This window comes from Nocardia exalbida NBRC 100660, assembly GCF_000308575.1.
Lineage (GTDB): Bacteria > Actinomycetota > Actinomycetes > Mycobacteriales > Mycobacteriaceae > Nocardia > Nocardia exalbida.
Window position 1 is genome coordinate 1 of sequence record NZ_BAFZ01000164.1, and the last position, 93,630, is coordinate 93,630.

Sequence of the window (93,630 nt, forward strand, 5' to 3'; positions counted from 1 at the left end):
CCGGCGTCTCCCCCAGCGCGGGGCCGCTCTCCGGCGGCACCACCGTCACTCTCACCGGCACGCACCTGCTCGGCGCTACTGCCGTCACCTTCGGCGCCACCGCCGCGGGCGCGTTCACGGTGGTCTCCGACACCCAGATCACCGCCACCGCACCCCCTGGGTCGGGGACCGTGCAGGTCACCGCCACCACCCCCGGTGGGGTCAGCAACAGCGTCTCCTACCCCTATCTGAGCGCACCCACCATCACGACCCTCAACCCGAACCAAGGACCCACCACCGGCGGCGTCACTGTAACCGTCACCGGCACCAACCTCGCCCAAACCTCCACCGTGCTGTTCGGCGCCACACCCGCACCGTTCACCGTCATCTCCAATACCCAGATCGTCGTCGACGCGCCCGCAGGAGCCGCCGGACCGACCACCCTCACCGTCACCACACCCGGTGGCACCAGCCCGGCGGCGGTATACACCCGAGTCCCCCCACCCACTATCTGAATTTTCTAGTGCACCGCGATTTCCTGGCCGGCCCGCAACGCGATCCCCCGCGTACCGAGCTCGGTGCCGGTGAAATCGGTGTCGATGGTGAATCCGCAGACCGCGCCGGGACGGAAGACCAGGCATACGCTGCTTCCCCCGTAGCTGAAATACCCGAGTTCTGCGCCCTTACGCACCCTGCTGCCCACCTCGACGGACATCGAGATGGAGGATATTTCGGAGATACCGATGGCGACCAGGCAGAGTGTCCCGATGCCCGGATGCTCGGCATCGATGGTGACGACGGTTCTGGTATTCACACACGACATATAGGCCTGGGAGTAGGTGCCTGCGGTCGTGTCACCCCGGAGGGCATCGACACTACTGAACATCAGCCCGGGGATGGTCTCGATCCTGGTCACGGTTCCCGCGACCGGCGACCAGAAGCGATGATAGTTCCGGCCGTCGAGAAAGCTCTGGAATACGGTGCCTCCCTCGAACTTCCGTGAAATGCGGTCACCGTTGAGCATGTGATAGATCGAGTAGGGTTGGCACTTGATCCAGAACCGATCGAATCCCCTGACGTCCTGGGCCACTTTGTAGAGCGTGCCGTCATTGGGGGACACGATCACTCGCGAATCGTGCGGCGCGGCGACGGGGCGCCTGTCCGGCCGGATCTGCCTGTGGAAGAAGTCGTTGAACGACGCGAAGCCCCAGTGCGGATCCGCGGGGTCGGGAATGATGTAGTCGTGCAGGTTGTTCCGCTCGTACGAGGATGCGCACAACCACCCGTTGTCGCCGGTATGCAGCACATCGCGTGATTTCGGGGAGTCGAGGTGCGCGCACCAGCTCGCGAGGATTCGCCGCAATCCGTCGTTGAACGCCGTGTTGCGGCAGAGCACCCGGCCTGCCGGCGTCTCCATCATGTGCACGAACAGCGTCGAGACCGGGAAGAAGTTCGACCGGCCAGGGTCCGGATGGTATTCCGGAGCGCGCGTCGACAGCAGGTCCAGTGCCCGGACCAGCTCGGGGATGTCGGAGACCGTGCGGTTCGGCTCCGGCACCTCGTCGAGCATGGCCAGCGTGTACATGTGCACGATCGGGTCGCGCCACAGCAAGTCGGCGAACGCTCGCACCGACGGGGACCACTGGGCGGTTCCTGTGCTCGATCCCCGGAGTTCCCGCAAAGTATCTGCGAGGAACGCACTGATCTCGGAACCCATATGCGGCGAGTAACCACGAAGTGGCGGAATCAATTCGGTCCGGTCCAGGTCCACGACTGTCCCCCTCGATCAGTGTGCCGGGCGCTGGAGCCGCGCGAGATCCACCTTTCCCCCACTGTTGCGCGGCAGTGCCGGTAGTACGACAAACTCCGACGGCATGAGATCCGCGTCGAGTCGACGACGCAGGTGTTCGCGAATATCCCCCGCCGATAGCGAATTCGCGCCGGCGGCGACATAGGCGACCAGGAAATCCACCAGCCCCTCGGTGCCCGCAATTCCGACCACGACGCAGTCGATGACGGCCGGATGCTCGATCGCCGCGGATTCGATCTCCGCGGGCTCCACGCGCGTCCCGCGGAGTTTCATCTGGCGATCAGCGCGACCACACCATTCGAGGAGGCCGTCGGTGCGCCACCGCCCCAGATCGCCGGTCCGGTAGCACCGCAGGGGCTCCGCCGCGCCGGGCAGGGACAAGGGGACGAACCTCGCCGCGCCGTCCGCATCGGCGCCTGCGGTGTAGCTGTCGGGGAGGAACGGCGCGCAGATCACGATCTCGCCGACGGAGCCGTCGTCGCAGAGCCGGTCGTCGCCGTTGACGACGAAGACGCGATACCCGGGAATCGGGCGGCCGACCGGCACAGTCTCGGACCATCGCCCCTCCGGCACCTCCATCCATGTCGCCAGGATGGTCTCGGTAGGTCCGTACAGATTGATCAGCCGAGTGGCAGGCAGGTGCACCCGCAACGCGGCCGCCAGGGCTCCCGGCAGCGGTTCACCTGTCAGGAGCAGGCAAGACAGTGGCGGCGGTCCACCCGACGCGCCGCCATTGCCGAGGGCATGGACGATTTCGCGCGCGAAACTCGGAACGGTCTGCAGAACGTGCACGTCCTCCTCGGCCAGAAAATTCACGAGCAGGCGTGCGTCGTATTTGACCTCGGCCGGCAGGGGAACGACAGCGCCGCCGGCGACGAGCGTGGCAGCGATCTCGCAGAGACTCGCGTCGTAGTGGGTCGAGGCCCACAGTGCCCATTTCACCGCAGGCGCCAGTCGGAATTCCCGAACCATCCAGCAGACCAGATCGGTGAAGGCCCGATGGGTCTGTGTGACGGCCTTCGGTCGTCCGGTCGAGCCCGAGGTGAAGACTGTGTAGCAGGGAGCGTCCAGATCGAATACGGGAGGCGGAGTTTCGTTGTCCGCCGAGCCATTCTGGGCGGGGCGCGAGGGGTCGAACGGCGGAAGCCGTCGTCGATCCTCGGATGCGGCCCACCCGGTGGACCCGGACGGGCAGTCGGCGGAGACGACGACAATTCCCGGGGGCGAGTCGGTCAGGACGTCCCGGTCCCATCCGGTCGACGACACCGCCAGCGGCACCGTGACAGCACCGGCCCGCATCAGCGCGAGGAATACCACGACGAACTCGGGGCCGACCCCGAGCCGGGTGGCCACTCGATCCCCGGGCCGGATACCCCAGTCGCGCAAGGTACCGACGACCTGATCCGCCCAGGCATCCAGGCGGCCGTAGGTGAGGTCGCCGGCAGCCGGAGCATCGGGACGCGTCGCCGCGTGTGCGCGCACGTACTCCGGAACAGATGCCGAGCGCATCCGTGCCATCTCCGACATCGTCACTGCACCGGTGCGAAGGCGGGGAGACGACGGGAAGCCGCACGACTCGGCAACGACGGAAGCAGATCGTCCACGCCCGGGTCGAGAACCGTCCGGCGAACCGTGGCCAGGAACTCCGAGGCGATACCCTCGTCGTCGCGGAAGGCCGGGGTCGCCTGTCCGAGGTGCTCGAGCAGACCCCGGGTACCGGGACTGAACTTCTCGATACCCACCATCGTCGCGGCCTGATAACAGGCCGCGACGAGCACCGAGACGATCGTGTACACGTTGTCGACGAGCGTGCACGACTTCCGGGCGGCGATCAGGCCCATGCTGACCACGTCCTGGTTCTGCCCGTTCGACGGGATCGACTTGACCGACGCCGGAGCCGCGAGGTCCAGGTTCTCCGAGGCGATGCTGGTGGCCAGATACTGTGAGCCCTGCAGACCGGAGTTCAGCCCCTCGTCGCCGAAGGCCAGGAACGCGGGATAGGAACGGTTGAGGTGGGGATCGAGGATCCGATTCACCTGTCGCTCGGCCAGCACCCCGATTTCACACACGGCAACATTGAGGAAATCGCATGCCATGGAGACATACTGGCCGTGGAAGTTGCCGCCGTGGAAAATGGTCTCGGGCGAATCGAAGATGAGCGGGTTGTCGTTGCACGAATTCAGTTCTTCCTCCACCAGGCGCCGGCAATAGTCGAGAGTGTCGACGACAGGGCCGACGATCTGGGGAATACACCGCAAGGTGTAGGCGTCCTGGAGATAGTCGTGAACCTTGGTCACCCGCCCGGAGTTCGCCGCCTCCGCCTGGATGAGTCGCATCACCTCACCGTGGTCGCGGGTGAGTTCACTGCCACCGAGCAGCCCGAGGACCACCTCGGCCACCTCGCACTGCCCCGCGTGATTCTTCAGCTCGTGACCGCGCGGCTCGAATGCCCCGGTTGATCCCCGCATCACCTGCAGGAACGTGGCCGAGGCCCACAGCGCCACCCGCAGCAGGCGACGTGCCCGAACGAGCGAAACAGAGGCGACGCCGGTCATCGCGGAGGTGCCGTTGATCAGCGCGAGCCCCTCTTTGTATCCCAAGCGCGTCGGCCGCAGACCGGCGGCGGCCAGTGCCTCGGCAGCAGAGTGGATCACCCCGTCCCGGCGGACCTGCCCGGCGCCGATGAGCGAGATCGCCAGATGCGCCAGTGGGGCCAGGTCACCACTGGCGCCGAGTGATCCCTGCTGCGGGACCAGCGAATGGATACCGGCGTTGAGCAGGTCGGCCATCAACGTCAGTGTCTCGGGGCGAACCCCCGAGTAGCCTCGCATCAGGCAGTTGAGCCGGGCGACCGAGATGGCCCGCACCGTCGTGTCCTCGAACAGGGGGCCGCCACCGGCCGCGTGGGTACGCAGGAGGTTGCCTTGCAGCGCCGTCTCGAACTGCGGGGGGATGCTTCTGGTCACCATCTCGCCGAACCCCGTCGTGACCCCGTAGATCGGATGCCCTTCTGCACCCCATCGCTGGATCCGTCGATGCGTGGCGTCGACCATTGCGAGCTGATCGGCGTCGAGCTCCACCGGCTCGCGCTCGACGGCGATGTCGTAGACATCATCAACGGTCAATTCGCTGCCCCGAATCAGCATGCGATACTCCTTGGAATCCCCGTGAAAAACCCACGGCCACAAGATGCTTCGTTTCCGAGTCGCGGTGGCCGCGCCGAGAAAAGCCTGACACGGCGGCCGGGGCCGCCGGTATCAGCCGATCGGCCTACCCTTCGGGCGGAGCCGTCCTCCGACCCGGCCTCGGCGACAACGAATTCGAGGTTCGGCGCTCCGCCAGCCGTCGTGGGTGCGGGTATAGGTGAGCGGCGCTCATGTAGACCGTGCGGGGGTCGGCGGCGATGATCGAGGCGATCCAGAACAACCATGATCCATTGGCGCTGTCGCCATGCAGGGTGATGGTCGGGTTGAGGAAGAGCGATGGCAGCGCCGAAAGACTTCGTCGAGAGCATTCATCCAGCCGCAGCGGGAACAGTACGTGACGATCGGTCTCGCCCTACCGAGCCCTGCGTTGATGCGAGGGCGCCGTGACCCGTACCGTCACTTCGAACCGTGCGCCCGGCAACTGACAACCAGATCTGCGACGATCTGCCGGTGCCTCAGCATTTCCGCATCTTTGTCGCCTCACCGTCCGATGTGCGAGATGAGCGCCAAGCGATCTTCGAAATAGCGGCCCGACGGGAGGGTCCGGTTTCTTTTGATCTTGATTCCACGACGGATGCCTCCGTTGTGATCCAGGCACACCGCCAGGTCCAGGCAGTCGAGGAATTCTTTTCCCGGCTCGAAGCCGAGCGTCGCGGATTCAACAGGTACAAGTCGGTGGCCGATTTCGCCACGTCATTCGCTGACCACCTGAAAGCAATCGTGCGTGCACGCTTGGACGACCCCGCGCCGGTACGCTCGAGGGTTCTCGCTGCGCTGGCCGACGGGACCGACGATGTCCCCACCAGCGAGCTCATCGGTTTTGCGGCAACCATCCTGGAGGAGCCGCACCTTCGAATCATGGCGGTCGACCGACTCTCGGGGCGAGTCGTATCCGCCGAACAAGCCGATACCGTGCAACTCAGAGAGTTGGCGCAGCAACTCATGACCACTCGGCACGACGAACTCGGCGAAGCAGGCATCAAGCTCGCCAAACGCCTTGTCACCGATGGCAAGGCACCGATCGCGTTCCTGCGGTCCGGAGCGATGAACCCCAAGTGGCGGGTCAAGTCGGCAACAGTCGCCATCACGAGGGGGTTCGACGACACCGCTGTCATCGATGTGTACGAGGGCATCGGCAAGGCGCTGAGCTACTGGCGGCCGGTGCAGACAATCTCAGAGCACCTTTGCGAGATGGCGGAACGGTTGGACGACACCGACCGAGCACGAGCAATTCATATACTCCAAACGTTGTCGTCCAACCCTCGGCAATCGGCGAATCAGCAGACACGTCTACGAGCGGCCATCACTCAACTCGGCGGTCAACCGACTTCCGATGCTGCTTTCGACTAGCTCGAACTCCCGGAGACGGACAGTGCCGTCGGCGCCGGCACCCGCACAGCACAGGCCGACGCCGTCGCGATCAGTGTGGACAGGCGCTGCATCGTCACCAGCGACCTCATCGGCGAACTCCCTGCTCCGGCCGCTCCGCCCGCAGAACCCCCGACGGTATGGCAGAGCCGGCCCGGTTGTGGCACCCTGTTGGTCTGACTCGATTGTCTTCGCGCAGGGGGAATTTCGGTGAACGAGCCATCGCAGACGCAGGCCGTCCTACTGGACCCGTGGGAGGTGCCGTCGGCACGCGCGTTGGCAGCGGCTCACGGCGTCGAGGTGCAGGAGTTCCCCCGCCGCGGAATCGAGCCGGTCACGACCGTGACCCTGCTGCTGGTCGGTGCGGCGGCCGCCGTCGGTGCGGTATCGCACATCTTGGAGCAGCGCAAAGGTGGTCAGGTGATCGACCTGCGGCCGGGCGCACCGAAGGCGTTCTACCGCACCCCGGATGTCGTGTACGGCACCGTCGTGATCGTCACCGTCGACGGCAAGGTGACCGTGGAGGTCAGGGAGCCGGAGGGCATGTTCGGCAAGGTGGTATCCACCCTGCCGCAGTTGCTTTCCAGCGGCGGCAGCGCGGAGGAGGTCACTCGAACGGTGACCGAGAGGTTCGGCGCGGACATCGCGATAGAGACGGCGGACATCGCGGTCGAGACGATCGACGGCGATCCGGCTCCCGAGGGCGGCGCGTAGGTGCACGGTGACGCCCAGCAAGCAGCACAACGGTATTACGAGCAGCTGCGGGCGGCACTGGAGGAGCCCGAGCCCGGCGATCTCGCCGGCGCCGACCTGGCCGAATTCGAGACCAGGGCTGCGGAGCTCCTCGAACGGATCCTGCGGGACTACGCGGCTCCCGGGGTCACCCCGGAGATACGGGCGGAGGCGGAGCGGGTGGTCGCCCAGTTCATGCGCGGTCGCGCGGGCCGCCACGAGATCAAAGTCGAGCAGCTGAGCAGAATCCAGGACCGGATCGAAGCGGCCATTCCGACCATGTTCCCGGACGGCTTGCCCCGGCTCGGCGGGCGCCCGTTGGTGCGTCCGCTGCGAACCGGGCAGCTCAATGCCGTGTGCACGCTGACACCTGGACACTCGGATGCCTACCTGGTGCTCGTCGAGGACCAGATGGAGGAGTTCTGGCACAAGCTGAGCGCGGCAGTCGCCTGGGCGATCCCGCGCGGCCCTGTGCACGACGGACATCTGCGCGACTATCAGCTCGGCGTGTCCGGCGTGACCGAACGGATCGAGTCCGATCCGGATGTCCTCGCTCGTTTCGTCGACGCCGTCACCGGTTACGCGGTGACCGGCCGGTTCGATCGGACCGAGTCCTATCCCATGCTGCCTCCGGGCTACCTCAACTTCGCGAACATGTTGGGACAGTCCCTGGAGAACTTCGTGATCGGCCACGAATACGGGCACATCCTGTTCGGCCATCTGCACAAGACGGCGTCGAGCCGAGGTGTCCTGCCGATCGACGACGTCAGCACGCTGACCTACTCGTGGAAGCAGGAGCTCGAAGCCGACTTCATCGGCATGGGCCTGGCGATCAACTGCACCGACGCGTATCCGGTCGAGTTGAGTTTTCTGGGCATCAGCCTGTTCTTCGACGCCCTGGACGTCATGGATCGAGCGGTGTCCCTGCTGGAAACCGGTGACGAGAACGTCCGCCAGCTGGGCTCGCACCCACCGTCATATCTGCGCAGGCGGCGAATGCGGGAGTCGCTCGAGCAGCTGGCTCGCGTCGACGGCACGGACGAGCGGGAGAAGGCCGAACGGTTCCGGGCGGCGCTGAAGAACGCCGAGATTCAGGCGGACGTCGTGCGTCTGCTGTGGGAACGCACGCGACCACGCCTGCTGGACCTGCGCGAGCGTGGCGTGCGGCCGGCGCACACCTGGCGAACCATCCCGAAAGAAGCGCCTACGCCCGGCCCCCCGCTCGATCCGGGGTCGCTACACCCCGAGGAAGCCGCGTCGCACTACTACCGGAATCTGCTGGCGCGGACCGATGCCTTGCTCGGCGCCCGCGCTCGGGTCGACCCAGCCGCTCTGGGAACCGAACTCGATCGCTTCCTCCGCGTCGAGCGAGCCGACGATCCGCGAGCGGCGACGGTGCATCTGGGGCGCGATCCGCGGGACGTCGGCGACCTGTTCGCCGAGGTGCTGGGCTGGACCGAGAGTGCGTTGCAGGCCGAGGTGGCCGAATTCCCCCGCCCGCTCGTCGGCCACCTCCGGACGGGTCGGCTCGACGCGGTGCTCGCACCCGTGCCGGGCCATTGGGACGCTCGGGGCACCTGCCTGATGCTCATCGAAGACGAGCTGTCGCTGTTCGCGTTCAAGTTGGGTGAAGCAGTCCTGTCGGTCCTGCCGCAGCGGCGCACCGATGCGAGCGGTCGAACCAGCTTCTCCTTCGACGAGTCCGCCGCGGCCGAGCGATTGGATGCCGATCCGACGCTCGCCGCGCGCTTCGCCGAAATCGTCAGCGTTTACGCCATGACCGGCAGCGTCGTCGGCCATGCGCTCGGCGGGCCGGCGGGTGGTCAGCTCGACTTCGCCGCGGACCTGCGTGATTTCCTCCTCCGTTTCGTCCTGGGGCGGGCGTACGCACACCTCCTCGTGCACGCCCATGCAGCGCCGCCGCGCGCGGGAATGCTGCCGGTCCCCGATGTCGAATCACTCACCCACTCCTGGCAACAGGAATTCATGGCCGACGAGATCAGCTTGGGCATTCTCGCGACGGCCGGTTTCGGCGACGCCGACAACATCGACTTGGTAGGCGCCTTCCTGGGCATCGGCTTGTACTTCGATGTCGTGGACGTGATGGATCGCGCGTTGTCGCTGCTGGAGACCGGCGAGGAGCAGGCTCGTCAACTCGGTTCCCATCCGCCCTCGGACGCGCGAAGGCGACGGCTGAGTGAGCTTCTGGTCACGAGCGCCGAATCGACACGCCCGGTGATCGGAGCAGCCGAGGCGCAGGGCCGGATCATTCGCCTGTTCTGGGACCGTGCCCGGCCGCGCCTGCTGGAACTGCACCGGCAAGGCGCACGTCCAGCGCCCATGTGGCGGACGATCCCGAAGGAGACGAATGCCGACCCCGCACGCGACCGGTAGAGACATGACCATCTGCTACTCGCCGGCACGGTAGTCACTGGTCGTCGAGTGGGCCGGACGCGTCGAACCGCTGAGGCAGCCGCCACCGGAGACGAGCCGGCCCCGCCGACGACGCGCAGAGCAGCGAAATCAGCCGAAGACGACCATGAGCAGGCCGACCACACCGAACGCGGCCAGCGCCGGATCGGCCGGAGTCGTGCCCGCGGCGCCGCTTACGCGGGGGTGAACCGGGTGGGCAGCGACGCCAGACCGCGGATCACGACGTTCGGTTTGAATGCCGGTGTGTCCGAGCGTGATTCGATGTCGCGCACCTTCCGCAGGTGGCCACCCGCCGTGCACGGTGAACATCGCGTTGATGGTGGCGGGGTTCAGGTCGCGTAAGTCGCGCATCACACCGTGCTGACCACCTCCTCGTACTCCAGTCGCGGCGAGCGCGGGAACCACGCGTTCGGGCCCGGCTTGCCGATATTGACCACGACGAGGCCGGTGTGTTCGCCGCCCGGGAAGAAGTCCTCGTCCAGGCCCGCACCGTCGAAGCCGTTCATCGGGCCCGCCGCCAGCCCGGCGGCACGGACGCCGAGGATGAAGTAGCCGATCTGGATCAGAGCGTTGAAGCGCGCGGATTCGGCACGATAGTCGGCGTCGGCGAAGTAGTCTTTGGCCTCCGGCGCGTGCGGGAACACCTTGGGCAGGTTCTCGTGGAAATTCAGGTCGGCGGCCAGAATCGCCGACAGCGGCGCGGCGGCCGTCTTCGGCTTGTTGTTGTCGATCATGTGGGTGACCAGACGCGCCCTGGCCTCGGGGCTGCGCACCAGAACGATCCGCAACGGTTGCTGGTTCATCGACGTCGGTCCGTATTTGACAAGCTCGTAGATTTCGCGGATCTGGTCGTCGGTGACCGGCTCGCCGGTGAAGGCGTTCGCCGTGCGGGCCTCCCGGAACAGCAGGTCCTGGGCGTCGGCGGCGAGTGTGAGCAAGGCCGGCTGAACGGAATTCACAGGGTATCTCCTCGAATGCTGGTCGGATCAGTCGTGGACGACGCGCCGCGACCGGGTCAGCAACGCGCCGTCGGCGCGGACGAGCACGTCGTGCACGACGCAGCTCGGCGCGATCTCCGGCTTGCTGCCCGGGCGGATCTTCACCACCAGGCAGTAGGCGGTGGACACGATGGTCCCGTCGTCCTGCGGCTGCAGGTTGATCATGTTGAACCAATGCCTGCGCTGCATCGGGTCGGTCTCGAAGCGCTTGTGGAACTCGACCAAGTCGGCGATGATCCCCGCCCTGGTCCGGGCGGGGGGAATGCCCGGTGTGTGCTCGAATTCCGCGTCCTCGGTGAAAGTCGCCGCGTAGCCGGGGATGTCGCGGTTGTCCAGCCGCTGCATCTGCTCGGCGTAGAACTGCTGGACCTCGGCGTACAACTCGGTGCGGCTGGCGACGGTGGTCATGTTTGCTCCTGTGGTCGCGGCGGGGCTCGGCTGCAAGCCAGCGTGGTTCTCGCCGCTAGAGCCTCGGTTGAGCCGAGCCCCGCCGCGCGCGGTTGACCGGATCTATAGGACGCCGGTCGACCCTGGTGGTCGAGAAGCCCGGCGAGTTCGGAAGTTCGACCGATGGAGGAGTCATGGCGGAAAATCGGCGCGTCGCGCTGGTCACCGGAGCGACCAGCGGAATGGGCCTGGAGATCACCAAAAACCTTGCCTCCCAAGGCATCGCGGTGTTCCTCTGCGCTCGCGATCAGCAACGGGTGACCGACACGGTGAAGAGCATGCAGGACGACGGTCACGAGGTGGACGGCACCGTCTGCGACGTCGCCGACGCCGCGCAGGTCCGCGAGTACGTCGACGCGGGTGTGCGGCGCTACGGCCCGATCGACATTCTGATCAACAACGCGGGCCGCAGCGGTGGCGGCGTCACCGCGCAGGTGCCCGACGAACTGTGGTTCGACGTGATCAACACCAACCTCAACAGCGTTTTCCTGATGACGAAGGCGGTGCTGAACGCGGGCGGCATGCTCGAACGCGGTAGCGGCCGCATCGTCAACATCGCCTCCACCGGCGGCAAACAGGGCGTGGTGCACGGCGCCCCGTACTCCGCGTCCAAGCACGGCGTGGTCGGCTTCACCAAGGCGCTCGGCCTCGAACTGGCCAAGTCCGGGATCACCGTGAACGCCGTGTGTCCCGGATTCGTGGAGACGCCGATGGCCGAGCGGGTGCGCGAGGTGTATTCGGGGCTGTGGGGCGTGGACACCGAGGAGGTGCACGCCCGCGTCAGCGCGCGGGTGCCCATCGGCCGCTACGTGCAGCCGTTCGAGGTGGCGGCGATGGTCGACTATCTGATCGGTCCCGGGGCGGGCGCCGTCACCGCGCAGGCGCTGAACGTCTGCGGCGGCCTGGGCAACTACTGACAAGGAGTAAGGGCGATGACCGCAGTGCAGGAGAACGCTCCCACCTTCGGACACGAGGACTATCTGCGGGTGCTGGAGGCCATCCAGACCGGCGCGTTGCAGTTGCTCGCGGGTTTCCCGCAGCAGCCGAGCGCGCTGCGCTTCCAGGTGGGAGAGGTGACCGTCGAGGCCGAGTGGGCGGCCGTGCCCGCCCCGGTCGCGGTGGCCGCGGTGGAAGCCGTCGCCGCACCGGAGGCGCCGGTGCTCGGCGCGACCGTGCGCGCGCCCAGCGTCGGCGTGTTCTATCGCTGCCCGGAGCCGGGTGCGGACCCGTTCGTCGAGGTCGGCGACCGGGTGAGCGCCGGGCAGCAGGTCGGCATCGTGGAGGCGATGAAATTGATGATCCCGGTGACAGCGCAGGCAGGCGTGATCACCGGGATCCTCAAGGAAGACGGCGAACCGGTTCAATTCGATGAGCCCTTGTTCTCGTATTCAGCGGATTGACAGTGCGTTTCGGGCGGGCGGCTGCGGCGCCAGGTGAGTACCCGGCGTTGCGTCCGCCCGCCGACCCGCGCGGCGCCGATCAGCGTCAGCACGTCTGCGTTCAGCGACATCTGCCGCACCTGCTCGGTCCGCGCCCAGGCGGGGTTGGAGCAGACGCTGATCGCGTGCACCACCTCCGCGCCGGTGCGCCGCCAGGTGCCCGCGTACCCCATGAACGGGGTGGCTCCCTGAGTTCCGTCCGTGCGCATCATGCTCACCGACATGTAGCCGTGCGCGCCGTAGATCAGCAGGCCGCGCGGCGCGTCGCCCAGTGGCCCCTCGCTGGTGACGCCCTGGTCGTCGATGTCGTAGTAGGACACCAGTTCCCAGGTGCCGACAAGATCGGTTGCGTTCATGACACCGACGATGGCCGCCGCCGCTCTAATCACGCTGTAGCCGCTCGGACGGCGAAGCGGTGACTGATCCGCACCAGCTGCCAGACGACGTCCAGCTCCTCGCGATCACGCGGCCCATACACCATCACCAGGGTCCCCGGCAGGTATCCCTGCCGAGCCATCGGGTGCGCCTCCGCCCACCCCTGTCCAACCGCCTGTGCGACCACGTCTTCCGGTAGGCACATGTGCAGGCTGCCGTCCCCGCGCCCGTGCAGGTGGGCGAATTCGGTGCCCGCGAGATACGCCTCGGCGGGCCCCTGGGCGATCGTCGGCCGCAGGTGCAGTGCCCGGGTGTCGGGCAGGGAGACGCCGCTGCGCCCGAGCAGAACGCCGTCGAGCGTGGTCATCCGCGACCACAGCTGCTCTTGCAGTTCGGCGGGCGCGATCTGGTCGAGCTGCTGGTGCGGATTGTGCGCACGGGTGCGCGGCCGATCGCCGGAGCGCCGCGGCAGATCCAGCCGGCCGTCCACCGTTGTCGTCGTCATGACTGTGCTCCCTTCGGATTTCGCATGCTCGCGACCCTTGGAAACACATTACTTTCCAAAGTATAGTAGTAACCAAGGGGAAAGTGACTTACTCGGAGGACGTATGACAACCGCGCCTGAGACGCCGGTAGACCCTTGTCCGATCACACCGGTCATCGACCTGGTGTTCGGCCGCTGGTCCACCCAGGTGCTCTGGGTACTCACCCACGACGGCAAGCTGCGCTTCACCGAATTGCAACAGCGCATCCCCGGCCTGACGCCCAAGGTCCTCACCCAGCGCCTGCGCCAGCTCGAACGCGACGGACTGGTCGCGCGCACCTACCACCCCGAGGTCCCGCCGCGCGTCGAATACGAGGCGACCCCGCTGGCCAGAACGCTCACCCCGGTGTTCGGCAGCATCGTGACGTGGTCCTCCGAACACCTCGGCGAGGTCCTCGCGGCGCGCGCCGCCTTCGACTCGGGGGAGACTCGGGACCGATAGTCGACGGCCTACGGTGTCGGCGCCGGCCGAGTGGCGAGTTCGAGCAGGCATCCGGCCAACTCGCGCGGCATCGTGATCATGCAGTCGTGCCCGGTGGGGAGCACGTGGAGGCGGCCGGGAGGCAAATCGGCGGGTGGCAGGGTGCGGGGCATGGCGGCGCGCATCGCTTTGAAGTCCTCGCCGCCTTCGCCGCAGTAGACGTGTGTCACCGGAATCGCCGCCAGCGCCTCGGGATTCGTCAGCTTCATCGGCTGCTGGAAGGTCTTCAGCGACTGCGGCGTCTGCATGGACGCCAGCCAGCTGAGATCGGGTTCCTCCGTGACGCCGTACAGTCCGCCGTCGCCCGCCGGTTCGGTTTGCGGCGGCACCAGCCAGCCGTCGCCGGTGGCGGCCGCCGCGGCGGCGAAGGCATCGACCATGCCCGGCATGATGTCGGCCACCGCCTCGCCGTCGCGGGGCACGAAGGTGTCGATGTAGACCAGTTCGGCGATGCGGTCCGGCACGGCGTCGGCCAGCGCGGTGACGACGATGCCGCCGTAGCTGTGACCGACCAGGACGACGTCGGTCAGGTCCGCGGCGGTGACGAGGTCGATCAGATCCTGAACGTGGGTGTCGAGCCCGACGTCTGCGGTGAGCAGGTGCGCGCGGTCGCCGAGGCCGACCAGCGAGGGGGCCAGGACGCGGTGGCCCGCGTCCTCCAGCGGCGGGGTCACCCGCTGCCAGACCCATCCGCCGTGGAATGCGCCGTGAATGAGCAGGTAGGTCGACACGATCAGTTCTCCCTGAGTTTCGATAGCGCCGTAACGGTTCCGGTCGCGGGCGGCACCGGCTCGGGCCGGATGCCGAGGCCGATCACCCTGGCCACCAGCCGGGGCAGGCGCGGGAAACGGCGCAGCAGCCGGACCAGCAGCGGTCTGTCGGTCCCTGGTCGTCCCGCGCTGGGGTAGAGGTCGGCCAGAAGGTGCAACTGCGCGAATTGCACTACGCGCATGGGCAATTCGCGGCGGCGCTGAACGGCGCGCAGCTGCGCTGTGGACGCGTTCGCGCCCGCGGCGAGGATCGGCCCCAGCAGGCGAGCGGCCGCGATGGCGTCCTGCACCGCCAGATTGATTCCCACCCCGCCCGCCGGGGACATCGCGTGCGCCGCGTCCCCGATCGCCAGCAGCCCCGGGCGATACCAGCGGCGCAGCCGATCCACCCGGACGTCGAGTGGTTTCACGTCGTCCCAGTCCAGGATCTCAGCGTCCAGACGCGGCGCGAGCACGGGATAGATGGCGGACAGGTCCGCACGGAACCGCGCCAGCCCCGCCTCTCGGATCGTCGCGAAGCCGCCCTTGGGGATCATGTACGCGACCTGCAGATAGTCGCCGCGATCGATGCAGACGATGAAGAAACCCTTTCCGGTGCGCACAGTGGGCAGGCGCTCGCCCTCCGGCTTGCCCACCCGGAACCAGAGCACGTCCATAGGCGCCGCGCCCGCGGCGACCTCGAGCAGCCCCGACCGGCGCACGATCGAATGCCGCCCGTCGGCGGCGATCACAAGGTCGGCGGCGACCTCCAAGGGGCCGTCGGCCGACCTCGCGCGTACGCCTGCCACCGCGCCGTCGCGCTGGATCAGCTCGGTGACCTCCGCTTCCTGCACCAACCGGAAGCCGGGATAGCGGCGGCCCGCCTCGGCGAGGAAATTCAGCACGTCCCACTGCGGCATGAACGCCACGAACGGGTAGGGCCCGGGCAGGGCGCTGAAGTCGGCGAACACCACCGGACCGGTGGCGGTCGCCATCGGCAGCTGGGCCGATTCGACGTGCGGCAGCGCCAGGAACTCCTCGGCCAAGCCGAGCTCGTTCATCGCGAGCAGCGTCGAGGTGTGCACGGTGTCGCCCCGGAAATCGCGCAGGAAGTCCGGATGCTTCTCCAGCACGAGCACCTCGACGCCGGAGCGGGCCAGCAGCAGGCCTGCCATCAGTCCGGCGGGGCCGCCGCCGATCACGCAGACCCGCGCGGATGCGGTGGTCACGCCAGGCATGTCGGCACCTGCCCGCCGTTGTAGAGCACCATTTCGTCGAAGATCGCCAGTACGTCCAGCGGCTCGCCCAGCCGGCCGCCGGACAACTCCGCGTCGGCGCGGTACAGGTTGCCGACCAACCGCTCCTGATCGACCAGTTCGGCGAACTCACCGTGGTCGGCCTCCAGCGCGATCGCCAGCGGCGTCAGCCCGAGTGCGCGTCCCTCCGCGGCCAGGTCCTGCACCCAGCGCAGGTACCGCAGCGTCTGGTCGAAGATCTCCGGTCCGGTGACGGGGCCGTGTCCGGCGACAACCGTCTGCGCCCCCAGCGCGGCCAGCCGCCGCACCGTGGTGATCGCACCGCTGACCGACCCCATCAGGCAGAACGGCGCCGCGCCCGCCATCACCAGGTCTCCGGCGAACAGCACGCGCTCCTCGGGCAGCCACGCCACCACGTCGTTGGTGGTGTGCGCGGCGGTGCCGAAATGGATGAGTTCCACCCGGCGCTCGCCCCGGTGCAAGGTCAGGTGATAGCTGAAGGTGATGCTCGGCAACGTGACCCGCACATCGCCCCATTCGACGTCCGGCCACAGCTTCGTCAGCGCCAGGCCGGTCTCGATCATCTCCGGCCGGATCCGGTCGTGGCCGACGACGACGGCGGCCGGTCCGAACAAGTGATTGCCGAAGTTGTGATCGCCGTGGTGATGGGTGTTCACGATGGTGCGGGCCGGGCCTGTACCCAGCCTGTCGACGAACTCGACGAGTGCCCGGGTGCGCCCCTCCGTCGCCAGCGTGTCGATCACCACCGCGCCGTCTGGCCCGGTCAGCACACCGGCGTTGCTGACGCACCAGCCGCCGCGGCTGTGTGTGTAGGCGTAGACGCCGTCGGCGATCTCCTGCACGCGCGGTGTCGCGGTCGTCTCGGTGGCGGTCATGTCGGTGACTTCGTCGTCGCGGCATAGCGTTCCGCGCACCGCAGGGTGTTTCGGCTGTTAGCGGACAGCGCCTCGGTGAGGTATGCGCGGGCGTCGGCGAGATCGGTGTTCGCGCCGAGGATCTCGCGCGCGGCCTCGGGATCGATCCCGACCGTGTGCCGCGCGGTCACCAGCGCGCCGTCCGGTCCGTCGGCGAACTCCCACGCACCGCTGTGGCCGAACAGGATCGCGGGCGGCACCAGTTGTTTGTAATCGATTCGTTCGCCGGGAACGCACACCCGGATCGATCTGGTCGTGTGCGGGATCTCGCCGGCCGTCACCGTGTCCATCTCCATCAGCTGCACGCCCTCGGCGTCCTCGGTGAGCTCGATGCGGCCCACATGCGGCACCTGCTCGGGCCAGCGTTCGCTGTGGTAGACGAAGTCGTACGCCTCGTCGGCCGAGCATTCCAATGTCACGGTGTCCTCGAAGGTGTGGATGACCTCGTCCACCGGGTAGCCGAGCTCGGCGATGCGCGCCAGCGCCGCGAGCTCGACCACGCTGTTGCGATCGACCGACGCGGCGACCTGCGCGGCATCTGCCCCGTCCACCACGGTGAAGTGGTGGTCCAAGGTCACCTTCGTCGTGCCGGGGCCGATCCGGCGGAACGACCAGCGGCCACCCATCGACGCGATCGGCGCCTGACTGCGTTCCTGCTCGAAGGCGATGCGGCGCTGCCCGGCGTCCAGCACCCGCCGCGACGTCCAGTTCTTCACCGCGCCGCCGACCGTCGCCCACAGCCGGAAGCGCTCCTCGTCCGGCCCGCGGTGCAGGTGGCGCACCAGCACGCTCGGCTCGAAGATCACCGGCCACCTGGTCACGTCGGCGACCAGACCGTAGACGACGTCCGGGGCCGCCTGCACCACCCTGGTGTGGGACATCACTTCGGCATTCATGCCGCACCGCGCAGTTGGGCGTTCACGATGTCGACCAGCTCTTGCGGCGTCCTGACCTCGATGAGTTCTTCCTCCGGGATCATCACGCCGAAGTCGCGCTGGATCCGCGCCGCGGTCTCGATGAGCGCGAGCGAGTCGTAGCCCAGCTCCTCGAATTCCACGGCGGCGATATCGCCGCCGAGTTCGGCGAGGTCTTCGCCGCCCGCGCAGTCCACCAGAATTCGGCGTAGTTCGGTGATGGTGATGGTCATGATTCGCTCCTCGGCAGATCTCGATCGGACACGGCGCGCACGACGACCGCGGAGTTGAAACCCCAGCGCCCGCGTGCCAGGACGAGCGCGCCGCCGACGGTGGCGGAGCGCGGGGAACCGAGGACCAGGTCGATCCGGTAGTCCTCGGCGAGCGTGGCGGTGTGGGCGGTCGGCGGGATCACCGAGTCGCGCATCGCCAGCAGCGCGGTGACGACGTCGAGCGGACCCGCGCCGGAGAACAGGCGTCCGGTCAGCGGTTTCGACGCGGTGACCGGAACGCCGCCCGGCCCGAACAACGCCTCGATGGCGGCGGCCTCGTCGCGGTCGCGATCGGGTATGCCGGAGGCGTCGGCGAACACCACGTCGATGTCACCGGGCGTCATCCCGGCGTCGGACAGCGCGAGTTCGGCGGCGCGGCGCAGGCCCGACGGCCTGCCGGAACCGGGCGGCGGGTCGAAGGTCGAGGCGTACCCCGCGATCTCGCCGTGCACCTTGGGCACGCCACGGGCGCGCGCGGCGGCGGCGTCCTCGACCACCAGCATCGCGCCGCCCTCACCGGGCACGTATCCGGCCGCGCGGGCGTCGAACGGCAGATAGGCGTGGTCGGGGTCGATCGCGGTGCTCACCCCACCGCTGGACAGATGCGAGGCCCAGCCCCACGGATCCAGCGCCGAATCGACGCCTCCGGTGACCACCAGCGGCGTCCCGCGCCGCACGGTGCGCCGCGCGTGGCCGATCGCGTCCAGTCCGCCCGCCTGCTCGGCGACCAAGGCGCTGCTCGGCCCGCGCATGCCGTGCCGGATGGAGATCTGGCCGGTGTTGACCGCGTAGAACCAGGCGAAGGACTCGTACACGCTGACGTGCTCGGAGCCGAGCGACCACAGCTTGTTGAACTCCCGATGGGTGAATTCGAAGCCGCCGGAGGCGTTCCCGGTCACCACGCCCATGTCGTAGTCGGTCAGCGTCGTCGTGTCGACCTTCGCGTCGTCCAGCGCCCACTGCGCGGCGACCAGCGCCATCCGGGTCGAGACGTCCGTCTGCGGCAGCAGCCGGCTCGGCAGGTGCTCACCGGCGTCGAAATCGGCCACCTGTCCGGCCAGGCGTGCCGACGAGCCGCCGGCGTCGAACCGGGTGAGCGGCGCGATCCCGCCACGCCCGGCCAGCACGGCGTCCCAGAAACGCTCCACGCCCATGCCGTTCGGCGCGAGCACCCCCATTCCGGTCACGAGGATCATGCCGTCACCGCCTCCGCCTTGCGCAGCACCATCGCGCTCTGGAAGCCGCCGAACCCGCTGCCCACCGTGAGCACGGTGTCCATCCGGTGGTCGCGGGCGGTCAGCGGCACGTAGTCCAGATCGCATTCGGGGTCGGGTTCGTGCAGATTCGCCGTCGGCGGCACCACCTGGTATTCCAGCGCCAGCAGCGAGGCGGCGATCTCGACCGAGCCGATCGCGCCGAGCGAGTGTCCCACCATCGACTTGATCGAGCTCATCGGCGTGGCGTAGGCGTGCGCGCCGAGACTGCGCTTCACCGCGGCGGTTTCGTGCCGGTCGTTCTGCCTGGTGCCGGAGCCGTGCGCGTTGATGTAGTGCACGCCGGTCGGGTCGATCCTGGATTCGTCGAGTGCGACCCGGATCGCCTCGGCCATCTCACGGCCGTCGGCCTTGAGTCCCGTCATGTGGTAGGCGTTGCACCTGGTCGCGTACCCGGAGATCTCGGCGTAGATATGCGCGCCGCGCTTGCGCGCGCTCTCGTACTCCTCCAGCACGAAGAGCGCGGCGCCCTCGGCGAGCACGAACCCGTTGCGTGAGTTGTCGAACGGCCGCGAGGCCGCCTCCGCCTCGTCGTTGCGCGGGGTGGTCGCCTTGATCGCGTCGAAGCAGGCCACCACGATCGGCGTGATGGGCGTGTCGGCCGCGCCCGCCACCATGACGTCGGCGGAGCCCTCGCGGATCAGCTGCACCGCGTGGCCGACCGAGTCCAGTCCCGACGTGCATCCGTTGGAGACCATCGCCACCGGCCCCTCCGCGCCGACGCTCCAGGCCACCTCGGCGGGCATCACGCTGGGAATCATGTAGTCGAACATGTGCGGGGAGAGATAGGTCTGGTCGACCAGCCAGTTCTTCCCGGAATCCGACAGCACCAGGTATTCGCGCTCCAGGCTGGTGGCCGCGGCGACCGCACTGCCGAGGCTCACGCCGAGCCGGTGCGGATCGACCGCCGCGAGGTCGAGCCCGCTGTCGGCCACCGCCTCCCGCGCACAGACCACGGCGAACTGCACCGCCCGGTCCATGCGCCGAATCTCCCTGGGAGACAATCTTTCCCGCACCGGGTCGAAGTCCGCTTCGCCGGCCACCCTGGACCGGTACGGCGAGGCGTCGAAGAACGAGATCGGGCGTGTCGCGGTGCGGCCTTCGGACAGCAGCTTCCAGAACTCGTCCTTACCCGACCCGCCGGGCGCGCGGACGCCGAGCCCGGTGACGACGACGCGGCGGCTCATCGCGCACCACCGGATGCGTTGGTGTTCATGGCGTTCTCCCTTCGATGGTGCGATCGAGCATCGGGGACGGCCCTCGAACCTCGCTCGAGTGAGCGAGTCGAGTTGTTCTCGAGCGGTGTGGCGCAGGCTGTCGCTGTGATCGCCCGGCCGGCGCCGCCCGGATCGATCACCCGTTCCCGAGCACAGGAGACACGCGTGATGAAGTCAGCACACGGCCAGGACGGCGCCGCGGACTGGGTGCTCTGCCCGGCATGCCTGATCCCGCCGTACGGCAAGCGGTTCGCCCGCGACCTCGGCGTATGCGGAGAATGCGGCAGGCACACTCCGATCACCGCGCAGCAGCGCATCGGGCAGCTCGCCGACGAGGGGCGCTTCGAGCCGCTACCGGTCGCCGCCACCGACGAAGACCCGCTGACCTTCACCGACACCAAGCCCTACTCGGACCGGCTGGCCGCCGCGCGCACCCGCACCGGCATGCACGACGCGGTGCTGTGCGCGCTGGCCGCGATCGAGGGCAGGCCGGTTGTGATCGCCGCCATGGACTTCCGCTTCCTGGGCGGCAGCCTCGGCACCGCGGTCGGCGAGATGATCACCGCGGCGGCCGAAACCGCACTGGCACGGCGTCTTCCGCTCATCATCGTCACCGCCTCGGGCGGCGCCCGGATGCAGGAGGGCCCGCTGTCGCTGATGCAGATGGCCAAGACCAGCGCGGCGCTGGAGCAATTGGACCGGGCGGGCATCCTGACCGTCACCCTGATCACCGACCCCACCTACGGCGGCGTGGCGGCCTCCTTCGCCACCCTCTCCGACGTGCTGATCGCCGAACCGGGCGCCCGGCTCGGGTTCGCCGGGCGGCGAGTGATCGAGCAGACCATCCGGCAGCAGCTGCCGCCGAAATTCCAGACCGCCGAATTCCTGCTGGAACGCGGCCTCATCGACATGATCGTGCCGCGCGCGGGCTTGCGCCAGGCGCTCGGCGCGCTGCTGCGGGCCGCGGGGCCGGTCGATCCCGCCGCAACCCTCATCGCCGCGGACGCGGGCGCGATCACCGATCCGGCCCGCCTTCCCGCGACCGATCCGTGGACGCAGGTGCGCCGGGCTCGATCCCCGCAGCGGCCGACCGCGTCGGACTACTTCGCACTCGCCTTCGACGAGTTCCGCGAGTTGCGTGGCGACCGGATCTCCGGTGATTGCGCCGCGGTGGTCGGCGGAACGGCGTGGCTCGGCGGGCGGCCGGTCATGGTGATCGGCCACCAGAAAGGACACGATCCCAAGGAGTTGATGGAACGCAACTTCGGCATGCCGACCCCGGCCGGCTATCGCAAGGCGGCTCGGCTGATGCGGTTGGCCGAGAAACTCGGGCTGCCCGTCATCACTCTGATCGACACGCCCGGCGCGTATCCGGGCGCGACCGCCGAGGAGCAGGGGCAGGCGATCGTCATCGCGGAGAACATCCGGTTGATGTCCGCGCTGCGGGTGCCGGTGATCAGCGTGGTGATCGGCGAGGGCGGCAGCGGCGGAGCCCTGGCGCTCGGGGTGGCCAACCGGGTGCTGATGTTCGCGAACGGCACGTACTCGGTGATCAGCCCGGAGGGCTGCGCGGCGATCGTGTGGAACGATCCCGCCGCCGCGCCCGAGGCCGCCGCCGCGCTGTCGCTCACCGCGCGCGACCTGCTGCGTCTCGGTGTGGTCGACGCGGTGCTGCCCGAACCGGGCGACGACGTCGCTTCGGCGCCCGTGGCCGCGGCCGATCAGCTGCACCGCGCCCTGGCCGCGACCCTCGGCGAGCTGGCCGGGCGCGGCGGTGCGGAGCTGGCCGACGAGCGCCGCGCCCGGTTCCGGCGCTTCGGGGCGCGGCAGCAGGTCCTGGTCCGGTCGGTCGCGTAGGAGTGGCGCCATGTTCGAGAAGATTCTGATCGCCAACCGCGGTGAGATCGCGTTGCGCGTCGCGCGCACCTGCCGCGAACTCGGCGTGCGCACCGTGGCGGTGCACTCGGTCGCCGACGCCGAGTCGGCGGTGGTGCGGTTCGCCGACGAGGCGGTGCAGATCGGCCCGTCCGCGGCCAAACGCAGTTATCTGAACGCCGCGGCGATCCTGGCCGCCGCCGAGCTCACCGGCGCCGACGCGATCCATCCCGGATACGGATTCCTTTCCGAGTCCCCGGATTTCGCCGACGCCTGCCGAGCGGCGGGCATCACGCTGATCGGGCCGCCAGCCGACGTGATGGCCGAACTCGGCGACAAGCAGTCGGCGCGCAGGCTGATGGCGAAGGCGGGACTGCCGCTACTGCCGGGCAGCCTCGATCCGCTGCCACTCGACGAGGCGCTCGCGCTCGCGGATTCGATCGGCTATCCGGTGATCGTCAAAGCCGCCGCGGGCGGAGGCGGGCGCGGCATGCAGGTGGTGCACGAGAGCGCGGCGTTCCCGCGCGCCTATCAGGAGACCAGGGCGACGGCGCGGATGCTGTTCGGCGACAGCCGGGTGTATCTGGAGAAGTACCTCGCCGCGGCCAGGCACGTCGAGATCCAAGTGCTGTGCGACGCTTACGGCAACGGTGTGCACCTGGGTGAACGCGACTGCTCGGTGCAGCGCAGGCATCAGAAATTGATCGAGGAATCGCCGGCGCCGCTGCTGCCGGACGGTCTGGCCGAGCGAATGGGAGCATCCGCCGTGCACGGTGTGCTCGAGGCCGGATATACCGGCGCGGGAACCGTGGAATTCCTGGTCGACCGGGACGGCAATCACTATTTCATGGAGGTGAACTGCCGAATTCAGGTCGAACACCCGGTGACCGAAATGGTAACGGGTATAGACCTCATCGCCGAACAGATCAGAGTCGCGGCGGGGCAACCGCTCGGCATCGCTCAGGAGGAAATAGTTCTTCGTGGCGCGGCGATCGAATGCCGGATCAATGCCGAAGACCCTGCGGCGGAATTCGCTCCAGCCCCGGGGATCCTGGCGGAATTCACCCCGCCCGGCGGTCCGTTCGTACGTGTCGATACCCATGCGCACGCCGGTTACCCGATACCTCCGCACTACGACTCGCTACTGGCCAAACTCGTGGTGTGGGCGCCGGACCGCGACCGGGCCCTGGCCAGGATGCGGCGGGCGCTGGCGGAATTCCGGATCTCCGGCGCCCGCGTCGCGACCACCCGGGATTTCCTGTACGAGGTGCTCGACCATCCGGCCATGCGGGCCGCCACCCACACCACCGGATTAGTGGACGAGCTGCTCGGGCGGGGGTGAGCGCGCCGGACGCTCGCCCGGCCCCGCGTCGATCGCGGCCGGGCGTCGTCGGTACGGCGTCAGGCGGTCTCGGCGGTGGCGCGGAATCCGGGGGAATACCAGCCGATCAGATAACCGGCGTGGCGGCTGTTGAGCATCGCGCTCACCGAGTCGTCGGAGGCGGCCAGGATGTCCCGGTGCAGCTTCTGCAACTTCTGGCAGGGATCGAGCCCCAACTCGTCCTGCATGGACCTGCTGAACCGCTGATAGGAGGCCAAGGCGCGGGCGCGCTGCCCCGACCGGCACAGGGCGAACATGTAGTACGCCTGGAGCCGCTCGTGCAGCGGATGCTGCATGGTGAGCCGCGCCAGGTCGGGGCAGACCTCGCGATGCCTGCCCAGCCGCAATTCCGCCTCCACGCGCAACTCGAGGTTGGTCAGCCGCAGGTGGTCCAGATGCGAGATCTCGGCGGCGAGCGGGATGCCGCCCTCAACGTCCACCAATGCGGGACCGCTCCACAGCGCTTCCGCGGCGCTGAACAGATCCACCGCACGCTCGTCGTCGCCGGTCTTGACGGCGCATCGGGCGGCCTCGGACATGGACTGATAGTCGCGCAGGTCGAATACGCAGTCCTGCACGTCGAACGAATAACCCTTGCTGCGCGTGCGCAGATATCGGCCCGCCACCTCCGCCTGCCCGACTCCGAGTTGCTCCGCCATCTTCTTTCGGATTCCGAGCACATATGTTTGCACGACCGTCACCGCGCTGCGCGGCGGATCGTCGTTCCACAGTTCTTCGATCAGGGCCGTCACCGGGACAACGGTGTCATGCCGAACCAAAAGCAATGCCAGCAACTGCCGCTGCTTCTGCGCAGTCGGCGTCGCGTTGTGATTGTTCAGAGCAAGCGTCAATGGGCCTAGCACGCGAGCGCACACTGGATATTTCACTGGGAACTCTCCTACGGGCGAATTTCCCCCCGACCGACGTGAGATTTCGATTCCCACCGCGTTGTAGGCTGCGTCAACAGTAGCGAGAAATCCGTATCGACGCCATGAATCCCAAGTAATATCGGAGTTAATTCCGCACGCAGTCTCCCCGAATTCCCCTCACCCGCAAGGAGATTCGCCCGCTGTTCGCCCACTCGGTCAGCCGTGGCGAATTCATAGGATGTTGTCTTTGCGGGTGCCCGGCCTGCCCTCCGGGCTCGGTGCTCGCGCTCGACCTCCTCGTCCACTTCCACCTGCCATTGCGCCGGGTCGAGCGCGAGACCCGCGCGCACCTCGGCCGTGGTCGGGAAATGCACGTCGGCGGGTGATTCCAGCACCCCGGATGCCATTGTGGTGCCCGCTGATCAGCAGTAGCCCGCGAGATCGAGCGCGGCGCCAGGAGGGAGGGCCTCGATCTCGCGGACCAGTTCGGCAACGCGCGCGGGCCGTTCTGCGTCGCGGCCGGTCGGCACCCGTTCGGGCAGGTCCACGGTCGACAGCGGATCATCGGCGCGACGCGCCGCGCGCAGTACTACTAGAAGGCGTATCTGAGTATCCGGTTGGCTTGTCGGGACAGCGCTGGGCTGAGGGCGATCGCATGGGTGAGGATGCGTAGCGGTTGGGGGAAGAGTGCGACTTCGGGTGCGCGAGTGAGCAATTGTTCTTCGATGAGGTGCAGGTGGGCGTTCCAGGTTTCGGGTTCGTGTGGATCGTCGAAGCCTTGGGCAGCGCGGATGCCGAGGGCTTTGATGGAGCGGTGGTATTTCATGGCCCAGGCCGCGAAGCGGGTGTAGCCGTTGAGGGCGAGCTCGCCGCTCGGGAAGTGCGTAGTCGCCTCGCGGATCATGGTCTGGAATGAGTCGCCGGGCAGAAACGGCAGCAGCCCTTCGGCGACGATCATGGTCGGCCGATCATCTGGGAGTTGGCTGGTCCAGCCCGATTTGGTGAGATCGACGCCGAGCAGGTGGGAACGTTGCGGTAGTAGTTGCGCGCGCAGGTCGACGACTTCGGGGTAGTCGATGTCATACCAGGTGACACCGGTGGGTGGATCGCAGCGGAAGACCCGGGTGTCCAGACCGCAGCCCAGATCCAGGACGACCGCGGTCGGGTGTGTGGCGGTGAAGGAGCGCACCGCGTCGTCGAGTTTCCTTGCCCGCAAAGCGGTTCCGCAGATGAGGCTGGGCTTCAGCTTCAGCTCGGTGAAGTCGTAGTCGATCCGGTCGGCGAGTTCGGCTTGGCGGGCGTCGCTCAGAATGGGGGTGGGCATGGTGGCGTCCAGGGCCCGAGCTTCGAGGGTGAGGAGCAGGGTTTCCTGAACCGGGTTGAGTTCGGGACGGATTCGGAGCATGGTCGGTCCTTCACATGATGGTGCCCATGGGGTGGCGGGCGGCGATGTCGCGCAGCCAGGTCAGTGCCCGCTGCGCGGCCCGGATGCGTTCAGTGCGGGCGGGATCGGTGCCGTCGACAAGGGCGAGTCCGTCTTCGGCGATGTCGCCGAAGGCGGCGAGGCCGGCGATCTTGTGCTGGATGACTTTCTGCCAGGCGTCGTCTTCGATGCGGTAGTAGGCGGTGCGATCGCCGGGGATCCGCACCTTGCGGATCAGCCCGATGGTGGTGAGCAGGCGCATGTTGGAGGTCAGTGAAGCGCGGCTGGCGCGGATCGCCTCAGCGATCTGGCCGGCGGAACGCTCCGGAGGATCGCAGATCATCAGGATGCCGAGGATGCGCCCGGTGATGGGGGTGAGACCCCATTCCTCGACGCAGAAGGTGGCAACTCGCTCCACCCACTCCGGCGTGGCGTCGTCTCGGTCCTTGTCGGGCATACCGTGTCCTCCTGGAGCTGTGTTCGACTCGACTACTGTGTCATGGCGGTCACCGACTCCCGGGTAGGTGCTGGGGTGGGAACGGTGAGACGGGTCCGGCGCAGGTGCCGGTCGAACCACTCGACGGCCAGAGCCATGGCCTCTTCGAGCCCGGGACCGGTGTAGAGGCCGAGCACGTCATAGGGGAGGACCTCGAGCCGTTTCGGCTCGCCGGCCTTGGCGTAGGCGCTCTGCGCCTCGTCGAGCATGTGATAGGGGTCCCAGCCGCCGTTGGCGATCATCAGCAGCGGGGTGGGCGCCAAGCGGTCGATGAGATGCTCGGGCGCGAAGGTCAGCAATTGTTCGACGGAGTCGAGGGTCTTCTCATTCCGGTAGGTCGGGAACACCTCAGCAGCCAGATCCGGCGTGTCCTCGACGTTTTCGCCCTGCAACGTCAGGTGCGGCACCCGGGCACTGTCGTTTCCGGCGTAGCGGCGCTGCCAGTCCTGGTCCGCCCGGTCCCGCAGTGCGTGTACTCCCTCACGACCGTGCAGACGCTCCAGATACCGCCACCCGTTCCACACGCTAGGGCTCTGTACCACAACACATTTCACGCGCCGGTCCAATACGGCGGCCTGGACCGCCACCGACCCCCCGACGCTGACCCCCCAGACGCCGATCCGATCCGGATCCACCTCCGGGCGGGTCTGCAGATACGACACCGCGCTGCGGAAATCTTCCACCTGCCTCTGCGGGTAATCCTGGCCGCGGGGTTCCCCCGCGCTAGCGCCGACCGTGCGATAGTCGATTGCCAGTACTGCGAACCCGGCCCGTACGAAATACGGTGCGAACACCCGCAATGCCTCCTTCACCATCACTCCGCTGTGTCCCAGCACCAGACCGGGCGCCGGGTCATCCACCGCAGGCAGATACAAGTCACCCGCACACAGAGTGCCGAGGCTGTTGAACGTGACGTGCACGACTTCGAGATCCATCCGAACTCCCAATGTTGCTAGTCATTTCAGTTTAGACTGAAATGACTAGCAACATCAAATTCTGTCGGATCCCGATCAAGAACACTTGGGCTCGCCCACCGCTATCCGGCGCCGCATTCAACGCGGATGGTCGGTCACGGGGCCGTCGCACTTCGAGTCCGTGCGGAAGTTTCTCGCCGAACAACTGCCGGTGACCCTCCGCCTCCTGGACCAGGTCGGGACCGGAAATCCGGAGGGCATCGTGCTGCGAGCACAGGACCGCTCAGTCATCGCGAAGGCACGTGTCGAGGACTACGACCGAGCCTCCGCCGACGCGGCCGACTGCGCCCGCGGCCCGCAAAACTGACCCCCGCGGGGACCGGCGACCGCGATGGCACCGCCGGTCCCCGCGTCTCCGCCACCTCGATGCCTGATTCGACGACGACAGCAACCCGACAACCTCGATCGCTCCCGCGATCTACCGGTGACCGGTCGCCGGAGCGAGAATCGTCACTGACACGAACCACGTTCCGCTCCACAGGCATTCGACGCGAACGAATAGTGCTCGGCAGCAGCCGCTGCCGTTCGCGCATGAGCCCGGCGTCACGTGTCTGTGCGCGATCTGCTGTGCACGCGACCGGGCCGCAGCGTGATGCAGCTTCCGATGCTCCGCCCACGGACGCCCCCGCTCCTCCGGACTCATCGCAGCAACTCCCGCAACTTCCCCCAACGGAATTCGTCACCTGGACCACCATGCAAGCGCAAGAGGTTCGGTGACCTGGATTACACCGAGACGGCGACGACCCCGCGCGAACGGCGCTGCACAGGGAGGCCGTCCGCCGGGGTTACCAGACGCAACCGACCTTGTGAAAAGTGGGAGTATTCGCCACAGTTCGCGGAAGACCGCGAAGCTAGTCGAAAACATGGAGGCGAAAAATTCGGCGCGAAGTACCACGCCCGACTAGTTGCGGACGAGCTTCGAGGGTGCGGGAGTTGGACAGGGTGTACTCGGCCAGCTGGGTGTGGCCGTTCAGGTCCCGGCCACCCCAGACCTTCAGCGTGCCACCGAGCGGGCTGGTCGGCGCGGATCCCAACCCGCTGGGCGCGGTGGGGGCACGGTCGGGAGGGGCTGGTGGTGTCCGACGACTCGCAGCCGGCGCACGTGAGGACTACCGCGGCCGCTGCCATAGGTGCACGGAGGCGGCGCATCGCTCAGCTGAGGCCGTATCCGATTCCGAACGTGACGGCCAGCCATCTCAGGAACGCGTGGAGGTCGAGGCCGAAGGGGCCCATCGATCTCATCTCCTTCCGAGATCGGATCTTCTGCGGTTTCCCCGACCTGTTGATGATTTTATCGCTGGTCACGGCCTTGGCGCATCATCGATCGGCACCGATGGGAGGCTGGTTGGCGCGGTCGGTGACGCGGGCGCGGCCGAGGGGGAACGGGAGGGTGATGGGATCGCCGGGGCGGTGGGCCTCGATGCGTGCGAGGTGCGGGGTGAGGCCGGTCAGGCCGGTGAGGCGGGCTTGGCTGTAGGGGGTGCCGACGAGCAGGACTTCGACTTCGCAGTCGCGCACGGTGTCGGTCGGTAGCGAGCGGTCGAGGGTGGCCGCGATCGTCGTGACCGGTTCCAGGCCGCGGTCGAGATAGCCTTCGCCGACGTCGGAAGGTTCGTAGATCCAGGTGAGGACTTCCGGGCCGGAGCATTCCCCGAGAAAGGACCAGCCGCGTACCCGCATCATGATGTCCAGCCCGGCGAACACCCGCATATCCGCGGCGGGCACGGGGTGACCGCAGGGTGTGCCCAGCGCCTGCATCACCGACGACGGTGGGTATCGGCGATACCAGATGTGCGCGCGCATCGCCGCGACCCACGCAGCCTCACCGCGCGGTGAATCCCCGGCCTTGTCACCGCCGAATCGCCTGGCGCGGCGGGCTGGCTTCTTCTTCGTACCGGACATGGGCGCTCATGCTCGCAGCCCGCCTGCCCGCACCCGTGCAGACACGCCCACCGCGTGGGACTGGATTTTCCGGCGCCGAGCGTATGCCTGGCATCCGGTCGGACGGTGCGCACCGAGCTGCCCTTGCCGTGCAGCCGGACGTGCGCGTCGTCCAGGCTCAGGTCGAAGTCCTCGACATACAGCTCGCACACCTCGCTCGCGCGGGCGCCGCACACGTAGGCGGCCTCGAACAGCACCCGATCGCGCATCGTTGGAGCCGGAGCCACGGGATCGGCCGCCGCACGGCTATTGGCACACGCTGACGAGCAGGTCCGGCTCGCCACCCGCCGGGGCAGCGGACCGGCACACGATCGGATCGAGCGGGTGGCCGCCGACGCCACCGACACCGCGCGGCTGATCGAGCTGACCCGGGGGCGGCAGCACTGTTCAACTGCGCCATGCCGGCCTACGACCGGTGGCCGTCCGAGTTCCCGCCGCTGGCCGCCTCGTTGTTGGCCGCAGCGGAATCCAGCGGGGCAGACTACGTAATGCTCGGGAACACCTACGGCTACGGCCCCGTTGACGGACCCGTCACCGAGGACCTTCCGATGGCGCCCACCAGCGTCAAGGGTGGCGTCCGGGCTCAGATGTGGCATGACGCGTTCGCCGCCCACGAGGCGGGCCGGGTGCGGGTGACCGAGGTCCGGGCCAGCGACTACCTCGGCGCGGGCGCCTTCTCGCCCTTCACGCTCATGGTGGGGGCACAGGTCTTGAGTGGTGCGCACGTCTCGTACCCGGGAGATCTCGACGCGCCGCACAGCTGGACCTACACAGGGGACGCGGCCCGCACACTGATAGCCGCGGCCCGGAACGAGATGTCCTGGGGCCGGGCCTGGCATGTACCGTCCACCTCTCATTCCCCGGTCCGTGAGCTCGCCGCGCGTCTGGCCCGGGCAGCCGCCGTACCCGAACCCGAGCCGGCACACATGACGAGGACCGAGCTGGAGGAGATCGGACGGACCGATTCCATCATGGCGGAGTTCCCGGAAATGCTGTACCTGTACGACCGTCCCAACATCCTCGATGCGTCGTTCACGTCAGCGGTCTTGGCGATTGCCCCGACTCCGATCGATGTGGTCCTCGACGAGATGGCCGCGGAGCGCAGCCCACCCGTGGCCTGACGAACCTTGCGGTGGCTGTCGACCGGCCCGGTGGAGGCGTCCGCGCAGGCGCCCCGGCCACGACCCGGATCCACGAACGCCCCTCTTCCCAGTCGGAGGCCAAGCCCAGATCGATATCACCCATGCTGATTCCCCGTAGCTGCAGTCATCCTGCGATCTTCGAATTGATGTCCAATTCGATTGCCCCGCAACATAATTCCATGCAGGACCAGAGCTGGACGGCACACCAACGGCGCGATTGTGCGTCACTCGCTCTATGGGAATAGAACTTTCGGTCAAGATCGCCCCGGACGCCGGATCCGTACGGATCCGGCACTCGTGGGCGGCTTCGGGCCCCTGTAATCCGGTAGTGCGCGCCCCCGCTCTGACTGATGCGGCTGTTCGAACAGCGGGCGCTTCGAACCTCCTCGACTGCTCCAGCGTCACAGTCCCCCGGCACAGCTCACGCATGGGAGCTGTGTCCGGGTGCGCCGCTGGCGCTCGGGCTCGGCTGCGTGCTTGATGCCGCACGACTACCCGGGACTGCCGGTCGCTGGGCACGGGGCTGACAGCGTGGCGGTCCCGTGACCGACGTCGCCGACATGCGGGGGTTGGCAACACTTTGCGCGCGACCGCGGCGGTGGTGGGCGTGCGCGTCGTCGTCATCGCCCCTGCGAGGGCTGGCAACGGGAACTGCTGTCGCAGAGCGGGCGCGGCGACAAGGCCAAAGGCACTCGGCTATTGGTCCTGCCCGGACAAAGGCGGCCCGCTACCGATCACAAAGGCGATCGCCGTAGGGATCTGCGACCCGCCGAGAATGGATCCCGGGATGAACGATGGGCACGCGTGCCGCACCCGCCGTGCCCATCACGCCCGGTCCGAGCCACTCCGTTGTTCGTCGATGCGCTGGCGCTGGCGGGCCCCGTACGCCGCCTCCTTGACCGCGGTGTCGTCCTCGAGACCGGACCCGAGCGCCCCACCGATGGTCGCGATGGACGCCAGCAGCCAAGCAAGGGTGAGGTAATCGGAGAAGTTCACCCCGTGCCCCAGAACGGAGGACAGCAGTTCCGGCGAAAGAGTCAGGCACGCGGTGAACAGCAGCAGGCAGAACAGGGCCGCGTGCAGGACGCCGACGCCGACGACCAGAGTGATCACGGTCGCCAGGTTGTACAGCACCGATCGATCGCGTTCCGCTGCCGACCGCGGTCGCTCCCAGAGTTCGTGGTCGAGGATCAGCCACAGAATCATCGCCACGACCGACAGGACCGTCGCCGCGCTCATACGCCATGGGCCCATCGTGTCGGCGAACATCCAGATCGTGTCGGTAGCCAGCGCGATGGCTCCAGTGGCGAACGCACCGACGAGTACCTTCGAGAGTCCGGTGACCAGTCGCCACGGCCGGTTGGCCCGCACCATCCCCGACAGCAGGCGCAATCGCCGCAGTCCCGGGCGTGTGAAGTACCGGATGCCGTTCGCGATCCGCGCGGACGGAAACCGTCGCGCCGCCCCGGGCGGCGTGAGTTCCGGGTCACCGAGCATATGAGTGATCGCGAGTTCGGTGACAGCGCGGACGCGTCGCTCGATCGCGATGCCGCCCACCCCGGGCACGGAGATGAGCGCGAATCGGTGGTCGGCACTGACATCGGCCACCACCGGCAGCGTGTCCTCACGGCGCGGCAGATCGGTGAGGTACACGACGAGGTCTTCGGCTTCGGCGGACAGATCGACCGTAGCGATCACCTCGGCGAAATCCGCTCCCTCGGCGAGACGATAGGGCTCGAGGCGCACGCACGCCGACCACTGGCGCTCGAGCCTGCCACGGCCTCGCAGACGTCCCGGCAGGCACTCCGCGAGGCGTTCCGCGACAGCGGCGGGCTTGCCCGGATCCGCGATCAACAACACCGAGACCGGCTCACCAGCCGCACCGGCTGTCCAATCCCTGTCGCTCCCGTTCGCGTCCACCGCCATCGCCTACCCGCTCGAGCTGGGCACAAACTCCAGGCAGCCAGAGCGAAACCACAGACGGGCGATACCGCCAGACCGGGAACAGGGCATCGGGCGTCTTGCACCTGGCGCACGATCAGCCGGTCCGTCGTCCGGTTTTTCGTGGAAGCGAAAGCGGTATAGGGGATTTCGGCGACTTCTGCGTCGGAGATCCACTCACCGGTGTCGGGATCACGCACGGCCCCGGGATACCGCACCGGAGTCCATTGGTCTTCACCGATCGCGGCGTTGACCATCGACGCGGCACCTTTGCCCGAGCCGGTCTTACCCGCGCGTAGCCGTATCCCGGCGATCACCGGTGCCGCCAGGTCGGTGCTGATCGTGGCGGCGAGCGGTGAAGCCCTTTGCGGAGCACCTTTTCCCAGCGATCTTCGTGTGCCCGTACGACGCGCCCTGCTTCTGGTGGCCATCGACCGCGCGCAGCAGCGGGTTCAGCTGGGCCGATTTGAGCAGTCCTGGTCCACATCGAGGACTGTCCAACTGGGATGCGTGGTTGGGACAGCGCGGTGCGGGCGCGGTGTCCCAGCCGTCCTCTCGCGCGGTCGTCCGGACTGCTAGCGCAGGGTTATCCGCGACCTCGCTGTGTCGACCTAGTTCATGCTCACATCGCCGCCACGGCCGCCTCGGCGACGGTCTTGTCCTGCTCTCCGGTGCCACCGCTGACGCCGACCGCGCCGACGACCTGGCCGTTTCGCCGCAGCGGCACACCGCCGGCGAAGATCATGATGCGTCCCGCGTTGGAGGCGTGTATCCCGTAGAACTGCCCGCCCGGACCCGCGTCGGCCGCGAGGTCCTCGGTCGAGATGTCCAGCGCCCGCGCGGTGAACGCCTTGTTGATCGAGATGTCGATGCTGGCGATCCAGGCACCGTCCATCCGCACGTGGGCGACGAGGTTGCCGCCGGCATCGACCACCGCAATGTTCGACGGCGACTCGATCTCGTCGGCTTTGGCCTGTCCGGCGGCGATCATCCGCTGCGCATCATCGAGGGACACCGAGGTCTGGTTCAGTGTCATGACCTGCTCCCATGGGGCGTCGCGGACCGCTCGACGATGGCCCGACAGAACGCGGGGAGGGCGCCGGGCGAGCGGCTGGAGATCAGGTTCCCGTCGACCGCGACCTCTTCCTCGACGACGTCGGCCCCGGCGGCGGCCAGTATTGCGATCCGCTGGCCCTGCAGTGTCGTTGCCATGGTTGTGCTCCTCTCGGTCCCGGACGTCTCACGGATGCATGACGACCTTGGTCCATCCGTCGTCCCGGGCATCGAAATGCTGATAGCCCGACTCGGCCTCCGCAAGCGGGAGCTCGTGAGAGACGATCCAGGACGGTGTGGCCCTGCCCTCGTGGATCAGGTCGCGCAGCTGCCGGTTGTAGTGCTTGACGTTGGCCTGTCCAGTTCCGACCTTCTGCCCCTTGAACCAGAATTTCCCCATGTCGAAGGCGATCTTGCCGTGGCGTTCGAGTTCGTCGGGGCCGTTTCGGTCCTGGGGCAGGAAGAGGCCGACCACGCCGATGTGGCCGGTGAAGCGCACCGAGTCGACGAGCCGGTTCATCGTCATCGCGGCGTCTTCATGACCTTGCGGGTCGTGCGCCTGGTACCCGACACACTCACAACCCTTGTCGGCGCCGCGCCCGTTGGTCTGATCGAGGACCTGCTCAACCGGGTCGCCGGTGGAGTCGTCGATGGGTATGGCCCCGATCTGCTCGGCGAGCCGGAGCCGGTCGGGGTGACGGTCGACGATCATCACCTTGCGCGCGCCCTGGATCATCGCCGAGTATGCCGCCATCAGACCGACCGGCCCGGCCCCGTAGATCACCATCGAATCGCCGGGCTGCATGTCGGCCAGGCGGGTGCAGTGCCATCCGGTGGGAAAGATGTCGGCGAGCATCACGTAGTCGGTTTCCTTGTCCTGCGCATCCTCGGGCAGCCGCAGGCAGTTGAAGTCGCCGAACGGCACCCGCAGATACTCCGCCTGTCCGCCCCAGAACGGTCCCATCCCGGCGAAACCGAATGCGGCGCCGGCCATCTTCGGATCCGGGTGCACCGTCAGGCAGAACGCGGTCAGACCTTCCTCGCAGTTTCGGCAGAAACCGCAGCCGATGTTGAACGGCAGGCACACCCGATCCCCGGTCGAGACCTTGACCACCGCGTTGCCCACCTCTGCGACGATCCCCAAATTTTCGTGACCGAGGACCATCCCGGGCTCCAGATCGGTGCGGCCCTCATACATGTGTAGATCCGATCCGCAAATGTTGGTGCTGGTGATCTTCACCAGCACATCGGTCGGCTGCTCGATCCTCGCATCGGGCACATCCTTCACATGGACCTCACGTGGCCCGTCGTACACAAGTGCTTTCATCTCGACACTCCCTCACATGCGGCGTTTCCGGTTGCTGTCCGGCCCGGCGGCCACAGGCGGCTGCATGCGAGCGACGGCCGAATGAATCGTGCTCCCGGGGGCAGACGACGCAACAGCGCACGGAGCCGGCACCACGACAAAATATGTGCACACCACCATGCTTCGCGTCACGGCCGACGAGCAGTGGGTGCATTCCAGGCGTCGCATTCCCTCCACCATGAAGTCTCCTCTTATGGCTCTACGATCGCTAGGGGTTGAGGTCGGTTTTGTTCATTCGAGGGCTCAGGCGGCTCCTTTTCTTCACAGGTAAATGGTGTGATGCTGGACCATGTCCACCCCCTCGAACAGGAGATCCGACATGGCCACCAAGGCGCTGCTGGTCCGACTCGAAGCCAAACCCGGCAAGGAAAACGCAGTCGAGGAATTCCTCCGATCGGCGTTGCCACTCGTCGAGCAAGAGCCCGGCACGAAGCCCTGGCTCGCGGTACAGTTCGGCCCTTCGACGTTCGGCATCATCGACGCATTCCCAGATCAGGCCGCCCGTGCAACACATCTCGATGGGCCGGTCGGCAAGGCCCTCGGCGAACGCGCCGACGAGCTCTTCGCTACCCCGCCCGAAATCAGCGAGCTCGACGTGCTCGCCGATAAGCTCTGAACCACCGACTCGAAACCGCCCACCCGCAAGCACGACAGAACCCACGTCACCCACGCGACCCCGAACCTTGACACGTGACTCCGCCAAGCCCGTGCTCGCCCGCGCTGCACCGGAGTCCTCGCCAACAACTCCCGCAACTTCCCCCACGCCACCTCATCGACCGGCGTATACACCTGCATCCACGCATGCGGCACCGACGGCAACGACATACTCGTCAAAAACATCTCCAACTCCCCCACCGCCAAATTCCGCACCGACTTCGTCCGACTCACCGGCACCGCCACATCATTCAACGCCCACAACGACGCGAAACTCTCACTCTCCCCACACAACTCCGCGATAAAACCCTCCCACCCCGGATCCCCCAAATTCTTCGCATACGCCCCACGCAGATACCCCACCATCCGCCGCAAATCATCCCAATTATGGCGATACGCGTTGCAGCATCCCGGGGTCAAGAACACCCGACGCGCCACATTCCGCTCCCCTGCCAAAAACCCCGGACACAACGCTTCATACGAACTGTTGTGCGCCAACACGTCATACCTGGCACTCAACACCACCCCCGGCAACGGCTGCAAATGATCCAAAATCACCTGCAACTCCTCCGGCAACACCGACCCCGAAGACACCGAAGGCACCGTCGGCACATCCGCCAACCGATACGAATGCGCCTTCTCCGCCGCATCCAACGACAACGTCCGCGCCACCGAATTCAGAACCTGCACACTAACGTTGATTTCGCGGCCTTGTTCAAGCCAGGACAACCACGGAAAGAGGTACCCATGGGACGGCGCGATCCAGCTGCATCGGGCCTGGGCGAATATGCAGGTCAAAAGACGTTTTGACACACTCGCCGCAACCGCCACCACGCGTCTAGACCACTTGACACATGAAGTGTCTCTGAGACAGCGGAGAACCATGTTCACGACTGACCGGTCGGTCGGCACGCCACCGACGAGGCGGGAGTGTGTCGATTTCGGTGTTGCGGAGTCGGTAGCTGTTGCCTTTCAAGGTCAGGACGTCGGCGTGGTGGACGATGCGGTCGATCATCGCGGCGGCGACGACGTGGTCGGAGAAGACGTCTCCCCAGCGGGAGAACGGCAAGTTGGAAGTCAAGATCAGCGAGGCGTGTTCGTAACGGCTGGAAACCAGTTGGAAGAACAGGTTCGCCGCGTCCTGCGCGAACGGTATGTAGCCGACCTCGTCGACGATCAAAAGCCCGTAGCGGCGCAGCTTGGCCAGCTCGGCGGCCAGGCGGCCCTGCTGGTGAGCGGTCTGCAGGCGGGTGACCCATTCGACGGCGGTGGCGAACAGCACGCGGTGGCCGTGGTGGGCGGCGGCGATACCCAGCCCGATCGCCAGGTGGGTTTTGCCGGTGCCGGGTGGGCCGAGTAGCACCACGTTCTGTGCTTTGGTGATGAATTGGCCGGTGCTCAGGTGGGCGATGGTGTCGCGTTTGAGTGCGGGTTGGTGGTCGAAGTTGAACTCCTCGATCGCCTTGCGGGCGGGAAATCCTGCTGCGCGGATACGGATTTCGGCGCCGGAAGACTCCCGGGAAGAGACTTCACGCGATAGGACCGCGGCAAGGTATTCCTCGTGGGTCCAGCCGGCGTCGCGGGCTTGGTCGGCCAGGCGGGCGGCGCTGTCGCGGATGCGGGGCGCCTTCAAAGCGTTGGCGTAGTACTCGATCTGCTTGGCGGTTTCGCGGGGTGCGGCCATCACGCCACTCCTTCGTCGTTGAAGTCGACCCCGAAGCGGGCGTCGTAGTCGGCGAGGTTGCGCACCAATCCACCATCATCGCCATCTGTTCGCGATCGCTTGTGTCCGAGAGCGTCTCGCAGTCGGGCTGCGGTCTCGACATGGGCAGGATCGGTGATGGTCAACCCTTTCGACCAGGCTCGGCGGTGCGCTGCGACGAGCAGTCCGTCGCAGCGGGCGGTGACGGTGTCCAGATCAGCGTGGACGTCGATCATCCGGCCGATCACGGTCGGGTCGATCGAGTAGTCGTTGCCCAGAACCCGCAGGTAGTAGTCCCGCGGCAACCGCGCCCGGTTGCTGAACCCGACCGCGGGGCTGATCGGCGGCAACGCTGTCATCGCCGCCCGGTCAGTGCCGATCAGCTCGGCCGGGCTGGCGGCGATGCGCCGAACGTGTCGAGCGTTCGCGATCGGCAGCCACTCGGCGAGTTGGGTATTGAAATCGGTTGGTGAATCGAATGACCGGCCCGGCAAGAACGAGGTTTCCAGATAGCCGTTGACGCGTTCGACGATGCCCTTCGATTCCGGGTCGAACGGTTTGCATTGGATGACGCGGGTAGCCAGCATCCCGGTGAACGCAGCCACCCCGGCCGCCAGATGCCCGCTCTTACCGATACCGGATTCGTTGTCCCACAACAGTCTTCTCGGAACCTGGCCCAACTGCCCCGACAGCAGCGACCACATTCCCGCCAGCAGATCCGCCGTCGTCCGGGTCGGAATCATCATCGCGGTGATGAACCGCGAGAACGAAGCCACGATCACCAGCACCGGCGGAGTCCCGATCTGCCCGGTGCCCAATGGAATCGGTGTCGGCGGGAACCACAGATCACACTGCGCCTGATCACCAGGCCGATACTCGAGCCGATCGGCTGGATCCTTCGGCGCGTACTCCGGGCGCAACTCGGCAACCTTCTTACGGAACCATGACGGCGACCCTGACCAGCCCACCCGCTCGGCGATCACCGCCGGCGGCATTGCCGGGAACTCCGCCAACAACGCCCGCACCAGCGGCTCGAACTCATCGAACGCCGACGGACCCGATACCCGCTGATATCGCGGGGGCGAGTCGGACTTGATCGCCCGCGAGACCGTGTCCCGCGAAATACCCAACCTGGTCGCGATCGCCCGCATCGACAGGCCCTCGCTCGCAGGGAGGTACCTGATCTGCGCCCAATCCTGCACTGAGATCACCCTTCCGGTCGTGGATGGGTGGCCTACTTTTCAAAGAGCGCCAGTGGCCGGGTTTTCGGGTTCTGGCCCATATTTCGTGATCGGGAGGTTTCGTGATGGTCAGTGGCTGAGCAGGATTCGCTTGCGGAGTAGGTCGGGTTTCGCGCGGCCGAACATTTGCCGTTTGAGCATCTTGATGCGGTTGACGTGGCCTTCGACGGCGCCGCTGTTCCAGGGCAGGCTCAGACCGGCGGTGACCGCGTCTTGGTCGCGGCGCAGGCCGCGGACGAAGGAGTGCAGTTCCGGCTGGTCGTCGGCGGTGACGGCGGCCAGCCACGTTTCGAGTTCTGCTCCGCGCAGCTCGGTCATGAGGGTGGCGAACGCGCGGACGTGACCGGCGATAGCATCGAGTTCGGGGCTGGCGGCGAGGATCGCGTCGAGTCGGTGTCGGTCGGCGGGGTCGATTCGGGAGGGGTCGGTCATGATCCAGGCGGTAACTCGACGAACCGATGGCGGTGGGGGTGGTGGTGCCGGGATGTGGGCGGTGGTGCGGAACGGCTGCAGGTAGGCGCGCACGAGGTTGGCTTGTCCGCGGTAGCCGCGGGCGTTGATCTCGGCGAACAATCGGGCGGCGTTGGTGGTGCCTTGGTTCCATCGCTGGTGCAGGTAGGGCTTGAATTCGTCGAGGACACTGTTGTCGCGGTAGCCGGTGCGGTTGTGGACCAGCAATTCCTCCGGTGAGGCGGCGCGGGCGAAGCGGCGGATGTGCCGCGGGCCAAGCCCAGCTCGCGACCGATGCTGCGCAGGCTGTGGCCCTGCGCGAGCAGGGTGTGGACCTGGGCATAACGCTCGCGGGTTCGGACCGCGGTCCGATCGGCACGCAGATGTGGTTCGACCGGGCCGTGCGGCAGACCCGCCGCGACTTCGCTGATGTCGGGCCGTGCTGGTGTGTCGTCGGGGTCGGGCACTGCGGTCAGGTGGCGGCGGTGGCGGGCGACGGTGCGTTCGACGGCATCGCCGAGGTTTTTCCATAGGTGCCAGCGATCAGCGACCTGGATCGCGTGCGGTGCTGCTGTGGTCGCTGCTTCGGCGTAGGCGCCGGCCCGGTCGCGGCAGATGATCTCGATGCCGGGGCGGTCTCGAAGCCAGGCGGCCAGGCTCTCGGTACTGCGGTCGGTGAGCATGTCGATCGGTCGGCGGGTCGTCATGTCGATCAGGATCGTGCCGTATCGGTGTCCGCGGCGCAGGGCGAAGTCGTCCACACCCACAACCCGGGGCCGTACCGGCGCTGGATCGGGCAGCGCGCGGATCTGCCGCAGCAAGGTCATGCGGCTGACCCGCGCTGCCAAATGCCCGGTCAACCGTGCTCCGGCGCGGCCACCCAAGGCGAGTGCGACCGCGGACAACATCCGCTGCAGCAGCAACGTCCGCCGCCCGTAGCGGGCGGCGAGTCCGGGTACCTGTTCGGCAAAAGTCCTTCGCCCGCAGCCGGTGTTGTCGCAGAACAGGCGCCGTACCCGCAGCACAATGACGACCTCGCGGCCGGTGTTCGCCGTGTCGGCCAAACGGCGCCGATAGCGGCTGTGCACCCGACGCGACGGCTGCGAACAGCCCGGACACGCCACCGCCTCCTCCCGGGTGGCCGCATCGATACGAACCGTGGAACCCGCAACACCAACCGCACCGATGACCATCTGGTCCAGATGCGGGAACAGAACCCTCAACACCCGACGATCACAGCACCAGCAAAACAGCCAACCCCACTGCGCCCCAATACATCCCGACCTGGGTCAATCACCAAGTGTGTGCCAGAGCCGGTTTTCGAAGAGCGCTGACACGCCTTGTCGGGTTGTAGAAGGTTTCGATGTAGTCGAAGATCGCGTTGGCCAGTTCCTGACGTGTCGTCCACTGCTTGCGGTCGAGCAATTCCAATTGCATTGTGCCGAAGCAACTTCGACCATACGGTTGTCGAAACAGTCCCCGATCGATCCCATCGACCCGAGTAGCCCGGCGACGCGGATGCGCTGCCCGAACGCCCAGCTGGTGTACTGAGCACCGTGATCGCTGTGGGCTATGGTCTGCCCGTCCGGCGGTCTGCGCCGCCAGCGGGCCATGTTCAGGGCGTCGCAGACCAGTTCGGCGCGTAGATGGTCGGCAATCGACCAGCCGACGATGCGCCGGGAGAACGCATCGAGCACGACCGCGCAGTACACCCACCCTTCACTGGTGCGGTGCGCAGTCACGTCCATGCACCACAACCGGTCCGGACCATCGGCGCTGAAGCGGCGGTTGACCAGGTCCGGGTGCGGACTGGCCTGCGGATCTCGCGTGGTGCAGCCTCGGCGACGGCGGAAAATGCCGGTCAGCCCAGCGCTGCGCATCAGCCGGGCCACACGTTTGCGACCCACTCGGATCCGCTGACCGAGCCGCAGTTCGGCATGCACCCGCGCAGCACCGTAGGTACCGCGAGACGCGATGTGGACCTCGGTGATCGTGGCGGTGAGTTCACGATCAGCGCGTGCCCGCGCAGACTCGCCCCGCTGCTTCCACTCGTAGTACCCGGAGGTCGACACCTGCAGCACACGCCGGTGAAACCGTGACCGGAATGCCGGCTTCGGCCAGTTGCGCGACCGCCGGGAACACTATTTTGGGAGGACGTTCTCCCGTGCGAAGTGGGCCGCGGCCTTACGCAGCACCTCGTTCTCCAGTTCGAGTTGCCGAGTCTTGCGCCGCAACTCAGCCAGTTCCTTGCGTTCAGCGCTGGTCACGCCCTCCCGGGCGCCCTCATCGATATCGGCACGTCGCAGCCAGTTCCGCAGGCACGATTCCGAGGTCCCCAAGCCCTTCGCGACCTGACCGATCGGCTTGTCGCTGCTGCGGGCCAACTCGATCGCGCGCTGGCGGAACTCCGGTGGGTGTGCTGGTGGCATCCAGACTCCTTTCGGAGGCGAGTAACTCGCCTCACCATTGGTGTCCGGAAGACCGGGACAATCTCATGGTCGTGCTGTCCCGGCGGGCGGCTGTCGGCACGGCTGCGGAATCCGAATGAGTCCCGAATCAGTCTGCCGCAGTTCGGGATTCGTTCAAAAGGCATTCGTGCCTACCATTCGATCGCTCAAACAATTGACAACTCAAATCTATCCGCGTTCCCTGGGACGTCCACACGTTGAGACCGCTCAGGCGGCGATACCGAGCATGCTGGCGCGAGCCTGAGTGACGCAGGGGGTCACGATCACTTCCTCGCGTTCCTCACCCTCACCGCGGCGCTGACCCGCCTCGAGAAGCTGACGAAATGCGCCACATGAGACGTGGTCTTAGTGTCCGTACTCGGGTGCGGTCTGCAAGTCGGGCGCGGCAGCGGCCAGCAATGCGTCGCGGTCGCGGCTCAACGGTGGATAGATACGCCGGGTGTTGATGGCGCGCTTGGTGTCTTTGGCCTGCTCACCGCACGCGACCACATGGCGGTCCCAGCCCTCGGTATACACCGCTCCTGCCGGTCCCAGATCGAGAACCGTTACATACCAGGGGATCCGCAACGGCTTCATGGGCTCGCCCAGCAGATCGCCGATGACGTTGTATCCCGCCCATCGGCCCATCGGGCGGCTGTGCTGACAGGACATCACCGACATATGCTCGTCGTCCATTTTCGCGGCAGCGACGTCACCTGCGGCGAATACCTCGGGCACACCACAGACACGCAGATAATCGTCGACGGGGAGTCGCCCCAGCCGGTCACGGTCGACACCGAAGTCCGCTGTCAACGGGCTGGCCCGCATGCCGGCACACCAGACGACGGTGGCGGCGGGCACCATTTCCCCCGAGGACAGCGTCACCCCGCGTTCATCGATGGACACCACCCCGACGCCCAACTTGGTCTCGATCCCGGCGGAGGCCAACGCCGCCTCGATGACCGGTCGAGCCGATACACCCATGTCCGAGCCGACGAACGGGTTGCGGTCGACCAGGATGATCCGCGGTGCGACGGCACGCGTGGCAAAGACGTCGGCGAGCATCGCTGGCAGCCCGGTCGCCTCATCGATCCCCGTCAAACCGGCCCCTACGACGACCGTGGCGGCCGCAGGGTCAGCGGGGCCCTCGGCGAGCCGGCGCAAGTGAGCCTGCAGTCTCGTCGCTGCGTCGTGGGTGTCGATGTCGAATCCGAACTCCCGCAGGCCAGGGATATCGGGCTTGACCACCTGGCTGCCCAATGCGAGCACCAGCCGGTCGTAGCCGTGAGCGCCGGCGGTGGATTCCACGATTCGCGCCACAGCGTCGATCGCCGTCACTTCGCCGATGATGTGCTCGACTCCGACCGGATCGAGAAGAACGCTGAGCGGAATGCGGGATGCGCTCAGATCGGTCTCATAGTCACGCACGCGGATGTCGTGGTACGGCGTGGAACTGATCATCGTGATATCGACGGTTCCGCCCGCCACACCGAGTTCGTCGAGCCGCCGGGCCGCCGCGAGCGCCGCCCACAGACCCGCGAACCCGGACCCGAGGACCACGACACGCGACGGATCGGTCACTGCAGCGCGCTGCACATCGTCATTCTAAACTTCGTGATCGTTGCTGCCGCTGGTCAGGACGCCGGAAGTCCCGAGGTGATGGTCGTAGTGCACCGCGGTACGCGTGTTCGGCGGTTCGAGGATTTCCCCGATGGACTCGGTCAGATGTTTGGTGATGTAGCCGATGCGCCGGGCAGCCTCTTCGCTGTTGCCGAGCACGCCGCGCAGTGTTTTGCGGTCGATCTGGGTACCGAACCGCATCAGATGCGCTGATTGCGGGTTTCCCCAGTCTATTGAATCCGACGTCAACTTCAAGTAGCGTGCCGACCACTGACGGTGACCCGCATCACATCAGTTTCGTTTCTCACCCTGGAGATAGGTATGACTCCGAATTCGGATTCCGGCAGCCCGGATCAGAAGAAATTACGGCGCCTCATGGCCGCTGCCCTGGTGGGCAGTTCGATCGAATGGTACGACTTCTTTATCTACGGAACAGCCGCTGCCTTGGTATTCGGCAAGCTGTTCTTTCCCCATGCGTCGCCGCTGATGGGGACCTTGCTGTCCTTCAGCACCTTCTGGGCGGGCTTCATCGCCCGGCCACTGGGCGGACTGATCTTCGGGCACATCGGCGACACCTTCGGCCGCAAGCCGGCACTGGTCTCGTGCCTGATCCTGGTCGCCGCATCCACCTGCATGATCGGCCTGCTGCCCACCTCCGAGTCGATCGGCGTGGCCGCGCCGATTCTGCTGGTGGCATTGCGGTTCCTCCAGGGCATCGCCGTGGGAGGTCAGTGGGGCGGGGTCACCCTGCTGCTCACCGAAACCACCAAGCCGAACCGCAAGGGCCAAGCGGGCACCTTCGGCCAGATGGGCGTGCCCTTGGGCCTGCTACTGGGCACTGGCGCGTTCCTTCTGGTCAGCGCATACGTCAAGGGTGCCGACTTTTTGAACTGGGGTTGGCGTATCCCGTTCCTGGCCAGCGCCGCGCTGTTCCCGGTGGTGCTGTTCATCCAGCTCCGCATCGAGGACTCCCCTGAGTTCCGCCGGCTGCAGACCAAAGCCGCCGCGGCCTCGACCGCGGTCGCGCAGGCCCCGATTCTCGAAGTACTGCGCACGCGCTCGAAGCGGGTTCTGCTCGGCGCCGGCCTGCTGTTCGGAACAAACGCCATCTTCTACATCAGCGTCGCCGGTGTGCTCGATTACGGTGTGCGCGAACTCGGCCTGGCCCGCAACAGCCTGCTGGCCGTCTGTCTGCTCTCCTCGGCCATCGGAGTGCCCGTCATCTATCTCGCCGGCTCGCTGTCCGACCGTGTGGGTCGCCGCCCATTGATACTGATCGGGGCAGCGCTCATGGCGCTGTGGGCGTTCCCCTTCTTCTGGCTGGTCGGTAGCGGCTCACTCACGGCGATCATGATTGCAACCACTGTCGGCAGCGGCATCGGCTCCGGGCTGGTCTACGGCCCGTTGGCGGCGTATCTCGCGGAACTGTTCGAGCCCCGAATCCGCTACTCCGGCATAACGCTGGCCTACCAGCTGGCCGCCATCCTGGTCAGTGGTGGCACGCCCTTCCTCATGACCGCGCTGCTGGCGGCAACCGGTTCGACAGCGTCGGTCTCCGCCTTCCTCTTGGTCATGGCGCTGTGCACGCTCGGCTGCGCATGGGCACTGCCGGAAACCGTGTCGGCCGAGCAGCCAGCGACGGCCGGCGGGAACGCCTCCGTATCCGTTCCGTCCTGATCAGCGTCGTCTGATCAATCTGGGTAACTGCCGACAGGATTCACGTAAACGCCACACGAGGCGTTGGCCTGCTGCATAGTTGTAAACGCTCGCGTACCTGACTAATACGCGAGCGTTTACAACTTCAGATTCGTGATCAGATCAGAGACCCTCATGAGGACGAGAACATCTGCTGCGGCGGCCGGCGCTGCTGCCATCACAGCCCTGGCCGTTGGACCCGCAGGCGGATTCCCCGGAACGGCCCACGCCGACAGCGCCCCCCCACGTGGTGATCACGGTCGACACCACTGCAGACGAAACCGCGGCCGATCCCGGAAGTGGATTGTGCCGCACGGCTTCTGGTACCTGCACCCTGGGCGCCGCGGTGCAGATGGCCAATGCCCGTCCGGGCAGCACGATCGTGGCGCCGACCGGCCGCTATGTTTTGGCGATACCGCCCGACCCGCAGAAAGTGCAGGGCCGCAACGCCGATCCGACCACGGGAGACCTGAACCTCACCGCGCCGACGGTGCTGCGTGGCGCGGGCCGTGACCGGACGGTGCTGGACGCCAACGGGATCGACAGGGTGCTCAGTATCGCCTCGCCCGTAACGGTGGCGGGGTTGACCGTTACGGGCGGAGTCACCGCCCAACACGAGATTCCGTTCTACGACACCGGCGGAGGCGGCATCGCCAATTCATCGAACCTCGTCCTCGATGACGTGGTGGTCCGGGGTAACAGCGCCGGGTACGGCGGCGGCATCTTCAACGTGCCGGGATCGGACTTGCACACCGAGAACACGATCATCACCGGCAATACCTCCGGCGAGGCCGGCGGTGTGCGGTGCGACAACACCTGCACCTTCACTGACTCCACGATCTCCGACAACCACGTGATCAATCCCGGAAAGTGGTATCGCCCCGGGGGATTCGCCGGGCGCGGCGGCGGTGTCGATGTGCGAGGCCGGGGTGTGGTGACTTTCGATCGGGCGACAGTCAGCGGAAACACTGCCTCGGATGGTGGCGGCGGTATCAATGTGGCGCCGGCCTACCTCGATACCCTCCCACGCCAGCTGACCGATCGGATCGACGCCCCGGTGGGCACACCGTCATCGTGCGGAACTCCACCATCAGGGCGAACACCTCCGGTATCGCATCGGCCAACTGCGCGACGGCATTCGCGCGGATTGTCTCCGAGGGTGGCAACACCAGCGACGACGCTTCCTGCGAGCTCACCGGGGCAGGCGACAGAGTCGTATCCTAGTCGGCAGGCGTAGCCGGCCGGGGTAATGCGCGGTGGATGTACATCACCGCGTCCTCGAGCGCGAGCAAATCCCCGCCGTCACGCAAGGTCCGGCGAACCAGCGCTGTCATCGTTCGAAGGACTCGACCGCACGAGACCCGGCCACGGCGGTCTCCAAATAGAACGAGCGGGCAAACGATGGTTCAGAACTGCCTCTTTGTCCGGGAAGTGCTGATAGAACGTCCGGCGCGAAACCTTCGCCGCGGCAGCGATATCCGCGACCGTCGCAGTGAGATAGCCGCGATCCGCGACAACGACGGTCACACCGAACAACAGCCGCTGACGCTGCGACCCCGCCACCAGATGACGAGCGAGGCTGTGCGGCCCCGTGCGGCAAGGTCGTCAGACTCGGTTCCAGCAACTTTCTGCGTCCCACCCCCATCTTCATATCAGGGTGCGCGCACGGGCTCGGCACAGACTTCACGAGCCGGGTGACGCAGGGACGACAGGCCTGTCCTGCCGACACCTGCGTCACACCCATCAAGGCGCGGGGATACCTCGACGGCGTCCGCCGCCGCCCAGCTCACCGATGGGCAACCGCTCCCCTGTCCGCCGGATCGTTCAGGCCTGGCAGCGACTTCCAGTCGATCGCCCGCTTCAGGATCTTTCCGGTGGCGCCCTTCGGCAACTGGTCCACGAACGCGAACAGGTGTGGAACCTTGTATGCCGACAGCTGCTCCTTGGCCCAACTCCGCAGTTCATCCGGTGTCGGCTCCGCTCCGGGCGCCAGTGCGATCACCGCGGCGACCTCCTCGCCGTAGTGCTCGTCGGGCACACCGATCACCGCCGCTTCGACGATATCGGGGTGCCCGTACAACACTTCCTCAACTTCACGCGGATAGACGTTGTAGCCGCCCCGGATGATCATGTCCTTGGCCCGGTCGATGATGTAGACATAGCCGTCGTCATCGACCTTGCCGAGATCCCCGGTGGCGAGCCAGCCGTCGCGCAGGTCGGATGCGGTGGCCTCCGGCCGGTTCCAGTATCCCCGCATGATCGTCGGACCGGACAGGTACAACTCGCCTACCTCACCGGGAGCGAGTACCGAGCCCGAGGCGTCCCGGACTTCGATTCGCATGCCGGGCAACGGAAGACCCACAGAACCCACCTTCGGGTCCTTCCCGACGGGGTTGAACGTCGCTATTCCCGACGATTCGGTAAGCCCATAGCCTTCCATGATCTCGCAGCCGAACCGGGCGCGAAAAGCTCGGATGACCTCCCGCGGGAGTGAGGCACCGCCCGACGAAGCCATCCGCAGACTCCCGAACTGCTCGGGCCCGAAGTCCCCTCCGGCGTGCAGCATCGCGTTCCACATCGTCGGGACACCCGACATCAGGGTGATCTCGTCCGCGCGCACCATGTCGAGCATGCGGCCGGGATCGAACCGCGACAGCAGCGACAGCGACGCACCCAGGTGCAGAGCGGTATTCATGACAACCGACTGTCCGAATACGTGGAACAGCGGCAGCGCGGTGCCCATCCGCTCCTCGCTCGTCACCCCGAGGTAGTCGATCAAGATCGTCGACGCGGCGTGCAGGTTGGCGATCGTGAGCTCTACGCCCTTCGGCTTCCCGGTGGTACCGGAGGTATACAGCAGAACCGCGACATCATCCGGGGCTAGATCGACGGGTTCGGACAGCGGCTCCGTCCGATCACGCTGTGCGCCCGGCTCCAGCACCCAGAGTGGGAGTCCGCGCTCCCGCGTGGCCGTCTCGGCCGATGTTGTCGCCTCGTGCCACGCGATCACCAGGCGTGCCGTGGAATCGTCGAGGACATAACCGATTTCGGCTCCGGTCGCCATCGTGTTCATGGTGATGACGATGGCGCCGACGAGGTGCGCACCCATGTAGGCAACAACGAATTCGGGGACGCTCGGGGCCACCAGCAGTACGCGGTCGCGACTGTCGATCCCGGCGGCGCGCAGCGCACCGGCGAAAGCCGCCACCGAGTCCTTCAGCAGGCCATAACTCCATTCCTCGCCCTCCGCCCTGATCGCGATCGCCTCGGGCCGATCGAGCGCGTTCTTCCACATCGGACCGGCGACGTTGACCATCCGAATCCTCCTTCTGGCCTAGCTGGTAATCCCCCTCGCACTTTAATTGAACTTGACGTCAAGTTCAATTACTGTCAAAAGGAAATCTGCGACAACCGCATCGGCAAGGAAACCGCGTGATGCGACCGGAACAGCCCCTAACGGTGGCACCGGGACTGGGCCGGTATTTCCGGTGACGACGCGGTCCCCGGCCAGTTCACTCAGCTCGCGGCCTCGTCGATTTTCAACGCGTTGGCCCACAGGCGGGTAGCCGTTCGAACAAGGTCGTCCAGCGAGGTTTCCTCTTCGAGGGCGAACGCGTAGTACGCCATCCGGCCGACCATGCCGGACAGCGCCCGTGCGGCGGTCTGGGGATCGAGTTCACGGTCGGCCAAGCCCCGTTCCTGTAAATCCCTGATGGACTGCGCATTGCGGGCGGAGAAGGCGCGGGCGCGGCGGCGGCGCATTTCGCGGAACTTCAGGTCGATCGCGGCCACTTGATCGAGGATCAGCATCAATTTCGCGTTTCGCTTGTACGCCTCGAAGTAGGCACGGTTGCTCGCCTCGATGACCGCTACCGGAGAGGCCTCGTCCGCACTCAGACGCGGCATTCCCGGATGCAGCATCTCGTGTGCTGCGATGCTTCGAGCACCGCCTGCAGAATCTCTTCCTTGCTCGAGAAATACGTATAGAAGCTACCCGTGGAGCATTTCGCCTCGGCCGTGATATCCGACAATCGCGCGTCGAGGTAGCCGTCCCGCTCGAATACCACTCGGGCCGCGGCCACCAGCGCTGCCCGCGTGCGCAAGCCGCGGGCCGTAAGAGGAGGCTCCCGTAGGGCAGAGGTATCGGCAAGCGAGGGGATGTCCGCCGCTGCCGCTTCGTCGTCGGCCGTCCTGGCCATCGTTCACCCTCCCTGCTGTGCGCTGGACTCTCGAAGAAATCGTCGCACACCCGTTGTCGGTCCATGCTCGGCTCAGATCCCCCCGGGATAGCCGATGGGCTCGGTCCGCACTCCAGCCGAGGTCCGGCAGCTTCGTGGCGGCGAAGTCCGTCATGAAAGCCCAGACCCTGCCCAGCCGGAGAAACCGGCTGAGCAGGGTTGGCGTCACTTCGCCGGGGCGGGTGCCGGGGCCGGCATCGGCTGGTTGATCGTCGTGAAGTACTGGACTGCCGCCATGATCGCGACCGGAGCGGTGACGAGAATCTGGCCCGCCAACGTCCCCAGCGCGCCGAGGGCCATCATTCCGCCCACACATCCGATGGCGGCTGCCGGAATGAAGCCTCCGAACAAGCCGATAATCGCCGCGGAAGCGACGGTCGCCCCGGCGATCCCGCCCAGCACGCAACCGACCGCCGCGCCGCCGATCCCGCCGACGGTGGTACCGATCGTCGCGCCCATGAGGATCGTGGAGGACAGTCGCGCCCAGGCGGCTTGTTCCCGGTCGTACTGGGTCTTCCAGGGAGCCTGGTCTTCGTAGGGCAGCGCCACCGGCTTGTAGGCGGCGTGCTCGAGGTCGAACTGCGGCGTCAAGGTAGCAGTGCGGTCGCGGATTTCGGCGGCGATCGGGAAGACGAAATCATCGACCCGGAAAGACAATTCCGAACCCGCCACCACAGCACCGCCGGGGGCCTTGATCTTCAGCACCCCCTCTTCGACGGCAATCGAGCCGGCCGCGAGATCGATCACCGATGACCGCTCTCCGACCGATACCTTGTAACCGACCGCCGCGGCATCGTCCGGTGCCGCCGATACCGTTCCGGCCGTTCCGGCGGTTATGCCGAGCGTCGAGACGAGCAGCGACGCTGCTGCAATCGTTTTCCTCATCTTTTTCCTTCTTCTCCGTGCCTCGAACCAGACGTTCGAGAGACTGCGAACACGCACGGGTGCGATTCGATTCGGTTCCGCCGACGAAACCGTCTCCGACTGCTCCCGCGCATCGTGCCCGACTCCATCCACATCAGATGGAATCGAGGAATTTCACCAGCGCCTCGTTGACTTCCGCTGGTCGCTCCTGCTCGAGCCTCGGCGCCCCGGTCACCGGCCGTCCGTGTACCGGGCGATCAGCTCGGCCGGGAAACCCAGATCGGCCTGCGCAACCGCCTTCGTCAGCGGCATGCCCAGCTCGCCCAGACGCGAACACCCCTCCGGTCCGATTGCTTCGTACGCGTACACGGCGAGTTGGTCGGTCCGGTCCTCGATCGATTGCCGGCGCCGCCGCCCTTCCTCGCTGAGGGCGAGTCCGGGCCCATCCAGAAGCCACCCGCGAGCACGCAACCGCTCGATGCCGGTGGCCCACTCCTCTTCGCTCCAGTACCGGCTGACGCGGAGGGCTTCCGCGCTGATGGCCCCCGTCGCGGCATGCGTGATCAGGGCCTCCATACCATCGAGGCCTTCGGTGAACAGCAGCGCGACGTGTGCGTCGCCTCGGAATTCGCGCAGCAGAGTCTGCGCGTGCCACAGCACCAGGTGCGGAGCGTCCGGCCACGGCAGCTGCGCGTGTCCGGCGAACAGCGGACGTCCCTGAGGCCGATCGCATGCGCGTTCCGCGGCACGGCGTGCGAGATCGGCCGCCTCCCGAACCGTTGTACCGTCGACATCCTCGCCCCATGCTTGGCGCAGCGAGCGGTCGACGGCCTCGTACCGTGCCTCCAGGACGTGCCCAGGCGTGGCGGTGTGCCAGGCCGCGGGCAGCGCAGAGCGCACCGCCACCGGATTGAAATTGAAGAATGTCGCGACGGCGACTTCCGCGGGTACCGGGCCCATCGCTGCCGAGCGGGGCGCGAAATATGTCGGGGCCCGCCCCTGCAAGCCGATTTCGGCATAGCACTCCTGCCCGTGCGGGCTGAAGTAGATCATCCCGTGAATCAGTTCGAGAGCGCGGAAGGTGAGCCGGGCGGTCTCCGGCGAAACAGTGGACATCGTCATTCTTTCGAATTCGACTGGCGGAGAACAGGTCACGAACTCATCGCCTCTCGCCGACCGGGCCGGCACCCTCGCTTGCGGCGGGTGCGACACCGACCTCGCGAAGCGGCCTGCCCGCGACCAGACGCCTGCGAGACAGATCGTTCACAGTCAGGAGTGGGGCCATGCAGTTCCCTCGATCGTCGTGTTTCGGATCTGGGCTTCGACCCTCCCTCCGGTGGGCCGAGTATTGAAACTGAACTCAACATCAAGTTGTGACCTACGTCAAGTCTTGATCCGAAATCAACGTCATTTACGGTCCTGCCGGAACGGCGGAACTCCCGGCGGCGCCGGTGTCGGCTGTCGCTCTACCCGCAGGGCTCACAGGGGGCTTCGACGACCTCGTCGGGGGCGACCCCGGCCGGTGGGCCGGGAGCTGAATTGTCGAAGACGACCGTGCCGTCCGCCGAAAGTTCGAGTACCACCGTCTGCCACACCGGCCTGCGACCGGAGTTCACCAACAGCGTTGGCTAGGGGATATGAAGTCCTACCTGCCGCATCGCTGCCGCAAAAGCGGGCTGACTGATCACGGCGTGGCGGGTTCGTGGCTCGGACGGGCCTGGCTCACAGCGGGGAGATGCGCAGCGCGTTGACCCACAACCGGGTTCCGGTGCGCGTCAGTTCGTCCAGGTCGACCCTCAGATCCTCCGGTGTGCCTTCACCGGTCACGAAGTAGTCGAACGCGAGCCGACTGATCATCCCGGACAGTGCGCGCGAGGCCAACAGCGGATCGACTTCCGTGTCCGCGAGTCCCCGCGCCTGCAGGGACTCGATGCTGCGGGCGTTTCGCCGCACGAATGCCTCCGCGCGCCGCTGACGCAGTTTGCGGAACTCCGGGTCGATGCTGGCTACCTGTTCGAGCAACGCCATCAGCTTGGCATTGCGCTTGTACGCCTCGAAGTACGCCCGGTTGCTCGCCTCGATGATCGCACCCGGGTCGGCGTCGGAGTCCACATGCGGCATGCCTGGATGCATCATGTCTTCCTGCGCCAACTCGAGGACAGCGGCGAAGATCTCCTCCTTGCTGGAGAAGTACGTATAGAAGGTGCCGGACGAGCATTTGGCCTCTGCGGTGATGTCGACCAGCCGGGTGTCGAGGTAGCCCGAACGCTCGAACACCGTACGGGCAGCTGCGATCAAGGCCGAGCGCGTCCGCAGTCCCCGACCGGTGGCCGGAAGCTCGCGCAGCAGCGCGGAGTTCGCCATGGACGGCGGCGGACCCTCGTGTTCTTCCCCGGCGGTTGATCGTGACATGGAACAGTTATAGCAACGCAACCATCGGAGCTCGCCAGACCATGCCGCGACGAACCGCAGGCGACGTCGACCATTGCGGCGGAACCGCGGTTCAGGACTGGAAGACGAGCCGACCGACGGTCCTTCCGTCACCGGCGCTCGGCTGGGCGACGTCCTCGAGCTTCAGGACGTCCCGCGGCTCGCACGAGTTCGTTGACGCGCCATGCCTTGATAGAAGTTTCTCCTGATAAGTTTCGATGGTCGGGGATTCAGATCCCTGCGGCATCTGCGATGGCGATGGCCTTGTGGACCAGAGCATCGATGCGCTCGACGGTCGGGGTGCCGGCTGCGGCCTTGTTCGCGGGGGTGTCCATCGCCCGGCGCATGACACCTTCGGCGATGATCGCCACCTTCCACAGACCGAGTGCGTGCCAGAACTTCAGCGCCTGCGGGTCCCGGCCGGTCTCGTCGAGGTACATCCGGGCGAGTTCGTCCCGGTTCGGGAATCCCGCGAGTGTGGAGACCGGGAAGTCACCCCCCGTGTCCTCCCCCGGCTCGGGCCAGTAGGCGAGCATAGAACCCATGTCGGCCAACGGATCTCCGAGCGTGGACAGTTCCCAGTCCAGCACGCCGACGACCTCGCCGCTCGTGTGGGAGACGATCACATTGCGCAGGTGGAAGTCGCCGTGCACGAGCGCGAGTTCGGTCTGCTGGGGCACCGCGGCCATCAGCCTGCGGGTCAGATCGTCGAGTTCGGGCGATTCCCGGGTCTTGGACTTCTCCCACTGGCCGGACCACCGCGCGAGTTGGCGCCGCGCGTACGGCTTGTGGCTCGCCAAATCGGACAGTCCGGTCTGCTCTAGGTCGACGGCGTGGATTTGCGCGAGGGCGCGCGGCAGGGACTCCGCGATCTCGCGACGCCGTCGCTGGGGTAGTGACTCCGCGATCTCCATCGTGTCGACGACCTGGCCGTCGATGAAGTTCATCAGCACCAACGGCACGTCGGAGATCGCGGAATTCTCTGCGACACCGAGGATCCGCGGTGCAGGGACCGAAGTGCCCGCGAGCGCGGACATGATCCGCGCCTCCCGCGCGACGTCGTGTGCCGAGACCAACAGGTGCCCCAATGGGGGCCGGCGCAGCACCCAGCGCCGACCGGCGTCGTCCCGCACGAGGTAAGTGAGATTGGACTGACCGAGACCGATCCGGTGGAAGCCCAGCCGGCCGGCGAACTCGATCCCGAGGTCGCCGAACCAGCGGGTGACCGCCGTCGGATCGATGCCGATCACATCTCGCGCCGAGGTCTCAGGCACCGAGTGGCGCTCCGTTCCGGTAGGGCACCGCGTCGCCGAGCCGCCGGCCGCCGTCGATGCGCCTCGGCCAGCTTGGTGCGCACGATCCCGGGCGCGACCGAGTTGACGCGAATCTTCGGCGACAATTCCAGCGACGGCATGGGAGTCATGCTCGGATACCTTCCGGTCGCAGGTCGCGGTACTGGCGCAGTTCGCGGCGGGCGATAGCGCGCTTGTGCACTTCGTCCGGGCCGTCGGCCAGGCGCAGGGTCCGCAGGTGCGCGTACGACATGGCGAGCGGGAAGTCGTCGGTGATGCCCGCGCCACCGTGCACTTGGATGGCCCGGTCCACGATCCTCAGCGCGATGGCCGGGGCGGCGACCTTGATCGCGGCGATCTCGGTCTGTGCTTCCTTGTTGCCGACGGTGTCCATCAGATATGCGGCCTTGAGGGTGAGTAGCCGGACCATCTCGATGTCGATGCGCGCTTCGGCGATCCAGTCCTGGATGTTGGCGTTGTCGGCGATCGGCTTGCCGAACGTGACGCGCGACTGGGCGCGCTTGCACATCAGTTCCAGCGCGCGCTCGGCCGCGCCGATGGCACGCATGCAGTGGTGGATGCGACCGGGGCCCAGCCGGGCCTGGCTGATCGCGAAGCCCTCTCCCTCGCCTTTGAGGAGGTCCTCGACCGGAACCCGAACGTCCTTGAAGTCGATCTCGGCGTGACCTTCTCGGTCGGCGTAACCGAAGACCGGCAGATTGCGCATCACGGTCACACCGGGTGCGTCGATCGGTACCACCATCATCGACTGCTGCCGGTGCGTCGGGGCGGCCGGATCGGTCTTGCCCATGACGATCATGACCTTGCAGTTCTTGTGGAGGGCGTTGGAGGCGAACCACTTCCGGCCGTTGAGGACGTATTCGTCCCCGTCCTTGACCATAGACAGTTCGACATTGGTGGCATCCGAGCTGGCCACACCTGGCTCCGTCATCGCGAACGCGGACGCCATAGTGCCGTCGAGCAGGGGTTTCAGATACTTCTCTTTGTGCTTCTCGGTGCCGAAGAGCTCGAGGACCTCCATGTTGCCGGTGTCGGGGGCGTTGCAGTTGCACGCCTCGGGCGCGATGTGGCTGCGGCCCATGATCTCCGCCAGCGGCGCGTACTCGAGGTTGGTCAGTCCGGCGCCGGTGGCAGGGTGTGGATGGAAGAGGTTCCACAGGCCCCGCCTTCTCGCCTCGGCCTTGAGTTCCTCGAGTATCGGCGGATGGAAATGTGGATCGCCGGCCGCGCGCATCTGCTCCTCGTACATGGTCTCGGCCGGGTATACGTGTGCATCCATGAAATCCAGCAGTTCGTTCTGCAACTGCTGGGCGCGTTCGGAGATGTCGAACAGGGACATGAGAACTCCTGATGGGTCCGGAGGGAATCGGGGGTGCGGCGCTCGTTGTGGCCGACGACAGCCGCGACGAGGTCGATGCCGCGGCAGGACCTCAGTCCTGCGCCAGCACCTTCGTCTGGTAGCGCCGCATGCCGCGCAGCCATCGGTCGTAGTCGGCGGCCTTGTGCCGGTACATGTCCAGCACCTGCGGGTGCGGCAGGATCAGGAAACGCTCTTCGTCGATCGCGGCGATCACGTCGGCCGCAACCTGGGCCGGTTCGAGCACCTCACCGGCGCTGGTGACGGCGCGGGTTGCCGCGGCGCCGAGGATGTCCCCGGAGTCCGCACCGAACAGCAGCTTCGTATTGACGCCCTGTGGGCACAGGCAGCTGACCCGCACCCCTTGGTCTCCGTAGGTGACGCTGAGCCACTCGGCGAAACCGACCGCGGCGTGCTTGGTGACCGCGTAGGTGGCCGACCCGATCTGGGTGAGCAGCCCCGCCGCGGAGGCGGTGCTGACGAAGTAGCCCGCACCCCGCTCCACCCATGCCGGGACCAGCAACTGCGCTGCCCGGATGTGGGCGCGCAGGTTCACGTCGATCGCCAGGCTCCACGCGGCTTCGTCGGCCTCGAGCCCAGGGGCACCGACGATGCCGGCGTTGGCGAAGTACATGTCGACGGGACCGAAGTGCTCGTCAGCCAACGCGATGAGTTGGCCAATCGCCTCGGTGTCCGATACGTCCGCGCCGGCGGACACCGCGGTACCGGGATGGTCGGCGTTGATCCGGTCGGCGACGGCCTGAGCGGTGGATGCGTGCAGGTCTGCGACGACTACGCGGGTACCCGCACCGACGAGAGCCCGCGCGATAGCGCCGCCGATGCCTCCGCCACCACCGGTGACAATGGCGACCTTGCCTGCAACCTGCACTACCGAACCTGCTTTCGTGTCTATGCGGGCGCGCCGCCACATCCGAACGGACGACCTCTACTACCTGCTGGACCCAACGCTGCCCTTGACACCTGTATAGTTGAAGTCGACGTCAGTTTCAATATCTGCCACGCGCCGAGAATCGGCTCGTGTGCCGCCCCATCGCGAGCCGGACATGACCACCGCTCGCCGCACCGAATCAAGCATGGCCCTTACACCGCTGCCGCGTGATACGTCTCCCGATGCTCCGCCCACGGACGCGACCGCTCCTCCGGACTCATCGCCAACAACGCCCGCAACTTCCCCCACGCCACCTCATCGACCGGCGTATACACCTGCATCCACGCATTCGGCACCGACGGCAACGACATACTCGTCAAAAACATCTCCAACTCCCCCACCGCCAAATTACGCACCGACTTCGTCCGACTCACCGGCACCGCCACATCATTCAACGCCCACAACGACGCGAAACTCTCACTCTCCACACACAACTCCGCGATAAAACCCTCCCACCCCGGATCACCCAAATTCTTCGCATACGCCCCACGCAGATACCCCACCATCCGGCGTAAATCATCCCAATTATGCCGGTAGGCGTTGCAGCACTCCGGCGTCAAGAACACGCGACGCGCCACATTCCGCTCCCCCGTCAAAAACCCCGGGCACAACGCCTCATACGAAGAGTTATGCGCCAACACGTCATACCTGGCACTCAACACCACCCCCGGCAACGGCTCCAAGTGATCCAAGATCACCTGCAACTCCTCGGGTAACGCCGATCCGGATTCCACCGAAGGCACCGTCGGCACATCCGCCAACCGATACAAATGCGCCTTCTCCGCCGCATCCAACGACAACGTCCGCGCCACCGCATTCAAAACCTGAACACTCACATTGATGCTGCGCCCCTGCTCGAGCCACGTGTACCACGTGATTCCTATCCCGGCCAATTGAGCGACTTCTTCCCGGCGGAGGCCCGGGGTACGTCTGCGCGGTCCAGGCGGTAGTCCTACGTCCTCGGGCGAGATCCGGGCTCGACGGGACTTCAGGAAGGCCCCGAGTTCGGCACGCCGGGCCTTGCGGACCGCCTGGACGTCGGCAACATCGGTCATCCTGAGATCCTCCCGTACCGTGCCACAGGTATCCAGGTGCTGGTAATACCAGTTTCGGAGGCGGGCCGGGCGGGGATGTTCGGTTCGACTTCACTGGGTACGCCTGTGGAGTGGTGCGACGGAGTGAGGTGCTCGAAGGCGTCACGGCGTTCCTGGCCACGGCGGTTGCCGGGCTGCTGCTGGTCGTGCCACTCAGCTTCGGGCGAACCTGCCGTTGCACGCCTTTCCAGGTGAACCGGCTGGTCCTCAGCGTGCCGCGGGAGGCGGCGATCGGGGTGTCGGTCGCCGCGGTCACGGCGGTGGTCGCGGTCAGCCTGGCCCGGCCGCGCACCGCGTGGTGGATCGCGCTGGCGGGGACGCTGCTGCTGTTCATCACGCACACCGTCGAAGCGCACAGCTCTTCGCCCGACATCCTGACGACCACCGCATACCTCGTCGCGATCAGCAGCGGAATCCTGCTCGGCGCGACCGGCGTGGCGGTGCTCGGCCGCCGCGTACCCGGGATGGGGTTCGTCGTTGGCGGCGCCGGGTGCTTCGTGGTCATCACGCTCTCGCAGGCGTCGGGACTGCTGGGCAATCCGCACCGGGCGACGTCCGAACCGCGCGTGTGGTCGGTGTTCGGAACGCAGCCGCTCTGGTTGCTCGCGGCGGTCGCTGTGCTCATCCTGGCGTGCCAGCTGGTCACCCGGCAGCGGTTCACGCCGGAACCCATCTACCCGGAATTGCCACTCAGCCCGGTCGTCGCCGCGATCGTGCTGGTGATGACCGAATTGGCTGTCGCGGAGTGGCGCTTCCGCCACGGCGGCGGCAGCATCGGGCTCATCGTGACGGCCGTGTGCACCTTGCTGGCCACGACCGTCGCCGCGTGGCTGCTGCCGCGCCGGGACGGGATCACGATCTTCCTCGCGGTCGCGCTCAGCGCCACCGGCAGCACCGTGGGCAACGGGCCGCGCCCGGCGTGGAGCGTGCCGGTGCTGCTCGGTCTGATCCTGCTGGGCTACCTCGGCGGAACCCGCTGGGCGAATCCGCTGGTCGGCGCCGGATTGCTCGCCGCTGTCGCGTTGCTGGCCGCCGTTGCCCCGGCCGGTGACATGCGCAACCTCGCCACGGCCGCGCTGGCCGTCGTCGCGGGGTACTGCTGCGCTTACATCCAGCCCCGAACGGCGGGCAGCATCCTGGCTATCGCCATCCTGTGGCGGCCGTCGACCATCGCGCCCATTCGCACCGAATCATTCGACTGGACGATGGTCTCGCCGCACCATCTCGGCGACCGGGGCCCCATCACCGTGGTCTCGGGTTCGGCATGGGCCGGTTTCGCCATCGTGGTCGGCTGCGGGATCGGACTCGTACTCCGCGCTTTCCCCGAAGACAAAGCGGCTGCGGATCTTCGCGAAACGGCCGCCGAGGCGGGAGATACCGCCGCTGTAGCGGGGCGGAATGCCGAGAATATCGGTGACTCGACATGAGCGCGGGCAATGGAGTTCTATGCCGTCCGAGCGATCGAAGCGCGCTGTGGAACCGCTCGGCCGAACGGCATCTGCGGAATCGGGGGTGCGGGCGGGGTGAATCGCAGAATCTCGGGAAAACCCCGAAGTCCACCGGGAATGGGGACTTCTACCGGGACATCCGGTGCGCCGCGAAGGGACGGCTGCGCGATGGCGGGCGCGGCGGCGAGTACTGCGGTGGCGGCGACAACCCCGGCTGTCATGACCTGCCACGAACGACGTGACGGGCGTCGAACAGGTCGAACATCGGCTTCGAACGCCATGCTGCGGTCCTCCGATCTACGTCGGTCGGCCCGGTACGATCCATCCGATGCCACGGGGACGTCACCGAGCCTCGAATTGATTCGAAACACCACGGTGCTTGCGGTCCACTGGATCCGGGACTCATGCTCCCGCACTCGATCGAAGTGCGCGCCCCGGACACTCCCGAACCATATTACGAATCGATAACGCAGCGCGGGTCGAAGCGGCCGGTCGTGAAACCGGCCGCCTTCGGCGCGTCCGTCAGGCTTTGACCTGCGCCGACGAGCGAGCCGGATTGGCTTGGCCGGCTGCCTTGGGGTCGCGTTCGTCCTGTTTCGCGCGCACCCCGGCCTCGACCCGGTCGCCGAGGTTCTTGTCGACATTGCGCCAGTATTCGAAGGCCCGTTCCAGTACCGGTGCGGTGACACCGTTCAGCAGGTGTCCGACGATGTTGTCGACCAGCCGCTGGCGCGCCGCGTGGTCGAGCACGTCGCGGACCAAGGTTCCGGCCTGACCCCAATCGTCGTCGTCCCGGTGCAGCGTGTAGGCCGAGCGCACGAGTTCGCCGTCGGTGTGCCAGGTCGCCGGCGGACCCGCGGCGGCGGGATCGGCATGCGGGCCGCCTTTGGAATTCGGCACGTAGACCGGGTCGCCGGGGTTGTGGTGGCGCAGCGCGCCATCCTTGCTGTACGACCGGACAGTGGTGGCGTGCGGTGTATTGACCGGCAACTCCTTGTAGTTGACGCCGATGCGGTACCGGTGCGCATCGGGGTAGGAGAACCAGCGTGCCATCAGCATCTTGTCCGGGCTCGGGCCGGTGCCGGGCACCGAATTGCTCGGCTCGAATGCCGCCTGTTCGATCTCGGTGTGGTAATCCGCCGGATTGCGGTCGAGGGTCATCTTGCCGACGTCGATCAGCGGATAGTCGCCGTGCGGCCACACCTTGGTGAGATCGAAGGGGTTGAACCGGTAGTGCCTCGCCTCGTCGAACGGCATGATCTGCATCTTCAGGGTCCAGCTCGGGAAGTCGCCGCCTTCGATCGATTCCCACAGGTCGCGGGTGTGATAGTCGGTGTCCATCGCCGCCATCTGATCACCTTCGTCCTGGGTGAAGAACTCGATGCCTTGATCGGACTTGAAGTGGTACTTGACCCAGAAGCGTTCGCCCGAGGCGTTCACCCACATATAGGTGTGGCTGGAGTAACCGTTCATGTGCCGCCACGTGCGCGGGATGCCGCGATCGCCCATCAGCCAGGTCACCTGGTGCGCGGATTCCGGTGACAGCGTCCAGAAGTCCCATTGCATGTCGTGGTCGCGCAGATTGTTGTCGGCGCGGCGCTTCTGGGAACGGATGAAGTCCTGGAACTTCATCGGATCGCGAACGAAGAAGATCGGTGTGTTGTTGGCGACCATGTCGAAGTTGCCCTGCTCGGTATAGAACTTCAGGGCGAACCCGCGCGGATCCCGCCAGGTGTCGGGGCTGCCACGCTCACCGGCGACGGTGGAGAAGCGGGCCAGCATCTCCGTCTTCTTCCCCGGCTGGAACACGTCGGCCATGGTGTAGGCGCTCACGTCGTTGGTGACCTCGAAGACGCCGAACGCACCGCCGCCCTTCGCGTGTGGCTGGCGTTCGGGCACGCGTTCCCGATTGAAGACCGCCATCTTCTCGATCAGATACCAGTCCTGCAGCAGGATCGGTCCATCCGGCCCGACGGTCAGCGAGTGCTCGTCGCTGGGAACCGGGATACCGGCGTCGTCGGTGGTGTGGTTCGGAACAGACATCTCTCTCCTCTCCTACAAGCCGCGGGCGGAGGGCCGGCGACGGAACCGTCGGGACGAGGGGCGCGAGATCGCGATACCCGGCTGCGAAGTGGCTGCGGCGGTTCGGCTGGAAGCTCTCCGATCGGTGTTGCAACCGACCTACCTGCCGAGGAGCGCGGCCACGACGGGGCCGAATGCCGACCCCATCCCGTCGGTCCTGTCGATCGACTTCCCCGGGGTCCGCTGCTCAAACCGCTGCCGACCGGGCGGCGGCGCGCGAGAAGGGCGACCGGATCGACCGCCGGAGGATCGGCCGCCGACGATCGTGCCGAGCTCTTCGGCGCGCTGGCCGGTGGACGGCCCGGGGTGCGGACCGCGGGCGACGGCGTGGCGGCGGCACCGCTGGACCTCGGGCACTCGGTAGGCCGGAAACCTGCGGCCGGAACGCCCGACGCCGGTGTCGTGGTGCAGGCGAGCGCCCACCTGCACGGGACTGCGGCCGTGGTGGTGGCCGCCGAGCGGAATCTCTGCTGAGCGGCGGCCGACGCGACCTGTTCGTGGACGTCGCCGGCCGCGAAACGGCGTGCGATGCGGGCTGACCGGAATTCCGCCTCTTGTTGGGTAGATTCCCCCGCGATGTCCAGACTCCCTACCCCATCCGGTGCGAACGACGTGACCGATGCCGCGCTTCCCGCCTCGATGGTCGGGCGCCGGTATCGCAGCAGCGATTACTACGAAGTCGGGCGCGAGAAGATCCGTGAGTACGCCCGCGCGGTGCGCAACCACCACCCTGCGCATCGGTCGGAGGAGGCGGCGGCCGATCTCGGCTACAACCGCCTGCTCGCTCCCCCGACCTTCGGCGCGGTGCCGGGGTACCTCGCTTACGCCGAAGCGTTCGAGACGATCCTGCCCGGCTACGACCTGAGCAGGACCATCCAGACCGATCAGATGATCGAATTCCACCGCCCGCTCCAGGCCGGCGACCGGATCGACTTCGAGATGTGCCTGGACTCGTTCCGGCACGCGTTCGGTGGCGACCTCATCGGCCTGCGTCAGACCATTCTGGATCAGGACGACCGGCCTGTCGTCACGTCCCGGACCAGTTTGGTCGGGCGAGCCGACGAGGCTCTCCCGACGTGGTTCGACGCGGTCGTGATGCACGGCGCCCGCCCGGAAGCACGGAAGCAGCGCCGCGCATCCCACCCGCGATTCGTCGGGGACGGCAGCGAGCCCGTACGCCGGACGCCGCCCGCACCGGCCGGTCCCCATGTCCGGTCCTTCGACACCGTGAGCCTCGGAGCGGAGCTGCCGCCGCGCGCCCTCACGGTCACCCGGGGCGATCTGGTCAACTACGCCGGAGTCGCGGGAGATCCGAATCCCATCCATTGGAGCACCGCGGCCGCCGCGCTGATGGGACTGGAGACCGTCGTCGCGCAGGGCATGTTCACCATCGGGCTCAGTGTGGACTTGCTCACCTCCTGGCTGGGCGATCCCGCCGCGCTGCGCTCCTACAACGTGCGCCTGACCAATCCCGTCCACGTCGGCGTGACCGGCGGCCGGATCGAGTTCGCGGGCCGGGTGAAACACCTGGACCCGGACACCCGTACCGCCACCATCGCGATCACCGCCGAGCACGACGGACGCAAGATCTTCGGTCGCGCGACGGCCGAGGTCGTCCTCGCGTGACCGCACGCCCCGTCCGCGCCGCCGGAATCGATGGGTTTGGTCCGGAGCAGCCGGGGCACGTTGGAGGCGGAGCGCGCGCCCGCCGGGGTCGGCGACGCGAACTCGGCACCCGATCGAGCGGGCAACCGGCCCGCTCGCACCCGAAAGGACCGGTATCTGTCGTGGTTGTGCTTCTTGCTGTGATCGGCTCGGCCTCCCTTGCCGTCATCGCGGTTCATGCCACGGTCGTCGCCCGCAGCTTGGCGGAGCTCCGTTCCCCGCGTCGTGACGGCGCGGTCCTGGGGGCCGAGCGGGACACCGCGCGGCTCACCGGCACCACGGTCTGATCAGCCGCGCCATCCTTTCGGCAGCTTCCCCCTCCGCGCAGGTCGGCACGGTCATGTCTCGGTCAGATGTCGGATCGGATACGATCTTGACTGTTTCTCGGTCCAGCAAACGGCCGCGGAGATAGTCGGCGTGCGCTGGTGCCGCCCCATGGTGATCGGAGGCCGGGTTGTCGGTGTTCGCCGACGACGGCAATCGTGCTGTCATTCGTTCTGCCACAATCGGACCCGCGACCGGTGCTGTCCGTGCGGCGTGACGGGACAGACGACGATCCCGAAGTGATCGTGGACGCGGATTGGCCGTGGCAGCAACCTTCCGTGCTGCTGATCGAGGACGATCCGGGGGATGCGCTGCTGGTGGAGGAACTGGTCGTGGACGGCGCGCCCGGCTTGCAGTTGCACTGGGTCCGGTCGCTGGCGGAGGCCGCCGAGCATCTGGCCACCGCCGAGCCCGACTGTGTGCTGCTGGACCTGCATCTGCCCGATGCCCAAGGGCTCGAGGCGGTAGAACGCATCCGCCGGCACACCGACCAGGTCGCGATCGTGGTGATGACCGGTCTGGATCAGGAACAGACCGGTTTGGCCGCGGTCGCGGCGGGAGCCCAGGACTACCTGGTCAAAGGCCGGGTCGAGCCCGAGCTGTTCGGGCGGGCCGTGCGCTATGCGATCCAGCGCAAGCAAGCCGAGCGCACCAGCGCGGCCTTGCAGGCGATCAATATGCGCGCGCAGGAGAACGCGCGGCTGGAACGCGGCCTGCTGCCCACTCCGCTACTGCGCGGCAAGCGGGTCGTCGACGTGGTGGCGCGCTACCGTCCCGGCCGGGCCCACGCGCTGCTCGGCGGCGATTTCTACGACGTGGTGCAGGACTCGGACGGCACGGTGCACGCCGTCATCGGTGACGTGTCCGGGCACGGTCCGGACGAGGCGGCGACCGGTGTGGCGTTGCGCCTGGCGTGGCGCACGCTGGTGCTGAGCGGGGTGACCGGGGCGCGGCAGTTGCGGTTGCTCGAACAGGTCCTGCTGGCCGAACGCACCGGCAGGCAGACCTTCGCGACGGTGACCAGCCTGATGTTGCATCCGGGCGAGCGCCGGGCTCAGGTGCTGCGGGCCGGGCACCCGGGGATGTTGCAGCGCTCGGCCTCCGGATTGACCTGGGTCGAGGTGCCCGGCGGGCCTGCCCTCGGCTTCCTGCCCGGTCGCGCCGAGTGGCCCGTGCACGATGTGGACCTGCCGCTGGGCTCCGGGCTGATGGTGTTCACCGACGGATTGTTCGAGGGCAGGGTCGGGACCGAGCAGGAACGTCTCGGCGAGGAAGGACTGATGGAGGTCGCCCGCGCCGTCCGGGCCGCGGATCCCGACTGGTTCGTCGACGAGCTGATCGGCCGCGTCGAGGCACTGGCGGGAGAGTCCGGCGGTTTGGACGACGATGTCGCCATCCTGTATCTGGGATGGCACCGCGACGGGCGAGGACAGGATCAGAACCGATGACGACGAAGACCGGGCGGCCGCCCCTGAGCACGCGACTGACCGCCCAGGCCTGGTTTCAGCTGGTGCTCGCCTCGATGGTGCTGGTGGTGATCATCGGCACCGTGGCGGGCGCCCAGGTGATCGCACAGACCAACCGGGGAGCCGATCGGCTGCTCGACAAGTCGTTGCCCGCGGCGGCCGAGGCCTACAAGTTGCAGAGTGCCCTGGTGGACCAGGAGACCGGCCTGCGCGGCTACGGCATCACCGCCGACCCGCAGTTCCTGCAGCCCTACCGGGACGGCACCCGGGACGAGGCGCAGTCGGTCGCCCGCTTGCGGGAGCTGCTGGCCGACCGCCAACCGTTGCTCGACGACCTCGACGCCGTGGAGCAGACCGCGCAGCGTTGGCGCACCGAGTACGCCGAGCCGCTGGTAGCGGGATTGACCTCCGGGGCGACCCGCGGCCTCGAGCCTTCCACCCCCACCCGCGGTAAGCCGCTGTTCGACGAACTCCGGACGCGCTTCGAGGCCCAGAACAGCGGTCTCGAGGCGGCCATCGCCCACGACGAAGAGGAGCTCGCGCACGCCCGCACCGTCCGGGACGCCGTGCTGGCCGGAATGGTCATCGCGTTCCTGCTGACCGGTGTGGTGCTGACCGTGCTGGTCCGGCGCTTGATCGCCCGCCCCCTCGGCTCCTTGACGGACGCGTCGCTGCGGGTGGCGGGCGGCGACTTCGATCATCACATCGACGTGCACGGTCCGGCCGACTTGGCGACCGTCGCGCAGGCGGTGGAGAGCATGCGCCGCCGGATCGTCGCCGAGCTGGAATCCTCACGCGCTCAGGAAGCCGTGCTCGCCGAGCAGAAGACCGATCTCGACCTGCAGGCCGTGGAACTGCGCCGTTCCAACGCCGAACTGGAGCAGTTCGCCTACGTCGCCTCACACGATCTGCAGGAGCCGCTGCGCAAGGTGGCGTCGTTCTGCCAGCTGCTGGAGAAGCGCTACGGCGACAAACTCGACGAACGCGGCAAGCAGTACATCGACTTCGCCGTCGACGGCGCCAAGCGGATGCAGGTGCTCATCAACGACCTGCTCACCTTCTCCCGCGTGGGCCGCATCACCGACCGCACCGAACCCACCGGCCTCGGCCAGTCCCTGGACAAGGCGCTGACCAATCTCTCCACGGCCATCGATGACACCGACACCCGGATCCGGCGCCCGGAGGAGCTGCCCGAGATCATCGGCGATCCGACGCTGCTGACGATGCTGTGGCAGAACCTGATCGCCAACGCCATCAAGTTCCGTCGGCCCGATCACCCACCGGAGATCGAGATCACCTGCGAGCCGGGTGAGAACGGCAGCGGCTGGCTGCTGTCGGTCTCCGACAACGGCATCGGGATCGCGCCCGAATTCGCCGAGAAGGTGTTCGTCATCTTCCAGCGGCTGCACAATCGTGAGGAGTACAGCGGAACCGGCATCGGGCTGGCCGTGTGCAAGAAGATCGTGGAGTATCACGGCGGCCGGATCTGGATCGATACCGATTACACCGCGGGCACGCGCTTCCGCTTCACGGTGCGTACCGCCGACGCCGACACCACCGCCCGCACCGCCGACATTCCCGCCCCCGAAGGAGCCACCGTATGACCTCCCCCGGCCAGCCGATCGACATCCTGCTCGTCGAGGACGATCCCGGCGACGAGCTGATGACGCGAGAGGCCTTCGAGGACAACAAGATCGGTAACACCCTGCATGTCGCCAGGGACGGCGAGGAGGCGCTCGAGTTCCTCTACCGCCAGGGCCGGTACCCGGACGCGCCGCGGCCGGACCTGATCCTGCTCGACCTGAACCTGCCCAAGTACGACGGCAGGCAGGTGCTGGAGAAGATCAAAGCCGACCCCGATCTGGCGCACATTCCGGTGGTCGTGCTGACCACCTCCGCGGCCGAAGAGGACATCCTGCGCAGCTACCGGCTGCACGCGAACGCGTACGTCACCAAGCCGGTCGACCTCGATCAGTTCGTGGCCGCCATCAAGCAGATCGACGATTTCTTCGTCCAAGTCGTCCGGCTGCCGCGCCAAAACCTGTAGCGGCGTTCCCTCGCGATACCGCGCCGGCTCTGCCGGGCTGTGGCACAGCGTTTTACGGATGCCGCGCGATGGCCGGGGGCCGGATCTTCCCGGCCGCCACCCGGGATGAATGGGGAATGATCAACTGGGTATAGCCTCGGGGAGCATGGCACACGCACGGCGAACACGGCCGCCGAGCCCGATGACGGTCCACGTGCTCGGCGTGACGGGTACAGCGCACCGATCCCCGACAGGGAGGTAACGAGGTGACGGCGCATCGACGCCCTTGGCACGGCACGACGACGGGACGACCGGCCCGCGAGAGACGCACTCCGATCCCGGCGGCTGGTGCGCGCTCGTGAGCGCGGGCGAGCGGGTCCCGCTACCCAACGCCGTGACGCCCCTGGAGTTGGATTTCGCTGCCGAGGCGGTGCACTTGGCGACCGTCCGGCATACCCTCCAGGAATGGCTCACCAAGTGCGGGATGGCGGCCGCCCCGGCCTACGACGTGCTGCTGGCCGTCGGTGAAGCGTGTACCAACGCCGTCGAACACGGCCATCAAGGCGACGGCGGCGTGGTCCGCTTGCGCGCATCGATCGAGGGCGACGAACTCCGGGTGACCATCGCCGACAGCGGCCGATGGAAACAACCCGAACCGCAGGCGGATCCGCTGCGCGGGCGCGGCATGCCGCTGATCCGCGCGCTCATTCCGGACGTCACCGTGACCACCGGCGATTCCGGCACGGTGGTCGATCTGCGCACCCACTTCTCGGAATAGCTTCCGTGCCTAAGCGCGGCCGGGCGCGTTGTCCTGCGCGTCCCGCAACCGGACGTTGTCGGCGTGCAGCCGGTCGTTGTCCGCGTGCAGGTCGGCGTTCGCGTCCTCGAGGTCGAGAATGCGGCGGATCCCGGCCAGGTTCACGCCCGTGGCGACCAAGTCGGTGATCCGCCGCAACCGGGCGAGGTCGTTGCCGCTGTAGCGGCGGGTGCCCCCGTCGCTGCGCGCTGGAGTCAGCAACCCGTGACGCTCGTAGAGCCTGAGCGTCTGCACGCCGATTCCGGCCAGGCCGGCAGCGACCGAGATCCCGTACACCGCTTGGCCCGGATCCGGCAGATGCCCCGAGTCGCCCCTCTCCCGCGTCATCCATCCTCACTTCGAGTTGCCCAACAGATTTCCTAGTTTAGCGCCTTGCGCTCAACTTCTCTCGATGCTATAAAAAATCTATGTCAGGTAACAGAGGTTATCTGGCCCCTACTACGGAGAATGGAGTGAGTGGAGGTGGCGACCATGCTGATGCGCACCGATCCGTTCCGCGATCTGGACCGTCTGACGCAGCAGGTGTTCGGCACGAAGGCGCATCCCGCGGTGATGCCGATGGATGCCTGGCGCGCGGGCGAGGAGTTCGTCGTCGAGTTCGACCTGCCCGGCATCGACCCCGAATCCCTGGACCTGGATATCGAGCGCAATGTGGTGACGGTGCGCGCCCGCCGTCCCGAACTCGACTCGGGCCGTGAGATGATCGCTGCTGAACGTGCCCGCGGCGTGTTCAGCCGTCAACTGTTCCTGGGCGAGAACCTCGACACCGATAAGATTCGCGCCGATTACACCGACGGCGTACTGCGGCTGACGATTCCGGTCGCGGAGAAGGCCAAGCCGCGCAAGATCGAGATCGGTCGCGGCAACGGACACAAGGCGATCGACGCCTGAGCCGGCCGCGGAGAAGCGGGCCCGGGATCCCGGGCCCGTACCCGGCCGGAACGCGAAAGGCGTTACCGCACAGAGGTTATCCTTGCGAACGGAACACCTGATGGAGCACCCGATCATGACATCGACCGAACGGCACGACCCGCTGCTCGCAACGGCCGAGTCCGGAACCGAGGTTTCCCCCGAAGCCTCGGTCGTCTGGCCCGACCCCAGCCCGCTGGACGCCTGGTGGCAGCGGATCATGCACACCGATCCGTTGCCCGACGCCGCGTGACCCGGACGATCCTTTCGTGACCGGCCTGCCCCACCACCGGACCGCGGCGGATTTCTGGCGCCGCGGCACGGTGGTCTGGTTCAACATCGAGAAGGGTTTCGGATTCCTTCAGCCCGCCGACGATCCCACGCAGGTCTTCGTCGAGTACACCAGTATCGAGACGACGGGATACAAGTCGTTGTACGCCGGCCAGCCCGTCCTCTTCACCGCCACCATGCGCAAGCGCGGCCCCGAAGCCACGGCGGTACGTCCGCTGCTTCCGGACGCCCGGCCGCGGTCTCGATGACCGGGACCATCATGAGACTGCCGGCGACGAGCGCGTGGATCACGATGCGCGCGGTCTGCCGGTAGGCCCGGTTCGCGCGACACTCGCGCGGCCACACCGGGACGGTGATATAACCGGACATATGTGTCCGGAGAGGTCTTGGGCCGGAGCGCAGGTCGCAAGCTCGTGGGAGGTGGTCGCATGACGTCGCACCCGCCGCGCCTCGAGCCGGTGCCGCCGCACCGGAGGGCCGCAACTCCCACAGGAATGGAGTTCGGGATCTACGTTCCGCAGATCGTCCCGGAATACGAGACGCTGCGGGACCTCGCGCGAACCACCGAGCGGACGGGCTTCGACACGCTGTGGTTGTTCGACCACCTCTACGCCCCCGGGCTCCCCGACCATCCGGCGCTCGAGGCGTGGACGACCGCTACCGCGCTGCTCGCCGACACGACCACTCTGCGTGTCGGCGCCCTGGTGCTGTGCAACAACTTCCGGCATCCGGTGCTACTCGCCCGCATGGCCACCACCCTCGATCTGATCTCCGGAGGGCGGCTCGAGTTCGGCCTCGGCAGCGGTTCGGTGCGCGAGGAGCACCGGCGGTCGGGCCTGCCCTGGGGGTCGGCCGCGGACCGAGCCGAACGGCTCGGCGAAGCGCTCGAGATCATCACCCGGATGTTCGCCTCCGAGCGCACGTCGTTCCAGGGCCGTCACTACCAGGTGACCGAGATGCCCAATCGGCCGCGACCGGTCCAGCAGCCGCGGCCCCCGATCCACATCGGAGGCGCGGGGCCGAAGTACACCATGCCCCTGGTCGCTCGTTACGCCGACGTCTGGAACGTGCCCACCTACGGACTGCGCGACTGGCCCGCGCTCACCGGTGTGCTGGAGAAGGAATGCGCACGGATCGAGCGGGACCCGGGCCTGATCCGCAGATCGCACCAGGCCGTCTTGGCGGTGGCCGCGCACGAGCGCGATCTCCCCGTGTTGCGGGCGCGCGTCGGCCGCCGCTTCGCCGCCGCGGCGTTCGGCGTCGACGACGGTTACATCGGGACGCCCGCCATGCTGGTGGATCGACTGGGCGAACGAGCCCAGCAGGGCATCTCCTCGTTCGTGTTCATGGTCGGGGCGAAAGACGCCGCGGCGATGATGGAGCTCTTCGCGGCCGAGGTCATGCCCCGGCTGTGAGCCGGACGCGTGCGGCGGCAGGGCGCGGGGCCTTCGCCCTGCCACGGCGTCGGCGCCTCCGAAACCGGGGCTTTCCGGGCGCCGACCTGCTGGTCGTCGCGACTTGCCGCGCTCGACCGCGGTGAATATCAGAGGCCGGGGGTGGCGAAAAATAGGTATACCCCCGGCCGATCGGCCGTCGTGCGGTGTACCACGCCTACGAGAGGCTGACATGGTCGGTGACATCAGCACGATGATTTCGAGGCTCTATGTACCAGCGCGATCCGAAGCACACCGGAAACATCGGTGACTGCCCCTCCGCTCGACGAGAGGCAACGCTGATGATCAGGCGTTGCGAATGCTGCGGCCGTCTGCTGGCACCCCTGTTCGACGCGTGTTCGTCCTGCCGATCCGCTGATCTGGCCTGGGTTCCGTGCTCCGGCACCGGATCGGTCGTGTCGTGGCGGGTGTTGCAGTGCGCCGCGAATCCACGCGCCGAGGTCGAGCGCTCCACGGTCGCCATCGTGGAACTCGATGAAGGTCCGTGGTTGTACACGACGATCCATGGCGAACTGCCACCCTCTTCCACGGAGCCGGTCCGTGTGCGGTTCCGGGCACGTTCCCGCGGGGACAGATTTCCGGTGTTCGCGGTCAACCGTGAGGCACGGGCCTCGGACGCCAGCCCTCAACCGGCATAACTCCGGCTTTCGGCACCGCGCTCCCTCGGCTGCGCCGAGCCGTATGCCGCCATCGCCTCCGACGACACCCCCCGGCGGCCCACTCGGGCGTGCTGAGTTCGAATTCAGCGTCGACGCCGAGCCGATCGCCCTGGGGGCCGCTTCCTTCATGGTGGCGCCCGATCCGGACGTGCAGTTGCCGCCGCGGCTGAGCGTCGAACTGCCGCCCACGGCGGAGCGGCTGCCGATGCCGTTGGCCGAGCGCGCCGGCTGCCTGCGGGTCGCCCCCGGAACGGTGGTACTGCCGCGGTCGGCCGAGGGTCTCAATGCTTCCGACACCATCAACGGTGGCCTGCTCGCTTTGGCCGCGGAGGAGGCGGTGCTCTCGCTCGCCCCCGGCGACAGCCTTGCTTTCCTCGGCCTGCGCTATGTGCTCGGCGCCCGGGTGGGCCCCGTGGTCGCCGACGCGCGGTTGCACGAGGGACTGGGCCGGGTCGAAGTGCGCGACACCGGCAACGACAATCGGCGCACCACGCTGGCCACCGCCCGCGTTTTCGGCAGGTGAACGGCCTCAGCCCTGGGGTACCACGCCGCGAGGCAGGATGAGCGCCAAGTCGTTGTAGGTCACGATGCCCGGGGCGGCGGCGACAACGGCGGGAATGGCGTTGATGACCGGCATGGCGGTCATGATGTGCCCGAGGGTCATGAAATCGGCGATCGTCTCGGCCTGGAAATCGGGGGGCGGCAGAAAGCTGACGACGTTCTGCACCGTCGGACGGCCATCGACTCGCAGCACCCACCCGTCCTGCTCGATCCGCCAATCGGGCTCGAGCGTCTGCCCCTTACGCCAGCGGACGTTGATCTCGACGAGGGTCCGGTCGCCTGCTCGCCCTTTCCAGCTCGCGTGGACGCCGGCGACACACCCCGCCGGGATGGTCCACGACCCCAGATCGAGATCGGCGGTGGTCTGCGCGTACTGCGCGTCACAGCGCACTTCGTCGAGTTCGACACCGAGAGCGTCGCCGATCAGTCGTACGGCCTCACCGAACACGCCGGTGCCGTGCGCGGTCATCGCGGGCAGGGCGGGATCGTCGATCGGCCTGCCGAACCCCACCGGCTTCTCGGTTTCCGGCGAGTCGTAGAACGTGGTGTCCGCGGCCTCGTCGATGGTCACCTTGTCGACCCGGTCGCAGATGCCCGCGGCCACCACTGCCAGCAGGTTGATGTACCCCGGGCTGATGCCGGAACCGAACATGGTGGAGCCGCCGCGGCGGCATGCCTCGGCGATCCGGTCGCGGCTGTCTCCCTGGTTGTGGCCGGTGATGAACGAAGCGGTCGCGACGACATCGACCCCTGCCGACAGGATGCGGACCAGTTCGTCCACGTCGATCCACATGGGGTTGTAGACCACGCAATCCGGCTTCAGCGCCAGCAGCGCCTCGATGTCGTCGGTGGCCGTGACTCCCAGCGGCTCGATACCGCACAACTCGCCGGCATCGCGCCCCACCTTGTCCGACGACCAGGCGTAGCAGCCGACGAGTTCGAACAGCGGATTGGCCGCGATGGCTCGCACCGAACTCTTACCGACATTTCCCGTGGTCCATTGGACGACCTTGTAAGCAGGTGTGTTCGACACGCGCTCAGCATAGAAGCCGACAGCGTCAGTTCGAAGTCGAATTCTCATATTCGAGAACTTTGCTCTCATACTGCACTGAGCACCGGAACCGGGGAGCGCTCAGGCCCGGGCGGACACTCCCAGGACCGCCGGAGTCGCCACGCCTACGCAGACCTGTACCCGGTCCTGATAGAAGGCGACGTGCCCGTTCAGGCGCGCCACTTGGCGGATCGGGTCGTCGTAGCTCCAGCACACGGCGGTGTCGCCGTCGCCGTCGCCGTCGCCGTCGAAACGCCAGTAGGTCGCCTGCCCTTTGAACGGGCATCGGCTGCTGCGCGCGTCGTCGCGCCGGAGCGCGACCCGCACGTCCTCGCGGGGGAAATAGAACACCAGACCGTGGTCCTGCTCGTCGACGAGCAGGGGCCGCGTCGTCTCGGCGACGAGCCGGTCGCCGAGCCGGGCCGTGACGAGGTTGCGGCGGCGGTGGATGTCGACGCGATAGTCGGGTCTGGCCGCGAAACCGGAGTGCTCGACCTCCGCGGCGGTCCGCTGTTCATCCATCCGAGGATTCCTTTCCGAAGCCTGACCGGTCACAGCCGCGCGGCCGCCGGGATCGCGGCGTGTTCCCGGCGCAGCGGGCGGATCATCGCCTCCTGGGTGAACGAGGCGATCAAGCGACCGTCCTCGGTGTGCACCTGGCCACGGACATACGACATGCCCCCGCCCACCTGCGTGCTCTCGTGGGAGTACAGCAGCCAGCCGTCCCACCCGACCGGCTCGTGGAAACTCACCGTCACGGTCATGACCGCGGTCGAGAGGGTGTGGTGCGCCTGGCTGGTGCCGACACCCGCGTGCGCGCGCATGGTCGCCGAGACCGAGAGGTGACCGGTGAAGTGGGCGAGCAGGGCCTTGGCGAGGTCGTCGCGGACCGGAACCGGTTCGTAGCGCAGCCAGGCGGACAACTCGGGCGGGCCGACCTCCGCGGGGTCGTTCACATCGGCGACGCCGACGATCCGTATCTCGCGGCCCGTCATCGGCATCTCGGCCACGATCGCCTCGTCCGGCCCGGCGACTCGCGGTCGTGGCGCGTGATGCCGGATGACATCGGCTGCCGGTGTGTCGGCCAGGACGGCGACCGACGCGCAGCGGCGACCGTGCTGCTGCACCGTCACCGCCGCCGCGGCCATCGAACGTCCCTCGTGGGTCACGTCGACCACGAACTCGAGGGGCTCGTCCGGATCGACGACACGGGTGAAGATGGCGTGCGCCGACCGGATCGATCTGCCGGGCAACCGTTTCGCGACCGCGACGAGGGATTGCGCGAGGAGCTGGGTGCCGTCGACCACCTTGCGCGATCCGCCGTCACCGGCGCCGGTGAAGGTGTTCACGCCGACGGGAACGACATCGAAGATCTCGAGCATTCGCGTCACCGAGGACTCGCCGGGCGCGGCCGTGTCCTCGATGGCGTTCGTCGCGTCTTCGCCCGGGCCCGCCCCGGGCCGGGTATGAGTCATCTGGTTCCTTCTTCTCGGCGCCGGGTCCGCGATGACCTGCCGCGGCGCGGCGGACCCGCGGTCACGCGGCGCAGTGCCTGCGCGTACTCTCCCGGGCCGGGATGAAAGCCTTCCAGCCACCAGGTCGCCCCCGCCGCCGCGATGGCTTCGACCGTGGCACAGGCCGCCTGGGGGCGGTCGGCGGGCGTCCGGCCGGTGATGACGACGTCGAACGCGGACCCGTCGGTGCGATGTCCGGCGACCGCGCCGACCAGTTCGGTGACGATCCGCGGCGTCGGTCCGAACGACCCGTCGGAACCGATGATCATCGGGGCGACACCGTCCCAGCGGGCGGCACGCCGTAGCGGCGAGCGATTGGGCCAGTTGCCGCCGATCCAGATCGGCGGGCGAGGGCGTTGCACAGGGGTCGGCAGAAACGTGACGGCATCGGCCGACAGGTGTGTGCCGTGGAAGTCGACCTCCGCACCGGACCACAGCGCGGTGAGCAGAGCCAGCCCTTCGTCCAACCGCTCGGCGACCGCGCGTGGCTCGGCCGGTTCGCCCCAGGTGCCGTACTCGGCCTCGAGAGTGAAGCCGAGTCCGGCGCCGAGCACCAAGCGGCCGCGGGAGAGCCGGTCCAGCGAGGTCGTCTGCCGGGCCAGCGTGCCGGGGCGGCGGCGCGCGACCGGCGTCACCAACGGGCCGAGGCGGATGCGCTCGGTCGAACTCGCGATCAGGGTGAGCAGCACCCAGGGATCGGCGACTTCGACGGCGCCGTAGGGAAATACGACGTGGTCCCAGACGAAGAAGCCGTCCCACCCGGCCTCCTCCGCGCATCGAGCCAGGTCGGCCACCTGACGCGGTTCGGCGAAGTCGCCGAGGCAGGGCACACAGAGGCCGTACCGCAAACCGTTCTCACCCCCGGGCGTAGCGGCGTGACGCGCAGCCGCCTTTCACTTGAGCATGCTGCCCGCGTCGATCGGCAACGGAACACCGGTGACGAAACGGGACTCGTCCGAAGCGAGATAGAGCACCGCGTTGCTGATGTCGACCGGCTCCACCCACGGGATCGGCAAAGTGTGGAACATCCGGCAGATCGGCTCGAGATCGGCGGGGCCCGGGTTCTCCAGATCGGGGCGGAACAGCTTGTAGGTGCCCTCGTTCATCACCATCGGCGTGTTCACGTGCGTCGGATGCACCGAGTTGACCCGGATCGAGTGGTGGCCGAGTTCCACGGCGAAGGTTCGCATGAGACCGACGACGCCGTGCTTCGCGGCGACGTAGTGACCCACGTTCGGGTACGCCTTGAGGCCGCCCACGGAGCTGGTGAGCACGATCGAGCCGCCACGGCCGCCCGCGATCAGATGTGGCGCACCGGCTTTCACGGTCTTCCACACGCCGCCCAGGTTGACGTCGATCATGTCGTCCCACAGGTTCTCCTCGAGGTCGAGCAATTGCCCGCCCTCGTTGCCGATACCCGCGTTCGCGACGATGACGTCCAGCCGGCCGAGCTGCTCCACGCCGCTGTCGACGGCGGTCTTCAGCGCGTCGAAGTCGCGCACGTCCACCTCGGCGGTGAACACCCGCCTGCCTTCGGCTTTGACCAGATCGGCGGTGGTCGCCAGATCCTCGGGGGTGGACATCGAGAAGGGCACGTTGTCGAGCTGCTTGCACACGTCGACGGCGATGATGTCGGCGCCTTCCTGCGCCAGCCGCACCGCGTGGCTGCGGCCTTGGCCACGCGCAGCACCGGTGATGAACGCGACCTTTCCTTCGACCCGTCCGGTCATGGTTACCTCTATTCGTTGTTCCGCCGAAAAGGCTGGTTCGTGAGATCGCCCGAGAGCGGGGAGTTACCCCTGCTTCAGGAGTTGGGCGTGAAGGTGATGTGGAGGTCGGTGAGCCCGCGCAGGATGTAGGTGGGCTCGTAGCTGTAGCGCCGCTCCCCCGCGGGGCCATGGCGTTGCTCGTCGATGGTGATGTCCAGCATCCGGTCCAGGATGCGTTCGATCGACACGCGCCCTTCGACCCGAGCCAGCGGGCCGCCCGGGCAGGAGTGCACCCCACGCCCGAAGGCCATGTGTTCGCGGAAATTCGGCCGGTCCAAACGGAATTCGTGCGGATTCTCGAATCGCCGCGGGTCCCGGTTGGCCGCGCCGGGGCAGAACATCACCGTCGAACCCACCGGGATGTCGATATCGCCGATGGTCGTCGCGCGCTTCGCCAGGCGGAAACCGCTCTTGACCGGCGAATCCATCCGCAGCGACTCCTCGATGAACACCGGAATCAGGCTGCGATCCGCGCGCAGCCGCTCCTGCACCTCGGGATGATCGCCCAGCACCCGCAGTGACGCGCCCAGCAACTTCGCGGTGGTCTCCTGCCCGGCGGCGAACAAGAAGGTCGCCGAGCGCACCACGTCGATGACCTCGGGTGTGGAGCCGTCCGGGTACTTCGCCAGCGCCAGCGACGTCAGGACGTCGTCGCGCGGCTCGCGCCGACGATCGCTGATGTACGAACCGAATTTCTCGTCCAGCCACTCCAGCGGATTGCTCGACACGACCTCTTTGTCCAGCGCGCCGACCCGCGACCCCGGACGCTCGGCGCCCAAGGCGATGCGGAAGTCTTCGTGGTCCTCCTCCGGCACGCCCAGCATGTCGGCCACGACCAGCAACGAGAACGGCTTGGCGTATTCGGCGAGAAATTCACACCGCCCGCGCTCCAGGAATTCGTCGAGCTGGCGGTCGGCCAACCGCCACATGAAGTCCTCGTTCTCCTTCAGCCGCGCCGGCGTCAGCAACCGGTTCAGCAACGACCGCGCGTAGGTGTGCTGCGGCGGATCCATCGTCACCATGTGCTCGAACATCGGCAACTGGCTGCGGTGCTGTTCGAGCAACTCGGTGAGGTCGTCGCCCTGGACTTCGAACGGCAACGGCGGGAACGGACCTCCCACGGCGATCGCGGAAGAGAAGACCTCCGAGTTCTTCAGCACCTCCGTCGACTCCTCGTATCCGGTCACCGCGTACACCCCGTACCGCGATTCCCGCGTCACCGGGCACTTGGCCCGCAGGTGATCGAAGTACGGATGCGGATCCGGTACGACGGCCGGATCGGTGAAGTAGTCGACCGAATCGAAGTCAGTCATCGAGAGCACTCCTGGGTGATAGAAGCTACTTAGCGAAAGGATAACATTATTCTCTTCTAGAGCGAAGATCATTCTCACGCGGCCGCGAAGCGATTCGCTCGCGCGGTGGAGCGGGGATCAGGGCAGGTAGACCCGGCTCGCCAGCCAGCGGCCTCCGACGAGTTCCATGGTCATCTCGACCCGGCTGCGATCCACTCGCGGATCCGCCGAGGCGGAATTGGTCACCGTCTGATCGATGAACAGCAGGACTTCGACCTTCGTCTCCGTCGCCGACTTGACCGCGGCGTCGAGCACCGTTCCCTTCCCGGTCGCCTTGTTCTCCAGCAGCAGCTGGCGCAACTGGCCGCTCGAGCGGGTGTACATATCCCGGAACTCGCCCGTCGCGCCGTCCAGTACGGCGGCGAAATCACGGTCGAGGGTGCCCGAGTCCACACTGGTCAGCGTCATGGCGTACGAGCGGGCCGCGGAAAGCCCGGCCGCCGCCGCGGCGTCCACGTCGCGTTCCTTCTTCAGCTGCCAGCCCAGGACGGCCGCCGCCGCTATGGCGGCGACCGCGACGGCGGCGGTGACGGGCAGTAGGGCCCGCCGGATCAGCGGGGTCACGCGCGACAGCAGGCCCGGTCGCGCGGACGCGCTCGGCTGCCGTTCGGCGGCGTCGCCGTCGGCAGGCTGCTCGGCCGGAGCCGGATCCGTCACGGCGGCCGTCTCCTCGGCCGCCTCCTCGGCTTCGTCCGGGGCGTTCGACAGCTTCTGCTCGGTCGCTACCGAGGTCGCGGTATCACTGTGGCTCATGATGACTCCTCGCTTGTGGTGGGTGTGCACTGTCAGGCCGGCCGCGGCCGCGGCCGGTCATCGTCGCGGCGCGGGCGGCGGGGGCGGCAGCGGCGGTCCCGCGAACGTGAGCGGAAGCGACAGCGGCCCGATCGGGGTGGGGGTGGCCTGCTGGCCGGCACGCACGCCCGGCGGCGGGCCGTCCGGGATCTCCTCTCCCGCCGGACGTGGCGCATTGCGCGCGCCGCGGATCAGCACCGAGGGATCGTGGTCGGGGCACGACGTGTACAGATAGGGCTCCGGGAAGTCCGGCAAGGACGGCGGACGGCGCGGCAGGTCGTAATCACAGCTGCGGCGCGGGTACAGATTCACCAATCCCCAGACGCCGCCGTCGTGGAACGCCACGCCTATCGCGTCCAGCGTGGAACCGGCGCGCTCGGTCGGGAAGAAGAACTCCTGGAGAGCGGGCACTCGCTTGGATGTCGTGTCCGCCACCACCGCCAGGTTCTCCAGCAGCGCGGCGCCCGCGCCCGAATTCTCCGCGAGCACCGCCTCGAGCGCACGCAGGGTTCCCGGTGCGGCGCCGAGCAATTCGGCGTAACCACCGGACTTCTTCTCGACGCCGCTCAGCAAGGCATTCGTGTTGCCCGCGAACTCGATCAGACCCGGACCGAAATCACGGACGGTCGCGAGCACCGACCGGCTGTCCCGCAACAGGCTCACCGTCTGCGGGAGCACCGAATCCAGGGTGGAGACCAGGAATACGCCGCCGTCGACGATATCGGCGAGCTTGCCCGGCCCCGCCGGGCTCACGCCGAGTTCGTCCACGATGGCCGCCAGCTGGGCGGGATCCACCTGGGCCAGTGCCGAATCCAATTCGGAGAGCGTCTTCCACAGCGGCGTCGGCGTCGTGGTGGTCTCGACGGCGATCTCCGCGCCGTCGGTGAGGTACGGCCCGTCGTCGCGGGTGGGGCGGAAGTCCAGGTATTGCTCGCCGGCCAGGGACAGGCTCGCCACGCGCACCTCCCCGTCGGCGGGCACCCGGATGGCCGCGTCGACGGCGGCGACCGCGACCAGCCCGGTGCCGGTCAACTCCACCGATTCGACCCGGCCGATCGGTACTCCGCGCAAGGTCACCTGCCGACCGGCCAGCAGGCCGCCGGAATCGGCGAGGTGCACCCGCACCGTGATCGTCGCTGCCGCCGGATCCACGCCGAGCGCGCCGAACATCAGATAGCCGACGCCCACCACCAGGGTGAGCACCAGCGCGCCCGCCGAAAGGCCCGAGCGCCTGGCTCGTCCCGCGCGCACGACCGTCACCAGCACGCGCGCCGGCAGTTCCAGCGCCGCCGCGCGCGTGCTCATCGGCCGGTTCCTGTCACCCGTTGCTGGAGCTTCAGCAGTGTGTAGGTGAGGCTGCCCACGAACGCTTCCCAATCCCGCGCGTCCGGCAGGCGGCTGGCCGGATCACCGGGATGGTTCGGGTCCGGCAGGACGCCGAGCGCCAGATCCCGCATGTCGGCGTCGACGCTCGCCGAGGTGCTGCTCGTCACGGCGATGACCGGTCCGAGCATCGCGTTCATCGCCGCCACGCTCGCGTTCGGGTCGGTCGCGGCGGCGTTGAGTTCCGCGGCGATCCGGTTGATGTCGGCGACCATACCGGTGGTGGCGGCGCCGTTCAGCCCCGGCAACTTCTCCAGCCGGCCGCTGATCTGATCCACCCGCCGGACCAGTGCCAGCGCTTGCCGCGCGTTGTCCTGCAGCGTGGTCAGCGCGGGGCCCGCCGCGAAGACCACATCGTCGATGGTGCGACGCTGGGCGTGCACCTGCCGGGTCAGCTCGTCGATCTGGGCGAGGGTGGTGCGGATGTCCTCCGAGCGGGCGGCCAGTGCCCGCACCACTCGGGTGGACTGCTCGATCAAGGCGCCGACCCGCTCACCACGGTCGCCGACCGCTTGCCCGAGTCCGTTGACGAGAGTGGTGAGATTGCGGATCGCGCCACCGTTCACCAGCAGCGCGGCGGTGGTCAGCAACTCCTCGATGGTCGCGGCGGCAGCCGTGGCATCCCGGGCGATGCTGTCGCCGTCACGCAGGGCGGGGGTCGCGGGTGTGGCGTCCGGCGGCGGCGTCAGCGAGACGAAGACATCGCCCAGCGGGGTGGCGGTGCGCAGCTCCGCGCGCGTCCCGAGCGGCAGGACCACGCCTCGGTCGATGCCCATCGTGACGACGGCGGTGAAGTCGCGCACCGCCATGCCGGTCACCTCGCCGACGTCTGCCCCGGAGAGCCGGACTTTCGCCTTGGCGGGCAGGTTCAGCGCGTTGGCGAAGTCGGCGTGGACGGTGTACTTCGCGCCGCCGACGCCGGGCGCGGGCAACGGGAGGTCCTCCAGCCCCACCGAGCACGCCGTCGTCGTCGCCAGCACCGCGCCGAGTGCCGCGGCGCGCATCCCGAGTCTCCAGTTCGTCATCGCGGCAACCTCGACATCGCGTCGAGCATGTCGGTGATCCCGAAGTCCGGACCGAAGTCCTGCAAAGTTCCGGTCGCACAGCCGAGTTGGCGCAAGCCCAAGATGTTGCACACCTCTTTGACGAGCTGACCGTCGAAGAACACCTTGTCCAGCAGCGCGTGCACCCGCACTCCGCGATACGGGAAATCGACCGCGTTGTACGCGTTGTTCAGCAGCAGCGGCGTCACATCGATGAACTCGGCCAGTTCACGCCGGTAGTCGGCGAGCGCGCGCGTCACGGTGTTCGCGTCGGCCACCGTGGACCGGATGCTCTCCGCGTTGTGCGTGAGCAGATCGTTCGCTTGCAGCAGGATCTGGTTGATCTGCGCGCCCGTCTCCCCCGCGCCGATGTTCAGATCGGCCAGCGCATCGCCCAATTGCGCGGTGGCGCCGCCGAATTCACGGATCACACCTTCGTTGTCGGCGGCGGCGCGCGCCAGGACGGCCAGTTGGTCCACGATCCCGGTGATCGCGTCGCGGACCTGCGCGCCGCCGTCGTCGCCCAGGCGCATCGCGTCGGCCAGTTCGTCCATGGTCCGGCGCAGTTGCGGGCCGCTGCCGGTGGTGATCGCCGCGGAGACGCCCAGCAGCTCGGCGATCGGACCGTCGCCCGGCCGTGCGCCCTGCAATCGGCCGCCCATTCGGTCGGCGGCCCCGAGCAGGCGGTCGAACTCGACCGGCGTCCTGGTGCGATCGAGTCCGATCCGAGCGCCGTCGGCCAGGGTGGGACCGCCCTGGTAGGCCGGCGTGAACTCGACGTGGCGGTCGGTGAGGACCGAGGTCGACAACGTGACGGCCTTCGCGTCGGCCGGGATGTCGACCTCGGCGTCGATCCGCATGGTCACCTCGACGTGCGAGCCGTGCGGCCGCACCGCGGTGACCTCACCGACCGGCATGCCGAGTACGGCCACCGCGTTGCCGACGTACAGGCCGGCCCCGTTGTCGAACGCTGCGGTCACGGTCGTGCCGGTGTCGTCCACCGCGTCACCGGCACATCCGGCCGACGCGCCGACCAGCAGCACCGCGCCGAACCGGACCAAGACTGATAGCGCTCTCATCGGCAGTCCTCGAAATAGGGCGGGAGGTCGATTCCGGGGGCACGGCTGCTGATGGCGCACATCCAGGAGTCGATCAGCGGGCCTGCCGGTGCGGTGAAGTCGACTTCGTTCGCGGTGCCGGAGGCGTTGGCGAAGTTTCGCACCGGGACGGGCAGGATTTCCAAGGTGCTCCGCAGCAGTTGGTCGTTGCGGGCCAAGCTGCCGAGCAGTCCGTTCAAGCCGGTGATCAGTTCCTCGAGCTTCGGCCGGTCGTCGACGACCAGCACGCGCAGCTGGTCGGCGAGGCGGCGGGTGCCGTCCATCAGCCGCTCGATCGCGTCGCGGCGGGCGACGATCTCGCCGAGCAGGTCGCGGCCCTGCGCCGTGATCGCGGCCAGGTCGCCGCGCTGCTCGGTGACCACGGTGGTCAACCGCTGCGTCCCCGCCAGCAGCGCGCCCAGCTCGCCGCGGCGATCGCCGATGATCGTGGCAAGCGCGCGCATATTCTCCAGCAGTCCTGGCAGCACCGCGGGCACCCCGTCCAACTGGGTGGCGAGGCTGTCGAGCGACTTGCTGATCTGCTGCGCGTCGATCTGCTCGAAGGTGACCGTGGCGTTCTCCAGGGCCTGCTGCAGGTCATAGGGGACGGCGGTGTGGCGCAGCGCTATCCGTCGTCCGGGCAGTACGCCCTGCCCGGCGGGCCGCAGTTCCACGTAACGGGCGCCGAGCAAGGTGGTCAGCTTGATCGCGGCGCCGGTCTCCGCCCCGAGCGCCACGTTCTCGTCGACCGCCACCGTGACCACCACGTGGTCGCCGGCCAGTCGTTGCGCCTCGACGGTCCCGACCGGTACACCGGCGATGGTGACCGAGTCGCCTGGGCGCAGGCCCGCCGCCTGGGCGAATTCCACCTCGTAGGAGACCCGGCCGACGCCCAGCGCGTTGAACCCCAGCGCGGCGGCCAGGACGGCCAGCAGCGCCGCGAGCGCCAGCACGCCGAGCACACTGCGCCGGTGCGACTCGATCGGCTGCCGTAACGTCCGAATGGTATGTGCGGCGAACTCTTTCGATTTCATACTGTCACCTGCAGATCGGTGATTGCTGGGGTTGCCCGGTCGCGGACGCGAGCCCCACGATCGTGGGCACGAGCGTGGCGAGGCTCGGGATCAGGTCGACGCCGAAATTGCACAGATAGGTGTCGAGATAGGCGCCTTCTTGGCTCACCCTGGCGAGGCCCTTCATCAGGGCGGGCAGGTTGAAGCCCAGGTAGGCGAAGTTCTCCTTGTTGTCCATGAAGTGCCGGGTGAAACCCGGTTCGCGATAGAGCATTTCGTCGAGTTCCGGTTGCACGCCCGCGACCACGCCCGCCATCCGGTCGGTCAGGGTCGCCGCGGTGCTCAGCGTGCCGAGCAGTTCGTCGCGGTGCAGTGCCAGGCCGTCGATGACCGCGCGCGATCGCGTGATGAGCGCACTCACCTCTCCGCTGTGCACCGCGAGATCACCCACCACCTGGTTCAGGTTGGTGATGACCGCGCCCAGTACCTGATCCGGTCCGGCGAGCGACCGGGCCAGTGTCGAGACCTGCTCGATCAGCAGCACCACCGACGTGTTGTCCCCCTGCAACGCCCTGATCAGTGCACCGGTCACATTGTCGACCTGGGCGGGGTCGAGTCCGCCGAACAGCGGCTCGAATCCGTTGAGCAACGCGGAGATGTCGAAGGAGGGTTCGGTGTGCTCGAGCCGGATCTCCCCGCCCGGCCGCAGCGGGGACGGGTCACCGAAATCGGCAGGCGAGAGGCCGAGGTACCGCTGGCCGATAACGTTCTGGTAAGTGATCGACGCCTTGGTGTTGCCGGACAGCCTCTGGGCGTCGTCGACCCGGAACCGCACCCGGGCTCGCGTGCCGTCCAGCTCGATCTTGTCGACGCGACCGACCCTGACCCCGGCCATGCGGACGTCGTCGCCCACCCGTAAGCCGCTGACGTCGCTGAACACCGCCGAGTACGGATCGGTCCCGCCATCGATTCCGCGGTCCAACGTCACGAAGGTGACCCACAGCAGGGCGACGGCGGCCGCCACGAAAAGGCTGACCCCGATCAGGGAGCGGCGATAGCTCATCGGGCACCTCCGCCGGGGAAGGGACCGTCACCCAGCAACGGCGCGAGCAGTGATTCCGCGCCGTCGGCTTCTCCGCTCAGGACGCGGCGGATCAGCTCCTGGAGGTCCGGCGGCAGATCCGGTGGGGACGGGTAGGTGCGCGGATCCATGGCCGGTGGCAGTTCCTGGGTGGGCGCGGCGTCGGGGGCGGTGCTGCAACTGGCTCCGGCCAGTTCGCCGTAGCGGGGGCAGTCGGCCCTGGTGTAGGGCGTGTGCGGGGTGAACCGGAACTGGAACTTGCCGCGCCCGCGCGGGCTGTCCTGGTTCCAGAACTCGGTGAACCACAGGTCGGACAGTTTCTTGATCCGGACCACGATCGGCCCGAAAGCCGGTGAGCCGTCGGCGAAGACGTCGAGCACCGGACCCATCTGATTCACCACGGTGCTGATCTGATCGGTGCGCCGGTCCAGCGTGTCACCGACCGAGGACAGGGTCGTGCCACCGGCCGACAGCAGCCCGACGAGTTGCTGGTTCTGCTCGGCGAAGGTTCGCATGGGCAGGACGGCGTGGTGCAGCGCGTCCAGCAGATCGGGCGCGGAGGCGTTCAGGGCGCGCACGGCGCCGGCCAACACGGTCAGCGTCGGCGGCCCGCCGTCCGCGGTGAGCAGCGCGTCGAATTCCCTGGTGATGCGCTCGAGTTGCGCGCCGGCCGCGACGATGTCGGTGCCACGGCGGTCGGTCGCCGTCGCCACCGCGGCCAGCACGCCCACGGTGTTGCTCGCGCCGATCCGCGCCGCGCTCGCGATGATCTCGCGCAGTTTGGTGAGGGCGGTCTGCAACTGCACAGTCGACAGACCGCGATCCTGGCGGATTTCGGCATGCGGGGGCAGCGCGGAGCCGGGACCGTTGTCCACCAACTGGACCGACGACACGGCGAAGACATTGCTCGGGACCACCCGCGCGGTCACCGTTCGCGGGATCCCTGCCGCGGCAACGGGATCCAGGAGCAGCCGCACCCGGTTGGGACCGCCGGCGGCAGGCGCGACCTCGGCCACGGTGCCGACCAGCATGCCGCGGAATTTCACGTCCGACCGGGCGGGCAGCCCGTCGCCGAGTTGTTCCAGCAGGGCGGTCACCTCGATCTTGTCGTCGAAACGGCCGGTGGACTTCGCCAGCAGCACCGTCACGACCGCCACGGTGACCACGACGAGAACCAGTCCGCGCAAGAGCAGCGCGAGCGCCGAGGGGCCGCGCCCGTCTTTCTCGAACAGGATCGACATGGTCATCCTCCGAGCCTCGCGCTGGCGCCGATGCCCCAGAGCGCAATCGTGAGCAGCAGATTGACGACGATCATCAGCGAGATCGCCGCGCGCATCGCCCGCCCGGCGGCGATGCCGACCCCTTGCGGGCCACCGGCGGCGTAGAAGCCGTAGTAGCACTGGACGGTCGAGGTGAGGACCACGAAGACGACCGCCTTGAGCAAGGAGTAGACGATGTCCGGTCCGTTGAGCACCAGTTGGAAGTAGTGCTCGTAGGTCCCCGCGGACAGCCCTCCGGACAGCCCGACCACCACGCGCACCGCGAGATAATTCACCGCGAGGCACACCACATACAGCGGGATCATCGCGAGTACCGAGGCCAGGATCCGGGTGCTGACCAGATACGGGATCGAGCGAATCCCCATCGACTCCATCGCCTCGATCTCCTCGGCGATGCCCATGGCGCCCAACTGCGCGGTGAACCGGCAACCGGCCTGGGCCGCGAACGCCAGCGAGGCCATGATCGGAGCCAGTTCCCGCGTGGAGGCGGTCGAGGCGATCAACCCGACCGTCGGCTCCATTCCGAGCAGATGCAAGGCGTTGTAGCCTTCCAGGCCCACGATGGCCCCACCGGCGGCGCCCAGCACGATGATGACGCCCGCCGTGCCGCCACCGACGACGATCGAACCGTTGCCCCACGTGACATCGGAGAGGATGCGCACGAACTCGGTTCGGTAGTGGCGCAGCATCACCGGGATCGACAGCGAGGCACGCAGGAAGAACGTCATCATGTGCCCGAGGCGCATGACAGCGGTACCCAGCCGAGCGAGCCCGCGCAGCGCGACGCGGGTCCCCGGCGGGCGATACGGCGCGGCCATCACAACCCCTGCCGGGGCAGCAGGATCATCGACAGCTGGGTGACGCCGACGTTCACGGTCATCAACAGCAGGATCGAGGCCACCACGGTCGAGTTGACCGAGTTGGCCACGCCCGCGGGGCCGCCCTTGGTGGACAGTCCCTTCTCGCACGCGACGACCGCCACGATGGCGCCGTAGACGACGGCTTTGAACAGTGTCAGCACCAGGTCGCTCACCGTCGCGAACGACGCGAAGGTGGTCACGAAACTACCGGGCGCCCCGCTCTGGACGAAGACGTTGAACAGGTATCCGGCCAGGAAGCCGACGAAGCAGACGACACCGGTCAGCGACACGCCGACGACCACCGCGGCGGCCAAGCGCGGTACGACCAGCCGCCGCACCACCGACACCCCCATCACCTCCATGGCGTCCAGTTCCTCCCGGATCTTCCGGGAGCCGAGATCAGCGCAGATCGCCGACCCGACGGCGGCGGCCATGAGCAGCGCGGCCACCATCGGCGCCCCTTGCCGGATGACCGCCAGGCCGCTCGCCGCCCCCGCGAGCGAAGTGGCGCCGACCTGCCCGGCCAGCAGGCCGAACTGGATCGACAGCGTCACCCCGATCGGCAACGACACGAAGATCGTCGGCAGTACGGCCGCCGAGGCCATGAACGCGGCTTGGCGGACGAACTCGGCGAACGCGAACCGTCCGGTCACGACGTCCACGCACAGGTATTGCAGTGCGCGCACGCCCAGCACGAACTGGCCGCCGACGGTTTCCAGGGCGGTGACGGGATGACGGCGCAGATAGCCCCGGAACCACGCGGTGATCTCCCGGGTCGCCGACGAGACGCCGCTGTCGGCGGCCGCACGCGTGTTCTCGCGCGCGTCGGTCTCGCGGGGAATCATCATCGATCTCGAAACTCTTCGGGCCGGCATCCGTGGACGAGCGCGCGAGAATGATCCGAAACAGGTTTATTCCACGCGAGCTCCCCGCACTGCGGTACGAGGAATGGCCGGACATTCGAACGGTCCAGTGACTGCCACGCTTCCGGAGCGTCGAGAATATGTTCCCGGGATGTCGGCTCGGCTGTCCGAGTCGAATTTCGCCCCGAGCTCACTCCGGCGACGAAGCGTCACATCGCTATTGTGCGTGCCGTTACATCACGAGTCAATAGCGGGACGAACGGACTGTGGCGACTCGATCGAGCACGAAAAAACTGATGAACGGCAGGATGACGAAAGTACAAATAGAGTGGCGGAGCGTCCCCACCACTCTGATCGTCGAAGTTTCGCGGAAACGGCAATTCGTTTCCGAAAACGTATTGTTTTACTCGAGCCGACGCGCGACGATATGCGCATGTCACGGAATCGGCGCCCCGATCGACCGCCGCTCACCGTGACCCCGTTACGAGCCTCCTGACTACCCGCGTCCGCTGTCTGGCACCACCCGGCATCAGGAGACCGCAGCGGATCGACCGGCGCGGATGCCAAGTGCCGAGCGGGTGCTCAGCACCCTGCTGTGCACATGCATAGCACGAGAGTGGACAATGCGTCAATAGAACCGGCTCGCGGTACTACGATACGAATTGATCCGATGACCGAATATTCCCGAAGGAGGCCGGTGGATGCCATCGTCCCGCAGGATCGGAGCACCCGACGCCAAGAATCGCGGCGTCCTGATCGACGCCGCCGAACAGCTGCTGCTGGAAGAGGGATGGGCGGCGGTGACCTCCCGCCGGGTGGCCGAGCGCGCCGGACTCAAACCGCAACTGGTGCACTACTACTTCCGATCCATGGACGAACTGCTGCTCGAAATCTTCCGGCGCCGCGCGGAGCAAGGACTCGAACTCCAGGCGGAGATGATGAAAACGGAAAAACCACTGCGCGCGCTGTGGCATTTCAGCACCGACGCGACGGCGGTGCGCTTCACCATGGAATTCGTCGGACTGTCCAACCATCGGCCCGCGATACGAGAGGCGGTGGCCGGCTACGCGGAGCGATTCCGGAGCATCCAGACCGAGGTTTTGCAGCGAATTCTGAACGAATACGAATTCGATACCTCGCGCTTTCCGCCCGCGGCCATGGCCGTGCTGATGACGAGCGTCTCCCGCGTGGTCGTGCTGGAGCGGGCGCTCGGCATGTCCGGCGGCCACGCCGAAGCCTTCGAGCTGGTCGAGCGTGAGATCGACAGGCTCGAGGGCGAGCGCGGCGACGCCGGGCCGGGCATCGCCTGACCGGCGGCGACCGGCCGGGTTCAGCGCGCCGGAACCAGATCCACCTCGCAGCGGTAGGCCGGCGGCCGGAGTTCACCGGTCCGGAACGCCTCGCTCGCGCCGACGGCCTCGGCGGGCAGTCCCGCCGCGCTGAGGGCGCACGACTTGAAAGCCCAGGCCGCCACACTCATCCGATGCTGCGCGTGATCGACCCGGTGCTCCAGTTCGGCGGGCAGGTCCACGCCCCACAACGCGACTTCGGTGAGGCCGCGATCGAGGCAGTCGAGCACCCCGGCGCGCACCCGGTCGTCGGACCGGTAGGTCTGCGCGGCCACGGCGACGGCCGTCGGCCAGGTGTCGTGCACCGGCGTGGTCAGCGACTGTTCCAGGTCGAGCACCGTGGCGCCGAGAATCCGCAGCGGACGCACGTTCGCGTGGTCGGCGACCAGAACCGTCACCTCCCACCCGGCGGTGGTGCGGTCGAACAGCCAGCCGCCCGCGTGACGGATCACCTCGGTCGCGCTCGGCGCGACGACCGCCAAGCGGTAGCGCAGCGGATGCCGCCGCGCATGGGCTCGCCAGCGTGCGACGGAGTGGAGTTCCCCAACACCTCGGTCGATGGAATCGACGGGTCGTCTGACCATGGTTACCCATCCCGTAATCGAACGTGCAGTGCAGGGCAGGTCCGACCGCGAAACTCGGGTGAGCGCACCCGGTCTCGCCGACACCGGAATCGGCGAAGCCGTGCTCGGCGGCGACCGCACGTCGAGCCGAACGGTCGAAGCCGGAGCGGACGGCACGCCAGGGCTGATGACGGAGCCTGTGCCGCTCCACCGGAAACCTACCGAACACACCGTAAATCGGTTCTTCCCACTGCGATAATGACCTTCCAGATTTGCATTATGTGATTTACATCACTTACACGCCGAAGCGAGCCCGCGCCTGCGCGTCACCCACCGGCGCACGACCTGAAATCACTTGGCGCGATTCATCACTCGATCGGCAGCGCGCCAGTGCTCGTCGGCTACCCAGAGCCGGGCGAACTCCATGACAGCCTCCTCCGCGGGGACACCGCCGATCACCCGTTTGATCACAGCGGCAGGCTCGCTCGCCAGGGACCGGGCTACAGCCCGCCAGCCCTTGTCGAATTCGGCACGCGGCAGCACCTTGTCCACCAAGCCGACTCGTTCGGCGGACGCCGCGTCGAGGATGGTGCCCGAACCGGCGAGCAGCAGCGCTCGCCCCGGCCCGACCAGCCGGGTCAGCCGCTCGGCGCCACCCCACGCCGGCATGATCGCCAGCGACACCTGGTTGAACCCGATCTTGATGTCGTCGGCCGCGATCCGGATGTCCGCGGCCACCGCCACCTCGGCGCCGCCCCCGAGCGCGTGCCCGTTGAGTGCGGCGATCACCGGGCCGGGGAACGCGGCCAGCCGGTCGCAGATGCCGCGCATCCGCCGGGCCATGGCCGCCGCCTGCTCTTCGGTGCGCAGCGCGGCGAGTTCCTTCAGATCCCCGCCGGAGACGAAAGCGCGATCCCCCGCCCCGGTGATGACCAGTGCGCGGGCATCGGCGGCGGCGTCGATCGCCTTCTCCAGTTCGTCCATCGTGGCGGGGGCGATGGCGTTGCGGGCGTGCGGGCGATTGATGGTGACGACCGCCAATCCCGCGTCCAGCTCGAACTCGACCATTGCTTGTTCTCCTATAGGGAAATGTGATTCTCTTATCGAGAGAACTATAGACGTATCTCGCGCGGCGCTCCGCCACGAGACAGGAGTTCGACGATGCGCAAGATCCCCCTCGACCTGGTCCATCGCTACCAGGAGGAGGGTTGGTGGACCCCCGAGACGATCGGTGACCTCTTGGCAGGCGGACTGGCCGCCGCGCCCGGCACCGCGTTTCGCATCCACTCCGCAGTGCGGCCGTGGTCGGGGACGTTCGGCGATGTCGAGCAGATCGCCCGCAGGCTGGCCGCCGGGTTGAGGCGCCGCGGCGTAGGTCCCGGGGACGTGGTCGCCTTCCAGCTGCCGAACTGGATGGAGGCGGCGGCGGTGTTCTGGGCGTCGGCCTTCCTCGGCACGACGGTGGTGCCGATCGTCCACTTCTACGGGCGCAAGGAAGTCGGCTACATCCTGGCGACGGTCCGGCCGAAGGTCTTCGTGACCACCGATCGGTTCGGCAACACCGAGTTCGCCCCCGGCCTGCGCGACGCGGTACCGATCGTCGGCGTGGTGGGCGAAAATTTCGAGGAGCTGCTCGACCCGGCGCCCATGCCGGGGACCCTTCCGGCCGACCCCTCGGGGCCCGCGCTGATCGCGTTCACCTCCGGCACCACCCGCGCCCCGAAAGGCGTGGTGCACAGCCATCGGACGCTGGGCCACGAGACCAGGCAACTGGCCGGGATGTACCCGGCCGACCGAGGCGACCAGCTCACCGGGGCGCCGGTCGGCCACTTCATCGGCATGGTGAACGCCTTCCTCATCCCGGTGCTCGACCGGGTGCCGATCAACCTGATCGATGTCTGGGATCCGGGCAGAGTGCTCGAGTTGATGCGCACCGAACACCTCACGGTGGGCGGCGGCGTGCCCTACTACGTCACCAGCCTGCTCGATCATCCGGACTACACGCCCGAGCATCTGCCCCAGCTGCGCTACGCGGGGCTGGGCGGCGCGGCGGTGCCCGCCGCGATCACCACCCGTCTGGCGCGGACCGGTATCACCGTGTACCGCTCCTACGGCAGCACCGAACATCCCTCGATCACCGGATCGCACCCGACCGCCCCCGAGGCAAAACGGCTGCTCACCGACGGCGCCCCGCTGGCGGGCGCGGAGGTGCGACTGGCCGAGGACGGCGAAATCCTCAGCCGCGGACCGGATTTGTGCCTCGGCTACACCGATCCGGAGCTCACCGCGGCGGCCTTCGACGACGACGGTTGGTACCACACCGGTGACATCGGCGTGCTGGACGCGGACGGTTACCTGACGATCACCGACCGCAAGTCCGACATGATCATCCGCGGCGGCGAGAACATCAGCGCGCTCGAGGTCGAAGAGGTGCTGCTGACCCTGCCCGGCGTGACCGAGGCGGTGGCGGTCGCCGTGCCCGACGCCCGGCTCGGCGAGCGCACCGCCGCGGTGCTGCGCCTGCAGCCGGGGCGGGCCGCGCCGCACCTGGAGGAATTGCGCGCGCACTTCGGCGGCGCCGGGCTGGCCAAGCAGAAGTGGCCGGAGGAAGTGCACGTCGTCGACGACTTCCCCCGTACCGCGAGCGGAAAGATCCAGAAGTTCGTGGTCCGCGCGAACCTGGCCGCCGCACGCGTCGAGGGCGTTGCGGTACAACCCTGAAGAGAATAACATTCTCACTAATTGAAAAGGAGGCTTCCATGACTGAAGTCGAGTTGCCCTACCAGCTCTTCGACGCCGACAACCACCTGTACGAGACCAAAGACGCCCTCACCAGGTACCTGCCCAAGGAGTACGAGGGCACCATCCAGTACGTCGAGATCAAGGGCCGCACCAAGATCGCGGTGCTCGGCCAGATCAGCGAGTACATCCCCAATCCCACCTTCGACGTGGTGGCCCGGCCCGGCGCCATGGAGGAGTACTTCAAGCACGGCAACCCCGAGGGCAAGAGCAGGCGCGAGATCTTCGGTGAGCCGATGCGCGCGATCGAGGCCTTCCGCGATCCGGTGGAGCGCCTGAAGGTCATGGACAACCTGCAATTGCAGCGCGCGCTGATGTTCCCGACCCTGGCCAGCCTGGTCGAGGAGCGGATGCGCCACCATCCGGACCTGATCCACGCGGTGATCCACTCGCTGAACCAGTGGATGCTCGAGACCTGGGGCCAGGACGGCAATTTCGTGCACTCCGACCGGATCTTCACCGTCCCGGTGGTCACCCTGCCGATCGTCGAGAAGGCGATCGAGGAGTTGAACTGGTGCGTCGTCGAGCACGGCGCCAAGGCGATCCTGGTGCGCCCGGCCCCGGTGCCCGGTTTCAAGGGCATGCGATCGTTCGCACTGCCGGAGTTCGATCCGTTCTGGAAGCGGGTCGTCGAACTCGACGTGCTGGTCACCATGCACTCCTCGGACAGCGGCTACTCGCGTTTCGACGCCGAGTGGGACGGCAACAGCCTGGAGATGCTGCCGTTCAAGACGAACACCTTCGCGATGACGAACCAGTGGCGGCCGGTCACCGACGCGGTGGCGTCCTGGGTCTGCCACGGCGCGCTGAACCGCTTCCCGGACCTCAAGGTCGCCGTCATCGAGAACGGCTCCGCCTGGCTCGAGCCGCTGTTGCAGCAGCTGTCCGACGTCTACAAGAAGGCGCCGGAGGGCTTCGGCTTCCGTGACCCGATCGAGGCCATCAGACAGAGCCTCTACGTCAGCCCGTTCTGGGAGGAGGATCTGGAGCGGCTCTCCAGCGTCATCGGCGCCGATCACGTGCTGTTCGGCTCCGACTGGCCGCACCCGGAGGGCCTTGCCGAGCCTGCGCGCTACATCAACGAGATCAAGGACATGCCGCTGGAGGATCAGGCGAAGATCATGGGCGGCAACCTGGCGCGGCTGCTGAAGGTATGACCTGGCAGACCCTCCCCGAGCTGGTCCTCGACGCGGCCGACCGCTTCGGCGACGCCGAAGCGGTCGTGGACGGGGACCTGCGGTGGAGTTTCACCGAACTCGCCGAGCGGGTGCGCCGGGCCGCGGGCGCCTTCGCCGCGGCCGGGATCGAGAAGGGCGACCGCGCGGCGATCTGGGCGCCGAACTCGGCGGAATGGATCGTCGCCGCGTTCGGCCTGCTCACCGCGGGCGGCGTCGTGGTGCCGGTGAGCACGCGTCTCAAGGCCGCGGAGGCGGGCGACATCATCCGCCGCAGCGGCGCCAAGGCGGTGCTGGTCCAGCAGGGGTTCCTCGGCGTCGACTACCGCGGCGCCACCGATGTGCCCGTGATCGATGTGAAGTCGGATTTCCTGGAGGGGGGCGCACCGTTCGAGCGGAACGTCGCCGGCACCGACATCGCCGACGTCGTCTACACCTCCGGCACCACCGGGCGTCCCAAGGGAGTGATGATGAATCACGCCCAGACGTTGCGCCTGTACGCGGAGTGGTGCGATCTCGCCGACCTGCGGGAAGGCGACCGTTATCTCATCGTCAACCCGTTCTTCCACACCTTCGGATACAAAGCGGGTCTGGTCGCGTCGCTCATCCGCGGCGCGACGATCCTTCCGGTGCCGGTGTTCGACGTCGATCGGGTGCTGGAATTGGTTGCCCGGGAGCGGATCACGATGCTGCCCGGACCGCCGACCCTCTACCACTCCCTGCTGGAGGCCGCGGGCGAGCATGATCTGTCCTCGCTGCGCGCGGCCGTCACCGGGGCGGCCGACATTCCGGTCGAACTCATCCGCCGGGTGCGCGAGGAACTCCCGTTCCAGTCGATCATGACCGGATACGGGCTGACCGAGGCGGGCACCGCGACCGCCTCCCGGCCCGGGGACACCTTCGAGCAGATCGCGACGACGGTCGGGAAGCCCTGCGACGGCGTGCGGATCCGCATCGCCGAAGACGGCGAGATCCTCGTTCGCGGTTACAGCGTGATGCAGGGCTACCTGGACGACCCGGAGGCGACGGCCGAGGCGATCGACGCCGAGGGCTGGTTGCACACCGGCGATCTGGGCAGCCTCGACACCGACGGCAGGTTGCGCATCGTCGGCCGCAAGAAAGACATGTTCATCGTCGGTGGGTTCAACGCCTATCCCGCCGAGATCGAGGGATTCCTGCTGGAACATCCCGCGGTCGCGCAGGCCGCCGTCGTCGGCGTGCCGGACGAACGGCTCGGGCAGGTCGGCCGAGCCTTCGTGGTGACGAGAAACCCCGTCACCGAGGACGAGCTGATCGCCTGGAGCCGGGACCGGATGGCGGGCTACAAGGTTCCGCGCTCGGTGCGTTTCCTGCGCGCCCTGCCGCTGAACGCGACCGGCAAGGTGATGAAGGACCAACTGCGGTAACAGCTGACCCGGCGGCCCGCGCGCCGGATATCGTGCAGGCGCCGACCGCAGAGAGGATCCCGCATGACCGAGTTCCATGATTTCGACGCCCTGCGCGCCGCGGTGGGCTCCGTGCTCGGGCCCGGCGAGTGGCTCGAGATCGACCAGCGGCGCATCGATCTGTTCGCCGAGGCCACCGGCGACCACCAGTGGATCCACGTCGATCCCGGCCGTGCCGCGGACGGCCCGTACGGGGCCACCATCGCCCACGGGTTCCTCACCCTCGCGCTGCTCGCGCCGATCAGCCAGCAGCTGATGTCGGTGCGCTCGGCCCGGATGGCGATCAACTACGGGCTGAACAAGGTGCGCTTCATCAGCCCGGTCCGGGTCGGCAGCCGGGTGCGCGGCACCGTCACGCTCACCGCCGTCACCGATGTGCCCGGCGGGGTGCAGGCCGAACGCACCGTGACGATCATCGCCGAGGGCGCGGACAAGCCGGCCTGCGTCGCCGAGCACGTGGTCCGGTACCTGGCCTGAGCGGCCCATGCTGATTCGCAACGCCACGCTGTCCGCCGGCCCGCACACCGACGTGCGCTGGCGCGGTGGGCGCATCAT

93 protein-coding genes and 5 pseudogenes are annotated in these 93,630 nt (G+C 67.4%); 33 read left to right on the top strand and 65 right to left on the bottom strand.

All coding sequences use genetic code 11. From position 1 onward, the window contains the following. The coding region (locus tag ON29_RS32215; protein WP_040872005.1) for an IPT/TIG domain-containing protein at positions 1 to 494 on the top strand (494 nt) is incomplete at its 5' end. Between the two features lie 5 nt (positions 495 to 499). On the opposite strand, the gene ON29_RS32220 is transcribed toward ON29_RS32215, so the two are convergent. From ON29_RS32220 to cmdF, 3 genes are all read right to left on the bottom strand, one after another. Then, positions 500 to 1,609, bottom strand: a complete 1,110-nt coding sequence (locus tag ON29_RS32220) for a phosphatidylserine decarboxylase family protein (RefSeq protein WP_217999371.1) — start codon at positions 1,607 to 1,609, stop codon at positions 500 to 502. A 156-nt stretch (positions 1,610 to 1,765) separates the two neighbouring features. Next, entirely contained in the window at positions 1,766 to 3,307 is a 1,542-nt protein-coding gene (locus ON29_RS32225) for an amino acid adenylation domain-containing protein (protein ID WP_157172984.1), read from the bottom strand. An 11-nt stretch (positions 3,308 to 3,318) separates the two neighbouring features. Continuing rightward, a complete protein-coding gene (gene cmdF / locus ON29_RS32230) occupies positions 3,319 to 4,935 on the bottom strand; it encodes a tyrosine 2,3-aminomutase (RefSeq protein ID WP_051175854.1) in 1,617 nt (538 codons plus the stop codon). A 468-nt stretch (positions 4,936 to 5,403) separates the two neighbouring features. On the opposite strand from cmdF, the gene ON29_RS32235 reads away from it, so the two are divergent. From ON29_RS32235 to ON29_RS32245, 3 genes are all read left to right on the top strand, one after another. Beyond that, positions 5,404 to 6,345 (top strand): hypothetical protein, encoded by a 942-nt coding sequence (locus ON29_RS32235; protein WP_157172985.1) that lies wholly within the window; start codon positions 5,404 to 5,406, stop codon positions 6,343 to 6,345. Between the two features lie 228 nt (positions 6,346 to 6,573). Further along, positions 6,574 to 7,077, top strand: a complete 504-nt coding sequence (locus ON29_RS32240) for a hypothetical protein (protein WP_040872007.1) — start codon at positions 6,574 to 6,576, stop codon at positions 7,075 to 7,077. Beyond that, a complete protein-coding gene (locus ON29_RS32245) occupies positions 7,078 to 9,489 on the top strand; it encodes a M48 family metalloprotease (protein WP_040872008.1) in 2,412 nt (803 codons plus the stop codon). A gap of 129 nt (positions 9,490 to 9,618) precedes the next feature. On the opposite strand, the gene ON29_RS36280 is transcribed toward ON29_RS32245, so the two are convergent. The 3 genes from ON29_RS36280 to ON29_RS32260 are packed head-to-tail and all read right to left on the bottom strand — an operon-like array spanning position 9,619 to position 10,934. Continuing rightward, positions 9,619 to 9,882: a hypothetical protein gene (locus ON29_RS36280; RefSeq protein ID WP_157172986.1), complete on the bottom strand. Its 264-nt coding sequence runs from the start codon at positions 9,880 to 9,882 to the stop codon at positions 9,619 to 9,621. Further along, positions 9,879 to 10,487, bottom strand: a complete 609-nt coding sequence (locus ON29_RS32255; RefSeq protein ID WP_040872010.1) for a malonic semialdehyde reductase — start codon at positions 10,485 to 10,487, stop codon at positions 9,879 to 9,881. Before ON29_RS32255 ends, ON29_RS36280 begins: the two co-directional genes overlap by 4 nt. A gap of 27 nt (positions 10,488 to 10,514) precedes the next feature. Beyond that, on the bottom strand, positions 10,515 to 10,934 hold the full coding sequence (locus tag ON29_RS32260) for a nuclear transport factor 2 family protein (RefSeq protein WP_040872011.1): 420 nt from the start codon (positions 10,932 to 10,934) through the stop codon (positions 10,515 to 10,517). 173 nt (positions 10,935 to 11,107) lie between these two features. Between ON29_RS32260 and ON29_RS32265 the strand changes: the two genes are divergently transcribed. Together ON29_RS32265 and ON29_RS32270 are read left to right on the top strand one after the other, a co-directional pair. Beyond that, positions 11,108 to 11,890 carry an SDR family NAD(P)-dependent oxidoreductase gene (locus ON29_RS32265; RefSeq protein ID WP_040872069.1) on the top strand — a complete coding sequence of 261 codons (783 nt, stop codon included), beginning with the start codon at positions 11,108 to 11,110 and terminating at the stop codon, positions 11,888 to 11,890. 15 nt (positions 11,891 to 11,905) lie between these two features. After that, positions 11,906 to 12,373, top strand: a complete 468-nt coding sequence (locus ON29_RS32270) for an acetyl-CoA carboxylase biotin carboxyl carrier protein (RefSeq protein WP_051175855.1) — start codon at positions 11,906 to 11,908, stop codon at positions 12,371 to 12,373. Here ON29_RS32270 and ON29_RS32275 read toward each other — a convergent pair. Next, on the bottom strand, positions 12,334 to 12,768 hold the full coding sequence (locus ON29_RS32275; protein ID WP_051175856.1) for a lipocalin-like domain-containing protein: 435 nt from the start codon (positions 12,766 to 12,768) through the stop codon (positions 12,334 to 12,336). The two genes, ON29_RS32270 and ON29_RS32275, sit on opposite strands and share 40 nt — an antisense overlap. 29 nt (positions 12,769 to 12,797) lie before the next feature. Continuing rightward, complete coding sequence (locus tag ON29_RS32280; RefSeq protein WP_051175857.1) at positions 12,798 to 13,292, bottom strand: luciferase domain-containing protein; 495 nt, start codon at positions 13,290 to 13,292, stop codon at positions 12,798 to 12,800. Between the two features lie 103 nt (positions 13,293 to 13,395). Between ON29_RS32280 and ON29_RS32285 the strand changes: the two genes are divergently transcribed. After that, positions 13,396 to 13,773, top strand: a complete 378-nt coding sequence (locus ON29_RS32285) for a winged helix-turn-helix transcriptional regulator (protein WP_040872013.1) — start codon at positions 13,396 to 13,398, stop codon at positions 13,771 to 13,773. An 8-nt stretch (positions 13,774 to 13,781) separates the two neighbouring features. On the opposite strand, the gene ON29_RS32290 is transcribed toward ON29_RS32285, so the two are convergent. Genes ON29_RS32290 through ON29_RS32320 form a run of 7 tightly spaced genes read right to left on the bottom strand, consistent with a single transcriptional unit; the run spans position 13,782 to position 20,399 of the window. Then, the gene (locus ON29_RS32290) at positions 13,782 to 14,543 is read right to left on the bottom strand and encodes an alpha/beta fold hydrolase (RefSeq protein WP_040872014.1); all 762 of its coding nucleotides are present in this window, start codon (positions 14,541 to 14,543) and stop codon (positions 13,782 to 13,784) included. Between the two features lie 2 nt (positions 14,544 to 14,545). Then, a complete protein-coding gene (locus tag ON29_RS32295) occupies positions 14,546 to 15,799 on the bottom strand; it encodes an FAD-dependent oxidoreductase (RefSeq protein WP_051175858.1) in 1,254 nt (417 codons plus the stop codon). After that, entirely contained in the window at positions 15,787 to 16,713 is a 927-nt protein-coding gene (locus tag ON29_RS32300) for an MBL fold metallo-hydrolase (protein ID WP_040872015.1), read from the bottom strand. Before ON29_RS32300 ends, ON29_RS32295 begins: the two co-directional genes overlap by 13 nt. Continuing rightward, a complete protein-coding gene (locus tag ON29_RS32305) occupies positions 16,710 to 17,648 on the bottom strand; it encodes an aromatase/cyclase (RefSeq protein ID WP_040872016.1) in 939 nt (312 codons plus the stop codon). Before ON29_RS32305 ends, ON29_RS32300 begins: the two co-directional genes overlap by 4 nt. Continuing rightward, entirely contained in the window at positions 17,645 to 17,899 is a 255-nt protein-coding gene (locus ON29_RS32310) for an acyl carrier protein (protein WP_040872017.1), read from the bottom strand. The genes ON29_RS32305 and ON29_RS32310 overlap by 4 nt, the downstream gene beginning before the upstream one ends. After that, positions 17,896 to 19,134, bottom strand: coding sequence for a ketosynthase chain-length factor (locus ON29_RS32315; RefSeq protein ID WP_040872018.1), 1,239 nt, complete (start codon positions 19,132 to 19,134; stop codon positions 17,896 to 17,898). Before ON29_RS32315 ends, ON29_RS32310 begins: the two co-directional genes overlap by 4 nt. After that, on the bottom strand, positions 19,131 to 20,399 hold the full coding sequence (locus ON29_RS32320; RefSeq protein ID WP_040872019.1) for a beta-ketoacyl-[acyl-carrier-protein] synthase family protein: 1,269 nt from the start codon (positions 20,397 to 20,399) through the stop codon (positions 19,131 to 19,133). Before ON29_RS32320 ends, ON29_RS32315 begins: the two co-directional genes overlap by 4 nt. A 198-nt stretch (positions 20,400 to 20,597) precedes the next feature. Here ON29_RS32320 and ON29_RS32325 point away from each other — a divergent pair, with 198 nt between their 5' ends. Together ON29_RS32325 and ON29_RS32330 are read left to right on the top strand one after the other, a co-directional pair. Then, on the top strand, positions 20,598 to 22,286 hold the full coding sequence (locus ON29_RS32325) for an acetyl-CoA carboxylase carboxyl transferase subunit (RefSeq protein WP_040872020.1): 1,689 nt from the start codon (positions 20,598 to 20,600) through the stop codon (positions 22,284 to 22,286). 10 nt (positions 22,287 to 22,296) lie between these two features. Then, a complete protein-coding gene (locus ON29_RS32330) occupies positions 22,297 to 23,646 on the top strand; it encodes an acetyl-CoA carboxylase biotin carboxylase subunit (RefSeq protein WP_040872021.1) in 1,350 nt (449 codons plus the stop codon). 59 nt (positions 23,647 to 23,705) lie between these two features. Here the strand turns inward: ON29_RS32330 and ON29_RS32335 are convergent, their stop codons facing one another. From ON29_RS32335 to ON29_RS32350, 5 genes are all read right to left on the bottom strand, one after another. Continuing rightward, positions 23,706 to 24,629 carry an AfsR/SARP family transcriptional regulator gene (locus tag ON29_RS32335; protein WP_083864221.1) on the bottom strand — a complete coding sequence of 308 codons (924 nt, stop codon included), beginning with the start codon at positions 24,627 to 24,629 and terminating at the stop codon, positions 23,706 to 23,708. Between the two features lie 347 nt (positions 24,630 to 24,976). Continuing rightward, positions 24,977 to 25,102, bottom strand: coding sequence for a hypothetical protein (locus ON29_RS37575; protein ID WP_281032580.1), 126 nt, complete (start codon positions 25,100 to 25,102; stop codon positions 24,977 to 24,979). A gap of 44 nt (positions 25,103 to 25,146) precedes the next feature. Then, positions 25,147 to 25,959: a class I SAM-dependent methyltransferase gene (locus ON29_RS32340; protein WP_040872022.1), complete on the bottom strand. Its 813-nt coding sequence runs from the start codon at positions 25,957 to 25,959 to the stop codon at positions 25,147 to 25,149. 10 nt (positions 25,960 to 25,969) lie between these two features. Continuing rightward, positions 25,970 to 26,434, bottom strand: coding sequence for a GbsR/MarR family transcriptional regulator (locus tag ON29_RS32345; RefSeq protein ID WP_040872023.1), 465 nt, complete (start codon positions 26,432 to 26,434; stop codon positions 25,970 to 25,972). 32 nt (positions 26,435 to 26,466) lie between these two features. Further along, on the bottom strand, positions 26,467 to 27,408 hold the full coding sequence (locus ON29_RS32350; protein ID WP_040872024.1) for an alpha/beta hydrolase: 942 nt from the start codon (positions 27,406 to 27,408) through the stop codon (positions 26,467 to 26,469). Positions 27,409 to 27,568: 160 nt separating this feature from the next. Between ON29_RS32350 and ON29_RS32355 the strand changes: the two genes are divergently transcribed. After that, complete coding sequence (locus ON29_RS32355; RefSeq protein WP_157172987.1) at positions 27,569 to 27,754, top strand: hypothetical protein; 186 nt, start codon at positions 27,569 to 27,571, stop codon at positions 27,752 to 27,754. 1,010 nt (positions 27,755 to 28,764) lie between these two features. On the opposite strand, the gene ON29_RS32360 is transcribed toward ON29_RS32355, so the two are convergent. Further along, a complete protein-coding gene (locus tag ON29_RS32360; protein WP_040872026.1) occupies positions 28,765 to 29,349 on the bottom strand; it encodes a hypothetical protein in 585 nt (194 codons plus the stop codon). A gap of 437 nt (positions 29,350 to 29,786) precedes the next feature. Here ON29_RS32360 and ON29_RS35515 point away from each other — a divergent pair, with 437 nt between their 5' ends. Next, entirely contained in the window at positions 29,787 to 30,509 is a 723-nt protein-coding gene (locus ON29_RS35515) for an NAD-dependent epimerase/dehydratase family protein (RefSeq protein WP_217999372.1), read from the top strand. 846 nt (positions 30,510 to 31,355) lie between these two features. Here ON29_RS35515 and ON29_RS32370 read toward each other — a convergent pair. The 5 genes and pseudogenes from ON29_RS32370 to ON29_RS32385 all read right to left on the bottom strand — a co-directional run bounded on the left by ON29_RS32370 (position 31,356) and on the right by ON29_RS32385 (position 34,851). Next, a complete protein-coding gene (locus tag ON29_RS32370) occupies positions 31,356 to 32,456 on the bottom strand; it encodes a hypothetical protein (protein WP_051175860.1) in 1,101 nt (366 codons plus the stop codon). 31 nt (positions 32,457 to 32,487) lie between these two features. Next, positions 32,488 to 32,927, bottom strand: a pseudogene (locus tag ON29_RS35250) (IS1380 family transposase); the annotation flags it as partial. 166 nt (positions 32,928 to 33,093) lie between these two features. Further along, positions 33,094 to 33,507, bottom strand: a complete 414-nt coding sequence (locus ON29_RS32375; protein ID WP_040872027.1) for a GlcG/HbpS family heme-binding protein — start codon at positions 33,505 to 33,507, stop codon at positions 33,094 to 33,096. Further along, positions 33,504 to 33,683 (bottom strand): DJ-1/PfpI family protein, encoded by a 180-nt coding sequence (locus ON29_RS37375; protein WP_040872028.1) that lies wholly within the window; start codon positions 33,681 to 33,683, stop codon positions 33,504 to 33,506. The genes ON29_RS32375 and ON29_RS37375 overlap by 4 nt, the downstream gene beginning before the upstream one ends. A 28-nt stretch (positions 33,684 to 33,711) precedes the next feature. Then, on the bottom strand, positions 33,712 to 34,851 hold the full coding sequence (locus ON29_RS32385) for a glutathione-independent formaldehyde dehydrogenase (protein WP_040872029.1): 1,140 nt from the start codon (positions 34,849 to 34,851) through the stop codon (positions 33,712 to 33,714). 358 nt (positions 34,852 to 35,209) lie between these two features. Here ON29_RS32385 and ON29_RS37380 point away from each other — a divergent pair, with 358 nt between their 5' ends. Continuing rightward, positions 35,210 to 35,506, top strand: coding sequence for a putative quinol monooxygenase (locus ON29_RS37380; RefSeq protein ID WP_040872030.1), 297 nt, complete (start codon positions 35,210 to 35,212; stop codon positions 35,504 to 35,506). 137 nt (positions 35,507 to 35,643) lie between these two features. Here ON29_RS37380 and ON29_RS36540 read toward each other — a convergent pair. The 8 genes and pseudogenes from ON29_RS36540 to ON29_RS32425 form a co-directional block, all read right to left on the bottom strand. Next, a pseudogene (locus ON29_RS36540) lies at positions 35,644 to 36,429 on the bottom strand (helix-turn-helix transcriptional regulator); the annotation flags it as partial. Next, positions 36,383 to 37,228 carry an IS21-like element helper ATPase IstB gene (gene istB / locus ON29_RS32395; protein WP_245549296.1) on the bottom strand — a complete coding sequence of 282 codons (846 nt, stop codon included), beginning with the start codon at positions 37,226 to 37,228 and terminating at the stop codon, positions 36,383 to 36,385. The pseudogene ON29_RS36540 and the gene istB, both read right to left, overlap by 47 nt. Next, positions 37,228 to 38,448 (bottom strand): IS21 family transposase, encoded by a 1,221-nt coding sequence (gene istA / locus ON29_RS32400; RefSeq protein ID WP_373283953.1) that lies wholly within the window; start codon positions 38,446 to 38,448, stop codon positions 37,228 to 37,230. Before istA ends, istB begins: the two co-directional genes overlap by 1 nt. Before the next feature lie 108 nt (positions 38,449 to 38,556). Then, positions 38,557 to 40,130, bottom strand: a pseudogene (locus tag ON29_RS37990) (ISL3 family transposase). 96 nt (positions 40,131 to 40,226) lie between these two features. After that, positions 40,227 to 41,018 carry an IS3 family transposase gene (locus ON29_RS36285; protein ID WP_157172989.1) on the bottom strand — a complete coding sequence of 264 codons (792 nt, stop codon included), beginning with the start codon at positions 41,016 to 41,018 and terminating at the stop codon, positions 40,227 to 40,229. 60 nt (positions 41,019 to 41,078) lie between these two features. After that, positions 41,079 to 41,366 (bottom strand): transposase, encoded by a 288-nt coding sequence (locus tag ON29_RS32415; RefSeq protein ID WP_040872032.1) that lies wholly within the window; start codon positions 41,364 to 41,366, stop codon positions 41,079 to 41,081. Between the two features lie 384 nt (positions 41,367 to 41,750). After that, positions 41,751 to 42,965: an NAD(P)/FAD-dependent oxidoreductase gene (locus ON29_RS32420; RefSeq protein ID WP_040872033.1), complete on the bottom strand. Its 1,215-nt coding sequence runs from the start codon at positions 42,963 to 42,965 to the stop codon at positions 41,751 to 41,753. Positions 42,966 to 42,989: 24 nt separating this feature from the next. Further along, positions 42,990 to 43,205, bottom strand: a complete 216-nt coding sequence (locus ON29_RS32425; protein WP_040872034.1) for a hypothetical protein — start codon at positions 43,203 to 43,205, stop codon at positions 42,990 to 42,992. 120 nt (positions 43,206 to 43,325) lie between these two features. Here ON29_RS32425 and ON29_RS32430 point away from each other — a divergent pair, with 120 nt between their 5' ends. Further along, positions 43,326 to 44,681, top strand: coding sequence for an MFS transporter (locus ON29_RS32430; RefSeq protein WP_040872035.1), 1,356 nt, complete (start codon positions 43,326 to 43,328; stop codon positions 44,679 to 44,681). A 265-nt stretch (positions 44,682 to 44,946) separates the two neighbouring features. Then, on the top strand, positions 44,947 to 45,936 hold the full coding sequence (locus tag ON29_RS32435) for a right-handed parallel beta-helix repeat-containing protein (RefSeq protein ID WP_040872036.1): 990 nt from the start codon (positions 44,947 to 44,949) through the stop codon (positions 45,934 to 45,936). 65 nt (positions 45,937 to 46,001) lie between these two features. Here ON29_RS32435 and ON29_RS37580 read toward each other — a convergent pair whose 3' ends face one another. From ON29_RS37580 to ON29_RS32480, 11 genes and pseudogenes are all read right to left on the bottom strand, one after another. Next, positions 46,002 to 46,262, bottom strand: a complete 261-nt coding sequence (locus ON29_RS37580; RefSeq protein ID WP_157172990.1) for a TetR family transcriptional regulator — start codon at positions 46,260 to 46,262, stop codon at positions 46,002 to 46,004. Between the two features lie 223 nt (positions 46,263 to 46,485). Continuing rightward, positions 46,486 to 48,015, bottom strand: a complete 1,530-nt coding sequence (locus tag ON29_RS32440) for a long-chain-fatty-acid--CoA ligase (RefSeq protein WP_051175861.1) — start codon at positions 48,013 to 48,015, stop codon at positions 46,486 to 46,488. 200 nt (positions 48,016 to 48,215) lie between these two features. Next, a pseudogene (locus tag ON29_RS32445) lies at positions 48,216 to 48,898 on the bottom strand (TetR/AcrR family transcriptional regulator). 204 nt (positions 48,899 to 49,102) lie between these two features. Next, positions 49,103 to 49,822, bottom strand: a complete 720-nt coding sequence (locus tag ON29_RS32450; RefSeq protein WP_040872037.1) for a DUF8020 domain-containing protein — start codon at positions 49,820 to 49,822, stop codon at positions 49,103 to 49,105. Between the two features lie 210 nt (positions 49,823 to 50,032). Next, the gene (locus tag ON29_RS32455) at positions 50,033 to 50,917 is read right to left on the bottom strand and encodes an SCO6745 family protein (RefSeq protein WP_040872078.1); all 885 of its coding nucleotides are present in this window, start codon (positions 50,915 to 50,917) and stop codon (positions 50,033 to 50,035) included. 606 nt (positions 50,918 to 51,523) lie between these two features. Continuing rightward, entirely contained in the window at positions 51,524 to 52,213 is a 690-nt protein-coding gene (locus ON29_RS32460; protein ID WP_040872038.1) for a TetR/AcrR family transcriptional regulator, read from the bottom strand. A 248-nt stretch (positions 52,214 to 52,461) separates the two neighbouring features. Continuing rightward, positions 52,462 to 53,505: a phosphotransferase family protein gene (locus ON29_RS32465; RefSeq protein ID WP_040872039.1), complete on the bottom strand. Its 1,044-nt coding sequence runs from the start codon at positions 53,503 to 53,505 to the stop codon at positions 52,462 to 52,464. A gap of 59 nt (positions 53,506 to 53,564) precedes the next feature. After that, positions 53,565 to 53,642, bottom strand: a pseudogene (locus tag ON29_RS37935) (SDR family oxidoreductase); the annotation flags it as partial. Positions 53,643 to 53,650: 8 nt separating this feature from the next. Further along, positions 53,651 to 54,883, bottom strand: a complete 1,233-nt coding sequence (locus tag ON29_RS32470; protein WP_040872040.1) for an acyl-CoA dehydrogenase family protein — start codon at positions 54,881 to 54,883, stop codon at positions 53,651 to 53,653. A gap of 91 nt (positions 54,884 to 54,974) precedes the next feature. Continuing rightward, entirely contained in the window at positions 54,975 to 55,790 is an 816-nt protein-coding gene (locus ON29_RS32475) for an SDR family oxidoreductase (protein ID WP_040872041.1), read from the bottom strand. A 212-nt stretch (positions 55,791 to 56,002) separates the two neighbouring features. Next, complete coding sequence (locus tag ON29_RS32480; protein WP_040872042.1) at positions 56,003 to 56,905, bottom strand: helix-turn-helix transcriptional regulator; 903 nt, start codon at positions 56,903 to 56,905, stop codon at positions 56,003 to 56,005. Between the two features lie 110 nt (positions 56,906 to 57,015). Between ON29_RS32480 and ON29_RS32485 the strand changes: the two genes are divergently transcribed. Next, complete coding sequence (locus tag ON29_RS32485) at positions 57,016 to 58,371, top strand: hypothetical protein (protein ID WP_040872043.1); 1,356 nt, start codon at positions 57,016 to 57,018, stop codon at positions 58,369 to 58,371. A gap of 543 nt (positions 58,372 to 58,914) precedes the next feature. Here ON29_RS32485 and ON29_RS32490 read toward each other — a convergent pair. After that, positions 58,915 to 60,435 carry a catalase gene (locus tag ON29_RS32490; protein ID WP_040872044.1) on the bottom strand — a complete coding sequence of 507 codons (1,521 nt, stop codon included), beginning with the start codon at positions 60,433 to 60,435 and terminating at the stop codon, positions 58,915 to 58,917. Positions 60,436 to 60,780: 345 nt separating this feature from the next. On the opposite strand from ON29_RS32490, the gene ON29_RS36290 reads away from it, so the two are divergent. The 7 genes from ON29_RS36290 (at position 60,781) to ON29_RS32515 (ending at position 66,733) form a co-directional block, all read left to right on the top strand. Continuing rightward, entirely contained in the window at positions 60,781 to 60,948 is a 168-nt protein-coding gene (locus tag ON29_RS36290; RefSeq protein ID WP_157172991.1) for a hypothetical protein, read from the top strand. Between the two features lie 102 nt (positions 60,949 to 61,050). Further along, positions 61,051 to 62,100 carry a fused (3R)-hydroxyacyl-ACP dehydratase subunits HadA/HadB gene (locus tag ON29_RS32495; RefSeq protein WP_051175862.1) on the top strand — a complete coding sequence of 350 codons (1,050 nt, stop codon included), beginning with the start codon at positions 61,051 to 61,053 and terminating at the stop codon, positions 62,098 to 62,100. Positions 62,101 to 62,261: 161 nt separating this feature from the next. After that, the gene (locus ON29_RS36295; protein ID WP_157172992.1) at positions 62,262 to 62,426 is read left to right on the top strand and encodes a hypothetical protein; all 165 of its coding nucleotides are present in this window, start codon (positions 62,262 to 62,264) and stop codon (positions 62,424 to 62,426) included. Positions 62,427 to 62,669: 243 nt separating this feature from the next. Beyond that, the gene (locus ON29_RS32500) at positions 62,670 to 63,911 is read left to right on the top strand and encodes a PP2C family protein-serine/threonine phosphatase (RefSeq protein WP_373283951.1); all 1,242 of its coding nucleotides are present in this window, start codon (positions 62,670 to 62,672) and stop codon (positions 63,909 to 63,911) included. Next, entirely contained in the window at positions 63,908 to 65,533 is a 1,626-nt protein-coding gene (locus ON29_RS32505; RefSeq protein ID WP_051175863.1) for a sensor histidine kinase, read from the top strand. Before ON29_RS32500 ends, ON29_RS32505 begins: the two co-directional genes overlap by 4 nt. After that, a complete protein-coding gene (locus ON29_RS32510; RefSeq protein ID WP_040872046.1) occupies positions 65,530 to 65,976 on the top strand; it encodes a response regulator in 447 nt (148 codons plus the stop codon). The genes ON29_RS32505 and ON29_RS32510 overlap by 4 nt, the downstream gene beginning before the upstream one ends. Positions 65,977 to 66,241: 265 nt before the next feature. Beyond that, a complete protein-coding gene (locus ON29_RS32515) occupies positions 66,242 to 66,733 on the top strand; it encodes an ATP-binding protein (RefSeq protein WP_040872047.1) in 492 nt (163 codons plus the stop codon). A 9-nt stretch (positions 66,734 to 66,742) separates the two neighbouring features. On the opposite strand, the gene ON29_RS32520 is transcribed toward ON29_RS32515, so the two are convergent. After that, positions 66,743 to 67,099 carry a MerR family transcriptional regulator gene (locus ON29_RS32520; RefSeq protein WP_040872048.1) on the bottom strand — a complete coding sequence of 119 codons (357 nt, stop codon included), beginning with the start codon at positions 67,097 to 67,099 and terminating at the stop codon, positions 66,743 to 66,745. A gap of 144 nt (positions 67,100 to 67,243) precedes the next feature. On the opposite strand from ON29_RS32520, the gene ON29_RS32525 reads away from it, so the two are divergent. The 4 genes from ON29_RS32525 to ON29_RS32535 all read left to right on the top strand — a co-directional run bounded on the left by ON29_RS32525 (position 67,244) and on the right by ON29_RS32535 (position 69,387). After that, complete coding sequence (locus ON29_RS32525; protein ID WP_040872081.1) at positions 67,244 to 67,663, top strand: Hsp20/alpha crystallin family protein; 420 nt, start codon at positions 67,244 to 67,246, stop codon at positions 67,661 to 67,663. Positions 67,664 to 67,778: 115 nt separating this feature from the next. Then, a complete protein-coding gene (locus tag ON29_RS36300; protein ID WP_157172993.1) occupies positions 67,779 to 67,934 on the top strand; it encodes a hypothetical protein in 156 nt (51 codons plus the stop codon). Positions 67,935 to 67,950: 16 nt separating this feature from the next. Then, the gene (locus ON29_RS32530; RefSeq protein WP_281032586.1) at positions 67,951 to 68,220 is read left to right on the top strand and encodes a cold-shock protein; all 270 of its coding nucleotides are present in this window, start codon (positions 67,951 to 67,953) and stop codon (positions 68,218 to 68,220) included. Between the two features lie 180 nt (positions 68,221 to 68,400). Then, positions 68,401 to 69,387, top strand: coding sequence for an LLM class flavin-dependent oxidoreductase (locus ON29_RS32535; protein ID WP_085994985.1), 987 nt, complete (start codon positions 68,401 to 68,403; stop codon positions 69,385 to 69,387). Positions 69,388 to 69,583: 196 nt separating this feature from the next. Here the strand turns inward: ON29_RS32535 and ON29_RS37400 are convergent, their stop codons facing one another. Next, the gene (locus tag ON29_RS37400) at positions 69,584 to 69,889 is read right to left on the bottom strand and encodes a hypothetical protein (RefSeq protein ID WP_245549312.1); all 306 of its coding nucleotides are present in this window, start codon (positions 69,887 to 69,889) and stop codon (positions 69,584 to 69,586) included. Here ON29_RS37400 and ON29_RS37405 point away from each other — a divergent pair. Continuing rightward, positions 69,834 to 70,064, top strand: coding sequence for a PhlB family protein (locus ON29_RS37405; RefSeq protein ID WP_245549308.1), 231 nt, complete (start codon positions 69,834 to 69,836; stop codon positions 70,062 to 70,064). The two genes, ON29_RS37400 and ON29_RS37405, sit on opposite strands and share 56 nt — an antisense overlap. A gap of 148 nt (positions 70,065 to 70,212) precedes the next feature. Next, on the top strand, positions 70,213 to 70,608 hold the full coding sequence (locus tag ON29_RS32545; RefSeq protein ID WP_174371888.1) for a hotdog family protein: 396 nt from the start codon (positions 70,213 to 70,215) through the stop codon (positions 70,606 to 70,608). 6 nt (positions 70,609 to 70,614) lie between these two features. On the opposite strand, the gene ON29_RS32550 is transcribed toward ON29_RS32545, so the two are convergent. The 15 genes from ON29_RS32550 to ON29_RS32620 all read right to left on the bottom strand — a co-directional run bounded on the left by ON29_RS32550 (position 70,615) and on the right by ON29_RS32620 (position 85,726). Continuing rightward, complete coding sequence (locus ON29_RS32550) at positions 70,615 to 71,679, bottom strand: NAD(P)H-dependent amine dehydrogenase family protein (RefSeq protein ID WP_040872050.1); 1,065 nt, start codon at positions 71,677 to 71,679, stop codon at positions 70,615 to 70,617. Between the two features lie 99 nt (positions 71,680 to 71,778). Continuing rightward, positions 71,779 to 72,219 (bottom strand): DUF427 domain-containing protein, encoded by a 441-nt coding sequence (locus tag ON29_RS32555; RefSeq protein WP_040872051.1) that lies wholly within the window; start codon positions 72,217 to 72,219, stop codon positions 71,779 to 71,781. A 29-nt stretch (positions 72,220 to 72,248) separates the two neighbouring features. Further along, a complete protein-coding gene (locus ON29_RS32560) occupies positions 72,249 to 73,079 on the bottom strand; it encodes an acyl-CoA thioesterase (protein WP_063825397.1) in 831 nt (276 codons plus the stop codon). Positions 73,080 to 73,168: 89 nt separating this feature from the next. After that, the gene (locus ON29_RS32565) at positions 73,169 to 74,041 is read right to left on the bottom strand and encodes an LLM class flavin-dependent oxidoreductase (RefSeq protein ID WP_245549300.1); all 873 of its coding nucleotides are present in this window, start codon (positions 74,039 to 74,041) and stop codon (positions 73,169 to 73,171) included. A gap of 63 nt (positions 74,042 to 74,104) precedes the next feature. Beyond that, a complete protein-coding gene (locus ON29_RS32570) occupies positions 74,105 to 74,941 on the bottom strand; it encodes a mycofactocin-coupled SDR family oxidoreductase (RefSeq protein ID WP_040872052.1) in 837 nt (278 codons plus the stop codon). Positions 74,942 to 75,015: 74 nt separating this feature from the next. Further along, entirely contained in the window at positions 75,016 to 76,293 is a 1,278-nt protein-coding gene (locus ON29_RS32575) for a cytochrome P450 (RefSeq protein WP_051175867.1), read from the bottom strand. 117 nt (positions 76,294 to 76,410) lie between these two features. Next, complete coding sequence (locus tag ON29_RS32580; protein WP_245549302.1) at positions 76,411 to 77,085, bottom strand: Rv1363c family protein; 675 nt, start codon at positions 77,083 to 77,085, stop codon at positions 76,411 to 76,413. A gap of 57 nt (positions 77,086 to 77,142) precedes the next feature. Then, positions 77,143 to 78,429, bottom strand: coding sequence for an MlaD family protein (locus ON29_RS32585; RefSeq protein ID WP_040872054.1), 1,287 nt, complete (start codon positions 78,427 to 78,429; stop codon positions 77,143 to 77,145). Further along, the gene (locus tag ON29_RS32590) at positions 78,426 to 79,532 is read right to left on the bottom strand and encodes an MlaD family protein (protein WP_245549304.1); all 1,107 of its coding nucleotides are present in this window, start codon (positions 79,530 to 79,532) and stop codon (positions 78,426 to 78,428) included. Before ON29_RS32590 ends, ON29_RS32585 begins: the two co-directional genes overlap by 4 nt. Further along, complete coding sequence (locus ON29_RS32595; RefSeq protein WP_085994986.1) at positions 79,529 to 80,629, bottom strand: MCE family protein; 1,101 nt, start codon at positions 80,627 to 80,629, stop codon at positions 79,529 to 79,531. Before ON29_RS32595 ends, ON29_RS32590 begins: the two co-directional genes overlap by 4 nt. Continuing rightward, a complete protein-coding gene (locus tag ON29_RS32600) occupies positions 80,626 to 81,681 on the bottom strand; it encodes an MCE family protein (RefSeq protein WP_040872056.1) in 1,056 nt (351 codons plus the stop codon). Before ON29_RS32600 ends, ON29_RS32595 begins: the two co-directional genes overlap by 4 nt. Before the next feature lie 4 nt (positions 81,682 to 81,685). Beyond that, entirely contained in the window at positions 81,686 to 82,723 is a 1,038-nt protein-coding gene (locus tag ON29_RS32605; protein WP_040872057.1) for an MlaD family protein, read from the bottom strand. Next, entirely contained in the window at positions 82,720 to 83,988 is a 1,269-nt protein-coding gene (locus tag ON29_RS32610) for an MlaD family protein (RefSeq protein WP_245549306.1), read from the bottom strand. The genes ON29_RS32605 and ON29_RS32610 overlap by 4 nt, the downstream gene beginning before the upstream one ends. Beyond that, the gene (locus tag ON29_RS32615) at positions 83,985 to 84,839 is read right to left on the bottom strand and encodes an ABC transporter permease (protein WP_040872058.1); all 855 of its coding nucleotides are present in this window, start codon (positions 84,837 to 84,839) and stop codon (positions 83,985 to 83,987) included. The genes ON29_RS32610 and ON29_RS32615 overlap by 4 nt, the downstream gene beginning before the upstream one ends. Continuing rightward, positions 84,839 to 85,726 carry an MlaE family ABC transporter permease gene (locus ON29_RS32620; RefSeq protein ID WP_083864228.1) on the bottom strand — a complete coding sequence of 296 codons (888 nt, stop codon included), beginning with the start codon at positions 85,724 to 85,726 and terminating at the stop codon, positions 84,839 to 84,841. Before ON29_RS32620 ends, ON29_RS32615 begins: the two co-directional genes overlap by 1 nt. A gap of 719 nt (positions 85,727 to 86,445) precedes the next feature. Here ON29_RS32620 and ON29_RS32625 point away from each other — a divergent pair. Continuing rightward, positions 86,446 to 87,054 carry a TetR/AcrR family transcriptional regulator gene (locus tag ON29_RS32625; RefSeq protein WP_040872059.1) on the top strand — a complete coding sequence of 203 codons (609 nt, stop codon included), beginning with the start codon at positions 86,446 to 86,448 and terminating at the stop codon, positions 87,052 to 87,054. Positions 87,055 to 87,074: 20 nt separating this feature from the next. Here ON29_RS32625 and ON29_RS32630 read toward each other — a convergent pair whose 3' ends face one another. Beyond that, complete coding sequence (locus ON29_RS32630; RefSeq protein WP_373283952.1) at positions 87,075 to 87,677, bottom strand: hypothetical protein; 603 nt, start codon at positions 87,675 to 87,677, stop codon at positions 87,075 to 87,077. 330 nt (positions 87,678 to 88,007) lie between these two features. After that, positions 88,008 to 88,724 (bottom strand): enoyl-CoA hydratase/isomerase family protein, encoded by a 717-nt coding sequence (locus ON29_RS32640; protein ID WP_040872061.1) that lies wholly within the window; start codon positions 88,722 to 88,724, stop codon positions 88,008 to 88,010. A gap of 93 nt (positions 88,725 to 88,817) precedes the next feature. Between ON29_RS32640 and ON29_RS32645 the strand changes: the two genes are divergently transcribed. The 4 genes from ON29_RS32645 to ON29_RS32660 all read left to right on the top strand — a co-directional run bounded on the left by ON29_RS32645 (position 88,818) and on the right by ON29_RS32660 (position 93,552). Continuing rightward, positions 88,818 to 90,377 carry an AMP-binding protein gene (locus tag ON29_RS32645; protein WP_040872062.1) on the top strand — a complete coding sequence of 520 codons (1,560 nt, stop codon included), beginning with the start codon at positions 88,818 to 88,820 and terminating at the stop codon, positions 90,375 to 90,377. A 38-nt stretch (positions 90,378 to 90,415) separates the two neighbouring features. Next, positions 90,416 to 91,612 carry an amidohydrolase family protein gene (locus ON29_RS32650; protein WP_040872063.1) on the top strand — a complete coding sequence of 399 codons (1,197 nt, stop codon included), beginning with the start codon at positions 90,416 to 90,418 and terminating at the stop codon, positions 91,610 to 91,612. Beyond that, on the top strand, positions 91,609 to 93,036 hold the full coding sequence (locus tag ON29_RS32655) for a FadD3 family acyl-CoA ligase (RefSeq protein WP_040872064.1): 1,428 nt from the start codon (positions 91,609 to 91,611) through the stop codon (positions 93,034 to 93,036). Before ON29_RS32650 ends, ON29_RS32655 begins: the two co-directional genes overlap by 4 nt. A gap of 63 nt (positions 93,037 to 93,099) precedes the next feature. Next, positions 93,100 to 93,552, top strand: coding sequence for a MaoC family dehydratase (locus tag ON29_RS32660; protein ID WP_040872065.1), 453 nt, complete (start codon positions 93,100 to 93,102; stop codon positions 93,550 to 93,552). Positions 93,553 to 93,630: the final 78 nt, after the last annotated feature.

What these genes read in the sequence shown, in the direction of transcription:
- ON29_RS32225 (WP_157172984.1), bottom strand. Translation starts at nt 3,307, where the DNA reads ATGGCACGGATGCGCTCGGCATCTGTTCCGGAGTACGTGCGCGCACAC.
- cmdF (WP_051175854.1), bottom strand. Translation starts at nt 4,935, where the DNA reads ATGCTGATTCGGGGCAGCGAATTGACCGTTGATGATGTCTACGACATC.
- ON29_RS32260 (WP_040872011.1), bottom strand. Translation starts at nt 10,934, where the DNA reads ATGACCACCGTCGCCAGCCGCACCGAGTTGTACGCCGAGGTCCAGCAG.
- ON29_RS32265 (WP_040872069.1), top strand. Translation starts at nt 11,108, where the DNA reads ATGGCGGAAAATCGGCGCGTCGCGCTGGTCACCGGAGCGACCAGCGGA.
- ON29_RS32270 (WP_051175855.1), top strand. Translation starts at nt 11,906, where the DNA reads ATGACCGCAGTGCAGGAGAACGCTCCCACCTTCGGACACGAGGACTAT.
- ON29_RS32275 (WP_051175856.1), bottom strand. Translation starts at nt 12,768, where the DNA reads ATGAACGCAACCGATCTTGTCGGCACCTGGGAACTGGTGTCCTACTAC.
- ON29_RS32280 (WP_051175857.1), bottom strand. Translation starts at nt 13,292, where the DNA reads ATGACGACGACAACGGTGGACGGCCGGCTGGATCTGCCGCGGCGCTCC.
- ON29_RS32285 (WP_040872013.1), top strand. Translation starts at nt 13,396, where the DNA reads ATGACAACCGCGCCTGAGACGCCGGTAGACCCTTGTCCGATCACACCG.
- ON29_RS32295 (WP_051175858.1), bottom strand. Translation starts at nt 15,799, where the DNA reads ATGCCTGGCGTGACCACCGCATCCGCGCGGGTCTGCGTGATCGGCGGC.
- ON29_RS32300 (WP_040872015.1), bottom strand. Translation starts at nt 16,713, where the DNA reads ATGACCGCCACCGAGACGACCGCGACACCGCGCGTGCAGGAGATCGCC.
- ON29_RS32305 (WP_040872016.1), bottom strand. Translation starts at nt 17,648, where the DNA reads ATGAATGCCGAAGTGATGTCCCACACCAGGGTGGTGCAGGCGGCCCCG.
- ON29_RS32310 (WP_040872017.1), bottom strand. Translation starts at nt 17,899, where the DNA reads ATGACCATCACCATCACCGAACTACGCCGAATTCTGGTGGACTGCGCG.
- ON29_RS32315 (WP_040872018.1), bottom strand. Translation starts at nt 19,134, where the DNA reads ATGATCCTCGTGACCGGAATGGGGGTGCTCGCGCCGAACGGCATGGGC.
- ON29_RS32320 (WP_040872019.1), bottom strand. Translation starts at nt 20,399, where the DNA reads ATGAGCCGCCGCGTCGTCGTCACCGGGCTCGGCGTCCGCGCGCCCGGC.
- ON29_RS32325 (WP_040872020.1), top strand. Translation starts at nt 20,598, where the DNA reads ATGAAGTCAGCACACGGCCAGGACGGCGCCGCGGACTGGGTGCTCTGC.
- ON29_RS32330 (WP_040872021.1), top strand. Translation starts at nt 22,297, where the DNA reads ATGTTCGAGAAGATTCTGATCGCCAACCGCGGTGAGATCGCGTTGCGC.
- ON29_RS32340 (WP_040872022.1), bottom strand. Translation starts at nt 25,959, where the DNA reads ATGCTCCGAATCCGTCCCGAACTCAACCCGGTTCAGGAAACCCTGCTC.
- ON29_RS32345 (WP_040872023.1), bottom strand. Translation starts at nt 26,434, where the DNA reads ATGCCCGACAAGGACCGAGACGACGCCACGCCGGAGTGGGTGGAGCGA.
- ON29_RS32350 (WP_040872024.1), bottom strand. Translation starts at nt 27,408, where the DNA reads ATGGATCTCGAAGTCGTGCACGTCACGTTCAACAGCCTCGGCACTCTG.
- ON29_RS32360 (WP_040872026.1), bottom strand. Translation starts at nt 29,349, where the DNA reads ATGTCCGGTACGAAGAAGAAGCCAGCCCGCCGCGCCAGGCGATTCGGC.
- ON29_RS35515 (WP_217999372.1), top strand. Translation starts at nt 29,787, where the DNA reads ATGCCGGCCTACGACCGGTGGCCGTCCGAGTTCCCGCCGCTGGCCGCC.
- ON29_RS32370 (WP_051175860.1), bottom strand. Translation starts at nt 32,456, where the DNA reads ATGGCGGTGGACGCGAACGGGAGCGACAGGGATTGGACAGCCGGTGCG.
- ON29_RS32375 (WP_040872027.1), bottom strand. Translation starts at nt 33,507, where the DNA reads ATGACACTGAACCAGACCTCGGTGTCCCTCGATGATGCGCAGCGGATG.
- ON29_RS37375 (WP_040872028.1), bottom strand. Translation starts at nt 33,683, where the DNA reads ATGGCAACGACACTGCAGGGCCAGCGGATCGCAATACTGGCCGCCGCC.
- ON29_RS32385 (WP_040872029.1), bottom strand. Translation starts at nt 34,851, where the DNA reads ATGAAAGCACTTGTGTACGACGGGCCACGTGAGGTCCATGTGAAGGAT.
- ON29_RS37380 (WP_040872030.1), top strand. Translation starts at nt 35,210, where the DNA reads ATGGCCACCAAGGCGCTGCTGGTCCGACTCGAAGCCAAACCCGGCAAG.
- istB (WP_245549296.1), bottom strand. Translation starts at nt 37,228, where the DNA reads ATGGCCGCACCCCGCGAAACCGCCAAGCAGATCGAGTACTACGCCAAC.
- ON29_RS32415 (WP_040872032.1), bottom strand. Translation starts at nt 41,366, where the DNA reads ATGCCACCAGCACACCCACCGGAGTTCCGCCAGCGCGCGATCGAGTTG.
- ON29_RS32425 (WP_040872034.1), bottom strand. Translation starts at nt 43,205, where the DNA reads ATGCGGTTCGGTACCCAGATCGACCGCAAAACACTGCGCGGCGTGCTC.
- ON29_RS32430 (WP_040872035.1), top strand. Translation starts at nt 43,326, where the DNA reads ATGACTCCGAATTCGGATTCCGGCAGCCCGGATCAGAAGAAATTACGG.
- ON29_RS32440 (WP_051175861.1), bottom strand. Translation starts at nt 48,015, where the DNA reads ATGGTCAACGTCGCCGGTCCGATGTGGAAGAACGCGCTCGATCGGCCC.
- ON29_RS32450 (WP_040872037.1), bottom strand. Translation starts at nt 49,822, where the DNA reads ATGAGGAAAACGATTGCAGCAGCGTCGCTGCTCGTCTCGACGCTCGGC.
- ON29_RS32455 (WP_040872078.1), bottom strand. Translation starts at nt 50,917, where the DNA reads ATGTCCACTGTTTCGCCGGAGACCGCCCGGCTCACCTTCCGCGCTCTC.
- ON29_RS32460 (WP_040872038.1), bottom strand. Translation starts at nt 52,213, where the DNA reads ATGTCACGATCAACCGCCGGGGAAGAACACGAGGGTCCGCCGCCGTCC.
- ON29_RS32470 (WP_040872040.1), bottom strand. Translation starts at nt 54,883, where the DNA reads ATGTCCCTGTTCGACATCTCCGAACGCGCCCAGCAGTTGCAGAACGAA.
- ON29_RS32480 (WP_040872042.1), bottom strand. Translation starts at nt 56,905, where the DNA reads ATGACCGATGTTGCCGACGTCCAGGCGGTCCGCAAGGCCCGGCGTGCC.
- ON29_RS32490 (WP_040872044.1), bottom strand. Translation starts at nt 60,435, where the DNA reads ATGTCTGTTCCGAACCACACCACCGACGACGCCGGTATCCCGGTTCCC.
- ON29_RS32495 (WP_051175862.1), top strand. Translation starts at nt 61,051, where the DNA reads ATGTCCAGACTCCCTACCCCATCCGGTGCGAACGACGTGACCGATGCC.
- ON29_RS32505 (WP_051175863.1), top strand. Translation starts at nt 63,908, where the DNA reads ATGACGACGAAGACCGGGCGGCCGCCCCTGAGCACGCGACTGACCGCC.
- ON29_RS32510 (WP_040872046.1), top strand. Translation starts at nt 65,530, where the DNA reads ATGACCTCCCCCGGCCAGCCGATCGACATCCTGCTCGTCGAGGACGAT.
- ON29_RS32520 (WP_040872048.1), bottom strand. Translation starts at nt 67,099, where the DNA reads ATGACGCGGGAGAGGGGCGACTCGGGGCATCTGCCGGATCCGGGCCAA.
- ON29_RS32525 (WP_040872081.1), top strand. Translation starts at nt 67,244, where the DNA reads ATGCTGATGCGCACCGATCCGTTCCGCGATCTGGACCGTCTGACGCAG.
- ON29_RS36300 (WP_157172993.1), top strand. Translation starts at nt 67,779, where the DNA reads ATGACATCGACCGAACGGCACGACCCGCTGCTCGCAACGGCCGAGTCC.
- ON29_RS32535 (WP_085994985.1), top strand. Translation starts at nt 68,401, where the DNA reads ATGACGTCGCACCCGCCGCGCCTCGAGCCGGTGCCGCCGCACCGGAGG.
- ON29_RS37400 (WP_245549312.1), bottom strand. Translation starts at nt 69,889, where the DNA reads ATGGCGACCGTGGAGCGCTCGACCTCGGCGCGTGGATTCGCGGCGCAC.
- ON29_RS32545 (WP_174371888.1), top strand. Translation starts at nt 70,213, where the DNA reads ATGGTGGCGCCCGATCCGGACGTGCAGTTGCCGCCGCGGCTGAGCGTC.
- ON29_RS32555 (WP_040872051.1), bottom strand. Translation starts at nt 72,219, where the DNA reads ATGGATGAACAGCGGACCGCCGCGGAGGTCGAGCACTCCGGTTTCGCG.
- ON29_RS32560 (WP_063825397.1), bottom strand. Translation starts at nt 73,079, where the DNA reads ATGCTCGAGATCTTCGATGTCGTTCCCGTCGGCGTGAACACCTTCACC.
- ON29_RS32570 (WP_040872052.1), bottom strand. Translation starts at nt 74,941, where the DNA reads ATGACCGGACGGGTCGAAGGAAAGGTCGCGTTCATCACCGGTGCTGCG.
- ON29_RS32575 (WP_051175867.1), bottom strand. Translation starts at nt 76,293, where the DNA reads ATGACTGACTTCGATTCGGTCGACTACTTCACCGATCCGGCCGTCGTA.
- ON29_RS32580 (WP_245549302.1), bottom strand. Translation starts at nt 77,085, where the DNA reads ATGAGCCACAGTGATACCGCGACCTCGGTAGCGACCGAGCAGAAGCTG.
- ON29_RS32585 (WP_040872054.1), bottom strand. Translation starts at nt 78,429, where the DNA reads ATGAGCACGCGCGCGGCGGCGCTGGAACTGCCGGCGCGCGTGCTGGTG.
- ON29_RS32590 (WP_245549304.1), bottom strand. Translation starts at nt 79,532, where the DNA reads ATGACGAACTGGAGACTCGGGATGCGCGCCGCGGCACTCGGCGCGGTG.
- ON29_RS32595 (WP_085994986.1), bottom strand. Translation starts at nt 80,629, where the DNA reads ATGAGAGCGCTATCAGTCTTGGTCCGGTTCGGCGCGGTGCTGCTGGTC.
- ON29_RS32600 (WP_040872056.1), bottom strand. Translation starts at nt 81,681, where the DNA reads ATGAAATCGAAAGAGTTCGCCGCACATACCATTCGGACGTTACGGCAG.
- ON29_RS32605 (WP_040872057.1), bottom strand. Translation starts at nt 82,723, where the DNA reads ATGAGCTATCGCCGCTCCCTGATCGGGGTCAGCCTTTTCGTGGCGGCC.
- ON29_RS32610 (WP_245549306.1), bottom strand. Translation starts at nt 83,988, where the DNA reads ATGACCATGTCGATCCTGTTCGAGAAAGACGGGCGCGGCCCCTCGGCG.
- ON29_RS32615 (WP_040872058.1), bottom strand. Translation starts at nt 84,839, where the DNA reads ATGGCCGCGCCGTATCGCCCGCCGGGGACCCGCGTCGCGCTGCGCGGG.
- ON29_RS32620 (WP_083864228.1), bottom strand. Translation starts at nt 85,726, where the DNA reads ATGATTCCCCGCGAGACCGACGCGCGCGAGAACACGCGTGCGGCCGCC.
- ON29_RS32625 (WP_040872059.1), top strand. Translation starts at nt 86,446, where the DNA reads ATGCCATCGTCCCGCAGGATCGGAGCACCCGACGCCAAGAATCGCGGC.
- ON29_RS32630 (WP_373283952.1), bottom strand. Translation starts at nt 87,677, where the DNA reads ATGGTCAGACGACCCGTCGATTCCATCGACCGAGGTGTTGGGGAACTC.
- ON29_RS32640 (WP_040872061.1), bottom strand. Translation starts at nt 88,724, where the DNA reads ATGGTCGAGTTCGAGCTGGACGCGGGATTGGCGGTCGTCACCATCAAT.
- ON29_RS32645 (WP_040872062.1), top strand. Translation starts at nt 88,818, where the DNA reads ATGCGCAAGATCCCCCTCGACCTGGTCCATCGCTACCAGGAGGAGGGT.
- ON29_RS32650 (WP_040872063.1), top strand. Translation starts at nt 90,416, where the DNA reads ATGACTGAAGTCGAGTTGCCCTACCAGCTCTTCGACGCCGACAACCAC.
- ON29_RS32655 (WP_040872064.1), top strand. Translation starts at nt 91,609, where the DNA reads ATGACCTGGCAGACCCTCCCCGAGCTGGTCCTCGACGCGGCCGACCGC.
- ON29_RS32660 (WP_040872065.1), top strand. Translation starts at nt 93,100, where the DNA reads ATGACCGAGTTCCATGATTTCGACGCCCTGCGCGCCGCGGTGGGCTCC.